Genomic DNA, 103,321 nt, shown 5'->3' with positions numbered 1-103,321 from the left:
AATATGTCGCGGCTCTTTTTACCTTTGTCATTGTAGCGCCGTGTGACAACGGCACTTTGGAATGATATCTTCCTGATGTGCTAACGAGAGATGTCACTAGGCCAGTGCCAAAAATAGGCGACGGTCAACAAAATAAATACTTCACAATCTCAGAAAGGTAATAATTGTCACTCAGCAGTGACAAATTGACGCTTAATAATGTAAGCGTAACCAAATATACTTAAGGAGAAGTCAGGAGGAGAAGAAAATGACATTATTCGAACGTGATAACATGCTAATGACGATTCAAGGAACAACTCAAAAAGAAGTTTTGGCTGAGCTAGCAGCGAAAGCCAAAGAACTGGGAATTGTTGCGGATGAAAACCAACTTATTCAAGACTATTTAGACCGGGAAGCTGAATCAACCACGGGTTTGGTAATGGTGTTGCGATTCCGCATGCTAAGACAAGCAATAATTTGAAGGCAGGAATTTTATTCGGCCGCAGTGATCATCCTGTTGAATGGGATTCACTGGATGGCAAGCCGGTTGAAACGTGGATTAGTTTAATCGTCCCTGATCAAGAAGCGGGATTACATTTGCAATTATTAGCACAATTAAGTCGCCAACTCGTTCATCCAGAATTTGTGACACGGCTCAAACAAGGTACACAAGAAGAGGTCTTTACGCTGATTAGTAATATTGTTAACGCATAGAGAGGAGTGTTCCAAATGGCAGCTTTAAAAATTGTTGGGGTAACTAACTGTCCGGCCGGGATTGCACACACGTACATGGTTGCGGAATCCATTGAAACACATGCTAAAGCTCAGGGATATGAAGTCCACGTGGAAACACAAGGCGCTTCAGGGATTGAAAATCAACTGACAGCACAACAAATTGCGGATGCTGATTACGTTATCCTAGCACTTGGCAAAGGCATGAGTGATGAAGACAAAGCACGGTTTGACGGTAAGCAAGTGATCGAATTACCTGTTTCTGAAGCATTGAAAGAAATGGATACTGTGTTTGCTAACTTGCACGATGAAGCACACTTATTCACGGCTTCTAAAGTTAAGTTAGGTAATGAAAAAACAACCGATGGTATTATGAGCCATCTGATGGCCGGTGTTTCTGCGGCACTGCCATTTGTTATCGGTGGTGGGTTACTGATGGCCATTGGGAACATGCTGGTTCAGTTTGGTGCCGCTGATATCGCACCAAAAGCAGGCCAAATGGCATCTTTGGCCTGGGTATTGAATACAATTGGTGGCTTAGGCTTCACCATGATGATTCCAATCATGGGTGCCTACATTGCTTATTCAATTGGGGATAAACCAGCTCTGGCACCAGCTTTCTTAGCGACGTATCTTGCTAACTCACCTGATTTGTTAGGCACTCAAGGTGGCGCTGGTTTCCTAGGTGCTGTCGTTATTGGCCTGGCTGTGGGTTACTTTGTCCGCGAGTTCAAGAAAGTTAAACTTGGGAAGACATTCCAGTCAACATTGGGCTTTCTCATCATTCCTTTTGTGACACTCCTAATCTTTGGCTTAGGTACCTACTATCTGCTAGGCCCCGCAATGGCTGCAGTGATGGCGGCGTTGCTTTCCTTCTTGCAGAGTATTCCGCCATCAATGAAGATTTTGGGTGGTTTCTTGGTCGGCGCAATGTTAGCCTTTGATATGGGTGGTCCCATCAACAAAACAGCTTGGTTCTTTGGCTTCTCATTATTGAGCTCTCATGTTTATACTTGGTACGGGATTGCAGGAATTGTGACACTACTGCCACCAATGGCAGCAGCAATTGCAACTTGGGTTCGCCCTCGTTTATTTACTAAGCAAGAACGGGAATCCAGTTGGTCAGCAATGTTAGTTGGTATGACAGTTGCAACAGAACCAGCCATTCCTTATGCGTTAGCGGCGCCACTTCCCATGATCAGTGCTAATACGCTTGCTGGCGGGATTACCGGCGCGATTTCAATGGCCTTTGGTATTGAACGGCTGGCACCTGGATTGGGTATTTTTGATCCAATCATTGGCTTGTCACGCCCAGCCATTCCTTACTACTTCACACTAGCTATTGGTCTGGCATTAAATGTGTTGTTCATCGTCGTCTTTAAGACAGCCTGGCTCAAACGCCAAGAACGTAAGTCTGGTGTAGTCAGCTTGAAGGAACAAGCAACCAGTGTCATCACGAATGATGCTCCGGATGTGTCGGCTCCAGCAACGGTGACAACAGCTAAGACAGTGACCCCAAACACGAAATAAGAGGTTCAGCGGCAGGGAGAACCTGCCGTTTTTAGATTAAAAAGGAGAATCTACTATGACAGATTATCATTTTGATCAAGTGATTGACCGGCATCATACATTCAGTACGCAGTGGGATTATATTGCTGATCGGTTTGGCAGAAACGATATTTTACCTTTTTCAATTTCGGATACGGATTTTGCTGTGCCGCCCGTTGTCCAAACCGCATTATTCGATCGACTACAACATCCAATTTATGGCTATACGCGGTGGAATCACGCAGACTTTAAAACAAGTATTCAACATTGGTTTGAACGCGATAAAAGTGTGACCGTTGATCCAGAGTGGGTCGTCTACAGTCCAAGTGTTGTGTTCAGTATTGCGACATTGATTCGCTTGCATAGTGAGCCAAATGATAGTGTGGCGGTTTTCACGCCAATGTACGATGCATTTTACAATGTTATCGCAAGCAATGATCGTTTATTGATTCCGATACGTTTGCAAGCGGCAGATGAAGGTTATCAACTGGACTGGGATTCTTTGGCAACGACACTGGCAGCACCACAAACAAAGGTCCTGCTCCTAACAAATCCCCACAATCCGACAGGTCGTTTGTTCTCCAAAGCCGAGTTACAGCGACTTTACCAGCTGTGTCAGCAAAATCACGTCTTCTTGATTTCGGATGACATTCACCGTGATATTATATATGGCGACAATCGATACGTTCCCATTACTGAGGTGGCACAGAATGGGGTTGCGCTGTGTTGCTCCGGTTCCAAAACATTCAATACCCCAGGGTTGATTGGTTCTTATGTGATGATTCCAGATCAAACTTTGCGTGACCGCTTTTTGGTAGAGTTGAAACAAAAGAATGCACTGTCCTCTGTGAGCATTATGGGCATGACGGCGCAAATTGCCGCTTATAACGGGGGAAGCGATTATGTAGATCAGTTAGTTGCGTACTTAGACGCAACATGCAGATGATTGCCGATTTTATTGATGCAGAATTACCTATGATTCAATTCACCAGACCGCAATCTACCTATTTGGCGTGGATGAATGTCAGTGCATTGAATTTGTCATCTGAAGCATTGCAGAAGCATTTAATTGATGATGGCAAGGTCGGGATTATGCCTGGGAAGACATATGGGGACTCACGTTATTTGCGCATGAATATTGCTTGTCCTCAGGTAAAACTAGAGGAAGGTTTAAATCGGCTCGCAAAAGGAATTCAGGCAGCACATGTATAATCAACGGGAAATAAAAATTCTTAATTTGCTATTGGTGAATGATTATAGTGGGGAAGAGCTGGCCCAGCAATTAAACACATCACGACGAACGGTTATCCGTGATATTGCCAGTATTAACACTGAGCTTGCCCAGGAAAATATTGGCGAGATCACGGCTTTTAATGGGTATCACCTCAAGTTGTTGGACTCAGCGGCCTTAAGGCAAATATTAGATCGCAGTGAAGACGAGAAAAATCAAATTTTGTTAGCGCTATGTCTGACGCAAACAATTACCCAAGCTGATTTAAGTGCGCAGCTGTTTTTATCAAAAGCAGCGGTACAAGATTACGTTGAACAGTTGAACATTGAATTGCACGGCGTTATCACTATCAAATCGCATGTGGGCGCTGGGCTGGGTATCAGTTTTACGAGATTGAGTGCAGTCGATATTGTCGCAGCATTGTTTCTAGAATACCCACGATTGCAAAAAATGTTGCCCATTGAGTTAATTCAGCAGGAACACATCGAGCAACTCGGCAATAGTCTACTCAATCCCTATGCTCAGTGGTTGACGCGCATGCAATGGCACAATCAATTATTGGCGTGTTTGGTGGCGTTACCGATTGATGAAGCATCGTCACAAATGCAATTTCCCATCCCATCTTTATCGGGTATCTCAAAAGTACAACAACAGCATTTGAGCCTTTTTCTGAGTCATCGCATGATGCAAATGCAAGCTGTCTTGAGTCAGAAGCAATCATTGCTGGAGTCGTTTACGCGGTTAAGTCATCAATTTCAGTTATCAGGCGTCGGATTAAACACATTTGAAGATATTTTCAGCCATATTGTGCGTGAGGTGGCCTTTCCCCGGCCCATTGCTGGACTGAACCAATCTGAAATGTATCGCCTGCAGGCACAAAATCCAATTGCATTTGATTTAGCGCATACTTTTACTGAAGTATTATTGGACCAGTTTCCTGAATGTTGGTGGGATGATCGCTATATTGGACTCTATATTGTCCAAGCAATTAACCAACGCGCGGTGCAACCCGTCCGCGTGCTTCTCCTAGCGCCAAGAGCGTCACTCCAAAAATTAATCAAACGATCTTGCAACAGCAATTAAGTAATACACAATTGGTGATCGCCAATAATATTGATGAAGCTTTAACGATGATGGGGAATGCAGCTTTTGATGTCACATTAGCCAACGTTCGGTCGGGTGTGCTTGAACAAGTTGAATCGCAATTCATGTTAGTTTTTCCAGGCATCATCACGGAAGCAGACATCAAAACAATTGAGCGGTTAGTGGACGGGCACTATTATCACGATAACTTGGCGGCATTTTTACCACCAAATCATTTTGTTTCGTTACCACTAATCAAGCGGTTTGATGTTGCACTCAAAAAGGACTTGATATTTTGTGGAACGGCAGCTACTGACTGCTGAAGATGAAAAAGCCATTATTGATCGCGAAGCGGCTGGCAATCAATTGATTCTGAATCATGTCTCCTTGCCGCATACAACGTCAACGCATTTTGCAGAATATGGTATCTTTGCTATTAAGTTGGCCATGAGGTGACTGTCGCGGATACGACAGTTCAATTGTTGGTCGTGGTGCTCGCGAATACATCCCAGGTTGAACGCAACACTATTTTTAGTTATTTCTACCAAACTTTGCGCAAACAACCGCTTAAAAGTATCAATGCGGCGCATGAATATGAAGATGTCTTGAGCTTACTTGGCGGTCATATTGATCAGTAGGCAAAACTCAAGCAAAACAGGGGGTGTGACAAAACGTAGTTTTGTCACACCCCCTGTTTATCGCCTAATTCTCAAAATAGCGCTGCTTTTCCTTTTCCCATAGCTCGGTATCTGCTGTCGTAATGGCACGTAACACGTGGCAAGGATTACCAACAGCGACAACATTATCAGGAATATCTTTGGTGACAACTGATCCTGAGCCAATGACGACGTTACTGCCAATGGTAACGCCAGGATTGATGACGACATTGCCGCCAACCCAAACATCATTGCCGATGGTAATCGGTTTGCCGAATTCGAGGCTTCATTTCTGATGGCAGCATCGATCGGGTGGCCGGCAGTATAGATACCTGCGCGCGGGCCAAACATGACATTGTTGCCAATTTTGACGGGCGCGACATCGATAATGATACCGTCGTAGTTCATGTAGAAGTTGTCACCAACTTCGGTGTGTTGGCCGTAATCGGTGTGAAAGGGTGGTTCAATATAGGCGTGTTCGCCAACTTTGGCCCACAGCTGTTCAAGTAGCTGGCGCCGCAAATCATTTTGCTCTTCGGTGGTCTCATTGTAAGTTCGAACAATGGTCTTGCCCCGATGACTCAAGGCCTGCAGTTCTGGATCACTGGCAATGTATAAATCGCCAGCAAGCATTTTTTCTCGTTGTGTTCGCATCGTTTTCCTCGCTTAAACTGAATGATATGCTTCAGTATACAAATAAATAAATCGTTTTCAATGCGTTAACGGTAACAAGAATCGGACAAACGAAAAGAGCGATACCGTCATGGCATCGCTCAGCTATATTCGTGGGTTGTTCGACAACCGCTTATCTCTTAACTTCATTCTAACCTAAACAGACAGTAAACGCAAGAGAATTGTTCATGTCATTAATCTTCTAAGATATGTGCCTTTGTTTGTTCAAAAATAGTGATGATGTGTTGATCGGCGAGTTCGTAGACGATGCTTTTGCCTTGGCGTTCACTGCTGACCAAATTGAGCTGTCGCAAGGTGCGCAGTTGGTGCGAGATGGATGATTGGCTCATCGCGAGCGTCTCTGCGATATCACCAACACTCATGGCGTGGCGGTCGAGTGCGAGTAAGATTCGCATCCGGGTGCCGTCACCTAATGCCCGAAAAATGGCGACCATGTCTTCTAATTGCGGTGTGAGTTGGGTGAGATCGAGTTGTTCATTTGATTCTTGAGTCATGTTTTCCTCTTTGTGAGATAGTCGTTGCACAGCAAACTAAAGCATGTTAAATTATAGTCAACATATGAATATATGCTCATATGAACGAACGTTAAATGGAGGCGATTACTTTGGAACAAAGCATCAAACCGAAACGCCGAATGAACTTGAAATCGAGTTGGCTTGACGCCGAAATGAAGCGGCGTGCAGCTATTTTAGGCCTGGGCATGCTTCTACTTGTCCTAGGTGCCTTTGTTCAACTGGGGTCAATATCCACTATTATACTATATTTGAGTGCTTATTTATTAACGGGTTATCCTGTGATTGCTAAAGCGGTGCGCAATTTGTTCGCCGGTGACTTCTTTGATGAGAACGCCTTGATGACGGTTGCCACAATCGGGGCCATCGCACTGGGCGAATATCCAGAAGCCGTTGCGGTCATGCTCTTTTATCAAATCGGGGATATGTTTGAAGATATTGCTGTGGCGCGGTCCAAGGATTCCATCACAGCGCTATTGGCACTAAAGCCCACCACCGTAACGGTTTCAAATGGGGCGGACATCAAAACGATGGCCCCAGAACAAGTTGCAGTGGGGTCTTTGATTCTGGTGCGACCAGGTGAAAAGGTGCCGCTGGATGGCGAAATTGTCGCTGGCTCATCGGCCGTAAACATGGCGGCATTGACCGGCGAATCACTGCCTGAGTCAAAAACGGTGGGTGATGTTGTCTTGAGTGGCGGCATCAATGAACATGGGTTACTGACCATTCGCACGACCAAGCGCTATCAGGATTCAACGGTTGCCAAAATCTTGACGTTGGTGGAGACCGCGAGTGCGCAAAAGGCACCGACAGAGCGGCTAATTACGCGCTTTGCCCGGCGATATACGCCAATTGTCGTCGCGCTGGCGGGGCTTCTCGCTATCGTGCCACCGCTATTATTTGCCGGTTCATGGCAGGAATGGATTTCTCGAGCGCTGATTTTCTTAGTCATCTCGTGTCCGTGCGCACTAGTCATTTCGGTGCCACTCAGTTATTTCAGCGGTATCGGTGCGGCATCCAGACGTGGCATTTTGATCAAGGGTGGCCAGTATCTGGAAACACTCAATGCGCTAGAAGCTGTGGTGTTCGATAAAACAGGCACGCTGACGGCCGGTCAATTCGAAGTGACAGCGATTCAAACAGGCGACGGGTTTACGCGCGATCAAGTGCTCACAACAGCAGCAGCGGTTGAACAGCAATCCAGTCATCCGCTTGCGCAAGCGATTGTGCGGGCAGCTGGTGACCAGCCATTACCGACAGTCAGCACGCAATCCGAGGTGCCGGGACAGGGGATTATCGCTGAAATCAATCGGCAATCAATCGTGGTTGGTAATCGGCGCGCACTGGGAAGCATCGCGGTGCCACCTTTGCAGGAGACGACAGATACCGTCATCTATGTGGCCATTGATGGTCAATTCGCCGGTGTTGTGACACTGGCTGATCGCATCAAGCCGGATGCAAAAGCGACAATTCACTCCTTAAAACAGCACCGCATTCAATCCGTGATGCTGACGGGTGATAATCAGCACACGGCAGCATCGGTTGCGGACCAACTGGGAATCGATCGCGTGGCGGCCAATCTCTTGCCTGAAGACAAATTGGCGCACGTCAGCGAACTCGAAGAACACGCGCAACACAGTCAACGCCGCGTGGCCTTTGTTGGCGATGGAATCAATGACACGCCGGTCCTCAAGCGCGCCGACGTGGGGATTGCAATGGGTGGCCTGGGTGCGGATGCCGCGGTCGAAGCGGCTGATATTGTCATCATGCAGGACGAACCCAGTCAAGTCATCACGGCCATCCAAATCGCCAAGCAGACGCACCGGATTGTGTGGCAGAACATTATTTTTGCTTTGGGCGTTAAGGTCTTATTCTTGGCGCTCGCGGCATTGGGACTCACGACCATGTGGGTTGCGGTCTTCGCGGATGTCGGGGTGACCCTGTTGGCTGTCTTGAATGCGATTCGTGGCTTGCACCAAGTAGAACGCTAAAAAGGAAATCTGTGTCCACTCAAGCAAAGTGGGCCCAGGTTTTTTATGTTGTCAGACGCATTAATAGCAGCGACATCACACGTCAAAAAATTGATATTCGCTTTTAGGATATAACGATTGTCTTTTGAGATGGTGCGAGATATAGTTGGTGGTGATAAAGGAGGAGGATAAAATGAAGAAAAATGTTTGCATTACTGCTTGGCGTTGCGATTGTGGGTGGCTTCGCAGCGACACCGGCTGTCAAACCACAGGCCGCAAATAGCAGCTACATCAAGATTAAGGGGTCAATGGCACCCTTCAATATTGATCTCAAAGTGACGGCAACAACACCGGCAAATCAAACTGTTCAGACGTATACGGCAAAAGGACAACCATCAAAGATGTTACCAGCGAATACCCGGTGGAATGTTGTCGGTGAACAATTAGTTGGCAAAAACGACGTGCGCTATGATTTGGGTGGCGGCTATTGGGTTAAGGCCACTACGGTTTCGCCGACCACCACACCGTCATCACTGTTCACGAATTTCAAAAACAATGTCTATGTCGCTAATCCTGTGGGTTACAGTTCGATGATTTCAACTGAAATCAGTGGCTCAGCTGGTGACCGTATTTTGCCATCAAATACCCGATGGCGCTACTATCAAAAAGTCTTTCACAGCTTTAATTTTTGGTACAACCTGGGCGGTAATCAATGGGTGACCAGCATGAATAGCTTTGCTTAAGCCTTGATGAGCGGATGTTAGACAACACAAAAGACCCCCGATCGGCTTGAACCGACTCGGGGGTCTTTTTCAATCACTTCATACTGATTTGGCGCTTAGTCCATTGTGACGCCGAATTCGTCAAAGAATTCTGGCAAACTCTTCAGGGATTGGCCGTTGTAGCTTGCGAAGAAATCTTCAAGTGAATCTGGGCGAACCAATGTCTTGTTGGCATTGTAGTTGGCATTAATGCTTTCAACTAACTTGCCGTCGACAACCTTGAGTTCGAGTTCTTCAACAGGAATCCCACGCTTGTCGGTAATCTTGGCATCGATCAAGAATGGCTTGCCGGCCTTTGTCACAGCCAGTGCTTGATCGAAGGCAGCCTTCAATTCACTCGACTTAGTCACAGTGGCAGATTCAATGCCCATCGCTTTTGCAATCATGGCAAAGTCTTGATCATCGATGAAAATCCCGGAGTGTTCGTTCATCGCGATGTCATCTTGTTCGCTCTTGATGAAGTTCAAGGCTTGGTTCGATGTCACGATATTGATGATTGGCAAGTTGTACTTCTTTTCGGTTAAGAGGTCTTGCATCACCATTGAGAAGGCACCATCACCGGAGATATTGAAGACTTGACGGTCTGGGTAGCTCAACTGAGCAGCCAAGGCACCGGGAACGCCGGCACCCATGGAAGCGAAGAGGGCGGAGATGACCCACTTGTTTTGTGGTGTCAGGCGTAAGAAGCGGAAACTGTTGATGATGTTATCACCAACGTCGATGGAGAAGATAGCATCTGGATCGGCTGCTTCATTGATGGCCTTATACAGTGGTTCAAATTCAAGTGGCTCGGTCTCACGGTTCATCAACATGTTGAGGTATTCTTTCCAGTTAGCCATATCAGCAACGGCTGCCTTGAAGAATGGGGTTGGTGCAACTTCTTCGCTGCGGTCCAAAGCCTTTTCAACGAAGCTTGTGGCATCAGACCAGATACCGAAGTCCAAGTAGTGGTGACGGCCAAATTGTGCTTCGTCCGTATCGATTTGGATGAACTTGAATGGGTGTGTCCGATAGATCGCATTGGCAAATGGGAAGTCAGCCCCCACAGCAATCACTAAGTCAGAGACGGCAAAGATTTCATCCGCTGCCTTAGATGCGGCACGGTTCAAGAAGCCTAAGTTGCCTTCATATTCATCTGGCACTAAGCCCTTAGCTAACCCTGTGATTGTAATTGGAATCTGTAACTTCTTAGATAATTCAGCAATCGCCTTACCACCGTCCTTGATCCCACGACCAACGTGGAAGACAGGGCGCTTAGCTGCTTTAACCATGGCCAAGAACTTGTCGACTTCTTCATCGGTTGCTTCTGGCAATGGCCGCTTCTTGTTGTCGGTAGGTGAAACAGAAGAGTAAGGTTCATCAGGAATTTCGACATAACCGAAGTCGTTAGGAATAATCACAACGGCCACCCCGTTGTACTTGTAGGCTTCACGAATGGCCTTATCGACAATGTATGGCAAGCTTTCTGGTGTCATGACGGTCCGGTTGTAAACGGAGACGTCATCGAAGATTGGGTTTTCGTTGAATTCTTGGAAGTAGTTATAGTTCATGTTGGTACTTGGTACTTGCCCAATCAAGGCGAGTACGGGGGCGTGGTCTTCACGTGCATCGTACAACCCGGTCAAGAGGTTGGTTGCACCAGGGCCAGCAGAGCCGAATGTGACCCCGATTTTACCGGTTAATTTAGCATCCGCTGCGGCAGCCAAAGCACCGACTTGTTCATGACGAATTTGAACGTATTTGATATTATTCTTTTCGATATCAAGTGCGTTCATCGTTGAATTAAATGAACCACCTGGATAACCGAAAACATGGTCGACACCCCATGCTTCGAGTACCTTAAGCATTGCAACACTTGCTGGAACCTTTGATTGAACATCTGTCATGGTTAATAACCTCACTTCAAATTATTGAGTTTAAGTTGTCTGCGGTTAAGTTGCTAACAACTTATCTGGTATCTACAATATCACGTCGAGAAAACGATTACAACAGTTTTGGCTCGCAAATTAATTCACGATGAAGTACTATGAGTCACTTCTTCAGGTATGTCGCGATAGCACAGCAAAAAAATTAATACAATTATCGATGAGACTTGTTACAGCCCTCGTGGAAAAGCGCGATTTGTGGTAACCTGATTGCAGTCACTCATCAATAGAAGAAAGGAATGAAGCAGATGACATTTGAAGCAATTTTACCTGAATTAAAAGCCGGCAAGCGCGGCGTTCGGACCGGTTGGGAAGGCACGGAATTATTCGTTGTGCTGGTCAAAGATCAAAAGCACGAGGGCGAAATCGTTAATCCTTATTTCTTGATCAAAACAGAAGACGAAGCCTACAGCTTGTGGTCACCAACCGACTGCGATATCTTGGCTGACGACTGGCAAGTGGTTGCCTAATGCAGTTTGAGGAATTCGCGCACCAAACCGTACTCATCACAGGCGCCGCTTCAGGAATTGGGGCGGCACAGTGCCAGGCTTTCTTGGATCAAGGCGCGAGCGTGATTGCCATCGATCAACAACCGATGCCAAAGGCGCATGCCCAACTGTTGACATTTGAAGGTTCCGTGACGGATATGGCGTTCATTCAAGCTTCTGTCACAGAAGGCGTGGCTCATTTTGGAGGACTCGATATGGTGTGCAACACGGCGGGGCAACTCGATGGGTATGCCAACGCGGTCGCAACTAGTGTGACGGACTGGGAGCGCAGCCTCGATGTGAATCTGACGGGACAGTTTCGGGTGATCAAGGCCACATTGGATCACTTCTTGGCGCAACATCACGGCGTCTACGTCAACATGAGCTCCGTTGCAGGCACGGTGGCCGGTGGCGGTGGCATGGCCTATACGGCGGCTAAACACGCGGTGATTGGTATGACCAAGCAATTGGATCTGGATTACGCGAGTCAGGGCATCCGAGCGAACTGCTTGCGCCCGGTGCCATCAACACACCGATGAACGCAGCCGACTTTGAAGGTGACGGGCATATGGCGGCCTGGGTGGCCAGTGAGACACCAGCTAAGCGGTGGGCGACAGCGGCGGAAGTTGCGGATCTCACCTTGTTTATTGCCAGTCGCCATGCGGATTATATGCACGGCACGGTTTTGCCAATCGATGGCGGTTGGCTCGAAAAATAATTGACGCACCACTACGACACTTCTGATCCTTTGGTCGTAGTTATCACTAACCCACGGGGTTACAAAGGAGAAATAAGATGCAAAAATCAATGCGTGAAACACGTAGCACCACTAAGATGTTAGTTGAAATCGGTCTGATTGCGGGTATGTACACCGCGGTGACCCTCTTGTTGGCACCATTTAGCTTTGGCCCGGTCCAAATTCGGTTGTCGGAGCTATTCAATTACACGGCACTCATCAAGCGACGCTATATCTATGGCGTGACGTTAGGGGTGTTAATTGCCAACATGGCCTCACCAACTTGGTTACTCGACGTTCCCATTGGCACCATCGGCACATTTGTGTGTTTGATTGTGGCCCGCTGGCTAGCCGATAAAACCCAGAAGACCTGGCTGAAACTAACTATCTTTGGTGCTATTTTGTGGTTTCCATGTTCACCGTTGCCGGTCAGATTGCGCTTATGGGCCATGTGCCATTTTGGCCAACTTATCTGACGGTTGCCATCGGTGAGGCCATTTCAATGGCGATTGGTGGGGTGCTCATGGCAGCACTCTTGCCACGACTCACGGCATTAGCAAAGGCCAAATCATGATTATCAAGACGCAACAACTCACAGACAATCAACTGACGCAAGTGCGTGATATCTGGTTGGCGGGGAACCTGAGCGGCCATCCGTTCATCGATCCCGCGTACTGGTACGCGCAGGTGCCTGCTGTTGAAATTGCGTTTCGACAAGCGACGTTTATCTGGATCAGGCAGACGGTGAGATTCGCGGTTTTCTGGGCATGATGCAGACGCAGATTGCGGGATTATTCATCCGCACGCAAAATCAGGGCCAGGGTATCGGGACAGCGCTACTCAATCAGGCGCAACACGACAACACCACGCTAACCCTTGAAGTCTATCGCGAGAATACGCGCGCTGCGAAACTCTACCAGCATCTCGGTTTTGTCATCACGCGCACTATCGATGACGGCCATGCCATCGCGTACGAGATGATGTGGCAGGAAGCGTAGGTCATTCAAGACAATAAGCCCCAGCAATCATTCGACAAGTGAGTCGGTGGGTGCTGGGGCTTTTATCATTGATTTTTGAGCCCGTCGCCGCCGTAATCAAGGCAACAAAACAATAGGTATCTGTGACAATGAAAGCTTGAGGTGATAGTGATGCGACGTGACTTACTGCGGTATGGCAATACGTCTTGTTGGTAAAATCTATCTGATTCAGATACTCCTAGGAATAAACAAAAAACACAATCGACTGGGATTGCTCGATGGTGTTTTTATTGACTTTAGAGACGTGGACTTTACAAATTGGTTCGTCTTTAGAAAGAGTGAGTCATCAGCCTCTGTTGATGGACGATAGGATTTGATTCGAAAGAAGTACAAAAGTTGCTTTTAGGGCAGGCAGTTCGATATGCTTGAGTAAGATAGCGTAAGTAGTCAGATAGATAAATAGAAGGAGGAAAAGAAATGTTGCCAAATAAGGAAGATTTTAAACGTACGCTAAATGGTGTTTCAGATAAGACTTGGAAAATTCTGGGAGGAATCCTCGTATTTGGACTATTGATGCGGGTGATCAGTAGAAAGCAAGATTAAGTGAACAGTATAGGTGAAAAGGGGTTGTGACAAAACTAAGTCTTGTCACAACCCCTGTTTCAATTTCCGGACAAACTAGACTGATTGCATTCCAAAAGACTGATAATTCCGGTTAACAAAGAAGTGTGCGAACTCGCGCTTAGCAACTGAGCACCAGCATAGGTTCGTTTAATTGGCGATTTGTGCCAATAACGAACCAAGCTGGGCGTAAGTTGTTGCGAGTTCAAACACGTTAAGGAGTGATTCAAAGCCTAAGTTCGGACTTTAGCATCAATCCTTGTTAATCCTCCCACTCAAAGCGTCTTTTGTGACAGCTTCTTTTGATGCTTAGTTAAGTCACGGTTTTAAATCCTTACTCAATAAACGTTTTTTGATAAATCCAATGATGATGACGTGTGGCAAGCACCTTTAAAGAAGACCAACAACATCAATGAACATGGATTTTGAGCTCACAAATAATATGAGACCAGTTAAACTTGAAACTCTGTCTTCAGAAGATAAAAAAGTTCGGAATAATATTTTTATTAAAAGATCCCGGTGACAAACCAAGATAAGTTTGTCATCGGGATCTTTTTAAATAGTAGCGGTTAATCGTTTTTCGGTACACACGGGGAATTAACGAATATCATCCATGTTGAGTCCCAGTGCCTTAGCAACGCGTTCACCATATTCGTGATCGGCCGCATAGAATTGCCGGGTTTCAAGGATCTTATTTTCATTGCTCTTGATGCTGCCCAGATTCTTGGCAATTGTGGCAATCAGCCGATCTTGTTCTTCCGCAGACATCACGTGATAGAGCTTGCCTGCCGCAGAGAAGTTATCTGGATCGTGTGGCTTGTATGCACCGGTTTGGCCGCTGACCTCATCGGGATGAATTTGTGCCGATGGATCTTCTGTTGGGCCACCTTGGCCATTAGGCTCGTAGTTGACGCTGCCGTCTTGGCCTTGCGCCATGAAGCCATCACGCGCGTAGTTGTGCACGGGAACGACGGGTCGGTTGACAGGTAACTGTTCATAATTTGCCCCTAAGCGATAACGCTCGGCATCCTTATAGCCAAATAAGCGGCCTTGCAACAGCTTATCAGGTGAGGCTTCAATCCCGGGCACAAAGTTAGCAGGGGAGAATGCGGCTTCTTCAATATCATCAAAATAGTTGGTTGGATTCTCGTTTAACGTGAACTTGCCGACTTCGATGAGTGGGTAGTCGTGATGAGAAACCACTTTTGTGACATCAAAGATATCAGCGGGATAATCGAGACCCGCTTGATAAGGCAGAATCTGAACGTAGACCGTCCATGATGGAAATTGCCGGATTCAATGGCATCAAATAAGTCATCTTGCAGGTAGTCGGTATCTTCACTCGCCGCCTTGGCCGCAACCTCATCGGTCATGTTCTTGACACCTTGATCACTGATGAAGTGATACTTAACCCAAAAAGCTTCCCCCATCTTTATTGACCCACTTGAAGGTGTGGCTACCGTAGCCGTTCATCGTGCGATAGCTGGCGGGATTACCGCGGTCGCCCATGAGATAGGTGACCTGGTGCACGGATTCTGGTGAGTGTGCCCAAAAGTCCCACTGCATGTCTTGGCTGCGACGGTGAGTTTGTGGATCACGTTTTGTGAATGAATGAAATCTGGGAACTTGAGTGGATCGTTGACGAAAAAGACAGGTGTATTGTTGCCGACGATATCGTAATTACCTTCTTGTGTGTAGAAGCGTAGCGCATAGCCACGTACATCGCGAATTGTGTCTGGATAACCCGCTTCACCGGCCACTTGAGAGAACCGCAATAAGATTGGGGTCTCCTTGCCAACGCCATTGAAGAGATCGGCCTTGGTGTAGGCACTCATATCGTGGGTGAGGACAAACTTCCCCTTGGCACCGGCACCTTTGGCGTGGACCACACGTTCGGGAATGCGTTCACGGTTGAAATGAGCCAGTTTTTCTAACAAATCGTAATCTTGTAATAGGACGGGACCACGTTCACCAGCCGTTAAGCTGTGATTGTTGTCTGCCCATGGTTGGCCTTCATTCGTTGTGATTTTTGTCATAACAATACCCCCAAATAGATTTAAATACTGGAACATCGTCACCATACAACGGATAAATTGGTATTGCAACCGATATGCGCTAAGGGCATTTTTGCTTAAACAAATCATAATGCCTTGAATATTGATTCACAAAGATAATCACAGTAAAGAAAACGGTTTATAAATCGATGATCTTATGATATATTTAGCGATAATAAATAATTGGTATATCCGTCAAGGAGGCGGCACACGTGACAACCTATGCAGAGTTAGCGATGAAGTATCAGACGGTCCCAGCGGTGGCAACCGAAATGGTCAACCTCAATGCGATACTGAGTTTACCGAAACCCACCGAGGCGTTCATGAGTGACATTCACGGGGAGTATGATGCTTTTCAGCACGTATTGCGTAACGGTAGCGGGAATGTGAAGGCCAAAATTAGAGATTGTTTTCACGATGAGATGACGGAGCAGACGCTGCAAGAATTTGCTTTTTGGTTTACTATCCTTCAGAACGCGTTGCGGCCGTCCAACAACAGTTACAAGGCGATGCGCTGCAGCAATGGTATCTGACGACGATTCAACGCTTAGTACGTCTGCTCGCTTTTACGGCGACCAAGTACACGCGCTCCAAGGTCAGAAAAGCGATGGCACCCGAATTTGTGTATATCACAGAAGAGCTGCTCTATAACGATGCGGATACGCCTGACAAGCTGGATTATTACTGGCAGATCATCAAACGCGTGATTGCGCTCCAACAAGCAGATGGCTGGATCGAAGCGACATGTCGCACGATTCAGCGGCTCACGGTCGATCACATTCACATCGTGGGCGATATCTATGATCGCGGCCCGGCGCCTGATCAGGTGGTGGAGTCGTTGATTCGGCGCCAGACGGTCGACATTCAATGGGGGAATCACGACATCTTGTGGCTGGGTGGGGCTGCGGGTTCGGCGTTGTGTATCGCAAACCTGATTCGCATCTCGGCGCGTTACAACAACCTCGCTATCTTGGAAGACGCGTACGGCATCAACTTGCGGCATTTGGCCCTGTTTGCGGAACGCTACTATCAAGATAATCCCGCTTTTCGGCCCAACATGGATCGCAATGAGACGCAGATTTCGGTGGCCGAGCGCGACCAGATCACGAAGATTCATCAGGCCATCAGTATCATTCAATTCAAGTTGGAAGGCCCGGTAATTCAGCGCCGCCCCGAGTTTGAGATGACACATCGCTTGGTGCTCGAACACATCAGCCACGATGGCCAATCGATTCATCTCAATGGCCATGATTACCCGCTGATTAATGGCGCATTCCAGACCATTGATTTTGATCACCCCTATGCGCTATTACCGGAGGAGCAGGAGTTGGTCGATCAGCTGGTGACGGCATTCACGCACTCGGAGAAATTACGCCGCCATCTCGATTTCATCATGGCGCATGGGGCGATGTTCTTGCGGTATAACGGTAATCTGTTGCTGCATGGCTGTGTACCGGTGAAAGACGATGGGACTTTTGCGGGGCTCACCATCAATGGCAAAACCTATTCGGGCCAGGCACTCTTTGAGGTGCTGGAACGCAATTTGCGCTTGGCCTATGCTCATCCCGAAAATAAGAATGATTTGGCAACCGACTTGCTGTGGTACCTCTGGACGGGTCCTTATTCACCGCTGTTTGGTAAACACGATATGACAACGTTCGAGCGGTACTTCATCGATGATAACGCCACACATTTTGAAACCCCGAACCCTTACTACGCGATGCGGCACGACCGCGACTTCATTCAGCGCTTGCTCAAGGAATTCGGCTTGAATCCACAGACGGGTCACGTCATCAACGGCCATACACCGGTTAAAAAAGGTGATTCCCCGCTGATGGCAGCAAACCAGATGATCGTGATTGATGGTGGTTTCTCCAAACCGTATCAAAAAACGACCGGTATCGGTGGCTACACGTTGCTCGATAATTCATATGGCATGCAGTTGGTCACGCATCAGCCGTTTACCAGTAAACAGGCTGCCATCGCCAACCTAACGGATATCGTCTCGACCAAACGGGTTGTGCAACAGGAATTACATCGGCGAACGGTAGCGGAAACCGATATCGGTCAAGAAATCATTGCCCAACTCACAATGCTGGGCCAGCTCTTGTCGGACCTGCGCGGCTGATTTGGCGGATGATTACATTTCTGTTATGATTAGTATATGGAATTACTAAACTAAATGGATGAGGTGACCAATGAAATTTAACCGACCGACCAAAACGATTATGATGTTTGTTGCACTCGAAATCATTGCGATCAGTATTAATTTCTTCTTTGCACCACATGGCGTTGCGGCCGGTGGGGCCACTGGGATTGCGATTCTGATGCAAGAAGTGGCGAAGATTCCGGTGGGGCTCACCACGATGGCTGTTAATGCAGTGATGCTGGCGCTCGCTTGGTGGCTGCTGGATCGTGCCACGGCCAAGCGCATTTTACTGGGAAGCGTGACGCTGCCCATCTTACTTGCCATCACGCCACAGGCTATGATTGTCGAAGATCGACTGCTCGCGATTATTGTGGGTAGTGTGATTTTTGCCATTGGGGTTGCCATGTTGTATCGCATCGATGCCTCCAGTGGGGGAACAACCGTGCCGCCACTCATCTTCAAGAAATATTTTGGCATCAAACCGGCACTCGGATTACTGGCAATCGACTTTGTGGTGGCAACGTTCAACATTCCTGTTGCCGGCCTTGAGGCATTTATCCTCGCGCTGTTCTCGATTGTTCTGACCAGTATTGTCATGAACTACATTGAGACCGGGTTTGATCGCAAAAAGGCGGTTTACGTGATGAGTGGGGTGGCGACTGCTGACCTCAAGGCACACATTCAGGCTGACTTAGCACACGGATTAACGGTGCAACACGTCACGGGCGGTTTTTCAGAGGAAGCACGCGATATGCTGATGATTGTCGTTGAACAGAGCGACTTCAAGCGTTTGATCGATACGATTCATGAGGTGGATGCGAATGCGTTTATCCTGGCCGTCGAGGCGACTGAGGTTCACGGTGGCTATCGTATGGGCGAATAATCTCAGTGCCAACCAGCTTCGATGCCACTAAAGTGAGAGTTTGATGATTGTGATTGGTATCGCTTTACTTTTATACGCATTATGAGTTATATTCGGGGCACTGGGAGTCAGAAACGGTTGCGCGTGTGGCCGTGGTCTACGTTCGACATTTTTGTAGCCATCATTGCTAGCTGACAATCAGTAGCTGGGCGGCAGATCAGCTGTCTCAGCCAAGCTTGTGGGTTTGATGGAACAAATCGAGTGTCGTAGGAGGAATTGGAAGAATGGGCAACGAAAGTCAGTATACAGAAGCACAAACGGCTGTCTTAAAAGAATTCAAGCGCGATATCGGACATCTGAATGCATTATCGAACGCCAGTCGGCAACAGTTAATCTTAATTTTGGGCAGTGTGACTGCCGAACACGGGATTAAGGTGAATGATCTGGCTGAACGAATCGGGTTGTCACAACCAGCGACATCACATCACCTCAAGATTTTGAAGGATATCGGGATGGTTGATTCGCGGCAGGTTGGGAATATCGTCTATTACTACCTGACTTTAGATGACACGGTTGATCGCTTGGAAAAGATTCTGACGGCACTGAAGCGGCAGATGAAAGAAGAAAAAGATTAATCAGTTAACACGAAATAAGTACCAGAAGTTGTGACAAAAGGAGACTGTGCCAACCCGCAAGGGTGAGGGCACAGTCTCCTTTTTGTCTTTCACCCCCAGCAACATGTTATGCTGAAAATAGCACAGAAAACACATGATTTTCTGATTGGTCGACCTTGTGTGAAGAAAAGATGCCAAAGGTGTTAAGTTTTTGGGAAACGCTTGCATTAATTGCTTCAAGGCGTTACGCTTAACTTGTAATATTGAAGAACTTAAATATTGGGGGTAGTCTCATGGCACAACATGCTTATATGATCGGTACTGGTATTGGTAACTTGGCAGCAGGGATCTATTTGATTCGCGATGGTGGCTGGCGTGGTGAACAAATCACAATGTACGGCTTGGATACGCACGGGGCCAATGATGGTGCCCCCGTATCAGATTATGAAGATGAATACGGCAACGGCCCATTGAAAGATAGTCAAGGATACTTGGCTAAGGGCGGCCGGATGTTAAATGAAGAAACGTACGAGAACGTCTGGGACATCTTGGCTTCAGTGCCATCACTCGATAATCCAGGCCAAAGCGTCACCGATGATATTTTGAACTTTGACCACGCGCATCCAACTCACGACGTTGCGCGGTTGATCGATCGCAACGGCTTGCGTATCGGACCGGACAAAAACAACTATCGGCACATGCAGTTCAACAACAAGGATCGGGCGCTACTCACCAAGTTGATGATGACACCTGAAAAGGATGAACAGAAGTTAAACGATATCAGTATCGCTGAATGGTTCAAGAACAGTCCACATATTTTTGAAACCAACTTCTGGTGGATGTGGCAGACCACTTTCGCCTTCAAGAAGGTCAGCAGCGCTATGGAGTTGCGGCGCTACATGAACCGGATGATTTTGGAATTCAGTCGGATCAATACGCTTGAAGGGGTTACTCGGACACCTTACAACCAGTACGAAAGCATTATTTTACCAATGCGCAAGTACCTGGAAGACCGCGGCGTCGAATTCGTCAATAACCGTAAGATTACCGAATTCGTCTTTAAGGACACGCCGCTGCAAGATGACATTATTGTGACTGGATTGAAGTATCAAGATGTGACCGGCGACAAGGAGAGCGGCGAGATTGCCATCAACGAAGATGATTTTGTCTTCGATACCAATGGTGCCATCACGGATTCTGCCTCAATTGGGGACTTAAACACACCCGCTGTGGAAAACCATGAGTACGCACCAAGCGCACAGTTGTGGAAGCAAGCGGCCGATAAGTTCTACAACTTAGGTCATCCAGACAAGTTCTTTAATGACCGGTCGCAGAGTGAGTGGGCAAGCTTCACCGTGACAACAAACAATCATTATCTGCTGGATCAAATCACGCGGATTACCAATCAAGCACCCGGCAATGCGTTGAATACATGGATTGACAGTACACCAACGATGTCGATTGTTGTGCACCATCAACCACACTTCAAGGCCCAAAAGCCAAACGAAACCGTCTTCTGGGGCTACTTCTTGTACCCACGGCGCAACGGTGACTTTGTTCAAAAGCCAGTCGTTGAAATGACAGGGGCAGAGATGCTTGAAGAATTCTTGGGCCACCTGGCTCGCACCGACAAGAGCGCCGACAATATCGGTAATCACCACGATGAAATTATGGCTTCGATCGTCAATGTCATTCCTGTCTTCATGCCATACGCTTCCGCACTCTTCAATCAGCGGGCCATCGGTGACCGGCCTAAGGTAGTGCCTGATCACAGTAAGAACCTGGCCTTTGTCAGTCAGTTCGCTGAAATGCCGTTTGACATGGTCTTCACTGAACAATATTCCGTTCGCGCGGCTCAGATGGCGGTTTACACCTTCTTAGGGATTCCATTGGCGGAGATGACACCAATGCATCACTACGAAAAAGATCCTAAGGTCATGCTGCGGGCAACACGGACCATGTTCCGTTAATCAAAAGGGGGATACACACATGAAAGTATTCAAACATCTTGTTAAAGGCTTACTCATTGTCGCGATGGTTGCTTGCCCTGTGTTCTTCATCGGTAAGCGGTACTTTGACCACTTGAATGACTAATTAGCTGGCTGATAGAACGTGTTTTGACGCGGTTGTTGCAGCACGTTTAGTCGGTAGCAATCACAAAATAGAGGCTCTGACAAAATGAATTTTGTCGGAACCTCTATTTTATTTGTGTTATAACGCCACGATCTCAAAGCGCCTTTTGTCGCATCTTTGCCCTCTTGATTGCGCAATCGCGCGCCAACAGGTAAACTAGCTAAGATTATAAAAGGAGTGGCGCGTGTGGTTTTAATTCTTGATCTCTTAGTGGCCTTAACCACGATTTATTTTGTCATAAACTTGGGCCGTGATGTGTGGCAACACCGCGAAATGGCCAAAAAGAACCCGCGGATGGCCGGATATTACCGTTCACCGCGAGCTTGATTTTTTCTTATCGACACTTGGCGCCTCTGACTTTGCATTGAGTTCAGCTATCTATACCCGTTTGGGTTGGACTACCGTGCGCAAATTACCTGGAACGGTGAATGCACAGTGTATCTTGCCGCTGGCCGTGATGACGGTTGCCTATCTCAGCCGCGTGCAGGTGAGTTGGTGGCTACTGGTGATGTGTATCATCGCGCAGGTGATCGGCGCATACATCGGGCCACGACTCGTGATGCGGTTGCCAGATCGTATGATTCGCCTCAGTGTCGGCGTCGGGTTGCTGGTTTCTGCGGCCCTACTGCTGGCCAATCAACTGCACTGGGTGCAAACCACGGGTAACGCCACGTCACTGCCCGTTGGCAAGGCCATCTTGCTTGCGGCCTTACTGTTCGTTTATGGCGCGTTAAACAACATCGGCATCGGCTCATTTGCGCCAACCATGGTGACGGTCAGCTTCTTTGGTATGAGCCCACTGGTCGCATTTCCCATCATGATGGGCGCCGCCTTTTTCTCCATTGTTGTTGGCAGCACGGTCTTCATTCAAGCCGGAGCCTACAGTCGCAAAATCGTGAGTTACACCAGTATTTTTGGCATCATCGGCGTGCTAGTGGCAGTATTCATCGTGGGCCAACTCCAAATGACCGTGATCAACTGGATTATTTTGGCCATCCTGATCTACGCCGCATTCATTCTGTTGCGACCAACCGCAGATGAGATTGAGGCCTAAAGCATTATTGCTCCGGAATAAAAGTGCATGAGGCAATATTTTGGCGGCGCACTTCTGCGTCATCGAGGCGCGTTGCGGTTTCAAAGGTAGTCATGGGTGCGGTTTTGGTAAGAATGTTTCGCCGCGACTGATCTGGGCGGTGGTGAGATACTGCACCGTTGTGGCCGTGAAATTGACCACTTTGACAGTCCCTAGGGTTTCGGTGGTATACCATTGTTCACGTTGCAAATTGATTCCAACCTTTCTTGAGTTGTGAGCAGAGTTGACATTAACTAGTGCTATGATACACTGAATTCATCATTCACAGGTCAGAGAAGCTCAGTAGGATGTCATCATTGGTTCAGAAAGTTGGTGGTCGCTGCAAACCAATCCATGATGATAGCTGAATTACACCTTCACAGCGTCTGGCATCGGGTCGTGCCGTTATCCACTAGAGCGATGACAATTGTCATAATTTGGGTGGTACCACGGTAAATAATCGTCCCTAATCACATTTTTGTGGTTAGGGACTTTTTTTGTATCGCCGAACCTGTGAACAAAAAGAGGAGGAAATAAGCATGGCAGAAAATATTATCGATGAACTCGCTTGGCGTGGCGCATTGAACCAATTGACGGATGAAGACGGGTTACGTGAACTGGTCTCAGAAAAGTCCGTTGGGATCTATGTTGGGACTGATCCAACAGGGAACAGTTTGCACGTTGGGCACTTGATTCCATTCATGATGCTCAAACGATTCCAATTGATGGGCCACCATCCCGTGATTTTGATCGGTGGTGGGACCGGTTCTATCGGTGATCCATCCGGCCGTAACTCTGAACGGGTCCTGCAATCGATGGACCAAGTGCGTGCTAACCAAGCTAAGTTGACCGCACAGATGGAAAAACTGTTCGGGACAGAAAACTTCCGCATCGTGAACAACTACGACTGGTTGAGCAAGATTTCACTGCTCGACTTCCTGCGCGATTACGGGAAGCTTTTCAGTGTGAACACCATGTTGGCCAAAGACGTGGTGGCGAGCCGGCTTGAAGCGGGTATTTCTTATACTGAATTCACCTATCAAATTCTGCAAGCGGTCGATTTCTTAACCCTGTTTGAACAAGAAGATGTACAGGTACAATTGGGCGGTGCCGATCAATGGGGTAATATCACAGCCGGTATCGACTTGATTCACCGGATTAAGGGCCAAGATGCCAAAGCATTCGGGCTCACCAATCCTCTGATGTTGAAGTCAGATGGGACTAAGTTCGGTAAGTCCGCTGGTGGTGCCATCTGGTTGGACCCAGAACAGACCTCACCATACGAGTTCTATCAATTCTGGTTCAATCAAGACGACGCGGATGTTGAGAAGTTCCTGAAGTTCTTTACCTTCTTATCTAAGGAAGAAATCGACGCCTTAGTGGTTGAAACAAAGGAACATCCTGAACGTCGGGCCGCACAACGTCGCTTAGCGCAAGAAGTGACCCGCTTTGTTCACAGCCAAGAAGCTGTTGATCAGGCCGAAGCTATTTCTGCTGCGTTGTTCTCCGGTGATGTGACTGCATTGACCGCTGAAGAAATTGAACAGGGCTTCAAGCAATTCCCAAGTACGACGGCACCCGTCACACCAGAAAACATTGTGACATGGTTGGTCGACACAACGAAGATTGAATCTTCCCGGCGCCAGGCTCGTGAAGATATCCAAATGGTGCCATCACTATCAATGGGACCAAGCAAACTTCACTCGAGTTTGAAGTTGATCCGAGTGCCATGTTTGACGGCCGCTTTGTGATTGTTCGCCGTGGGAAGAAGAAGTACTTCTTAGTTCGCGTCCAGTAATCAAAAACAAGTGCGCCACCACACGGTTTGACTGTGAGCACTAACGGGCCTAACAAAGCAATCGTGGGTTTCGCGATTGTTGCTAGGTGGGTTAGGTGAAACAGGCAGTGTGGTGGTATACGTTTGGGTACCATATTCAAAAAATAGCGGCAATGTCACAATTGATGGTTGTGGCATTGTCGCTATTTTGTATCAGGCATAAGTATGCTTCTCTCATTTAATTGTCAGTTGTATGTGACCACCATTTTCACGGCGAACACGACAATCTTCAATTTGTCATGCAGCTCTTTTGAATTTGATGATATACTGAGCATAACAACCAATAATGAAGATTCTGTAAACGCTGTTTTAAGATTTGTCAAACATTGAGAAAGGGTGTGTGACCCCGTGCGATATACAGTAGTGGGTGCGTCGTATCATCAAAAATCATTGTCCGTGTTTTATGCCGGACTGGACGGCCAAGAGATTAATAGTTACGAGGCTGCGCAGGAAGAAGCGTTACGCTTGCTGGAGGCTGAACTGCAAACCAGCAGTCAACCTGAAATTCAAGCATTAGCTGAGACTGTCAGTGACTTCCAAAAGCATGAGGTGCTTGATCTCAATGACTTGGATAATAAGACCAGTGAGGCGTTATCCGTGAGCTGGTTTGATGATCATCATTTGTGATTGCCGTGATGAATGCCAAGGAGAGCTATCAACTGCATCTTGAGGTGTTGCCAACGCTAGACGCGGAAGATTAGCGTCGGGTTGGTCAAACAGATTTAAGCGATTACGTTTATCCGAGGACCGAAGCTATGACCATCCCACTGGGTTTGGCATAGCTTTTTGTTTTATGAAAAAGTATCGCAAGTCGCGCTAAGGGCAAGCTTTTGTTAAAATAGAAGAAATAATGAATGGGGGGTCAATCATGACGACCGCGCACAAATTGATTGTCATCACAGGCGCAACGGGGACTGGGAAAACCACAGTGAGTCGCTATCTGACGGAAACATATAATATTAAGCGGGTGATGACACACACCACACGCCCAATGCGTCCGGGGGAACAAAATGGGATTGATTACTACTTTGAGACACCAGCAAGCATGGCCACCAAGCATTTGATTGAACACGTGACCTATGCGGGGTACGAATACGGGAGTTCCCGTGAATCGCTACATAAAGCCTGGCAAAAAGCCCCATTTCTCAGTATTGTGCTCGATACCAAGGGCGCCATTACTTATACGCAGACCATTCCCAATGAAATCGTGGTGCTGTTCTTGACGATTGATGATCCGACTGTGCTCAAGGAACGCCTCACCAAGCGCGGCGATGATCCCGAAATGATTGCCAAACGGCTCAACAGCCCCGAGTACTCACGCGATCTCGCATTACCTGAAGAATTGAAGGACGTGGCCCATGTGATCACCAATAATCGCTGGGAAGAAGCCAAGCAGCAGATTGATCAATTCATCAAGGATCTCGCCTGGCAAAGTATCGATCAACATTAGTTGTAACAAAGCATTAAAAAATGGTTTTGGCACGCGATGCCCGTTAAATACACATCTTGAACCAATTTAGAGAATCGGTCTATGTCAAAATAGATCGATTTTCTTTATTTTCGTTAAAGTATCGTAAAGAAGCGTAAAGAATCCATGGTGCTGCTGTAACACGGGTGTAAAGTCCCTGGGCTATGATAGATCTCGTTGATGAGGAAAACCATCACAATCGAATTGATAAAGTTCAATTCCATTCTAGTTAACGGAGGATCTATTCTTGAAAAGTTTAAAGAAGCGTTTGGTGACAATTGCAGCAGCAGGTATGATTGGTTTGACCGGTATGAGCTTTGGGACTCAAAGCCAATTAGTGGCTGCCGCTAGTGCCGGTGAAGTGGTCACCATTAATTATGTTCCTAATTACGGGATTGCGGTTTGGGATTCACCACAAGCAAATCATCATGCGACAGGTAAGACCTTAAAGCACAATTCATCATGGAAAGTGGTTGCTAAGCAGGTTGTTAATGGTAAGACATGGTACAACCTGGGTGGCGCACAGTGGATCGAGGGTGCTTATACCATCGATGGTTATCCCGTCCCAAGCAACACAGTCGTGACCATTAACTACAAGCCAAATTACGGCATTGCGTCTGGAATTCACCAGAGGCAGGTCACCAAGCAACAGGTAAGACATTGAAACACAACACCACTTGGAAGGTTGTCAGCAAGCAAGTTGTCAATGGTAAGACATGGTACAACTTGGGTGGCGCACAGTGGATTGATAGCACCTATACAATTAACGGCTATCCTTCTGTTTCTCAAGCACCATCCGCACACCCTGATTACACAGGCCAGACAAATACCTATCCATGGGGCCAATGCACTTACTATGTTAAGATGGTCGCGCCTTGGGTTGGTAACTACTGGGGTAATGGGACACAATGGGGAACTTCCGCTAAGCGTGTTGGCTTCAGTGTGAATAAGACACCACAAGCTGGTTCCGTTGTTGTCTTTACCGCCGGCCAATGGGTTGGTTCATGGCAAGCCGATCGATACTACGGTCACGTGGCTTACGTGAAATCTTACAATCCAGCCAACAACAGCATCACAATCACTCAAGGTGGAATGGGCTTCAACAGCCCAACTGGTCCTAACACACAAGTGGTTCCTAATGCGACCAACTTCTCCTACATTCATCGTTAAAAGATAATCGAATGAAAAGCAAATAAGCGTATTCATGAACAAAGTTTAGCCAATAAAGATAGAGTGAGACTTAACAAGCCAGTTAGGTCTCACTCTATTTTTGAATTGTGCTTATTGTAACGATTCGTTATTGATAATCACATTAACCAAAAGCGAATTGTTTTACAAAGGAATTTCTTTTGTGGCAGCACTGTGACAGGTTTGTCGTCTTATCTTGACGATTCTGTAACATTTGTGTAACAATGGTCCGCTATGCTTATCTATGTAATCAAATGAACAATACAAAAATTCAAGTGACGTATCTCTGGAGGAGAAAACTTTGAAAAGTCTCAAAAACATTTGTTAAGCATCGCTGTTGCATCTTTGTTGGGTTAGTGGGTATCGGTATTGGTAGCCAAACGAACAATGTTGACGCTGCTAGTAAAGATAATGTGATCACAGTTAACTATGTACCAAACTATGGGATCGCAATTTGGGACTCACCAGAAGCAGGCCAACATGCCACAGGCAAGTACTTGCAACATGGGACATCTTGGAAGACCTTTGCCACACAAGTTGTTAATGGTAAGACATGGTATAACTTAGGCGGCGCACAGTGGATTGATTCAACCTATACCATTGATGGTTATGCACCAATCGCACAAGCACCTGCACATCCTGATTACACCAGCCAGATTAACACTTATCCATGGGGCCAATGCACTTACTACGTTAAGATGGTTGCACCTTGGGTCGGTAACTACTGGGGTAATGGTAACCAATGGGGCGCTTCAGCTAAGAAGGTTGGCTTCAAGGTTGATAATCAACCAGCTGCTGGTTCTGTTGTAAGTTTCGCTAGCAACCAATGGGTTGGCGGCTGGCAAGCAGATCCATACTATGGTCACGTGGCTTACGTGAAGTCATATAACCCAGCTAACAACACTATCACCATTACACAAGGTGGTATGGGCTTCCGCACACCAACTGGACCTAACACACAAGTTGTGTCTGGTGCATCAAACTTCACATATATTCACCGTTAATTCGAAATTAATCTGAGAGAGCTTGTGAAACCTTCGGGGGATGTCACAGGCTCTTATTTTTATGAATTTATTGACTAATCGTGTTCCAAAAGGTTGAGAATTCCGGTTAACAAGAAGTGTGCGAACTCGCGTTTAGCAACTGAGCACCAGCATGGGTTCGTTTTAATTGGTAGTTTCTGCCAATGACGAACCAAGCTGGGCGCAAGTTGTTACGAGTTCAAACACGTTAACGGATTGTTTCAAATCCTAAATTCGGGATTTATCACCAATCCCTGTTAATCCTCATTCTCAGACCACCTTTTATCACAACTTTTCTTTTCTTGTGCCACAATCACCAACCGGCCAAATGAAGGGCCGATCGCACCGAATGAATCGTTGTTTGTGACAGCGTGAGACAGAGAGCAAATAACCGTCTCAATCCCAATCGCATCCCGTTTGTGGCGATAAAAAAGCCCACATAAGTATTAGCGATTAGTGATATTGTCATATAAAGAATGGAAGTGTAATGTTTCCTTGTCCGATCTGTAACAGTGGTGTAATAAAGTTTCGGTAAGATGTTTCATGTACTCAAGTGAACGACAAAAATTCAAGTGACGTAACTTATGGAGGAGAACATCTTTGAAGAGTCTTAAAAAGCATTTGGCAGGTATCGCAGCAGCAGCATTCATCGGGTTAGTTGGGATTGGGTTTGGCGGTCAAGCTAATCACGTTGACGCCGCAACAGCTGGGCAAGTGATTACAATCAACTACGTGCCCAACTACGGTATCGCCGTATGGAACTCTCCAAACGCTGGCAAAGCCGCTACAGGCCAAGTCCTGAAGCATGGTACAGCTTGGAAGGTAACTGGCACAAAGACAGTTAATGGTAAAACCTGGTATAACTTGGGTGGCGCACAATGGATCGACGGTAGCTACACCGTTGATGGTTATGCACCTGTTGCCCAAGCACCATCCGCTAAGGTTCAAGCTGTTATCGCTTTAGCTAAGAAGCAAATCGGCAAGCCATATGTCTGGGGCGCTAAGGGTCCTTACAGCTTTGACTGCTCCGGTCTCATGTACTACGTCTTCGCTAATGCTGCCGGCAAGAACATCGGTGGCTGGACCGTACCTCAAGAAAGTGCTGGGACACAAGTTTCACTCAGCAACTTAAAGGCCGGCGATTTGGTCTTCTGGGGTAGCCGTGGTGCGACTTACCACGTTGGCTTATACATCGGTAATGGCCAATACTTACATGCACCAGCTCCTGGTCAAAGTGTTAAGATTCAAAGCTTATCATCATACGGCCCAAGCTTCGGTGTTCGTGTTCTGTAATCAAATCGACAATTAAAAAGGCGCTGTGCAAAACCATTTGGTTTTGCACAGCGCCTATTTTTGTTTGAACCGTGTGACTAATAATAGATGCAATTAGCCCACAAAGGCCATGAAAGCTTGCGTTGAGAGGTCGAGTTGCGCCAGTGTGGCGGGGTTTGTGATATCACCTTCAGGCGTGAATTGCTTGCCTGAGAAGCTGATCAGGACCTCGTTGCTAGGTAAGACGCGCGCGCCGATACCTGGTGAATCCAAAATCTGGCGCAGGTGCATCTGTGCGCGTACCGTGCCCATCGGACCTAATGATGCGCCAACCAACATGACGGGTTGCTGGTCGATAGGGTGGACCACACGTGAGCACCAATCGAGGGCATTCTTCAGACTGGTTGGAATACTGTGATTGTGTTCTGCTGTGGCAATGATAATGCCATCCGCTTGGGCAATCTGATCGCGAAAGGCCGTGACCACAGGTGATGGTGTTGTTTCGATATCCTGAGAAAAGAGCGGTAGATCACCCGTTTCAAGGAGTGTTAAGTCAAATTGATCCGCATAGCGGCGCTTCATGAGTTGCAGTAACTGCCGATTGCGTGATCCGGACCAATTGTTGCCGACGATACCAACGAAATGTTTCATAGATGTTCCCCCTAATTTTCCGCACAAAAAAAAGACGATCGCAAAATGATCGTCAGTTGTGCGATGATGGTAGGACGATCACCGCTTTCATTGTAGCATATTATTTGGCTTGCTTCTTAGCGGCCTTGATAATCCGTAATGCCCGAGAGCGGGTCCGGCCGTTCTTGCTCTTCATGCGACGTAATGCGCTTGCGTAATCTTGTTTTCTGCCATAATTTCGTTCTCCTTTAGATTGCTTGATTGTCGTAGCTGTGCTAGACTAAGTTCAGTTAATCGTAATCAATACGTTTTATTATACTTACTTTTCGTCAGTTGTCAACATGTGGAGGATTTCAAAATGACGAACACGGGAATTGCCATTGAAGCGTTAAAGGCAGGCGGTTTGCGGCTGACCAAACAGCGCACGGACCTGCTCGAATTTCTGAGTGATAATCAAGATGAATACATTGAAGTGACCAAAGTTGATGATCACATGCGTGGCTTATATCCTGGTCTGTCGCATGACACGATTTATCGAAACATCAAGTCATTTGAGGATCTCGGCATCATTGAAACCCATATGCAGGGTGAACAGCTCGCAGTGAAGTTTCAATGTGATTTCCAGCATCCACATCATCATCATTTCATCTGTCAACAGTGTCATCGCGTGACAGAGCTTGAGATGTGCCCGATGGATTTCTTTGAAGCCCAGTTACCTGGTGCTAAGATCACGGGCCACCGCTTTGAATTGTATGGTATATGTGCTCGCTGCCAACAGGCCAATGCCTGAGACACGCAAGTATTAACACTAAAAAAGGGACTGTGACAAGACCGGCGCGTTTGTCACAGTCCCTTTTTGATGTCATCGATAAATTCCCTAAATCTCGGGGCAAATCGTCAATTCTTCAAAATTTTGGGGTAAGATAAAACTTAATTAGAGGGGGAAGACAAGTATGGCATATCGAACGGCACCATTGTTATCACCAGCAGCGATTGTGTCGCTGATTATTTTTGTCAGTGCATATAACGTCATTAACACCATCAATCCAGTGAACCAGCCAAAATCATCAGAGGCTCAGAGTTCATTGGTTTCAAAAATTCAATCAGAGTCGCGACAAAAGGCGTCAAGTAGCGCCAGTTCCGAGAGCAGCGACTCATCGAATTCCACAAGCAGTAAGGATGATTCGTCCTCTGAACAATCAGACAGTAGCTCAGAGACGTCCAGCAGCGCGGAGACATCAAGTAGCGCGTCTTCTGCGGACAGTTCCAGTCAATCATCCACGCCTGATGAGAGCTCAAGCAGTGCCAACAGTAGTACAAGCAGCAGCCAACCACAGAGTAGCTCAAGCAGTAGTCAAAAGCCAGACGCATCCTCGAGTTCGAGTGCACCGGCAGCCAATACGAATGAAAGCAGTGTGGAATCCACCACACAAAATGATAACTAGACAAGTTTAGAGGTATCGGGGGAAAACTCATGTTAGCAGCTTTAGATATTTTGAATCGCCTGCTGGGGTACTTTAATATTCAAGATAAGCCCAAAGGCCAGGCGTTTACGATTGTCGCGTTGATTGCCAATTTCTACTTGCTGTACATTGGTATTCAGAATGTACGGTATCCGGATTTTCGTTGGCGCGGTATTTTCTTTTTAGCGGTATTCTTCGTGCTGTTATATTTCATCGTGTTGAATGTTTTTATTACTTCACCGACAAGAAGGTGCCCTTTGACATCTCGCCTAAGGTTGAAAAAGCCTTGGGCGGTAACTCGGCAGCCAAGAAGGCCGCAGAGCAGGCACTGGTTGCTAAAACACAAAACAGTCCTGCCACAGGGGTGTTTGCTGATGACAAAATTCTACCGGCCACGATTGCCAGTGATACCACCCAGCAAGCCAATATCGACGAACTGACGCGCATCTTGCTTGAGCAGGGACTCTTTGCGCTGGATTATCAGGGACTCGATGAGACGGCCATCAAGAACGTCGCTCAAAAGACCAAGCAATCCGTATACGCGATGGGTGGTCCGGTGGAGTTACCGTTTTTGATCTGCAACAACAAGAAAATAATTTGGTTGTTTTTGGCGGTCTCAATGCCCTGACTGCAAAACCGCTGGGAACGGTAACAACAGTGGGATTGACACCAGTCGACAAAGCACAGACCCAATATCAGTTTGCGGTCGCACATGCCTATCTCACGGGCGGAGAATACAAGCAACTCGGGCGCAGTGGCCTGATTACAAAGCGTGATTCCTATACATTAACGGTGCAACTGGCCTATACTGAAAAATGAGAGTTGCATGAAGGAAGTATTGCGTGTTTCTCAACAAATCTGTAAAATTATTATCTAAGGTCCAATACTGAAGGAGGGGATAAGATGTCAATGATTGAGTTTCATGACGTCGAAAAGTACTACGGCAAGTTTCATGCCCTAAAGGATATCAACCTGACAATTGATCGAGGCGAAGTGGTAACGATTATCGGACCATCTGGTTCTGGTAAGAGTACCTTACTGCGCACGATTAATGGCTTGGAACGGATTACCTCTGGTCAATTGATTGTTAATAACTTTGACTTAGCAGATAAGAAAACCAACATGAACCGGATTCGTAAGAATGTGGGGATGGTTTTCCAACACTTTAATCTCTACGCGAATAAGAACGTGTTAGACAATATTACCCTTGGACCTGAACTTGTGTTGAAGCGCAACAAAGCTGAGGTGCAAAAGGAAGCCATGGAGTTACTCGACATGGTCGGTTTAGCTGACAAGGCGGAAAGCTTCCCAAGTCAGCTCTCTGGTGGGCAAAAGCAACGTGTTGCCATTGCCCGTAGTTTGGCAATGAAGCCACGTGCCATCTTGTTTGATGAACCTACCAGTGCGCTGGATCCCGAAATGATTGGTGATGTGTTGGATGTTATGCAACAGATTGCTAAGCAGGGGATGACCATGGTCGTTGTGACCCATGAAATGGGCTTCGCACGTCGCGTTGGTGACCGGATTATTTTCATGGCGGATGGCCAGATTCTTGAAGACTCGCATGATGTGAATGAATTCTTCGATCACCCAGATGAACCACGGGCTAAGGAATTTATTAGCAAGATCATTAATCACTAGGAGGCGATCAAATGAAACGTCGACTACGATTGTTGCTCCCGATATTGTTGCTGGGGCTGACTCTGGTTTTGAGCAGCTGTGGTAAGAGTGTCGCGGAACAAGATGTGTATACCACCACCAAGGCCAATAAGACCATTATTTGGGGGGTTAAGGCCGACACGCGCTTGTTTGGATTGATGAACATCAAGGATAGTGAAATTCAAGGATTCGATATCGATATTGCTAAGGCAGTGACCAAGGCGATGTACGGTAAGGATGCGAAGGCAGAACTGGTGCAGGTTACCAGTGATACCCGGGTGCCATTACTCAAAGCCGGGAATATCGACGCCGTGATTGCCACCATGACAATCACCCCAGATCGGAAGAAAGTATTGGATTTCTCAACGCCATACTTTAATGCGGGGCAATCCCTGTTAGTGAAGTCCGGCAGTCCAATCAAGTCAGTTAAAGATCTGAAAAAGGGCACCAAGGTGATCGGGGTCCAAGGTTCTAATTCTGTGTTAAATATTAAAAAAGCGGCACCCGAAGCGACTGTGTTGCAGCTCTCTGATTACGCGCAAGCCTTTACAGCGTTGAAGTCAGGTCAAGGGGACGCACTGACAACCGATAATGGGATTTTGTATGGGATGTCCAAGCAAGATCCTAATTATGTCGTTGTCGGCGGCAGCTTCACCAAGGAACCATATGGGATTGCCGTGAACAAGGGTCAAACCAAGTTCGTGAAGGCGATTGATCAAGCGCTCATTGACATCAAGAAAGATGGCACCTACGCCAAATTGGTCAATAAGTGGTTTGGCGAAATTCCAGGCTTTAGTATCAAGGAGGTGGGGTATTAATGATTTCAATTCTAACCTCTCATTGGGGTGACTTGGTTTCTGGGTTGGGTTACACGTTAGCCGCGAGTGTGCTCGCACTGATCGGTAGTTTGATTATCGGAACCTGTTTGCCTTGATGGAAATTTCAACCACACGTTGGGTCCGCATGGTAGGTAAAACCTATGTTGAAGTGATTCGCAATATTCCATTATTGGTGATCACCATGGCTTTTACGTGATTGTGCCGACATATATTGCTAAGATTGATGGCTTCACTGCTGGGACGATTGGGTTAACCATTTATACCAGTGCCTTCATCGCTGAAACAGTGCGTGCCGGGATTGAAGCTGTCTCCACTGGTCAGATGGAAGGCGCGCGCAGTGTTGGCTTGAGCTATGGTCAAGCCATGCGCCAAATCGTTTTCCCACAGGCGATTAAGATGGTGATTCCACCACTTGGTAACCAATTCATCAACTTGGTTAAGAATTCGTCTGTGTTAGCCTTTGTGGCTGGTTTTGACTTGATGTATCAAGGCAAGATCATTGCCTCGACAACCTTTAACACCTTTGATACTTATCTGGCTGTTGGTGTCTTGTACTTAATCATCACCATGCCGATGTCGTACTACATGCGGCATCTCGAAAAGAAACTGGCGTAGGAAGGGGGGACTAGCATGCAAAACTTTATTGATGCGTATTCGTGGATCAACTTGCGTTACCTGTTAGAAGGCTTGTGGATTACCATTGAAGTCTCCGTGATTTCCATCTTCTTCAGTTTCATTATCGGGACGTTGCTGGGAATTGCACGGTACGTGAAGGTCAAATATTTCTCCGCAATTGTGGGCTTTATTATCGATTTAATTCGGAACCTGCCATTGCTGCTGATTCTGTTTTTCACTTACTTCGCACTTCCCGATATTGGGATTCGGTTGGATGTGGTCACCTCGTCTATCGTGGCGATGACCATTTTCGAATCGGCGATGTTAGCGGAAATTGTGCGTAGTGGGATCAATGCCGTTTCAATCGGCCAGATGGAGGCGTCCCGGAGTAATGGGATGTCTTACTATCAAACCATGCGCTACATCATCATGCCTCAAGCATTCAAGAAAATGATTCCACCAATCGTGAGTCAATTTATCTCGTTGGTGAAGGATACCTCACTGGCAACGATTATCCTGTTGCCTGAGTTGACCTATCACTCACAGATTATTTACGGCCAAAACATTAACTACATGATTCCAATGTTTGTGGCGTTAGCGGTGATGTACTTCATCGTCAACTTTGCCCTTTCAATGGCATCACGGATGTTAGAAAAGCGATTGGCAAGCTAATAGCAAGTGCAGTTGTGACAAAGTAAAATAAAAAAGCGTTGTGATCACCCTCAAAAGGTGGTCACAACGCTTTTTGTTTGGTTAGAAAGAGGTGGAGGAGTGTGGTTACAGCATAAACGCGTTCACAAGGCCAAGATACTCCGCCTAACAAAAACTAGCGCCAATTGCACGAATCGCAATTTGACGCTAGTCTCGTTAGTGCTCACAGCCAGACCGTGTGGCTTCGCACTCTAAACGTGCTCGCATCCCCAACAATCTCCGTTTGGCCACTTTTCACTCGTGCCATGGCTGGCACCACGTTCAAAGTCTGCTAGTACTCGATTGTTAAACGGGGATTGTCGCACTCGCTATTCCGTTACTTCATACTTTTCCAACTGGCCGGCCTGCACCGCGTTCACGATGGTGGTAATCTTCGTGCCGGTTTCGGTGTAGTCGGTTGCCTTAACCGCCGTCTTTTCATTGATGAAGCTGACGATTTGGCCATCGGTGAATGGTACCAAGTAAGTCTTTTCCTGATCTTCCGCAAAAATCAATTGCGTAATCATTTCGGTCAAAGCCTTCAGTGACTTTGGATCCTTAGCGGAGTAAACCAGTTGATGACCATTGATCTCTGGATAGGTGGTGTCTTCACGCTTATCAGCCTTGTTGTAGGCCTCAATCATTGGAATGTTTTCAATTCCGATTTCCTTCAAGGTCTTCTCGGTGATTGCCATCATCTCACGATAGTTGGGATCAGCATAGTCGACAACTTGAATCAAGAGGTCGGCATTGGCTGCTTCGGCCAAAGTGGCCTTAAAGGAATCAATCAGGTTATGGGGCAACTTGCTGACAAAACCGACCGTATCACTCAGTAAGAACTGGCGATTATCGGGCAGCGTCAGCGCACGCACACTGGTGTCCAAAGTGGCAAACAGCATGTCCTTTTCAAACACTTGCTTGTCTTCTGGCCGGTCCGCATAGAGATCGAGCAAACCGTTCATGGTTGTTGACTTACCAGCGTTGGTGTAACCCACAAGGGCCACAACGGGCAGCTGATTGGTTTGGCGCTTGGCGCGGCGAACTTCTTCCCCAACGTCGGCATCACGCAAGTCTTGACGCAAGTGAGCAATCCGCTTGGTCAAGATCCGGCGATCCATTTCGAGTTGGGTTTCACCAGCCCCACGGTTAGCGAAGCCACCACCGCCACCTTGTTGGTCCAGACGGTTGGCACTTGGATGCAAGCGTGGTAAGGCGTATTTCAATTGCGCGATTTCAACTTGGGTCTTGGCGGTCTTAGAACGCGCACGATCCGCGAAAATATCGAGAATCAGTTGGGTGCGATCGACAACGCGGCGACCGAGTTGCTTTTCAAGGTTGCGCAATTGTGAAGGGGATAGTTCGTCATTGACCAACACGGTGGTAGCCTCTAAGATGTCAGCTTCTTGGCGGATTTCGTCGACTTTCCCACTCCCAAAATAGGTTGCGGCGGTCTGACGATCCACGTTGGCGCATTTCACCGACGACGGTGTAGTTGTTTGCTTTGGCGAGTTCGCCTAATTCTGTCATGGTGTAATCAAAATCTGGTTGTTGCTTTGAAATACCGGTGATGAGACTTTTTCGTTATTTTCGGGCATAAATTGCCTCCTTATATTATCCGGTCGATACACAAATCAAGTGCGGCAGTGGCACACAAAAAGCCCACAGCAGCCATAACGGTGACCTCTGTGAGCCTTAAAAAACGGCCACGAATGATTAGCGACTAATCATATTGGTGAAAACCAGCAATGTCAGATGTGCATCGAACCTATTCAATTGACTATTGAAATTGCACATAACGTAAGCGCATTGCTGTTCACTCCCTTAATTTGATAGTGCAAGTGTATCATGTTTGTGTTAAAAAACCAAATTATTCAGCTGTTTGACCGGTCCGACCATTGTGGGTGGCGCGCATGCAGATGTACAGCAGAATGGCGTCAACCACAATGATGACAGGCACCTTAACGCCCATTGCCCAGTGACTGAACAGGTTGGTGGCCATTCCGTAACTGGAGAGGCCGAGTAAGCTGACAATCAACAGTGCAGTCATGACCAACCAACTGCCACGTGAGAAGGCACGACCGTTGTTTTGTTGCTGGCGCTTAGCCACCCACGGCAGGCTGAAACCGAGCAGCACCATGCCGATAGGGACGATGATGTTCAAGCTCAGCATCTTGGTGAATGTCGCGCTGCCCATCTCGGCGTCGGTTGGGAAGAAGCCCAGAACGGCGAATGCCAAGGTGATGACAAACATCCATGTCCCTACGATGAAGCCCAGATTGTGTGACTTGATGTACGTATAATCCGGTGTGGGATAGCGATCGCTGTGCAGCCGCACCATCATGTAGGCCCAGAATAGGAAGAGAGTCGACATCGGTGAAACAATCCCGTTCAGATTCAATAACCAGTTGAAGATATCGTTGACCTGTGGCAGTAGGGCGGCCAGGGCCATGATGACCGTACAGATAATTGTTGTCATCCAGTAACCGTTGATCGGCAGGCCATCCGAGCTCATCTTGGTCAATTGACTCGGCATGAAGCGCTTGGCCACGTCACCTAAGAAAATCCGGGTGGATGCATCCAGAATCACGGCGAGTTGCGCCAACATGTAGATGCCTTGCACGACCGCGAAGACATACATCAGCACATTGCCCATGCCGAACTGTTTCCCGATGGCTTGAAAGGCGTAGTAGGAGCCATTCATCTTCAAATCATTGGGTAGGTGATGCGCATTGAAGTACACGCCCAGACTGAATGTCCCAAACAGGGTCAGGAACATGGTCATGATGGCAATCATCTTGAGCGCCTTAGGGAAGTCCCGGCTCGGATTCTTCATGTCCTTGGTGTATGGTGCGGCCAGTTCAGATCCGTTCATCGCGAAGATAAACAGTCCAAACGTCGACAGGAAGCCCCAGTCGATTTTCTTCGGGATAAAGGCGCTGAGATCAAATGGTTGCGTCTTGATGCCGTTGCCTGTGTGAGGCCGACCACGGTCATAATCACAAACAGAATGGTCATGATAAACATGGCGCCACCACCGATTGTGGAAAGCAATTCGAGACTTCTGTTTTTGAAGAAGTGCTGTAACCAGATGAAAATAATAAAGATAGCGGCCGTCAAAATTCCAAACCAAGCGTTACCCAAGTTGTCCTGGATGTTCCCGTTGCCGTTGGTCAGCCAACCCAGTGAGATAACCACGGAGTTTGCGACATCGACCACGTAAGGCAAGCCGGTAATCCAATAGAACCACGCGGCGTAGTAACCGAATGTGTCGCCGTTGGTTTCTCGAATCCAGCTGGTGATTCCGCCACCATGTTCTGAGAAGGTCGAGCCCATGTGTGCCACAATCAGGTTGTAAGGAATCACGTACAGGAAGGTCATTAAGACCCAACTGGTCACCGCGACCAGGCCCTGATTTTGAAAGTTGTAGATGATGTCGTCAAAGCCGATAACGGTCACAAAGTCCATCAGCCCAACAATCATCCACGGAATATAGTGTGGGGTTTGTTTTTCGTTCATTATTGTCCTCCAAGTAAGTCAGCAGTATCGCGTCAACTGGTCCCGCTTGTCGGCGCTTTGTTGCAGTAACACATCGTCATCATCCTTTATTTTTACTGTTTTATGCCGTTATTCATTATACTGATTATGGAAGCTAGGTACAGCAGGTTTGGACCAATTTCTGAAAATTGACTTAACAATTTCTTTATATCCCTTACAAGGTTGTTAGGTAGACTGTTAGGCAAAGCTATTTCTTAGAAGCCGAGTTCTCGATACAATGGGGTTAACAAATTAATTCGGAGGGATTTATATATGGCAAACAAGCCTGTCGTTACCGTTGAGGCGGTCACCAAAACTTACGGGAAAGCAAATGAAAAACAATATCAAGCCTTAAAGGGTATCGATTTCACTGTTGAACAGGGAGAATTTGTCGGCATCATGGGGGCATCTGGTTCGGGTAAAACCACATTGCTCAATATCTTGAGCACATTGGATACTCCAACAACCGGTAAGGTAAGCATTAATGGTCAAGATGTCACGCAATTGAAGGGCAACAAGCTGTCTGATTTCCGCGCCCAACAAATTGGCTTCATCTTCCAAGACTTCAATCTGCTAGAGAACCTCACTGCGCGCGAAAACATTGCCCTACCAATGGCCTTGCAAGGCGTTGGCACCAAGAAGAGCGACGTCGCGGTCGACAAAATCGCCAGCACATTGGGCATTGATCACGTGTTGGATCACTATCCAACGGAATTATCCGGTGGGCAAAAACAGCGGGTCGCCGCAGCACGGGCCTTGGTTCAAGAACCAGCCATTCTGTTTGGGGATGAACCTACTGGCGCGCTGGATTCTAAGAGTGCGCGTGAACTGCTCGATACCATGCATAACTTGAATCAAGAACAGGGCGTCTCCATTCTGTTGGTCACCCATGATGCGTTCTCCGCAAGCTATGCGGAACGCATTTTGTTCATCAAGGATGGCCAGATTGGCCAAGAGCTGATTCATGGTGATAAGACGCAGGAAGAATTCTATCAAGAGATTCTCAAAACCGTCGGCACATTCCAGCAATAGGAGGACAATCATGCTAACAAAACTTGCAATGAGTGGCCTCAAGAACCGATTCCGTGATTATGCGGTCTTGTTTTCTGGTTTGGTAATTGCCAGTGCCATCTTCTACATGTTCATGGCACTTGCGACCAATCAAGACTTTGTGAAGGCCAACTCAACTGTCGCAGCAGCACCCTTTGTTTTCGGCTTTGGGGCCGTGTTATTAGCCATCATTACCTTGGTCTACATCATCTACGCCAACACGTTTCTGATGAGCATGCGGCAGCGCGATTACGCCATGTTTATCATGCTGGGGGCCAAAAGCAGTAAGATTGGCCAACTGATTTTTATTGAAACGGTGCTTGTCGGATCCCTGGCAACGGTGGTGGGAACCGTGTTCGGGGTGGGCCTCACCGCCATTACCGGGCGACTGTTGATCAATCAACTGCACGCGACCGTGAAGCACTTCTCAGCATTCTGGTTACCGGCGCTGCTCATCACCTTTATTTTCTTCATTATTTTGTTCGTGATTGCGGCGGTCATGAACCAGTCGCGCTTACTCAAAACACCGGTATTGCAACTGTTGCATGCCGACCAGACGCCTAACCGCACCCGCCAAAAGAAGCCGATGTTAATCGCCCAAATCGTTTCAGCAATTGTGTTATTGGGTATCGGCTACTGGTCAATGAAGGCCATTGTTCAGCTGCAATTGTTATCGATTCCGATTGCGTTAGTCACCATCGTTTTGGGGACTTACTTCTTATTCAACTCAGTGTTCGTCTGGTTGATCAGTTTGTTGAAGCGTAATCGCAATTTTGCCGGGAAGGGCATTCGCACCTTCACATTGGCGCAATTAAGCTTCCGAATTCGTGATTACACTAAGATTTTGTCCGTGGTCTCCATTCTCTTTGCGCTCGCGCTGGGGGCAATCACGGTCGGTATTGGCTTCCGCAACCAGATTTCACTGTTTGCGAGTTATGGCAGTCAATACGATGTGGTGCTGCATAGTCCAAGTGCTGCCACACAACAAAAGTTAAGCAACTGACGGATGTCACAAGCACCGTGACTTACCAGCAAAAGCACGACAGTAAGAACATCTATTACCTGACCAGTGAGTTCGAAGCGCACCCATTGTTAGCGAAGGCTTCAAGCAATATCGCCTCAACCAAGGTCACCAAAATCACTCCGTCTACGTACAAAGAATACAGTCCTAGTGCGTCCGCACTTCAGGAATTGGCACCATTTAAGCAGCGCGATTTGGCAGTGAAGTTTGTGTCAGCGTCAGCGTTTGCGGCTATTCCTGGTACCACGAGCACGGCCACAACGTATCGTGTGAAGAGCTTCGATGACAACTATCAGGCGATTGCGGCCTTGGTGAAGGCTGATCGCAAGGCTCAAGGCATGGGCGAACAAGCCTATGGTCTCAGTGGCAAGTTTGATTCCTATGAGGTGGCCAATGCGCTGTTCTCAGGGATGGAATTCATGGGCTTCTTCTTAGGAATTGCCTTCCTTGCCATGTTGGCCTCAACCTTGATGTTCAAGATTCTCTCTGGTGCAGCCTATGACCAAGTGCGCTACCTGATGTTACAAAAGATTGGGACGCGACCTAGTGTCTTGAAGCACTCCATTCGTCAAGAAATCGGTGCCTTGTTCCTGTTGCCAGGGATTGTCGGTGTTGTCCACGTGCTGTTTGGGTTACAGCTGTTTAAGGCATTGATGGTGAATCCATACGCCAATTTGTGGCTGCCATTTGGAATCTTCATTGTGCTTTATGGCATCTACTACTTCTTAACGGTCTGGCTCTATCAGGGCATTGTGATCGACAAGGAATTGAATTAAAAAAGCTGTGACATGAAAAAAAGGTTGCGCTCTTCCCAATGCGGAAATGGCGCAACCTTTTTGCGTTACCGATGTTTTACTCGCCCAATGGTGGCCAAGTTTTTTGGATAAAAGTAGCCAGCTCCTCCGGCGTTTCTGGCTGATCGTGGGCCAACCAGTCCACCACAACACTCACCAAACCCGAAGCTTGATAAATCATGTAGTAACGTTTTTCATTCTCGGTGAAACTTTGCAGTGGTGTTTTGGCGGATGAAAGTTCAGTCATAACCTGCATGACGGCCTGACGCAGAATGGATTCTTGGTCGGCCTGAAGTAACAGCTGCATAAAGTCGGCGTGTTCACTAAAGAAACGCATGTAGAACGTCACAGCGGCCCCGTATTCGCGGACGGGTAACGCCTTATATTTTGGCAAAGTTGCTACCAAGCGGGCCAATTCTTGTTGCAGCACATCAGCGATATTACCGTAGTGCCGGTAAAATGTCATCCGCGAAATCCCGGCAGTGCGGGTTAATTCGCTGACCGAGATGGCATCAAATGATTTCTTCTTTAATAACCGGGTCAAGGCACCTAATAAAATTCACGGGTATTTGCACTTGCTTCAACCATTGACAATTTCTCCCTTTTTGTCACATTTGCTTCCAGGCCCCTTGTTATTGATTGAAAGGGTGGTTACACTTGTCACATTGATAGTTACAAGCGTAACATTTTAAGTGGGTTAATACAAAGGAGAAAATCATGAGCAATCAAAAAGTCGTTGCAATTACAGGTGCTTCAAATGGTATGGGGAAGGCTGCGCTGGAACTATTCGCGCAACAAGGTTGGATTGTCTATGGTGGCGCGCGCCACGTTGACAATATTCCCACTGGTACCAATACACATGCGCTCTATCTCGATGTGACAGATGATCAGTCGATTGTCGCGTTTGGCCAAACCATTCTCGATGAGCAGCATCGCATCGATGTCTTGATTAACAATGCGGGCTATGGTGAAAATGGTCCCGTTGAAGACACGCCAATGACGCACATTCGCCGCCAGTTTGATACGAATTTCTTTGCGGCTGTCGCGTTGACGCAATTCTTCTTGCCCACCATGCGGGCGCAACATGCCGGTCGGGTGGTGAACATCTCGTCTGTTGGTGGTGATATCTATTCGCCACTGGGTGCCTACTACCACGCTTCCAAAGCGGCTTTACAGCAGTGGAGTGATACGCTTGACCTCGAAGTAGAACCTTTTGGCATTCGGTCAGTGGTGGTGCAACCTGGTGGGACCCAGTCATCATGGGGCAGTGTGGCGCGTGCCAATATTCAAAAGAATCTCAAACCTGACACCGCATATCAATCACTGGTCACATTTATGACTGGCGTATTGGATGACGATGCACCAGGCATGGGGGCTTCAGCGCAAGATTTGGCGCAGCTCTTCTATCGGGCAGCAACGGATGTGAAACCAAAGCGGCGCTATTTCAATAATTTCCGCGACCATCTCACTGTGATTACCGCCCGTGCATTGCCAGGCATTTTCCGCTGGTCAATCAAGAGAAGCATTGATCGTGCTAAATAAAAAGAAGAAAGCTGTGACAAAAGACGCTTTGAGCGCGAGTTCGCACACTTCTTTGTAAACAGGAATTCTCCGTCTTTTGGGAACGCGACTAGTCCAGTTTGTTCGGAAATTAAAAAGAAGCACATGTCCAAATCGGGCATGTGCTTCTTTTTTGCGAAATATATCAGTGGCTACAGTTCGAGCTGATTATAACTCAGGACGTGAATGCCGCTATCGGTGAGTTGAATCTTTGAGATGGAGCCATTCTTGGGACTCTCGGTCACCACAAAGCCGTCTTCTTTACCGAACTTATCGACAATGCTGCGAATCGTGGTCCCGTGGCTAACAAGCAAGACGTTGTCGCCGTTTTGATTCTCTTCGCGCAACTGCTTGAAGCCCTTTTGCAGGCGATTCCAGTAGGTGAGGGCATCTTCCGCTTCGTGGAACGGATCGGCTTCATGCATGAAGTTCTTCGAGGCGTCAACACCGAACTTTTCGATAATCTGACTGAAGGTCCGAGCACCATGAGGTTGGCCAACAGCGTACCAAGCTTTGGGTGAGTCTTCACCTTCGTAATAGCCGTAGAATTGTTCGCGGAAATGTGGGGTGATATTCAATTCGGTATGGGAATTGAAGTTAGCAGCCAGGATCATTTTGGCTGTGTTGGTGGCCCGAGTGGTATCACTCGCGTAAGCGTTTGTGAACGTGATGTGCTTGAGTTTTTGCCCGGCGAGTTTGGCGTCATCAATGCCTGATGGGGTCAGTGGTGAGTCTGACCAGCCTTGCATTTTGTTGTAGCGATTGAACCAAGTTTGCCCATGGCGCACCAAGTAAACAGTAATCGGTTTCATGGTTTTCCCCTCCCAATATAGTGTCTTAAGTGTATCACAAATCGAGTTTGTTTAACTTTTTTCAAATACGAACATTATTTAATTTATATTAGATATTGTTATTGTTTAAAACGCTGTATCATGGTATTCTGCATATACAAAGTTGTTACAAAACCTAAGGAGGAACAATCAATGAAGTTTGGTCGGAAGTTAGGCGTTTGGCAATGTTGGCAGCAGCAACGGTGGTACTCGTTGCCTGTGGGGGTAAGCAGGCAGGACAATCTGGTAAGTCAGACGCGAAGCATTCAGTGGCGTTGGTCACTGATGGCGGCGGGGTTGATGACAAGTCATTCAACCAGAGCGGCTGGGAAGGTTTAGAGAAGTGGGGTAAGAAGAATGGCCTGAAGAAGGGTGTGGGTGGTTACAACTACGCGCAATCCAATTCAGACGCTGACTTCACACCGAACATTAACAAGTTGATTCAAGCCAAATATGCAACTATTTTCGGGATTGGCTATAAGCTCGAAAGTGCGATCAAGAACGCAGCCAAAGCTAATCCTAAGACCCAATTCGTGATTATTGATGATGTGATCGATGCCAAGAACGTGGCGAGTGTGACGTTCAAGGATAATGAAGCGGCGTATCTCGCTGGAGTTGCCGCAGCGAAGACAACCAAGACCAACAAGGTCGGCTTCATCGGTGGCCAACACGGTGCCGTGATTGATCGTTTTGAAGCTGGTTTCCGTCAGGGTGTCGCAGCCGTGAACAAGAAAATCACGGTCGACGTGAAGTATGCGGACTCCTTCACCAAGCCTGATGTTGGGCAAGCATTAGCCAATGCGATGTTCAACAACGATGAAGATGTGATCTATCAAGCAGCAGGTGGTACCGGTGCCGGTGTCTTCTCCGCTGCGAAGAACCAAATCAAGAAGAAGAAGGTTTGGGTTATCGGGGTCGACCTCGATCAGAATAATGAAGGTAAATACGACGGCGGTAACCTGACACTGACCTCCACCTTGAAGGGTGTTGGGACTGTTGTTGAGAAGCTGGCGGATGATGCTAAGAAGGACAAGTTCCCTGCTGGTAAGACAGAAGTTTATGGTTTGAAGGAAAAGGGCGTTGACCTGACTCGCGGTAACATGAGCGATGATGCCTGGAAGGCCGTTCAAGACTACAAGCAACAGATTATCGATGGCAAGATTACGGTTTTCAACAAGCCAAGTGAATTGAAGTAAATCAAATTGAATCGCGTTAATAAGGTTGTGACATCACTCGTGATGTGCAGCCTTATTTTCTAGAAAGGATTATTTATGGCAAATACCACAGCCATTCAATTGACACAACTCACCAAGATTTTTGGCACCTTTGTTGCGAATGACCACATCGATATGACGATTCGTTACGGCGAAGTGCATGCCTTGTTGGGTGAAAATGGTGCCGGTAAACGACATTAATGAACATGTTATCCGGCATTTATCAGCCGACCAGTGGTGCCATCGAGGTGGGCGGTAAACCCGTCAAATTGAACTCCGCAAAAGATGCAACACGACTCGGCATTGGATGGTGCATCAGCACTTTATGTTGGTGCAGAATTTCACGGTGCTCGAGAACATTATTTTGGGTGACGAGCCGTTGCGGCACGGTCAACTCAATCGTAAACAGGCCCACGAACGCATCGTCGCTTTATCCGAACAATACGGCTTACAGGTCGATCCGGATGCGCGTGTCGATGAGATCTCCGTGGGAATGCAGCAGCGGGTCGAAATCCTGAAGGTGCTCTATCGGGATGCGGACATCTTGATTTTTGATGAACCCACCGCCGTGCTCACACCGCAAGAAGTCGCCGAACTGTTGGCGATTTTTCAGCGGCTGGCGGATGAAGACAAGGCCGTCATTCTGATCTCACACAAGTTACAGGAGCTCAAGGCCGTCGCGGCCGTGACCACCGTGATTCGTCGCGGGAAGGTCGTTGCGACTGTTGAGATGGCAAACACAACAACGGCAGAATTGGCGGAATTGATGGTCGGTCGGCCGATTGATCTCACGCAACACCATGAAACCATGCCAGAAGGCCCCGTGTTACTAGCGCTCGACCATGTGACGGTTTTGGATCACAACAAGCGGCCACGTGTGAATGACGTATCGCTTGAACTCCGCGGCGGTGAAATTGTCGGGCTGGCGGGAATCGATGGTAACGGTCAAAGTGAATTGGTGCGCGCAATTACGGGCCTGTCACCGGTCGCAAGTGGCCAGATTCACATCAATGGCAATGACATGACCAATGCCAGTGTGCGCCAAATCATCCACGAAGCGTCGGCCATATTCCTGAAGATCGCCAGAAGGATGGGCTTATTCTGCCGATGACATTAATCGATAACATGCACCTGCAGACGTATCATCTTGCACCATTTGCCAATCACGGCTACTTGAATCAAAAAGCGATGATTGATGATTCCGAAAAACTGGTTGAACAATTCGATATTCGTACCACGAGCGTCTGGCAACATGCGGGTGAATTATCGGGTGGGAACCAACAAAATTGATTATCGCGCGTGAACTCAGTCGCAACCCCGGTGTGTTGATTGCGGTGAATCCGACGCGTGGGCTCGATGTCGGTGCCATTGAGTTCGTGCACCGTCAAATTATGGCGGCGCGGTCGGCAGGGCATGCCGTCCTCTTGATTTCGTATGAGCTCGATGAGATTCGGCAGTTGTCCGATCGCATTGCCGTCATCCATCAGGGGCAATTGGTCGGTGGTGCTCGCGTTGACGAGGTCACGGTTCAAGAGATTGGCTTGATGATGGCGGGCGAACGCATTGCAGATAAGGAGGTCACCCATGCGAATTAAACAGATGAATTTCAATAGTATCTGGATTCCAGTGACCTCAGTGATCTTGGGGCTGCTGGTCGGTGCCATCATTATGTTGCTATCAGGGTTTGATCCTGTCAGCAATTATCTGGCGCTGATTACCGGCGCGTTGGGGAGCCCGAACGCGATTGGGGAAGTTTTGCGCAGTGCCACACCACTCATTCTGACCGGATTAGGGTTCGCGGTGGCCAACAAAGCCGGCTTCTTCAATATCGGTTTAGCGGGTCAAGCACTGGTCGGCTGGCTGGTATCCGTGACGTTCGCGTTGTGGTTTCCAAGTCTGCCGGGCTGGTTGTTACTGCCCGGGGCGATTATCGCCGGGGCGTTAGCTGGTGCACTGTGGGCCGGCATTGCCGGTTGGTTGCGCGCCATGTTTGGTACCAGTGAAGTGATTACGACCATCATGTTGAACTACATCGCGCTCTATGGCACCAATGCGATTGTCAAAGACGTGTTGGCGGTGGGCGATGGCGATTATTCCAAAACGATTCCCGTCCAAGCACGACTACGGACGCCATTTCTGGAGCAGCTCACGCAGAACTCAACGTTCCACTGGGGTATCTTGATCGCACTCGCGGCCGTGGTTGTGGTGTGGTTACTGCTCAAGCGCACGACACTGGGCTTTGAAATCCAGTCAGTGGGGATGAATCAAGATGCCGCGCGGTATGCGGGCATGTCGACGAAGCGCACAATCGTGATGGCCATGCTCATCTCAGGCGCACTGGCCGGTCTGGGTGGTGCAATGGAAGGGTTAGGTAACTTCCAGAACATCATCGTGAACACGGCCTTGCCACCAATTGGGTTTGATGGCATGTCAGTCGCGCTGTTGGCGGGTAGCTCACCGTTTGGGATTATTCTCGCAGCCTTATTGTTTGGGATTCTCAAAATCGGCGGCCTGAATATCTCAATCGCCTCCACAACGCCACCAGAAATTGTCGACATCGTGATTGCCGCGGTGATCTTCTTCGTCGGGGCCAACTACCTGATTCGGTATTTGGGTCAGACCGGTCGCGGTTGGCGAAAGAAAAAAGCGGTAAAGGAGGCGGCAAAATGAGCTTAAACACCTTATTATTGACCGTGATTTCAACCACTTTGATTTACTCGGCACCATTGATTTTTACGGCGCTTGGCGGTACTTTCTCTGAACGTGCCGGCATCGTCAACGTGGGGTTGGAAGGCATCATGGTGATGGGCGCTTTTGCGAGTGTCACCTTCAATCTATTCTTCGGCTCGTCATTGGGCAGTGCAACGCCGTGGGTGAGCTTGTTGGTCGGTGGCGGTATCGGGTTACTGTTCTCGCTGATTCACGCTGTGGCCACCATCAATTGGCGCACAGACCACATCATCAGTGGGACAGTCTTGAATCTGATGGCACCCGCATTGGCCATCTATTTGACCAAGTTGTTATTTGACGGCAAAGGCCAAACGGATATCATTCAACATCCACTGGCTACCATGTCTATTCCTGGTCTGTCCGCGATTCCGTTGATTGGCCCAATCTTCTTCACGAACACATCCGTGATTGCCTATATTGGGATTGTGATTGCGATTATCGCCTGGTGGCTGTTAAAGCAAACTCGTTTTGGCTTGCGTCTGCGCTCCGTCGGGGAACATCCTGAAGCGGCGGATTCACTGGGAATTTCGGTCTACAAGTATCGGTATTTTGGTGTGATGATCTCGGGGTTACTCGGTGGTATCGGGGGTGCGATTATGGCCCAGAGCATCACCTTGAACTTCAGCATTGGGACCATTGTGGGGCAGGGATTTATGGCCTTGGCCGCCATGATTTTTGGTAAGTGGCATCCCATCGGTGCGATGGGTGCAGCGATTTTCTTCGGCTTCGCTCAGAGTTTGGCCATTATCGGTAAGTACATTCCGGTTATCGGTGGGATTCCTAACGTGTGGTTCACGTTGGCACCTTATCTGATTACCATCATTGTGCTGGTGGCCTTCATCGGTCAATCCAAGGCACCAGCCGCGGATGGCACGACATTTGTGAAGAGCCGATAAGTGAAAAACAGGCTGTGACAAAAGACAAATTTATATTGTTTGGCAAGCAAAAAAGGAACTGCGATTATGCAGTTCCTTTTTTTGTGGATTTAGTTGGCCTTGAGTGTTGGCACATCATCGCGGTTGAGCAGATGAATGGTTTCACCGCAATCGCGCCGGCGCCGATCGATGTTGTTTTCGCCCCATTCACAGAGCTGATTCAAAATAGGCGCGAGCGTTTCGCCGAGTGGTGACAGGCTGTACTCGACTTTTGGTGGCACCTGTTCATAGATCCGCCGTGTGATGATATCGTCGTCTTCGAGTTCGCGCAGTTGTTGCGTTAACATTTTTGCGTGATTTGGGGTATGGCGCGCCGCAGTTCACCGGTGCGCATCGTTTGATGGCGTAGATGGCACAGAATGATGGGTTTCCATTTGCCGCCGATAATTTCCATCGTGTTCTCGACGCCGATGTTATAGACTTTCTCAGTCATTCAGAGTCCTCCTTGTCATGACAGGTACTTCGGGGTACCTATGTTACTTAAAAGTGCGTAATTGTGATTTCGACTCTACCCAGTATAATTACTTTTCGTAAGTAAATCAATGTGAACTACTAGGAGGACATCATGGAAGAACGGGAAACAACCTTTGCACCAACATTAACCCTGATGGCACTGGCAATTAGTGCCTTCGCAATCGGGTCAACGGAATTTATCAGTGTCGGTGTGATGCCACTCATTATCCAAACATTTGGGATCAGCTTATCAACTGCTGGCCTGACCGTATCTATCTATGCGGGTGGGATTGTGATTGGCGCGCCACTGCTGACGGCTGTAACAGGACGCATTCAACGCAAGCAACTTTTGATGCTGATTATGGGCGTGTTTATTATCGGTAACGTCCTGACTGCCGCCGCACCAACCTTTCCAATTTTGCTGGCCGGGCGGCTCGTCGCATCCTTTGCGCACGGTTTGTTCATGTCAGTTGCCACGATGATTGCGGCTAACGTTGTGACACCAGAAAAGCGCGCCTCGGCGATTGCGGCCATGTTCACGGGATTGACTGTGGCAACGGTGACTGGTGTCCCACTGGGAACATTTATTGGCCAGCACGCGAGTTGGCGCATCTCATTCCTCGTGATTGCTGCCGTTGGTTTGATTGGCGCTGTCGCTAATTTTGTCTTAGTCCCAAGTCAACTCGCAATGCCCGCACCGATTAAGCGGGGGAGTATTATGCGACTCATGAAGACGCCTGTTGTCCTGGTAGCGATGATTGCGACCGCGCTGGGATATGGGTCAAGTTTTCCGGTCTACACGTATCTGACCGCCATTTTGGGCAAGCAGGGCTTTAGCACAACCGTCATCGTCTTTATTCTGGTTGCATACGGCCTGGCTGTTGCATTGGGGAACGTGATGGGTGGTCACTTTGCTAATATCAAGCCTTTACGCGCGCTAACGGTGATGTTCACACTGAACATCGTGTTGATGCTTGCCATGTTAATTTGGATGATGAATCAAGGCATCGGGTTGATCTTGGTCGTTGTCTTGGGTGTCTTGGCTTATATCAATGTGCCAGGGCTTCAGCTCTACACCATGCAAGCGGCAGAAAAATTGGCACCTGACGATGTTCAGATGGCATCCGCACTCAACATCTCCGCGTTCAACATCGGGATCATGTTCGGTTCGACATCCGGTGGCTGGATTGTGGATAGCTTGGGCCTACAATGGACCCCAATTGCATCATTGATTATGTCAGCCTTGGCACTGATTTCAGTGCTCTGGTTGGCACGCAAGGAAAATAATTTAAAAAGCCGCGACAAACCTGATTGAGGTTTGTCGCGGCTTTTTGCGTGGGTTCGCACCCTAAACGTGTTCCCAGGCCCAACAATCTCCGCCTAACTCACTTTTCGCTCATGGCAAAACCCGCCATGCTGCTCAAAGTCCGTTAGTGCTCGATTGCTAACCGGGCCTGGTCACACTCTTTAATCGTTAAATTGGCCCTTTTCAACATCCTTGATGAAAGTCTTCAAGTGATCGAAGTAGACAGGGGCGTTATCGATCATGTGGTGGTGACCACCATCTGGCGTTGTGACCAGACGTGCATGTGGAATCACTTCGGCCATACGCTGTGCAGACTTCAATGGCATGGTTTCGTGTTCACCAAACGTTAACAGGTAGGCACGGTGATGTTGTGGATTTGATCGCGGACATCCCAGTCCTTGAGCTTACCAGTGACAACGAATTCGTTGTCGCCCTGGAAGGCATTGTAGACAGGGGTCGCCATGGTCGAAATCAGGTGACTGATTGCAGGTGGCTGTTTGCGGTCGACATAGCCTGCGTTTAAGACATCCACATACTTTTGGTATTGTGGGTCATCCCAGTTACCCTTGGCTTCTTGTTCCTTCATGTAGGCAACGGCTGAAGGTGGCAATGCTTCTTCACGCACCTGGTTGATGTGCACCATGTATTCGTCGATGTTATCAACCATGGATGAAATAATGGCACCCTTCAAGTGTTGACCGTACTTCAAGGCATAGAGCATGGTGAGTGCGCCGCCCCAGCTTTGACCGATTAAGTAGAACTTGTCGATACCCAATTTTTGCCGAACTTCTTCGACTTCATCCAGATAGTAATCATAGGTCAAATACTTCGCTGCGATTTCTGGATCGGAGTAGTCGGGTTGGTCGGAATAAAATGAGCCCAGTTGGTCGTACATGTGGACCTGAACGCCCAAATCAGCGAGTTGTTCCCCGAAGTTTTCCCAGTATTCATGATTGCCGCCAGGGCCGCCATGTAGCGCAAGCAAATGGATATCGCCTTCGCCTTGGGTATTGGTCCAGAGGTGATACCCGTTGTCCAATGTGAGAATTGTTGTCCCTTGTTTCATTTGTACACCTGATTTCTTAGAATATACTCATTTTAGCACGTTAGTTGATTTTTTCCAGTTCTTGACGCAAATCCTGAATGTCGTTCTTGTCTCCAGAGAAGATAATGTGGTCGCCCCCAGTAGATCTGGGTGTCACCGTGTGGCGCGACGAATTGCCCGTCACGATAGATCTGACTGATGGTGATATGGTCGACAAACGGCAAGTCTTTGATCTCGAGACCAGCAAAACGGCGGTTGCGCACCGTGATTTCAAAAATACCCGATTTGGTATCGGTCAGAATTTTCATGGTGGATGGCGACTCAATCAGGCTACGCAACAGGGAGATGTTGGCATCCAAGGTATTAAAAATCTCGACGCCTTCGTCTGCCAGTGTCGCAAATTGTTGGCTCTGAACATCCTTCGCTTCAAAACGGGCGATAATGCGTGGCACTTTGGCTGCCAATGCCCACTGTGCGAGCTGATAGTTCTTCTCGTGATCGAAGTATCCGAGAACAACGATATCGGCCTCATACGCACCAGCTTCATTCAGGGCGCCTTGAGAGAAACTCGGCAGTAACTTGATATTGGCCTCTGAGTTGTAGGTGCTGTAGTTACCCTGTTTATCGGTATAGAGGGAGATGTCATACAGTCCCTTGGATAACTGCTGGGCAATCGGAATGGTGATGATGTTGGCCCCGATGAAATGTACCACTGTGCGCTTGAAGTCCTGTTCTTCAGCGACGAAGAGACTGCTGAAGATAACCGGGGCAAGCAAACAAGTGATGATGGCAGCCAGGGTGAAGGCCCCTGACTGTTGGCTGGTGATGATGTGGAGGTTGCGGCCAATCGTGAGTGCGGGAATGACCAGCGTAATGGTTGTTGTAATCAGCGCCGTCCCGCTGAGCGCATTGCGTGGCTTGAAGCGCAAACGGAAGACTGGGATCAACACGATTTTGGCGATGATGAAGCCCAGTAACAGGACAGGAATCAGCAGGACACTTTGACGATCAGCGAGCAGTGCCGGCAGATTGATTTTGACTCCGGTCATGATGAAGAAGATGGGAATGAAGAAGCCGTAACCCAGAGACGTCAGCTTATCGCGCGTTTCCTCACGCGGGCGCAGCAGCTTCATGACCATGCCGGCTAAGAAGGCGCCGAGAATCGATTCGGCACCGACTTGTTCGGCGACGGTGACCAGGGTGATGATGATGAAGAACGCCAGGCGAATATCCAGTTGCGTCGTGCTCTTGTCGATTTTTGCAAAGAACTGATAAGGCCGGCGGAAGCGCAGCAACAACACAATCGCTACGACGAAAATAATCGATAGCAACCAGACGCTCTTGTCTGATGAACCAAAGATTGCCGCGTAGACGGTCAGACTGATCAGCGGAATCACTTCACCCAGTGCCGCAATCAATAGAATGGTTTGCCCGAATGGCTGACTGAGCAGTTCTTTTTCCTTGAGCGCGGCGATGACCACACCCAGTGCCACGGTCGCAAACACAATCGTGGCGAACCCGGCCGCATCAAATAGGTGCAGCCACTTCAATAAGAAACTAAAGGCCGCACTGGCCAGGAGAACAGCCGCGTAACCGATGATGGCAAGCTTCGCCGGACTAATTTTCTTGGGCCCGGATTGTTTTTGCGGCTTGAATAGGTCAAAGTCGATTTCCATCCCGGAAAGGAACAGCAACACGACCACACCCAAGCTGCTCAATTGATTCAGCGTGGCGTTAGGGCTGACCAGGTGCAACAGACTTGGGCCTAGCGCCATCCCGATAATGATTTCGGCAACTGCGGTAGGCACGCGGGTAATATGGAATCGTGCTAGGAGCAGCGGGATGACCAGTGCCGCGAGAAATACGATGAGTAATGCAATATTTGCCATAATGGCCTCCGTTTGAGTGGAATATGCTAACATGAGAGCATCTATGTATGCATTATTTATGAATGAGAATGAATGTCAAGGATATAGGAGTGGAAAAATGAATCAACGTTCGATCATTGTCGGGATTATTGTTGTGATTGGGATTCTGGTGGGGCTGTGGACGCGCCATTTTCTCGTGAGTGTTGCCGTGAGTCTGGCCATCGGTGAATTGGTAGCGTATGGCGTGAAACGCTGGCAGCAGGCCAAATGATTTTTGGCGGATTCTTAATATCTCTCACAGCCGCTTATACTCGCACTTTGATTAAAAAAGTGCTATGATATTATGACGATTTATTCATCACCACTTAATGTGAGGGAGTGATTGCGTGGCTGAAACAGACCAGCAGTTTGAACAAAAGCACCTGGATCAAATCATGGACCAACTCCATGACGCCGATAAACGCTTATCGCAAGAAATCTCAAAGGCCCGTTCGGAAGAAAAGAGTCTGAACGAGAACTTTTTTAACGATTTTTCAATCAACTTGAGCAATGATGCTGAAGCGATCGAAACCGCCGCATCAATCCAACAACAGCAACAACTGTTGGATGAGCGGTCTAATTCTTGGCAACAATCTAACCAACAATTACAAACTGTCCGTCGTTTGACAGGCAATCCATTTTTGCCCGGATTGATTTTCAAGAGGGCAATGAGAAGCCTGAAACCATCTATATCGGGTTGGGGTCGTTCACCGATCCCAAGGGCAAGTTTCTGATTTATGACTGGCGGGCACCGATTTCTTCTATTTATTATGATGGCGGTCTGGGCAATGTGGTTTATCAAACCCCAGATGGTCCACAATCCGTTGATGTCGCGCTCAAGCGGCAATTCGTGATTCGCGACGGTCAGATTCAGACCATGTTTGATACCACCGAAACCATCGGCGATCAGATGTTGCTCGAGGTCTTGGGCGAGAAGTCCGATACCCAGATGAAGAGCATCGTGACCACGATTCAACAGGAACAAAACCAAATCATCCGTGATACCAGCGCCGACCTCTTGTTTGTGCAGGGGGCCGCGGGTTCTGGTAAAACATCTGCTGTTCTGCAGCGGGTGGCTTACCTCCTGTACCGGTATCGTGGGAATCTGAACGCCAGCCAGGTCATCATGTTCTCACCTAACCAACTGTTTGCGGATTATATCTCCAACGTGTTGCCTGAATTGGGCGAACAAAACATGGTTCAGTTCACGTACTACCAGTATGTGACGCGCCGTGTTCCTGGCATTGATGTTCAGAGCCTCTTCTCACAATTTGAGACCGTGCAGACACCTGTGCAACATCAGATTGCGGTATTGAAGGGCAGTCTGGACTTCTTTGAAACGACCAAAAAGTATGCGACAAGCCTCGAAAAGAGTGGCATGCGCTTCCGCGACATCAAGTTCCAAGGCGAAGTCTTCTTCAGCCGCAAACGGATTGCGGACATCTTCTATAGCTACAATGAAAACTATCACTTGGGTAACCGGCTGACGGCGACCAAGGAACGCTTGATCAACATGTTGAATCGCCGGGTGGAATCCGAGCTCAAGGCCAAGTGGGTCTCTGAGGCGGTTGAAAACTTGGATCCTGAAGATATTCGTCAACTTCAAAACGACGGTCCACAGGAATTCAAATCAAGCGACGATGAATATCGCTTCTTTGCGCGCAAGATTGTGGTTAAGGCATTCGCGAGATTCAACACGCCATCGTGAAGAATCGCTTCTTGAACGTGCGGGGGCAATACGTCTCCTTCTTACGCGATGCGCCTAAGTTCGGCATTCTCGCCAATAGCGATGTGAGCGAAGCAGAATGGCAGGCATCCGTTGACGAGTTCGTGACCGAATTCAAGGATCGCCAATTGACGATGGCGGATGCGACACCATACTTGCACCTGTATGATCTGATGACAGGTCGACACGGTGAACGCAACATGCGCTATGTCTTCGTCGATGAAATTCAGGATTACACCCCATATCAATTGGCGTACCTGAAGGCAAGCTTCCCTAAGGCTAAGTTCACCTTACTCGGGGACTTGAACCAAGCCATTTTCACCAAGGCTGATTCACACACCTTGATGAACGACACCAGCAAGCTGTTTGATCCCGATAAGACACGGGTCGTGCAATTGACACAATCCTATCGGTCAACGGCGCAGGTCACCGACTTCACCAAGGCGATTCTGCACTCTGGGCAAAAGATCGTGGCGTTCAATCGTCAGGGACCATTGCCAAGTATCCGTGTGCGTCAAACAGAAGCCGAGTTGATGACGGCCTTGGCTGCGCAACTTGAAATCAACGATGCGGCTAAGCAAACAACGGCGGTCATCGCCAAGACCTTGGAAGACGCAGAAGCTATTTACGAGCAGATGCGCGCTCAAGGCATCGCAGCCACATTGATTCGTTCTGAGAATCAGCGGCTAGCGAGCGGTGTGCTGGTTGTGCCATCGTTCTTAGCCAAAGGGCTGGAGTTCGATGCCGTTATCGTTTGGCAAGCCAACAAGGCTAACTTCAATCGCGAAGATGAACGTGAACTGATGTATACCATCACCTCACGGGCCATGCATCGATTGACGATTCTGGCGAGTCCAGACTTGTCACCACTGCTGGCTGAGATTCCAAGCGAGTTATATACCCAAGACTAATCAGTGCGAGGAGGGAGCGACTAACATGTTAGCGAGTCAAACCAAAGCCATGGCCACCTACCGAATTTTTCCCGGTCAATTGAACGGTCACGAAACCCTGTTTGGGGGTCAAATTCTCTTGTGGCTGGATGATATCACGTCGGTATCAGCGCAACGCTTTACGCGGCGTGAGGTGGTCACAGGTTCATTTGACCAGATGCGGTTCATCGCTCCGGTTCGTGTCGGTGATGCGCTCGAAATCACGACCTATGTCAGTGGTGTCGGTCATCGCTCACTGGAAGTGTTTGCCAAATTAGTTGGTGAACACCTTGGAACGGGTGAACGTTACCTGGCTGGTACGGCATTTGCGACCTATGTGGTCATGGACAATGCCAAGTTGCCTGATTACCAAGCTGATTTTGAAGAGGCGGCGGCCGTGAACGCGGGTTACGCCAAACGACGCAGTCAGCCACAGATCAATCAAGATTTACTTTCTTTATAACGATAAGCATGATGGGCTTGTGGGTTTGTGACAAAACAAAGTTTTGTCGCAACCCTTTTCGATTTCGAACGATATAGATTAATCGCGTTCCAAAAGGCTGAGAATTCCGGTTAAATTGGATTGTTTCAAATCCTAAGTTCGGGATTTATCACCAATCCCTTTTAGTCCTCATTCTCAAAGCACCTTTTGTCACAGCTTCGGCCCTTTGCATTCAGTACTATGAGTTTTTATCCGCGCAAAGTCGCGTATACTGTTGTTTTGTGCTAAACTTGGAATCGGTTTCAATAATGATGGTGGAGAAAATATGACGATGTATTCAAAGATGAATTATTATGAATTCACTCGTGATGAGTGGCAACAGTTTCACACACATAACTTCGGTTCGGTGACGGACAGTGAGCTAGAACAATTGCGTTCCCTCAACGATAAGATCGGCTTGGATGATGTGGTGACAATCTATTCACCGCTGCGTCACCTGATTCATGTGCGCTACCGCGATTACCAAGCGGCAATGCTGAATCAGAGCGAGTTCTTGGGCATTGATCTGCATCAGCGGCCGTTTTATCATTGGCATTGCGGGTTCCGTGGCTGTCGGTAAAAGTACGACGGCGCGCCTGCTGCAATTGCTGTTGAGTCGCGCGTACCCGGATAAGAAGGTCCAACAGATTACAACCGATGGCTTCTTATATCCCAATGCGGAGCTTGAGAAGCGCGGCATCATGGACCGCAAAGGCTTTCCAGAGAGTTATGACATGAACAAACTGATTCAATTTTTGAATGCGGTCAAAGATGCCAATGGTGTGGTCAAGGCACCGCGTTACTCACACCAAGTGTATGACATTGTGCCTGATGAATATGACTTGATCGATTCACCGGACATCTTGATTGTGGAAGGCATCAATGTGTTGCAGCTACCAAGCAACCAGTTGATTTATGCGAGTGACTACTTTGACTTCTCAATCTATGTGGATGCCGATCCTGAATTGATTGAGCAATGGTATCTGGAACGCTTCGGTTTATTGCTCGATACGGCGTTCACCGATCCCACCAATATTACTATCCTTACGCGACAGGCGACCGCCGAGCAGCCTTTGAAATGGCGCGGCAGGTCTGGCGTGACGTCAATCTGAAGAACTTGAAGGAATATATTTTGCCGACACGCAATCGGGCGGATGTGATTCTGCACAAGACGCAGAATCATGAGATTGATCGCGTCTTCCTACGCAAATTCTGAAAATGCTATGAAAATCCAGCCGTGGCAATTGACCGCGGCCGAATAATTCCGTATTATGGATAATAACTTAAAAAAGGAGCGTGGCAAAACTTGGCAAACGGGCAAAATCAAGACTTTGACAAGATTATTGTGCTTGACTATGGTAGTCAGTACAATCAACTGATTACTCGACGAATTCGGGAATTTGGTATTTATTCTGAACTGAAGCCACATACCATTCAGCTGCTGAAGTCAAAGCAATTGCGCCTAAGGGGATTATTTTCTCCGGTGGCCCTAACAGTGTGTACGACGATGGTGCGTTTGGTGTGGACCCTGAGATCTTTGAACTCGGGATTCCTATCCTTGGTGTGTGTTACGGGATGCAATTGATGGCACAAGTGCTCGGTGGTGTCGTTGAACCTGCTGACAACCGTGAATATGGGAAGGCTGACATCGACGTGTACGATCGCGATGCTAAGCTGTTCAAGGATTTGCCACAAGAGCAAACCGTTTGGATGAGCCACGGTGACTTGGTACGCGAAGTGCCTGCTGGTTTCCGTGCCACAGCCACCAGCCCTAACTGCCCAATCGCAGCGATGGACGATGACGATCGCAAGTTCTACGGTGTGCAATTCCACGCTGAAGTGCAACACACCCAATACGGTCACGAAATTCTGCGTCATTTTGCATTCGATGTCTGCAATGCTGAAGCCAACTGGAGCATGGATGATTTCATCGATACCCAGATTCAAGCGATTCGTGAACAAGTCGGCGACAAGCGCGTCTTACTCGGTTTATCCGGTGGGGTCGACTCCAGTGTCGTTGGTGTCTTGTTACACAAAGCCATCGGTAACCAATTGACCAGCATCTTCGTTGATCACGGTCTGTTGCGCAAGAACGAAGCTGACCAAGTCATGGAAAGCCTCGAAGGCAAGTTCGGCTTGAACATCATCAAGGTGGATGCCCAAGATCGTTTCTTGAGCAAGCTGAAGGGTGTCACTGATCCTGAACAAAAGCGGAAGATCATCGGTAAAGAATTCATTGAAGTCTTTAACGACGAAGCTGCTAAGCTCAACGGGATTGACTTCTTAGCACAAGGGACGTTGTACACGGATGTGGTTGAAAGTGGTACTGATACCGCTCAAACCATCAAGTCTCACCACAACGTCGGCGGCTTGCCAGAAGACCTGAAGTTCCAATTGATCGAACCACTCAACAAGTTATTCAAGGATGAAGCCCGTGAATTGGGTGAAAAGTTGGGCATGCCACACGAACTCGTTTGGCGCCAACCATTCCCAGGCCCTGGTTTGGGTATCCGTGTCATTGGTGAAGTCACTGAAGATAAGCTCGAAATCGTCCGCGATTCTGACTTGATCTTGCGTGAAGAAATCGCCAAGGCTGGTCTCGATCAAGATGTTTGGCAATACTTCACCGTCTTGCCTGGCTTCAAGTCTGTTGGTGTCATGGGTGACGGTCGGACCTACGACTACACCATTGCCATTCGTGCGATTACCTCAATCGATGGGATGACCGCTGACTTTGCCCGCATCGATTGGGAAGTCTTACAAAAGATTTCCGTTCGGATTGTCAACGAAGTCGGTCACATCAACCGCGTCGTGTACGATATCACGAGCAAGCCACCTGCAACAATTGAGTGGGAATAAAAGAATAAAGAAGTTCTGATTGAGAAACATATTTCCTATTTTTTAATCAGAGGTTATGCACAAGCAAGCCCATTAAGAATTGACTTTTGAAGTCGATTTTTAATGGGTTTTTCTGAATTCACTGATTGTAGAGGTGACTCTTATAGAGCTTTCTCAAGTCATTGCTATCATGAACAAGGGGAAATGACTGCAAAAAGATTCTCTGAAAATTTAAAAATGAGAGGTGGTTTGCGATTCCCCTTTGATTTGTAAGATAGATTGTGTAATCTATGGTATTAAATATTTATAGTGATATAATAAAAAGAATCAATGGAACCCATAGATTGCTGCAGGGTTAGGAATTGGAGATTATTAGTAATCCCTTCAAGTATTGTGAGAAAAGAAGCCGGTGAGTAGATTATTCTATGAAACATATGATTATTATACAATGATAATTGTTGGGCTTATTAAAAATTCCAGACGTAAAAGCTATTTAATTGAATTAAAAGTAGATTATTTCGATGACAATACGAGTGGATTTTCACATACATACACTTTCAACAGAGTCAAAAGATGACGGCTTTGAATTTTCACTTAACTGGCTCAAAAAATATACTCAAACACTGAAGATGGATGCTATCGCGATTACTAATCACAATGCTTTTGATTTGAGACAGTTTAATCAAATCTCAGACGCTCTCGACTGCATTGTATTACCCGGGGTAGAGTTAAGCTTGGCAAATGGGCATGTAAATCTTGTGTTCGACAATACTGAGAACAACAAAAATTGTTAGAGACAGCGTGTAAATCGATAGATCTAGGCAGTTCAAATGGATTAACTGATGATGAATTCAAAAATATTTTTGAAGATCTTAAAGAAGGTCTTTTTATTTATGAATATGGTAAGAGTAATTCATTCGTACCTGATAAAGAACTTAAGGATACATATTTTGGCCGATACACATTTGTTCGAGGGGTAAACTCACAATTAAAATTTCAAAGAGCTCTTTTGCAAATACCGAGCCTTGTCCCGCCCTTTTTAGTGACGCGCATGCAACTGAGTTGGATCCAGATCCAACTAGAAATGACATTTCAAAATTAGCTCTAAAAAACACTTTTTTGAATATTGAAACATTTAGTTTTGCGCAAATTATGCTTGAGTTTAAGAATTCCAGGCATGTCACTGCTTCCGCCGATGGAGAACCTAATACTTTTCAAATTGATGTTGAGGGATGGCCAGTCACAGTTTCCACAAAGTTAAACTTGATTGTAGGTCGTCGTGGTAGTGGGAAGACTTTCTTGCTTAATCACATTAACAATCAGTATGGCAATGGAACTGATGCTGTTGCATACATCCAACAATTTAAATCTAGTGAAGCAACGGAAAGGTTCCTAGCAGATGAGAGCGCTCGGATTGCGGGTCAGGCAAGAGAACGGTGGGTAGAATCGCATAAATTAGCTTTCGATAGCATGGTTCGTTTTTACAAAGATGAAACTTCAGATAATGTAGAAACATATTTAGGCAGTCTTAAACGGTTTGCTCATGAAGTGGTGAATACTAATATCGCTAGGAAAGTTAAAATTTTTCGGAAAGTATTTATGAACTTACAGACATTAAACAAACGGGTATGTCTATTAAAAAGCTTAAAGAAGTAATTGATGATCAGTCATTATGGCATTACGCTACTTCTAGTAAAAGACTAGAATATAGAAAAAATGTTTCTGATGCATACAATAATCTGAGGGAAAACTATATTGCCCAAAAATTGAGATTACTATTAAAACAGTAGTTAATGGAGTTATGGAATCGATTAAAAATACTGTTAAAAAGAGAACAGCAATTCAGCCTGTTGATAGTATAGATTTATTTCATCAATTCGAGCGGCAAAAAGAACAGGCAAAAATTGTAGATGCTTTGCAGATTGCTCTTGATGAAGTTCTAGACGTGTCCGAAGCTGAATATTCATACACAATACATGTGTGGAAAGGACGATGGACAAGTGCTGAGCAATTTTTAAAGGCAGCGCCTCGCAAGGGGGGAAAACTAGCGGTCAAAGATGATTTAATCAAACCTTATCTAGCTAAGGAATATAAGACATTTTTGTCCAATCTTTTCTCACAAAACTATCGTACCGCGTTTACACTAGACAGTGGGCTGGATTTATCACGATACTTAGCGAACTTTGAAGTAGAACTCTTAACAGATGCTGGGATGCCAGCATCTGGGGGACAACAAATGGCCTTAGGGTTGATGATGAAATTAGATGATGCCAAGAAGGCTGACATTGTTTTAGTTGATGAACCTGAAGGATCACTAGATAATGTTTTTATAAAAAAGGAACTCATACCCAAACTTAGAGAGTTATCAGAAAGCACGCCAGTCTTTGTGATAACACATAATTCTACATTGGGGGCGTTACTAAATCCCGATCGATTGCTAATCGCAAAATTTGATTCTAATGAAAGGAGTTACCAACTGCTTTCAGGAGATTTCTTTGCAAAGAAGGTAAGAAGTCCTTCAGGACAGGAATCTCAAAGCTATGAGGCTTTTGTGGATGCCATGGAAGCCGGGATTGGTACGTATAAAGAGAAAGGAATACAATATGAAAATCTTAGAATTGAATAAAGATAAATCTTTTTTATTTTAGATGAAAATACTAAAATTCCGATTTTAGAAATTAGTCGTGATGATTTATTTAAAATAATGAATCAAGTGTATGAAGATAAAAAGTATTATGATATTGAAAATAGCTTGGCAAGTATAGATGAAATTAAAAACCCTATCGAACGAGAGGTTGCCAAGCAGCTATTGGAAAAAATGAAAGAGTTTGAGTCACAGGTAGACAGTATTAAAACACGATTAGATGCTCAATATCCTGAGGCGTGAATATCAAATATATTTCAAAAGGTGCTTTAACACACAGCACCAGTTTCCACTTTTAAATGAATATTCATCCGACCTCGACATTGTGAATTTTCCAAGAAGCTTTATGCAACTGGAGGTTTCATTTCTAACATTCTCAGTCTCATAATATTGTTGACCGTGTTTGGCTGGCGAACCAATATTTTAGTCGATTTTTTTGTTTTAGCTGATGTCATTTCGTTGGGCGGGGTCATTGTCATGATAAGATCCAATGCTTTTCAACAAGCAAAATTAAAAGCACAACGAAATGACCTTTACCCCCAAAGTTGGAACGACTTTGGGGGTATTTTTGTGACTAAAATTTTGATGGCGACAAAATCAAAGCGGTAGAGACATATTTAACAGGCGTTCAATCCAAGTTTTCAGTGGCTCGGCATTTTGGCATTTCTGAATCATTGTTCAGAATATTGGTTGCGGTCTACGAGGTTCATGGTCGAGCTGGCCTACTACAACCAGCGGAAATAACTGATCAAATGAGAGTGTCTCTTGTAAAGTGGAAACAACTTAATAAAGCATCCATCCGAGACACATGCGCACACTTTGCCGTGTTATCGGTTGAAGCAATTGTCCGTTGGGAGCGGGTATATAATGTTTCCGGTGAACAAGCTTTACTAGAGATGCGACAAGGAGTGAGGACTCATCACAAAAGAATCAGATCAGGACAAAATCAAGCGCCTAGAACAGGAGAATTTATCCTTACGGATACGCGTAGACGCCTTAAAAAATTACAAGCCTTGAGAAAGCATCCAAACGCCAGCTCGGCCAAGTCATCATCGAACTCAGGGCAAAATACCGATTAGTTGACTTGATTCGAGCATTGCCAATTTCAATGTTTGTCTTTCAGTACTGGCAGCGTAAGCTTCAAGAACCTGATGCCGATGAAGAATTAAAGCGGACTGTTAAGGATGTATTTGATGCCATAAAGGCACGTATGGTATACCTCGAGTGACCGCGACCATTCGCAAGATGTATGAGAATCAAGGCCGAGAGAAACCAAATCATAAATGGATACAACGAATCATGTACGAGATAGGTCTCAACAGTAGTGTTTATCGAAAGCGCACACGCAAATATGATTCATCCAAAGGCCCACGCGGACGAGTCGCAAAGAATCTACTAAGTCGGAGAAATATGGCCGGTAGGCCTTACCAAAAGCTAGTTACAGATGTCACTGAATTGAAGGCCACCAATGGAGATAAGGCTTATCTGGAAATAATTAAAGATCATTTGAGTAATCGAATTGTTTCTTGGGATGTTAGCCCACACCCAAATCTTGAGTTTGCGATAGAACCACTGAGTCAACTTATCAAGAACTTGCCGGAAACCGGTTATCTAGTGACATTACACAGTGATCAAGGGTGGCAGTACCAACATAGATCTTGGCGAAAATTACTGAAGAGTGGGCACATCAAGCAGAGTATGTCGCGCCGTTCTACTTGTTTGGATAATGCGGCCTGCGAGACGGTGTTTGATAAACTCAAGACGGAGATTGGACCAGCGAAAAGGTATGCCAACTATCCAGCATTAAAGACAGTTATCGAAGAATGGATTAATTATTACAATACAGAACGAATCCAAATTAAATTAGGCGGCCAATCTCCGTTCGAATTTGAACGGCGAATGACCACCTAATTAAATCAAACTATTCAATTCCAACTTTAAGGGTAAACCTCAAGTGCACACTTCTCTGTTAACCGGACTTCTCAACCTCTTTGGTACACGACTAATCAATAATGTTCGTAAAAACAGGAGCCTGTAACATACCCTCTTTGGGGTGTCACAGGCTTCTGTTTTTACGTTCCTAATTATGATCATTATGACTTATCCAATATTCGATTGGCATCCTCAATTAATGAAACAAACCGAAGAATGCTTTCAGCTCGTTCTTCGGTCAATTCACCAAACTTAAAGGATAGAGAATCGGCTATTCCGAGTAAGTAATCAGCAGATGCGTCTAATACAGAACAGATACGAGAAAACGTTTCTAGTGGTGGATAAGACAATCCCTGTTCATAATCGGAAATTATTCCTTTGTTGACGTCCAATCGTTGCGATAATTCTAATTGGGTTAAATGCTTTAATTTGCGTGCTGATTTTAATCGTACACCAAAAAAATCGAGATTCATGTGTAACACCCTCGGGTAAGAGTAACAAAATGGTTTACTGTAAATATTAGTACTAAATAATTAAAAAGTTGATACTTTTGTGTAAATGTACTACTATTATCGGTATATTATGTCACCATAATCAGCAATATTTGAGTGGGAAGGTGAGAACTGACGGAAGAATATATTAATGGATTTGGGCGAACAATTGGAAGAGAAGAATCTTGTGGACACAAGATGTAGTGAATGTGGTATTACAGAGCAACGAAATAATTTGGCATAATTAGAAATGGAGGTAGGAGATAGTGAAAAAGAGCAAGTTATTGAGTAAGGGGTTAATGATACTTGGGTTGAGCCTTGGAATGACATTGAGTATGGAAGTTGGGCATGCTGTAAAGGCGGCGAATGGTGTTGTCACCGTACATTATATTAAAGGATATGGAATTGCATTGTGGAATTCACCAAACGCTAATCATCATCCAATTGCTGGTCGAAAGTTGGCACACGGTACGGCATGGAAATTTTCTGATACAAAGAAAGTTGGATCAAAGACTTGGTATGAACTAGGCAAGAATCAATGGGCTGATGGCAGTTATCTGACTCTCAAGGGGACCTCAGGCACTGGATCAGTATCCAATGCTAAGACAACACAAATTAAATTTATTCCGGGATGGGCCGTTGGAATTTACCCAACACCTGATACACTGCCAGAACATGTTTATCATTACATCAAACCTGGAACGACTATCAAGATTTTAGAAACGGGTAAAGATAAGCTGGGTGAGGAACTATATCGCTATGGCACAAATAAGTGGGTGAAGGCTAAGTATACGGTAGCCGGTGCACCGGCTATAAAAAGACAGGAAGTTGCAAATTTTTTATAAGCCCGGTTACGGCATTGTTGTTAGAACATCACCGAATGGCCCAATTAAACAACCAATCCAATATTACAACACTTATACTGTTTTTGACTTTACTGATTCCGCCGTTATCAACGGAACACCATGGTATAAGATTGATGATAACCAATGGATTGATGGTCGGTATGTCTGGGTGACAACTGAGATTGAACAAAAGGAACTAGACATGGGTTCCCCTTCTGATCGAGATTGGGACTTCTTTGGGTGAGCTTTTAAGTGATTACCATTAGCCGCCATCAGTAAAATTTGCCTGATTGGCGGTTTTTGTTTTGTATAACTAATGCTCGCCAAATATTGATTCATTATCAGGAATCATATTCTGTAAACGAAAGGGTGTGTAAGAGTGGCGGTATATTTAGTGGGACCAGATGATACTTCATTATTTCACAAACGCACGACTTGGGATTTTGATCAGGCGCTTGAGAAGGCAGCGGATGGTGATACGATTGAAATTCAGCAGGGATTTTCACCTCAAACTGACCAGATCATTCGTCTTAAGAAAAATATCACCATCCAAGGACACGTTCAAATAAACACAGAGACGAATCATCGATTGTTTACAAATACAATTGGTGCAATTTTTGTTTCAAATCAGGCACAAGTGACGCTTAAAGATATTTGTATTCAAATAACGTCTGAAAAGTCTAATGCGATTAATGTCAAAGGAGCTTCAAATGTTATTGCTCAGCGAGTACTTGTAGAATCACTTGCGCAAGAAGGCGTTAATTATCCGGTGATTTATGCTGAAGATAACTCAAAAATAGATTTTTATGATGTTACTGCCCAGCCGAGTAAGATAGCCGATGGAAACTTTTCAGCGTTTATTCTTGATTCTACGTTGACGGTGGCGAATAGTTGGCTTGGGTGCCGAATTAGTTTGTCTCATTCAGCTGCATCTTTGAAAGAAGTAACGGTGGTTTACCATGAATCTAATGCACTTTATATGGAAAAGGAGAGTACGGCAACAGTTATTGATTCATGGTTAGATGGAGGAAAAGTAACTGAAAAAAGTAATTGGCCATGCGTGAGAGTGCTTGATTCTAAACTAACGCTTACGAATAGTAGCGTTTTACAACCAAACTTTAATGCTGCACTGAGTGGAAAAAATGCAACTTTCACGATTGATCAAGGTAATTTAGATTCCGTTGCTCTTATGTCCTCAGTTGCCCATATCAGTCAGGTTACTATTTCAGAAAGTTTGGCGATTAAAGCGCAAAGTGTGCTACAAGCCACGACGATATTCATTAAAGGTATCGCAAACGGAAATATCAACTTATTTGGGAATCAGCAATCAAAAATTCAAGCAGATCAGATTTATTTTGGAATGTTGACTGATCCCAATATTAAGATGGAACAAGATGTTGATCTCGACGTGGGTACATTCAAACAACTGGCATACAATCAAACTAATCACACATTTATCAAAAATGAAAAAAATCTATATACCATCACCGCAGATGCTGGAAAGATTGTTTTTTGGGGAGAAGCCTGCATTGGTACAACTGAATGAAATGATTGGCCTACCAGTTGTTAAAAATGAGGTTGAAGAGTTTGTTGCAATGGCTGAAATGAATAAGCGCCGCGAAGATCAAGGCTTAGCGAATACCGGGATGACGCTTCACTCACTGTTTCTTGGGAATCCTGGTACTGGGAAAACAACGGTGGCACGAATTGTCGGCAAAATCTTGTATCAGAAAGGCATTGTGGCTTCTGATAAATTTGTAGAAACCTCGAGAACAGATTTGGTGGCCGGTTATGTTGGACAAACTGCCATTAAAACGCGTGAAAAATTGGAAGAAGCACTCGGCGGAGTTCTCTTTATTGACGAGGCATACACATTAGCAAACGGTAGTGATAATGATTTTGGCTCGGAAGCGATTAATGAAATCTTGAAGTTTATGGAAGATCATCGAGACGATTTGGTGATTATCTTTGCCGGGTACACAGATAATATGACAGATTTTTGAAGATGAATGAGGGCTTGGCGAGTCGAATCCCTAATCGCTTTAATTTTGAAGATTACACATTAGATGAACTCGCTCAAATTGGATTATCAGATTTGAATAAGAACAATTATACTGTCAACGTTGATGACTACACCGATTTGATTGCGCATAACTATGGCCTGAGTAATGACCACAGTAATGGTCGTTGGATAAGAAATCTGAATGAACAATTGCTGCGGAAAGTTGCCGTGCGATTAGCTAGAACCGGCACTGAAGACCTATCAACGATTACCGCTGAAGATATTTTAGCTACTAAACTTTGAACGCTGGAGGAGTAATTATGGCAGATAGCCATCAATACGTACAGCCACCTAACAGGGGACAAAAGAACGATTTTAAGAAGATATTTACTGGATTGAAAAATGGGTACAGTTATCTACATCCAGATTATTGGAAACGAAAACTGATTCATTTATTATTTGTGCTACCTTTCGTTTATTGGATTGACAACATGATATTACTCGATATGTTTGGTAATGGAGACAATTTAAATCCCAATGCTGGTGGTATGGCCAAGTTTTTAGCCCTCATGTTTACGATTCTTACAGCGTACTTTTATCCATTCTCATTATGGTGGTACAAGCAAAGTTTTATTGGGAGATTTTTGAACAATTTGATGTTTATTGGTGGTTTGTTGGCCATCATTGGTCGCATCTTAGCAGTTATTTTGGTGGCATGTTGATTGCTGGAGTGTTGGCGCCTATCATGGGACCACTCACTTTTCATAAATGCAGAAAGAAGAATATGGTAATCGGTGACGAAAGTGACTTTGTATAAGTATTGATTATGAGAGGCGACAAGAAGCATTCATAGAATGAGAACTAAAAGTTACCGGTGATCGGGGATTTCGCACACTCCTTGCTAATTAGAATTCTTGTTTTTTGGAACATAATCCACAATCTTCGTGAAAACAAGCGGTTGTGACAACCTACTAAGTGAACCGAACCCCCCTGAGTTGGAGTAATCCGACTCAGGGGGGGTTCGGTTCAATCGCTGTCAGGATGATCTTTTGTGTCATTTGAGGTGACTCGCTAGATTTTTAATCAATACTCTTATCAATAATGGCCCGCAACACGCGTTCCCGCAGTGCCACGGCATTGACGTTGTTTTTATTTTCATAGTCGCGCGTGATGACATCACAGATGTAGAGTTGGGACACGCGCCCAGCGACCGAACCGCCGTTAAAGAATTCCTGCATCGCGGTTTGTAGCACGAGATCACCTTGCTTGCCGATGGGGGTGTTGAGGTAATTCGTGATGGCGATGATGGTGGCACCGTTGTGTTTGGCTACATTCAGGGAATCGAAAGTATCCTTGGTGCGCCCGGAGAGGGAGAAGCCGAAGACCAGATCCGATTCGGTTAAGAGCGAGGCAACCTGTGCCTGAAAATGGGCATCGGTGACGGCTGTGGCTTGCACACCAACGCGTAACAGAATGCTGGCAAAATTGGTCGCGACTTCACCGCTGCTGCCAACGCCGAATAAATAGATGTGCTTAGCCTGCTGCATCAGGGTGACGGTCTGATCGATTTTTGCTGGATTAATTAACTGTGCGGTGGCATCGAGGGCTTGTGTGATGTGACCCGCGATATCGTCGTAGTAGTCAGTGGGGCGGGCGACGCGTTCTTGGGTATAGTCTTCCTTGGCAATCGCAATTTTGAAATCGGAAAAGCCATTGAAGCCGAGTTTCTGGCAAAAGCGGATGATGGTCGCGTCGCCAACACCGGTCGCGGCCTTGATCTCGGTCATCGTGGCGTAGATAATTTTGTTTCCCTGCGGGAGCACAAAATCCGCCACCTTGCGCTCTGACTTGGTGAGGCGATCGTAGCGATCGTGAATTAAATAGTCGTCATTCATAGGCTACCTCCTTGTTGACTCTATTATAGCTGTCGGCAACTCAATTTTGGAGAATTTCTCCATTTTAATTGAGAAAAGGTTTACATTATCCGACCATCGCGATATATTGAGATTGGAGTTAAAATCCTATTTTTATAAAAACGGAGGATTTCGGATGATGAACAAACAACAATTTCTCAGCGCCATCAAAGGCGGCTTAATTGTGTCATGTCAGGCGTTACCCGGTGAACCATTGTATACGGAACAGGGCGGCATCATGCCACTGATGGCAAAGGCCGCGGCACAAGCGGGGGCTGTCGGTATTCGGGCCAATTCGGTGCGAGACATTAACGAGATTCAAGCGGCGGTCAATTTACCGATTATCGGCATTATCAAGCGCGATTATCCGCCTGAACAGCCATTCATCACGGCCACCATGCGCGAAATTGATGAATTGGTGGCTACACACTGTGCGGTGATCGCCTTTGATGCCACGCAGCGTGATCGGCACGATGGCCTGACAGTGACGCAGTTTGTGGCGGCCATCAAGGCGAAGTATCCCGATCAATTGTTGATGGCTGATATCGCGACAGTTGAAGAGGGCCAACAAGCATGGCAGGCCGGCGTGGATTTTGTGGGCACCACATTGTCAGGCTACACAGATGAGAGTCCAACGAGTCCCGATCCCGATTACGCCTTGATTCAAGCCTTGGTGGCAGCCGGTATCGATACCATCGCTGAAGGTCGTATTCACACACCGGAACAAGCCGCCAAAATCAATCAGATGGGCGTGGCTGGCATGGTGGTCGGTGGTGCCATCACGCGGCCGCTCGAAATCGCGCAACGTTTCATCGCGGCAATCGAGAACTAGCATGCCTTTCTCTCGCCTCAACTTCGGTCTATACTGATTAATGACGTATTTTTCGAAGGAGAGGCGAACTATGGAGACAAATAAAGAATTATCCAACCGAACTGTCATTCTGATGGCGATTGCTGCGGGTGTCATCGTAGCTAATCTTAACTATATTCAACCGATTGAAGGGCTGATTGCAGCGAGCTTCCACGTCACCAAGGCCGCTGTTGGCGCGGTGGCCATGCTGACACAGTTGGGGTATGCGTTTGGGCTTTTGCTCATCGTGCCGCTGGGCGATATCTTTAACCGTCACAAACTGATTCAGACGATGTTGGTCCTGTCGATTGGATCGTGTCTGATTGCATTTTTATCACCCAATATTCTTGTGCTGGGGATTGCATCGTTATTAGTCGGTATCACATCGGTCGCACCGCAGATCATTATTCCGTATGCGGCTTATCTGTCATCCGGGTTTCATCGCGGCCGTGTTTTGGGCAACGTCCTCAGTGGGTTGCTGGCCGGGATTCTCATCTCGCGCTCTGTCAGTGGCCTCATCGGTAGCGTCATGGATTGGCATTTTGTCTACTTGATTGCCGCCATTGCCTGCACAATTCTCTTCTTTGTGCTGCAGGCCTATCTGCCTCGGGATGTGCGCGGCCATCAGGATATTCGCTACAAGGACATCTTGGCCTCATTACCGCGGATTTTCCGTTCTGAAAAGTATCTCCAGGGCGCGGCAATCAATGGCTTTTGTCTCTTTGGCTTGTCCAATGTCTTGTGGTCAACATTAGCGTTTTTATCTGGCTGATCAGTATCATCTGGGGAGTGGCGTGGCCGGTCTGCTGGGACTGCTCGGTATTACCGGCGTGCTGTTTGCATCCATCATCGGTCGTATTGTGGACACCTATTCACCACGACTCACGATCGGTCTGGGTATTCTCTTTTCGGCCGTGGCCTTCGTGATTTTTGCCTTGTTGGGCCAGTTCTTTATCGCACTGATTGTCGGCATTGTGCTGCTCGATCTGGGGACCCAATTCGGGCAGGTCTCCAATCAGGCCATTGTCCAATCGATTAATCCGGCTGCCAGCAATCGCAACAACTCGATTTTTATGTTCAGCTACTTCTTGGGTGGGGCGTTTGCGACATTCATGAGTACGCTCGCCTGGACGCATTTCGGCTGGATGGGGGTTTGCAGCGTGGCGTTGTTCTTCGTCATCGTGGCAACCATCAGTCACCTGGTGCTCAAGGAACCACAGAAAATCGCACACGCGGAAGATTAATTTTAAAATCGCGCATGGTCAATCTGGCTGTGCGCGATTTTTTATGTATCAAGCGACAATATGTGTCGTTTTTTTCAGCGGTACAATAAGCGCATGAGACTGGCACGATGGAGGGAATCGAATGGCACAAGAACAGTTCGTATCACTGTTGTTCAAATTGTTCGCGGGGCAAAAGCTGAATGTGAATGAGATTGCGGATGAATATGGTGTCACGGTGCGAACCGCGCAACGCTTTTTGACCACGATTAAGAATGCAATTGAAGACAGTCATTTGGCGGACACATTTGAATTAACGCGCCACAATCGCCAATATGCATTGAAGCGCGCCAATAATCTGAGCGAGGCGCAGTTACTGGTGCTGGCCAAAATCCTATTGGCCAGTCGCTCACTCAATCGCTCAGAAATGAATCAACTCGTGCGCACCTTAATCAGTGAGTTGCCTGAAGCGTCTTCGAGTGTGTTGAGCGCGGCCATCGGGAATGAGCAGTTGAATTATCGCGAAATTGGCGAGAAACAGGATCGCCTGGCGATGATTTGGCAGCTTCAAGAGACCATTCAGGCGCATCGCAAAATTAGTTTTCTCTACATGGATAAGGAAATTAGTGAACAGAAGCCGGTGACTCGAGTGATGGGACAGCCCGTGGCGATTCGTCATTCGCAATACTATTTCTTTGTGACAGTGGCCAATGACGCGACGGGGCAGTTTGAGACGTATCGCATTGATTGGATGGATCAATTAAAGATTTTGGGAACGCGATCTGAGTTTGGCGTGTTTCGTGAGTATCAAGTTGGTGAGAAACAGATCGAACAAGCCTATGCCTATGATGGCCATGATATTCAGATTCAATTTGAATACTATGGCTTGCCCGATTATGTGCTCGATCGATTTCCCAAATCTCGCGTGATTAAGACGCTCGATAAGCCGCGCCGTTTTGATTTTCCGGTCACATTGATGGAGATTACGGTGGAGTATTCGTTGGGTATCAAAATGTGGCTGATGACTCAGAGCAATATTTTGCGCGTCTTGAAACCACAGGTGGTGGTGGATGATGTGAAGGATTGGCTGGCAGCGGCCAGCTCGTTATATGCTGACGATGAATAATTTGGCCATGACAGACTGTGCGTCAAGTGCACAGTTCTTTGTTCCTGAATGCGACAAGAATTGTCGCCGCGATTCGTTATACTGCCAATAATTTAATTATTGAGGGTAATCAATGCAAATCAAGAAAACAATCTGGCGGACGGCACTTGTTACAGTTGCGGGTCTCGCATTAGGCGCGGTGGCCAACCAGAATCAAACTATTCACGGGGCTCAAGTGAGTGTGGCTGCAGTCCCAACCGCAACAGGTCCTAGCACGATTACGATCAACTATGTTCCTGGCTATGGCATCGCAATGTGGAACACGTATCAAGCTAATCGTTACGTGGTGGGGCCCAAATTGATGCACGGGACATCGTGGCGGGTTGTAAAGACAGTCATGGTGGACGGTCAAACTTGGTACAACTTGGGTGGTAATCAGTGGATTCCCGCAACTCACACAGTTGCTGGGACCCAATTGCCATTGCCAACACCGACTAACGTGACCGGTGGAATCAAAATCAATTATGTGCCCGGATACAGTATCGCGGTTTGGAATTCGTTTGATTCGAGCCGAAAAGCGACGGGGCAACTACTCAAACACGGGACCTCATGGCAGGTCACTGCTAAGGTCAGTTATCAAGGGCAAACGTGGTATCGTGTGGGAACCAAGCAGTGGGTGCAAGGCCAATACACGACTTTTACCGATTATCAAGTGACCCGCTTATTAGGAGTGCCATTCATCGACCAATATGCCAATGGTGCGCCTTATGGTTGTGAAGGGGCGTCGGCGTTACAAGCGATGCACTACAAGGGGCGGCTTGCGGGTTGGAATCTGCAGCAGTTGTTAAATACGATGCCGATTGCCAAAGATAATAATCCTTATCACGGATTTGCGGGTTCTCCATATGGCGAGACACCGGGTGTTCATCAAACGATTTTTCCGCAAGCTTTTGATCCTTGGATCGCCAAATTCAATCCGGTTAAGGATATCAGTGGCACGAATCTGCAAGGCATCATCAACCAAGTCAAAGCAGGCAATCCGGTTGTGGCTTGGGTGACGATTCGCTTTGGTGCGCCACAATATCAGAAGTTTTTCTGGGGCACGGGTGTTTCGAATCTGCATGTGATGACAGTTGACGGCTACAATACTAAAACGGGTCAGGTCCACGTCTCCGATCCTGTCTTGGGCCGCTACTGGGTAACCAATGCACAGTTCAATCGCGCGTATGCACCGCATCAATTCGCTGTCGCAATCCTGTAAACAAAGTAATGGTTCAATGATTTTTTATTGAAAGTTTTGTCAGTAAAATTGTTTAGGGGTATACTTTTAGAGTGATATTGATGATATTAGGAGGCGTCATGATGGGTAAGAAAAGTTATGGCAATGGGTTAAGGCTGGCGTAATGGCTGGCACGATTTTGATGGGGTTCGCAGTCGCACAGAAGGCACAAGCTGTTGATGCCGCAACCAACGTCGGCACGGTCAACTATGTGCAAGGGCAAGGTGTCTCTGTCTATGATAATCTGTCCGGTAAGAAGACGGGCAAGTATCTGAAGACTGGTTCTAAATGGACCGTGCAGTACACTGGATTGGGTAATTACGGTAAGGTGTTTGCCTGGGGGTTCAATCTTGGGGGCAATCAATGGGTCCTCAATCGATACTTAGATCTTCGGTATGAGAATTCAACACAAACTGTTAATTCAGTGGTTAAAATCCACTATGTGCCTGGTTATGGCATCGCTGTGTGGAATTCACCAAAATCAGGCCATCATGTGATTAAACATGCCTTGCTGAAGCATGGAACGTCTTGGAAAGCTGTGAGTCGGGCCGTTGTGAATGGACATGTTTGGTACAACTTAGGTCGCAACCAGTGGTTAGACGGTAGCTATGCCAATATCACTCGCGAAACCAGTCGTAGCGATAAGAGTTACGATGGTAGAATTCCAGCAAACATTGCCAGCCTAACGGGCGGTTACGACAACGTCTGGACACCTGGTAAAAAGTAATCAACCTAAAACCTCATGCACCGCGCGATGAGTAGGATGCATGGGGTTCTTTGTCAGCTGTTATAAGGGTAGTCCTTCTTCAATCTCAACCTGCGCTCCAGCAGCTTGTTGATGGGCCACGTGTTTTTCACCCCAGGCACACAACTCAAGCAGGATGTGCTTGAGACTCTCCCCATAAGGCGTGAAGGCATACTCAACATGTAATGGTTTGGTTTCGTAGACGGTGCGAGTCAAAATATCATCTGCCACCAGTTGTTTTAATTGTTCGGTCAGCACTTTTTGAGAGATTTCTGGAATGTGCCGCATCAAGTCGCCATTGCGATTGACACCAACACCGATATAACAAAGAATAAGTGGTTTCCATTTGCCTGCAATAGTATCAAATGAGGCTTCAATGCCAATATGATATTTTTTCATGATTGCTCCTTAGGTACTTACTTGAAAGTGCGTACTGTTTCCTTTTAGTAAGTGATTATATACTAGCTAATATCATATGAAAAGGGGCATGAAAATGACACAAGAACACACTTATCCACGAAGCTTTTCTCACATTGGCCTATCTGTACCAGACATCCACGCAGCCGTAAAATTCTACACTGAGGTAATGGGGTGGTACGTCATCATGGATGCTTCAGAAGTCACGGAAGATGACAGTGCCATCGGTGTGATGTCCAGTGCCGTGTTTGGCACAGGTTGGGGCAGTTACAAGATTGCGCATCTGGCAACCGGTGATGGTATTGGCATCGAGATGTTTGAATTCGCTAAAAATACGCGGCCAGACGATAACTTCAAATATTGGGAGACGGGGATTTTCCACTATGGCGTGCAAGATCCTGATATTGAGGGCTTGGTCGAAAAGATTAAGGCGCATGGTGGCAAGCAACGGATGCCGATTAAGGAATACTATCCGGGGGAGAAGCCATACAAGATGGTGTACATGGAAGATCCTTTCGGCAATCTGGTTGAAATCTATACGCATTCCTATGAGCTGACCTATTCGCAGGGTGGCTATTAACCGCATTATATTAATTGTTAAAACATCGCTGTCGGTATGAAATGATGCTGACAGCGATGTTTTGTTTTTTTGTCATTCTCTTTATTTATGTAAAGTAATATTGATTAAAATATAGTATAATTAAGTTATTATAGTGAAATAAAAATGTTGGAGGAGTTATGATGGGTAAATTACAACAATGGGTTAAAGCGGGATTAGTTACATCTGCCTTGTTGGGCGGCGCCATGTTCGCGCAACAAACACAGTCGGTTTCGGCGTCATCAAGTGTCGGGATGGTGAATTATGTTAAGGGGTACGGGATTGCGATATATCAACAACCTTTGTCATGGTTAACGGGCAAATATCTGGCAACAAACTCAAATTGGAAGGTCTATGAAGCACGCAAGTCTGATCAATGGAATTTCAATCTCGGTGGCAAGCAATGGATCTCTGGCAAATATTTTTGATCTCAGAGGAGAAACCTCGATGCAAACACTGAATGGCGTGGTGAGAATTCAACCTGGCACACATTATGGGTTCACTGTTTGGGATAACCCTAGCGCCAGTCGAAAGGCAACTTCACATGCGCCTTTGAAGGCTGGTTCAAGCTGGCGGGTAGTCAAACGGGCGGTTGTTCAAGGGGCTGTTTGGTACAACCTTGGCGGCAATCAATGGATCTACGGCGACCAAGTCAACCTAATCAGTGAGCAATATCGAGGGATGAAGACCTATACATCCTCAATTCCAGAGGACTTGATCAAATTAGATGATGTGCAGATGGCGGCGAAGGTAAATACCCGCTTAGTCGAAATTATCAATCAATATAGGCAACAGCATGGCGCCGTGGCATTACGCGACAATGATACATTGATGGCAGCCGCAAAGGTTCGGTCCCAACAGGAAGCGGATGCCGCTAATGCGAAAGATGTCTACGCAGCTGACCATAATCTACCGGATGGACAACCGTTCTATAAGGAAGCGCACTACGCTGAATATTATTCACATGTATCCTTCGGTGGCGAGAATCTGCTGATTACGAATGGCAGTGAGATTGAAGAAATTGCACAAAATGCCTTTAATCAATGGAAGAATAGCCCGGGCCACAATGCCAATATGCTGAATCCTAAATTTGTGGATCAAGGGATGGGGGTCATTTGCTTACACAATGGGCAATGGCTTGCTCTCCAGGATTTCGGTGGTTAGTCAATAATTAAAAAAAACTGTAGCCGTCTTAACTGGCTACAGTTTTTTTGTTCCTAGTTCACAGTCGGTGTTTTAACAGGCGACTGATTCCACTTAGAGAAGGTGGCGGTATCGGTGACTGAAGCGAATTTTTTGCCTTCCGCAAATTCATATTTCGCTGTGCATTGAGTGACTAGCTTTGTTTGTCGATCTAAAGTTAGTAAATAACTCACTTTACTCGTTTGGAAATCGTTAAATAACTTGAGTGGTTGATTTGAAATTTTGGCAAAAAGACGTTTTGCCGGTTGACCGGTCATATTCATGCGAATCGTATATTGATCTTGTGATGATGTTGTCTCAGCTTTGTCAGTTAGATCCGTGTTTTTGGCAAGTGTATTCAGATTGGTGATACTTTCAACAACCATGAAGTGATGGGCGACAAATGCTTTGCCTCGAGCATTTTCTTCCCAGCGACCATCATTTTTTGAAGTAGTTCATCTGATGACAGAAAAATAGGTGTCGTGTGACTTTCGATGACGTCCGTTCCATGGCTATTGAGACTGCCTATCAACCGCCGTTGATGCAGGTCGGTTGATACATCTGTATTCATACCAAAATCAGATGAATCTTGACTCATATTGAATTTGTTGACCATATGTACATTGCTCATCCGCTTTTGTGCGGCCGCTGAATCGGTCAATAATTGCTCGGCACTGGGGGTTTTACCCAAGATCCCACAGCCCGACAGTAATAAGGTGAATGCGACAATCCCCATTGTTGCTAGTTTTTCATAACTTCCTCCTAATTTCAGTATTCAAGATACAGAAAATTAAGATTGAAGTCAAACACACTTTGACAGAATTGTTAGACTAGCCTAAAAATATCGTTGCTTATGACGTTAATTCAAGTTATACTTGCTTGTGGATAGTTATAACGACCTAAAACATGTGCTGATGACAGCACGAAATGGAGGGCACTACATGTTAACTGTAGAGAAGCTCACCGTTGCTTACGATGACACACCAGTCTTTGCTGATGTTGCCGTTAATTTTAACGCAAGCAAAATCACTGGCATCATTGGACCAAACGGTGCGGGTAAATCTACCCTAATTAAGGCGATTCTAGGCTTGATTAAACCTAAGACAGGGACGGTCTTGTATCAGGACCAACCGATAAAGGCGGTTCAAAAACAAATCGCCTATGTCGAACAGCGCAAAGACCTGGATCTGACATTTCCCATCGATGTATTTGATCTGGTCGTGACGGGGACTTATGGCAAACTCGGTTTGTTTAAGAGCCCAGGTAAGAAGGAAAAAGCGGCCGCGAAAGCCGCATTATCACAGGTGAGTTTGAGTGAGTTCGCCCATCGGCAAATCAGTCAGCTCTCTGGCGGCCAACTGCAGCGGGTGTTTGTCGCTCGCGCAATCGTTCAGGAAGCGGATGTGATTATCCTGGATGAACCATTTGTCGGTATCGACTTACAGAGCGAAACAGCGATTATGGCCATCCTCAAGGCGTGGCGTGATGCGGGTAAAACCATCATTGTCATTCACCATGACTTGAACAAGGTGACCAGTTACTTTGATGATCTGGTGATTTTGAATCACGGCATTATCGATTACGGACCAACTGCCGACGTGTATAACGCCACGAACATCGAGCGTGCGTTTAGTGCAGACCTATCTTCAGTATTATTTGAGAAGGGGGGCGTGCAGTGATGGCATCTCTGAGCGAATTTATTGGCGCATTGGGTCGCTACGACTTCCTGCAAAGCGCCTTGATTACGGCGATTATGGTGGGTGTAATGTCCGGTATTATTGGCAGCTTCATCATTTTGCGCGGCATGTCACTGATGGGGGACGCGATTTCTCATGCGGTGCTACCCGGTGTGGCGGTCGCCTACATGTTTGGTTTCAACCTGCTGATTGGCGCATCCGTCTTCGGTATTTTGGCGGCACTGTTGATTGGTTTTGTCGCGAGCCACAGCAAAATCAAGACGGATACCTCGATTGGGGTCGTCTTCAGTGCCTTTTATGCGCTGGGTTTCATCTTGATCTCGATGGTGGAGAGTTCCACGAATCTGCACCATATTTTATTCGGGAATATTCTGGCGGTCAGCGATAACGACATCATGACAACGGCGGTGGTATTGGGCATCGTCATCATGTTTGTAGTCACCTTCTATAAGGAATTACTGGTCATCTCATTTGATGAGACGTTCGGCCGCACGTATGGGTTGCCTGTGCAGGTGTTCCACTACGCCTTGATGCTGGTGCTGACCTTGGTCACGGTGTCGGCCCTGCAAACAGTCGGCATTATCCTGGTGGTGGCCATGCTGATCACGCCGGCTGCCACTGCATTCCTGTGGACGAACAATTTGAAAGTCATGTTGGTATTGGCTTCCATTCTGGGTGCTATTTCGGCGAGTGTCGGGCTGTACTTGAGTTACACGCTCAATTGGGCATCGGGCCCTGCAATCGTGCTCGTCGCGGCCACGATGTTCTTAATCTCATTCATCGTGTCACCCAAGCAAGCCTTTCTCAAATGGCCTAGCAAAAAGGCGGTGAAGTAGATGAAACGGATTTTTTTCACTTTTATTGGTGTGGTCGCGATGATCAGTGGCCTATGGGTTTATCTCGACCAACGTGACAACAATGCGCAAGCGCGACAGGAGAGTCAAAAACTGCGTGTGGTCACGACGAACTCAATTCTTGAAGATATGGTGCGCAATGTCGGTGGCGATCGTATTGCGTTATACAGTATCGTCAAACGCGGCACCGATCCGCACGAGTATGAACCGAAACCAACCGACATCACGGCAACTAGTGAAGCGGATGTGATTTTTCACAACGGTTTGAATCTGGAAACGGGTGGCAGCGGCTGGTTTAAGAAACTTGTTGAAACGTCCCACAAACAGTTTGGTAAGCAGGTGTTTGCGGCGAGCGCAGGAGTGACCCCGCAGCATTTGACCACTAACACCAAAGAAGTCGACCCGCACGCGTGGTTGGATTTGGCTAATGGTGTGCAATATGTCAAAACCATCACCAAACAGTTGCAGCAAAAAGATCCTGACAATGCGGCGTACTATCAAAAGAATGCGGATCGCTACATTGCAAAACTTGAGCAGCTGCATCGCACGGCACAGACCAAGTTTGTTGCCATTCCAGAGTCACAGCGCTTGTTAGTCACATCGGAAGGCGCCTTTAAGTATTTCTCAAAGGCCTATCACGTGACATCGGCTTACATTTGGGAAATCAATACGGAATCGCAGGGAACGCCTGAACAGATGAAGGCCGTGTTGGCCCAAATCCGCCAGTCCGAGGTGAAGCACGTGTTCGTTGAGACTTCAGTTTCACCAAAGTCGATGGAAAAAGTGGCTAAGGAAACGGGCCTCAGCATCTACAGCAAAATTTTCACGGACTCGCTGGCGGCTGAGGGCAAACAGGGTGACACCTATTACGACATGATGAAATGGAACTTGGACAAGATATATGCCGGATTGACAACCGATCAATCCTAGCAATAGATGAGAGTGAAGCTGTGACGACCCACAAGAGGTTTGTCACGACCTCACTCTTTTTCTTTCCTCCGTTGATGGTAAGCGGTATCATAAAGCTGACGATGAAAAGAAGGTGACGGCATGACGACAGTTTATATCTATCCCAAAATGTTAAGCGGTAAGCAGGCGAAAAGCAGTACCGGTCCCGATTGGCTGGGCTTTGGTCATAAGAATCTGAGCACGCAACTGGCGGACAAGCTGCGCCAGTACGTTGCGGCGAACAGTCACCACGCGATTAATGTTGCGGTTGCGGATGGGTCGGAGTCGCCAGAAGCACTATTACGGGCTGATGCTGGTCTGGTTTTAATCTCGCCTTACTTGAGAGGGCAGTTTGCCATTACGTCGCTTAACATCATTTACCTCAGTGAGGCTGAATATCTCTTGCGTCAATTGCCGCGCATTTATCGTCGAATTGATCAACTCGATCAAAGCTTGGGCGGGTAATCTGAGTTTTAGGTGGCTTTAAAGAGACCACTAGAAGTGCAATGCGATACACGGAGATGTGATACGCTAGACGAAAGACATTTAGAGGAGGAGATTGTATGCCCCAAGATGATTTGCATTTAGACCAAAAGAAATTTGCTGAGCTGGTCGTGGGTTCACATCAAGTCAGCGATGAGTTAGACCCAGAGGCAATTGTGAAGCGAAAATTGACATTGTATCTGACCGCGTATTATATGGCGGAGCGCTTCAATGGTTTGCAAGACGAAACATTTACTGATGGCACCGAACCAACGAGTGCCAGCTATCGGGCATTGTTAAAGCAACTTCAGGATGAAAAGTTTGGTGATTGGTAACATGGATATCATTGACGCGGCCACAATCCAGCCGCAATTGACTCAACCACTTGAGCTTCAGGTTTTTCCAGAGCTGACATCAACCAATCAGGTAGCTAAGCAATGGTTGATGCAAGGTCAGAAGACACCAGATGTCTTGATTGCTGATCATCAAACAGCAGGGTATGGCCGTCTTGACCGACAATTCTATTCGCCAGCGGGCACGGGCATCTATATGACCTTTATTTGGCCAGAAATGGTGATTGATGAATCGATTGGCTTGTTAACGCCGATGATGGCCGTTGCCGTTCGCGAGGCGATTGTTGCGGTGTGTCAGGTGAATCCGACAATCAAGTGGGTCAATGATCTCTACCTTAATCACAACAAAGTGGTTGGCATCTTGGCTGAAAGTATTCCGGGTCACGGTGTTGTCATGGGTGTCGGGATTGATTTCAAATCGGATGCGACCCGGCAACAATTTGCAGCGCAATCAGGGAGCTTACTACCGGCGAATACGAGTGTAACCCGGGTGCAATTGATTGCTGCTATCATCAATCGAGTGACACAGATGTTGCCGACATATCGTACAGGAGATTATTTATCCGCGTATCGCGCACATTCAATGCTGATTGGTCAGACAGTCACGCTCAAGGTCGGCGCAGATGAACAAATAGTTAAGGTTATTGGGATTGGGCAGGCCGCTGAATTGGTTGTTCAACAAGCGGATGGCCAACAAGAGTTATACATCTGCCGAGGTGACCCGGGTACTTAACTGGACAGAATAATACAGTTTCGCACACTGTTATAAAGTGAGCAATCGTTAGCGAATTTAGATAATTGAATATAAATTAACACAGCCTAATCCGCTATATATAGCGGATTAGGCTTGTTTTTAATATTGTTTTTTAAGTGTTCTTATGAGCGTAACCGATTCCATTTTAGCGTAATCCCCGTTATGCTATTGCTATTCCAAGAATTTATTTTGTGAGGAGGAAGGGTTATGTTACTGACAGTTCTAGCGTACGCCATGATTATCATCTTCATGTACATCATCATGAAGAAAAAGATGTCCCCGTTCACCGCGCTGGTGATGGTACCCCTCGTATTTGCCATAATTGCAATGATTGCAGGTGTTGCTAAGAAAGGCACCATCGGCGATTTTGTCCTCAAGGGGATTGCAACCACCGCGAATACCGGTATTATGCTCTTATTTGCTATTCTGTACTTCTCAATCATGCTGGATGCCGGGTTATTTGATCCGATCACGAAGCGAATGATTATCTTTGCCAAAGGGGATCCGATGAAGGTCCTAATCGCAACGGCTGTCGTTGCGGCCGCAGTTTCTCTGAATGGTGATGGGACCACAACTACGTTAATTTGTTGTTCAGCGTTCATCCCAATCTACAAGAAGTTGAACATGAAGCTGATGAACTTAGGTGTTTTGATTATCTTACAAAATACGATCATGAACTTGCTGCCATGGGGTGGTCCCACCGCACGGGCAATGGCCGTCTTCAAAGTTGATGCCAGCATCTTAGCTTATCTGGCACCAGGAATGATTTTGGCATTAGCTTATGTGACTCTTTATGTAGCGCCTCACATGGGACGATTAGAACGCAAACGGCTCGGCGTTCAAGATTTAACTGCCGATGAAATTGAAGCCTTAACGATTGTGGATGATCCAGAATTACAGGCCATTCGTCGTCCAAAGAATTTCGCCTTCAACGGTATTATGACGATTGTCTTAATCGCCTGGTTAGTTGCTGGTTCATTCATCAAAGTGCTCGAAATGCCACCATTGCTGTTGTTCTTAGTCGGCACATGTATCGCGTTGATGGTTAACTACCCTGTTTTGAAGGACCAATCCAGTCGTATCGGTGCTAACGGTGGCGACGCGGTCCAAGTTGTTATCTTAGTTTTTGCTGCTGGGGTCTTCATGGGTCTGTTCCAAGGAACAGGAATGGCCGAAGCACTGGCAAGAAGTTTGACAACAATTATTCCTCATCAACTCGCCGGCTTCTGGGGCCTTGTGATTGCACTGATCTCAGCGCCTGGGACATTCTTCTTATCCAATGATGGTTTCTACTTTGGTGTCATGCCAGTATTGATGCAGGCTGGTCACGCTTATGGTTTCTCGGATATGTCGATGGCGCTCGCGTCATTGATGGGCCAAGCCTTCCATTTACTCAGCCCGTTAGTTGCCTTTATCTACTTACTGCTTCGTCTCACCGATTTGGATATGGGTGCTTGGCAGAAAGAAACTGCTAAGTACGCGTTAGGTGTCTTCGTAATCTTCGTCGTGACGATTATGCTCGGTGGTCACGTGCCATTCTACCTCCCACAATAGGTCGGTTTTAATGCACTGGCTAACAAGGATGCATGTCATACCAGGAGGATGGACAAATGAGATTATTCCACTGGCGAAAGCGCCAAGAAGAAAAGACGGAAGTGCCGCAGACAGTGATTCCTGAGTCCATGCCAGAATGGCAAGAGCTTGATTGCTATGTCGAAGTGGATCCGCATATGATACCTGTACAGGTTGCTATTATCACTGCCGCTTTGAGTGGGCAAACGACAGCAACGCTCAGAATTAAACATATCTACGAACAGAGTGAAGAAGCCAAGTTAGTGGCAATTGCGGTGGCCAGCACAGTTGCGCAAGAGACCACAAATCAAATCATTATTCGGCGGATTCAACGAAAGGTTGGGACAGAACATGCTTAGAAAATTTAAAATTACTATCGATGGTAAAGAGTATTTGGTCGAAACTGAAGAAATCGATGCAGCAGGTCAATCGATTACCACAGCGCCAGTAGCAGCGGCGGTACCACCAGTGACAACAGAAGCTGCAAGTGCGGCAGCATCTGTAGAAACGCCTACAACACCAGCTCCGGCACCTGCAGCAACTGGTGATACAACAAATGCGCTACTGGCACCGATGCCTGGTACTGTGATCAAGTTACTGGTTAAGCCTGGTGACACAGTGACGGAAAATCAGCCGCTATTAGTTCTTGAAGCAATGAAAATGGAAAACGAAGTGGTGGCTGCTCACGCAGGCACTGTCGGCCAATTTTGTTGATCGTAACCAAACCGTGAATGCAGGCGATCCATTGATCCGGATTGATTGAGGAGGCTGACAATGGCAAGTTTACTGAACGGGATTACAACCATCACGGGCGGCCAAATTGTGATGATGTTGATTGGCTGTCTGCTGATTTACTTAGGCATTAAGAAAGAATATGAACCAACACTATTAATTCCCATGGGTCTGGGTACAATTCTAGTGAATTTTCCGGGTACAGGGGTGTTGACGCAAGTCGTGGGTGGCGTTAAGACAGAAGGCGTTTTGGACATTTTGTTCAAAGCCGGGATCAACACTGAGCTATTCCCTTTATTGATCTTCATTGGTATCGGCGCCATGATCGATTTTGGCCCGTTACTACAGAACCCATTTATGTTGCTGTTTGGGGCAGCCGCACAATTCGGGATTTTCTTCACCGTTATCGTGGCTGTGCTCTTTGGGTTTGATATCAAAGAAGCGGCTTCAATTGGGATTATCGGTGCTGCTGATGGGCCAACCTCGATCTTCGTCTCAAATCAATTGGCGCCAAAACTATTGGGTGCAATCACAGTGGCCGCGTACTCGTATATGGCATTGGTACCGATTATTCAACCAATGGCGATCAAAGCGGTGACTACCAAGAAGGAACGTCAAATTCGGATGACCTATAAGGCTGAGGCTGTTTCAAAGACGACCAAAATTTTATTTCCAATTATTATTACCGTTTTAGCAGGTTTCATCGCGCCTATCTCTTTACCACTGGTCGGTTTCTTGATGTTTGGTAATCTACTGCGAGAATGTGGGGTGTTGGACCGTCTTTCCCAAACGGCGCAAAATGAATTAGTCAATATCATCAGTATCCTGCTGGGGTTAACAATTGCCGTGAAAATGCAAGCGTCTCTGTTCTTGAACATTCAAACTTTGATGATCATTGCTTTTGGATTAGTTGCCTTCATCATGGATTCTGTTGGGGGCGTCTTGTTTGCCAAGTTGCTGAATCTATTCCGCAAGGAAAAATCAATCCAATGATCGGAGCTGCGGGTATTTCCGCGTTCCCAATGTCTAGTCGGGTGATTCAGAAGATGGCTTCTGAAGAAGATCCTCAGAACTTTGTTTTGATGTATGCAGTCGGCGCCAATGTGTCGGGGCAAATTGCTTCAGTCATTGCCGGTGGTCTCTTGCTCTCATTCTTTAGTTAGGAAGGTAACTGCCAATGTTAAACGATTTAGAAATAGCCTTTGAACTAATGGGCTTTGGGATGGGTGGCGTCTTCTTAGTTCTCTTCATTATCTATGTTGTCGCCAAATTACTCTTGAAATTTTTACCAGCAAAGTAGGTGATTACGATGGCAGTTGAACGCCTGTGGCTGTCGATAAATCCGACGGTGAGACAACAACGGGCTGAATTGCTTGAGCGCGTTGGCTTAGTGGATGATACACAAGTGGATTATGCAGTGGGTATTTTTGAAGACGGCAAACTAATTGCGACTGCTGCCGTCTTTCAGAATATCATCAAGACGGTAGCGGTGAATCCTGACTATCGCAGCCAGGATTATTTGGGCCAAATGATGACAAATCTCTTGAGTTATCTCGATGATCAAAATGAAGCACACAGTTTTGTTTACACCAAACCGAGTCAGATGCAATATTTTCAAGCGTTTGGGTTTCAAATTGTGAGTCACACGGACAGTGTTAGCTTGATGGAACGCGGATTACCTAATTTGGCCCAGTATCAACAGCAACTGCGCCGTGAGCGGATTGATGCCACACCGGCCAGTGCCATCGTCATGAACGCTAACCCATTTACACTTGGCCATCAGTACTTGGTGGAACAAACGGCTACGAAGAGCGGTGCGGTTTATGTATTTGTGGTCACGGAAGACCGTTCCTTCTTTAACACTGAAGAACGAATCGCGATGGTGCAAGCGGGTGTGGCACATTTACACAATGTTGTTGTGATTCCTACTGAACAGTACATGGTCTCTTCAGCGACATTCCCGAGTTATTTTTGAAGGATCAAGCAGACTTAGCCATTGCTAGTGTTCAGGCGCAGCTAGATGCAACGCTATTCAAAACAGCTATTGCACCCCAACTGAATATCAAGCAGAGATTTGTGGGAGATGAACCATTATCTCCTGTCACTGCAATCTATAATCAAGCATTAGTTGCGACGCTTGCGCCAGATGTGAATGTCACAATTGTACCGAGAAAAGCAATTAATGCTGTACCGATTAGTGCGACGGCCGTGCGTGCCGCCTATCAGGCCGAAGATTGGCAACTACTCCAGCAACTGGTGCCAACAACGACTCTGGATTATTTGAAAGGAAGGTAACTCATGGAACTCAAAACAGCAGCAACAGCGGGGACGATGGAATCAAGTGACATTATGATTACATTGACACCCAGTGACAGTGCAACGACGATTTCACTCGATAGTAGTGTGGAAAAGCAATTCGGGGATCAAATTCGAGCGATGATTCAACAAACGTTGGACGCTCTAGCAATCAAACAAGTGCAAGTAACAGCTGTCGATAAAGGCGCACTCGACTGTACAATCAAGGCTCGGACAGTCGTTGCGGCTTATCGTGCAAGTGGCAAAACAGATTACAACTGGGAGGATATCAACGCATGGATAAATTAAGAAGAACAATGATGTTTGTTCCCGGGGCTAATCCAGCCATGTTACGCGATGCGGTTCTGTATGGTGCAGATGCCATCATGTTTGATCTGGAAGATGCGGTTTCGTTGAAAGAAAAAGACGCTGCCCGCTTCTTGGTGTATTCAGCGCTTAAGACGTTTGATTATAGCGGCATCGAAACGGTTGTCCGGATTAACGCGTTGGATGCTGGTGGGGATCAGGATGTCGAGGCTATGGTGTTAGGTGGCATCAATGTTGTCCGCTTACCCAAGACAGAAACTGCCCAAGATATCGTTGATGTCGACAAAGTGATCACTGCAGTTGAGGCCAAATACAATATTCCCGCGGAACCACACATATGATGGCTGCAATTGAATCAGCTGAAGGCGTGTTGAATGCGCGCGAAATTGCTAAAGCGTCACCACGGATGATCGGAATCGCATTGGGCGCAGAAGATTATGTCACAAGTCAAAAGACGCGGCGTTATCCGGATGGTCAGGAATTGATGTTTGCCCGTAATTTCATTTTGCATGCTGCTCGAGCAGCCGGGATTGCTGCAATTGACACAGTGTATTCTGATGTGGCGAATGAAGAAGGCTTGCGCCGGGAAACGGAACTCATCAAGCAATTGGGATTCGATGGAAAGTCAGTGATTAATCCACGTCAAATTCCAGTCATCAATTCAATCTATGCACCGACCCAGGCCGAGGTTCAAAACGCCAAGGAAGTTGTGGCGGCCATTGAGGAAGCTGAAGCTAAGGGATCGGGTGTTATTGCCATTAACGGTAAGATGGTCGACAAACCAATCGTTGAACGGGCATATCGTGTACTCGCTTTAGCGAAAGCATCAAATATGGAGGTAGAAGCATGAAAAATCTGATTGAACGCGATATTCCAGATGAATTTGCGGCCGAATACGGTGTCTACAATGGTGAGTTTGCCAATATTAACGACTATGCTCTCGCACCAAAAAGATTCATCCTGTCAAACCAGGTGATTCCAAACTGCTCGATTCCATTCACGATGCAATCGTCAGGACGGGATTGAAAGATGGCATGACGATTTCTTTCCATCATCATTTCCGCGAAGGCGACTATGTCATGAATATGGTTTTGGACGAAATTGCCAAAATGGGGATCAAGAATATCTCAATCGCACCGAGTTCAATTGCAAATGTTCACGAACCGCTAATTGACCATATCAAGAATGGTGTTGTCACCGATATTACTTCAAGTGGATTGCGTGATAAGGTCGGCGCGGCCATCTCATCAGGTATTATGAAGAATCCCGTTGTGATTCGTTCGCATGGCGGCCGGGCGCGCGCTATTGTTCGTGGTGACATCCACATCGATGTGGCCTTCTTGGGCGCGCCTAGTTCCGATGAATACGGCAATATCAATGGCACTAAAGGTAAAGCAACGTGTGGTTCATTAGGTTATGCCATGATCGATGCCAAATATGCTGATCAAGTGGTTGCCATTACAGACAGTCTGATGCCATATCCCAATACACCAATCAGCATTCCACAAACCGATGTAGACTATGTGGTGGTTGTAGATGCGATTGGGGATCCTGAAGGTATCGCTAAGGGAGCCACCCGATTTACTAAGAATCCTAAGGAATTATTGATTGCGGAGTATGCAGCTAAAGTGATTACGCACTCCAGTTACTTCAAAAATGGATTTTCTTTCCAGACTGGGACCGGTGGTGCATCACTTGCGGTGAGTCGATTCTTGCGCCAAGCAATGATTGATCAGGATATCAAAGCCAGTTTTGCTCTGGGCGGTATTACCAATGCGATGGTGGAATTGATGCAAGAAGGTTTGGTCGATAAATTAATTGATGTCCAGGATTTTGATCATCCATCCGCAGTATCACTGGGCGAGAATGCGGACCATTATGAGATTGATGCGAATATGTATGCGTCACCACTGAGCAAGGGTGCGATGATCAACCAACTGGACATTGCGATTCTGTCTGCACTTGAAGTAGACACTGACTTTAATGTTAACGTCATGACAGGGTCTGACGGGGTATTGCGCGGTGCTTCTGGCGGTCACTCTGATACCAGTGCAGCTTGCAAAATGAGTATGGTGATTGCGCCTTTGATTCGCGGTCGCATTCCAACAATTGTGGATCAAGTGAATACAGTGGTGACCCCGGGAGCCAGTGTTGATGTTGTTGTGACTGAGTTGGGTGTTGCAATTAATCCAGCCCGGCAAGATTTGATCGATATGTTTGCCAAACTCGATGTGCCACAATTTACGATTGAAGAATTAAAGCAAAAAGCTTATGCCGTCACCGGTACGCCAAAGCCAATTGAATATGGTGATCGCGTGGTCGCACTGATTGAATATCGGGATGGCACGCTAATCGATGTGGTTCGCAATGTCTGAATTGACAGGACAAGCAATCGCACTACCGCAGATGCTGATGGCCAAAGAGCAACGTCGCCAGCGACAAATAGCTTGGTTGGCGGATGCGCCTGGTGCCACATTGGTGTGGCTCACGTTACGTATCCCTGGACCTATCAAAACGAATGCGCGGATTGAAGCTTTATTTCAGCAGGTTATACAACAGTTGCAGCAACAATGGGACTCAAAGCTGATTCATCAAGAAATGTGGCGCTTATCTACGGGGCCGGAAGCAGCATTTCTTGTGACGGTGGAAGCAAAGCAACTCAAGCAAGAGATGATGCTTTTAGAACAAAAATCTGGTTTTTATCAGCTATTGGATCTCGATGTCATTGTGCCTGCAGCTGATGGTGTCCAGTCAATCAGTCGGACGACATTTGAGTTACCACCCCGGCCATGCTTGGTCTGTGGTGGCGATGCCAAGAGCTGCAGCCGTTCTCGACGGCACGGATTGGCGACCGTTCAAGACGTGGTTGCTTCAATTATAGAAAAGGGTGAATTGTCATGAGTCAAACTGTCAAAGTGATGGAAACTGTTTTGCGAGATGGTCAGCAGAGTCTGATTGCAACCCGAATGCCAATCGCAGACATGTTGCCAATTCTGCCAAAGATGGATCAAGCAGGGTATCATGCGCTTGAAGTTTGGGGCGGCGCTACATTTGATGCCTGCATTCGATATCTGAATGAAGATCCCTGGGAACGATTGCGTCAGATTCGTGCCCTCACCCCCAATACCAAGTTACAGATGCTATTGCGGGGCCAAAACATTCTTGGCTATAAGAATTATGCCGATGATGTTGTTGAGACGTTTGTGCAACGTTCAATTGAGAACGGTATCGATATCATCCGTATTTTTGATGCATTGAATGATGTGCGTAACCTGGAAACGGCCGTTAAAGCGACAAAGAAATACGGTGGGCATGCACAGATGGCCATTGCGTACACGATCAGTGATTTCCACACCGTGGACTATTATGTCGATTTAGCTAAAGAAATGGCCGCGATGGGTGCGGATTCCTTGTGTATCAAAGATATGGCGGGCATTTTGACACCCAACCGTGCATATGAATTGGTGAGTCGTATTAAGGCCGAGACAACAATTCCCCTTGAAGTGCATACCCATGCCACTGCGGGGATGGCCGAAATGACGTACCTCAAGGCGGTCGAAGCGGGCGCTGACATTATTGATACCGCGATTTCTCCTTTTGCAGGTGGTACCAGTCAGCCTGCGACCGAATCCATGTTGGTTGCGTTGGATGATTTGGGGTACACCACCACAGTCGATCAAAACGTTGCTAGTGAGTTAGCTGATTATTTCAGCCCAATTCGTGATCGATTCCGTGATACCGGTGGCTTGAACCCTAAGGTGAAAGACGTTCAACCAAAGTCGCTCTTGTATCAAGTGCCTGGTGGGATGCTGTCTAACTTATTAGCTCAGCTCAAGGATCAAGGGCTTGAGTCACGCTATCAAGAAGTGCTTGAAGAGGTGCCACGTGTGCGGGCTGACCTAGGATTCCCACCACTCGTAACGCCATTGTCACAGATGGTCGGTACGCAAGCGTTGATGAATGTCATCAGTGGTGAACGCTATCAATTGGTTCCTAATGAAATTAAGGATTATGCCCGTGGCTTGTATGGCCGGCCGCCTGTGGCAATCAAACCGGATATTCTGCATCAGTTAATTGGCGATGAAATACCGATTACTGTGCGCCCAGCTGATTTATTGGCACCGCAATTACCAGAATTTGAACGCAACAGTGCCCCATATGCACATAATATTGATGATGTGCTTATCTATGGGCTCTTTCCAGAACCAGGCCGTGACTTCTTGGGCCGACGTGATGATCGTTTCTATGATGTGCCAATGCAAACAATTAGCGTTAGTTTCTAGTTGCAACTCAGATACAACAAAATCAGCGCTCTGCTATTTGGCAGAACGCTGGTTTTCGTGGCACAGTCAACTGAGAAGAGACATAGCGGCTGTTATGCTAAAATTAGTTATAGAATTGTCTAGCGTCGGTTAAGACATAGGCGAACGGAAACGGGGATGACATTGTGGATGCAATCAGTGCTGCTGTAGCTAGAAACCTTGATTTGACGCAAAATCAGCCACTAAAAGATTTGGTTTATGCGGCTTTTCGCAAGACGATTATCTTGGGGGAAATTCCATCTGGGGAGCGGATCAACGAAAAATTATTTGCAGATACAATGAACATTAGTCGGACACCGGTTCGCTATGCACTTGAGCGGCTCATCGAGGAGGATTTGGTCGCACGCAAACCCGGTATTGGCGTTGTGGTCAAAGGGATTCGGATTCAGGATGCTTATGAAATCTTTGCGATACGGCGAGAACTTGATGCCTTGGCCACTCGTCAGGCAATGAAAATCATGACTGTAGAACAGTTCGACGACCTTAAAGCACTGCTGGAACAAACGGATCAATTGAATCAACAGAACCGTATTGATGAGGTCTTGGCTAATTTTACGCGCTTCAATGACATGATCTATGATGATAGCCAAATGTTCCGCTTGAAGAGCATCGTCAAAAAATTGCGGGAATATCTTTTATTTTCGTGATATCAGTGTGCATGCAAAGGAACGACGCGACAAGGCGTTAGCGGAACACTGGCAGATTTTCGTGCCATGCAACAGCAAGATGTTGATCAAATCAATACATTGACCCGCGAGCATCTGGATCGCTCACTCAATTTTATTATTCAAGAAATGAGGAAACATGACATCAATTAACGCACACAAACTTGCAAAACTTGCCACGACAGCTCTGACGACGGAGGTGACCCTCGCGCCCAAACCGGGCTTAGTGGATCCCGTTTCTAATGGCGCTCATCGTGATATGGACTATGCGTTGTTCATCAAGAGCATTGAAGCACTGGCACCTTATTTTGATGATTACGTCACGCTAGGAGCTACCAGTGTGACCTTGCCAGTGTTGTTTGATGCACTACGCAAGCGCGGTGTTGTGGCGGAGCAGGCCATGCTGACGGCGACAAACCAAATTAATACGCACAAGGGAGCCAATTTTTCGTTTGCCTTTATTTTGGGTGCTATCGGCTGGTGCCAAAAGCATGATGGGTTGGGACTCAATTATCACCGCGTTTTTGAAACGGTGAGCACCATGACGGCAGGCATGGTCGCACGTGATTTTAAACATCTAGAGCAGAAATCAGTATTGAGTTATGGCGAGAAATTGTATCTTGAGCATGGACTGACCGGGATTCGAGGAGAAGCAGAGGAAGGATATCCGATTTTACAAAAAGAGGCGCTACCGTTTCTTGCCAGGTGGCAAGCGGTAACGCCTGAGGAACGTTATTTGCGTTTGATGGTGCATCTCATGGCAACCGTGTCTGATATGAATCTGATTCATCGTGGTGGATTAGAAGCGTGGCAACGAGTACAAGCTGAGGCGCAAAAGCTTGAGGATGAACAGTTATCACTTGAATCATTGAAGCGGCGTTTAGCGGATTGGGATGATGCCTTTATCCAAGCTCACCTCAGTCCGGGCGGAACAGCTGATATCTTAGCGCTCGCTATTTTCTTTGATCAGCTTAGCGCAATTGACGATTGAAGAAATTCAATGTTGGTACCAGGGCATAGTCCGTGTAATCACGGGCGTGACCGGTCCCTGGCACAATTTGTAAAGCGACTTCGCGATTGAGCGTGGCCGCTTTTTTGATGAAGGCGAGCGCGCCACTCAATGGTGTCAGTTCATCCGCTGAATTAAACAGCAATGTTGGTCCGATTTTTGAACTTAACAGGTCGACCGGATTGATCGCAGCGAGGTTTTCTGGGGTTGGGCGTTTCACGTAATTTGTGATGAAATACTTGTAGAAGCTCTCGTGGATGGCGTGTGGATCGGTCAATCCCAGCTCTGTTTGGCATCGAGTGCGGCGACAGTCTTGGTGTGCTGTGCAAACCACAATTCAAAATCCAGGATACCGGACCAAGAAACAGTGGGGTAGCCGGTTTTTAAACTGGTTGTGAGTGTCATGGTGCCACCAACACTCGCGCCGAGCAAGCCAATGCGGTTGCGATCGAATTCAAAATCCGACGCCTTGAACCAATCAATGAAGGCATCAAAATCGACTTGTGCGGCTGGCGCAATCGATGCCGGTGCCAGGCGGTAGTTTGGAATCGCCACAAGATAACCCGCTGCGGCGAAGTAATCACCGATATCGTGTTCATTGGCCTTGTCACCGCGCAACCAGCCACCACCGTGCGCAAAAACAATCGCAGCGCCGTTTGGGGTATCGGGTTGATAGATATCGGCAGTGAGTTGATGCTTCTGGTCAAAAATAATATCTGGGGTCATCATAATCATCCTTTCGTGATGCAGTCTATACGTTCACTCTAGCGACTTCACGCGGTCGTTGCAACCTTTCAGTATTGTAAGTGTGCTTAAGAAAAGAGTAAGAGGGGTTTTCTTTTGGCCCAATCCCATCAATAATAACAAGCATACAGTAGACAGAGATGGAGGCGTTGAATGATGAAACGAATTATCGGTGTGATTGTACTGATTCTGGTGGCCGTTGGTGGCTATTTTGGTTACCGATATTGGGCGGATACTTACCAATCGACCAAGGCCTATGCGGTTGTGCAACAACAGGTGCCTGAAAAGACAAAGGCCAAAGATGATGACGGCAAACTGGCGACTGACGGGCACGACAGGCAGTTGTATCAATACGAATATCATTTTGATTGGGTGACCACGAGTGGCAAAACAATCAGCAATACGTTCTACTTGCTTGGCGTTAACCCAACGCCGCTTAAACCAGGCAGTTACGTGACTGGCGAGGTTTCTAACAAGCGAGTCAATCAAGGACCAAATGCGGTGAGTGAAAGTGATGTGCCAAAGGATGTTCTCGCAAAACTGAACTGACATTTTACGTGAAAAGAAGACGACAATGACACCCCAATATGGGCGATGTCATCGTCGTCTTTTTTGCTTAGTGTCTATTTAGTTTGTGGGAACCAAATTGGCCTCCCACAACAGTGTGGCTTGATACGTACCGGCATTGACCTTCTTGAGTTGTGGGATGTTCAGACTGGCGTGATAGAGCTGACCAGTCGTTTGAGAGAGTCCCTGACCCTGTGGAATGTCAGCGATGCGGGTTGATTGATTGTTAGCAGGCAGGGTAACCACACGATTGGCGACTGTGAAAATCATCGTCGGGCGATTGGACCAGTGGCGATTGGTCTGATTGATGAAAGGTGACAGTCGCGCCGTCAGCACCACCTGATTGTTGCCGGTCGTGGTATCCTGTAAGATAATAGGTTGCGCATTGATTGGGATGACCTGATCGCCACGAAAGAAATCCGCCACGCGCAAGTCCTGGGCTGGGACAAAATCGGGCACCTGACTCAACTTGAACGTCGCTTCTTCTTCTGCCTGAAGCGTCAACGTGGCCGGATTGCTATAGATCACATCACTTTGGCCATTGTAGGTTGTGGTGAGGCCGACTTGGAACCGGCGCAGGTGATCGGGATTGCTTGCAAGCGCGGGATTACTACTGGTGGTAAACGTGTAAGTCGATTGCGTTGCCCCACGAATCAGCTGACGACCACCACTGTCGTTGAGTCGATACCATTGATACGTTAGCTTGGTATTGGGAATCGGGCGAATCCCTTCAGCGCTGAAGGTGACCGGCTGCCCCGCTTGAACCGCTTGGTCGCGCACACCGCCCACAATAAGCGTGGTGGAGGCCTTGTGCTGGCCACTGGTGGCCGTGATCGTCACTTTCCCGTAGCGGTTGGCGGTACTGCTGATATTGCCGGTATCGGGATCGATAGTCACAACGTCTGCTGGTGATACCTGCCAGGTAATGCGATCAGTGGCATCTTCAGGTGTGAGGGTTGCGTGCGCCGTGGTTGAGAATCCTGGAAACAAAATGGGATGATCGACATCAACACTGAGTCCTGTCGTGGCGACAGATTCCGGTAAGACATCGATGGTAATCAAGCGGGTTTGATAGCGCACATCTGCAAACAACGTGCGGGACCATTTGACCTGGACTTGCAGGTAATAAGTACCCACAACGGTCGGATGAAAGATGAAATCATCGGTTTCCGGTGCAGTACCCACGGGTGATTGATAAACATTATTGCTCACCTTGAGCCACGGTACCTTATTGAGTGATTGGCGCCATTCAAAAGTGGCGGTTTTACCGATAATGGCTGCCGCAAAGGTGATATCGGGAGCCGCCACGACTCTGAGTGGCAGGTCCTGATTGATGACAGCATTGTAGTGTGCTCGCGGCTGACTTTTGAACCCACCATTGATCCAGTTATAACTTGGCGAAGGGGAGCCAAAGGGCGGTGTGGGTGGCGCCGCATTAACAGTTTGCTTGGGCGACAGTGCAAAATAAAACTGATGAGAAACACAATTGAGATTAATCGCCGCATTGATTTCAAAGTCCTTTCATTGTGATACCATCAGTATGTGGGAATACCAATTTATTCGCAATGTTTAAAATGATTATATTTATAAAAATAATAGTGAGGAAACCACGTTAATGGACACTTTTGAGTATCAAATCGATGAAAAAACAACTGTTAAAAAGTTTTTATCCTATCATGGGGTTAGCCATCGCTTATTGAAGAAGATGTTTGACCAAAACAAAAATTAGGGTGAACCAGCGTGTGAGTCAAAATCAAAACGCTGAAACCGGGGGATCAACTCGTGATGACGCTGCCGGAACAGGGTGGCATCACACCGAATCAGGGTGAGCTGAAGGTTGTTTACGAGGACAAGAATTGGCTGGTCATTGATAAACCGGCTGGCCTCACCAGTGTGCCTGGCCCGAGTCGTCCCGATGATAGTGTGCTCAATCGCGTGGCGGGTTATCTGATCACTCAAGGCAAAATCGCACCGCAACCAGCAATCATGACGCGATTAGATCGCGATACTACAGGACTGGTGTTGGTCGCTAAGCACGTGCTGGCACAGGGGTGGCTGGATCAACTGGGCGTCAACAAGCAGGTGACGAAACGTTACCTCGCCCTTGCTGTGGGGCACTTGCCACAACAGAGCGGGACGTTTGATCAGCCGCTGGGTATGGCCGAAGATGGGATTCATCGCATGGTGCGCGCGGATGGGCAACAGGCATTGACTCAGTACCGCGTGTTGCAGGAATCTGCCCACTACAGTTTGGTCGAACTGAATTTGGTCACCGGGCGGACACATCAGATTCGGGTGCATATGGCGCATGCGGGACATCCACTCGTCGGTGATCCGCTATATGGCGAAACCATCCCCGCCTTGCAACATCAGGCACTCCTTGCCTATCAGCTCACGTTTTTGATCCATTCACACAAGCGACCCACCAAGTTGAATTACCCATGCCGGCTATTTTTGAGACGTTATTGGCCGCCGATTAAGATGATGGCGCACAAAAAAGAGGTTGTCGCAAAACTATGTTTTGCAACAACCTCTTTTGCTTTACTGAAGCCGAGAATTACTTAACTTCTGTGAAGACCACACGCTTACGCAACTTTGGAGAATACTTCTTCAAAGAAAGACGATCTGGTGTGTTCCGCTTGTTCTTAGAAGTCAGGTAGATCCGTTCACCGGTTTCAGCGTTTGCGAGAATAATATGATCACGCATACGACTTCACCTCACTTTAAAATTGATAACTCACTAATCATACTGGAATTACGGTAAAAGTCAAGGTCTAGCGGGTGAAATTGACCAGCTCAGGGACCTTGTGTTGTGCCGCAATCTCCGCGACGCCTGCAGGATCGTTCTGCGCCATCCCGGCCAAATCAATGGTGTCCGCTTCACCCGTTTCAGCTTGTACCATCCGGAACAAGGCGGCAGCAGGGAAGGCCAAGATGTTGGTATCGGTCACGACGAACTGACTCTCCGTGGTCAAAAAGTCGACATCGGATAAAATACTGAGTTGTGCCTGGTTCGCTTCGATGAAAGTGTTCAGTTCGCTCCATTGATCTTGAATGCCGACAGCGGGACGATCTGGATTGAGCGCAGTGTTGAATTCACGCAGATTTTTTCCCATTGGCGCACTTCTGATTCGGCAAAAGTGGTTTGATCGAGTTGTTGCACGAGTAAAGTATTGACGCTTTCGGCCTTAACTTTATCAGGCATCGCACTCATTCGGGTCACTAAGTCATTGAGACATTGGTAAGCTTTCTTGCTGGCCAGCAGGAAGGCTTGAATGTCTTGACCGCCATTATATTCATAGTTTTCTTTAAATTGATCTGTTAATTGCATACTGAATGAACCCCTTTCATGACGTACCTTAACTATATGCTATTTTGAGGGAATCGTCAGTAGTTTAGTCTCAATCTGTCGGCAAAAATTGCTAAGCTCCAGGTCAATGTGGCCTGATATGCGCCAGCCTGAACATGGGCATATCGCGGCAGCAGTAATTGTGCTTCCTGAAAAATAAGCTGATTCTTGCCTTTACCGGGACTAGCGGTTGTCGCCCGCCAAATGATTTGGGATTGTTCAGTGGCAAGTGTGGTCGCAACAAAATCGGGTGTGGAGTCGATTCGCTGATCTAAAGGCGTATGTCCAATAGGTTGCGCGAGTCTGGTCGCGACCAGATGCAATCGAGTGCCAGGTAATGGTCGCTGAGTTTCAACCTGGCGGGGCGTGCCCATGGTGACGGCGAGCTGCCAATGCGTTGTGAGTGTGGAGAAATCGTCGACCTCAAGTTGCGTGGGTGTCGCCTGGGTGAGGGTTGTGCGTGTATTGATAATGGCTTTGACTGATTGATTCGGAAACGTCAATTGCGGTACGGCACTGAGTGTTGGTGGGGTACTCGTAATCACGGCGGTAATCGGCAGTGTATCGGCGGCGACGGGTGTCGGCAAAAAGAGACTGCCCAAGATTATCAAAATCAAGTATACTTTCATTATGCATTTCTCCATGATTGAAAAGAGGCAAGATTAATGAAGGTGACACGACGACGATTTGAATTGACGGATGCAGACGCTTATTGGGCGCTCATTCAAGATCCCGAGGTGGCGGGTCCGGCGGGGCTCAGTCATTCACGACAGGAAGATCCCAAGCAGCTGATGTATCGCCTGTATCAAGACCCGCAGGAATTTGCGCTTGTGCGAGATGATCAGGTCATTGGGCAGCTGGGCATCTATCAACGTGAGGTGGATCCCACCGCGACGTCCCGTGAAGTTGGGTTTTACTGGCCCGGCCATACTGGGGCCAAGGCATCATGACCGCACAGCTCGAGCAGGTTTTGATGAGCTCAAAGCCAGTGGCATCACTAGTGTGTGGGCCGGAGTATTCTTGGACAACACGCGTTCCATTCACTTACTTGAGCGTTTGGGTTTTCACTATCAGACCACAGTGAGCTTGCCAGCCGGATTGCAAGCGGGTCAACCCCAAGCATTGGGCTATTACCAAAAGGATTTACGAAATGAAAATTAATTGGTTACAGCGCTTCCAAATAAAAGCGGAGAGGTTTCATTTCACGAAATAGCGTAAAAATGATGATTCCCGTCCTAATAATGGTATAATGAAACTACAATAATGTTGGAGGGTTTCAAAATGACTTCAGAGACAGAATATAAAGAAATTTATGCACGGCGTTTGGCGGCAATTGAAAAGGATTCGGCATATACGATTCTTTCCAGCATGAACCAGCCGATGGCGGATGATGCGACAAAGCAACCCAATATATCGTCTACACGGATTTTAAGTTCGATCAACAACAACAGAAAACCAATTCGATTTTGTCTACACGCCATTCGCTAATGTCGATAAGTACGGTCATTCTAAGGCAGACTATCAATCACAACTGCTCTTTGAAACCAACAAATGGACCAATGAGATTCACATCACGGTGTTAGAAACACTGGGGTCAGAGAGTCGCTTAGCGTTTTATGACTTCCAGAATCTTGGTCTGGCACAATTAGCACTCAAGTCATTTATGAATCTGGCTAACAAGATTGAAATCCATGTCGTCAAGGGTAACCTGAGTTCGTTTGATAAGGATAACTTTGCAAAACTGACGCATATCTTCAGTAAGTTCGATTTCGACGTGACAATTACCGATGAAACACATGGAACCGGTCGTATCCGGCGTGTGATGGATTAGTCACACAAGTATCAACAGATTACGCAACCCAACACGTTTGCGTGATTAAACGTAACAAAAAATAGGATGGCCAACTTGTATGGGTTGGCCATCCTATTTTTTGTTGCTTATTCTGCTGTCGCGTCCGGCTTCTTTTTGCGGAAGGCGGTAATCAGGACAGGAATCAATGAGATGGCAATGATGCCCAAGACCACAACGGAGAAGTGACTTTTGACGAAAGGCTGGTTACCGAAGAAGAAACCAGCCACACAGCACATCGTTACCCAGAGAAATCCGCCCAAGAAGTTGTAATGGATAAACTTCTTGTAATCCATGTTGCTCCCACCGGAAACAAAGGGGGCAAAGGTCCGAATCAGCGGCATGAAGCGCGCGATGGCAATTGTCTTACCACCGTGTTTGTTGAAGAACGCTTCCGCTTGAGCGAGTTTATCGCGATTAATCAAGCGCCCGAAGCGACTGCTGTTACTTGCTGCAAGGCCTAGATGCTTCCCGATTTCGTAGTTGACCGTATCACCGAGCACGGCGGCCACAAGGAAGATAGCGAATAACACCCAGATGTTGAGGTTGTAGACGGTATTCGCAGCTAAGGCACTGGCGGCGAATAATAGTGAGTCACCTGGTAAGAAGGGGAAGATGACAACCCCGGTTTCAATAAACACCATTAAGAAGAGGATCAGGTAGGTCCATCCGCCAAAATTATTGACGATCGTGACCAGGTGCTGGTCGATATGCAGGATAAAGTTAATCAGTTCAGTCATGAAAGGACTCCTTAGTGATTGTAATAAGTCGATTATACGGGGCAATATCACCAAAAGCAGGCTTATTACCAAAATTAACTATTTTTCAGTAGATGTCATCTTCCAGTTCTGGGTGTGAGTGTGCCAACCGGCTAGCAGCCGCCGCAGCGATGGCACCCACCAGATCATCTAAGAAGGTGTGAATGTGGCCGGGTTCATGGGCGTTCAACTTGGCTAAAATCCCAGGCTTGACCCGGTCAATGTAACCATAGTTGGTGAAGCCGATTGAACCGTAGACGTTCACAATCGCAAAAGCCAGAATTTCATCGACGCCGTAGAGGCCTTCATCTTCTTCAATGATGGCTTGCAACGGATCATCGAGCGCCTTTTTCTCAGCAGCCTTGTCCAGTGCGATGCCAGTCATTACGGCATTTTGAACTTCGCGTTTTCTGAGCACGATTTCGACGTTGTGGGTTGCTTCCTCCAGATTCAGTGTTGGGATGAATTTGCCCTGTAAGAAGATCACCAGTTCACCGATATCGGGTAGGGTGACACCGCGTTCGGTGAGTAAGTCGATGGTGTGTTCGTATAATTTTGCTTCATTAGACATGATAAAATCCTCCTTTAACGTGTCGGTATTGGCACGCGATTAATGATACAACTGAGAACTGTGCAGTGCCTGGCGCATGTCGGGGTGAATTAAGCCCAGTGCCTGACTCACAGCAATAGGAGCTTCACCGAACCCGCTGGCAATTAACGCCAGCTTGCCGGGATAGGCCGCGGCATCCCCAATGGCGAAGATACCGGGACGATTGGTCATCATCTGTGAGTTAACGGCAATGGCGGTGCGATCCAAGGTGAGGTCCCAGTTACGCAACTGTTTGTTGTCGCTCATGAACCCATAGTTGACGAGCAGATGATCAACGGTCAGTGTTTCGATGTTGTCACCACGAACCTCTTTGAGCTCTAAGGTGAGCGGGTCGGTATCGCGCAAGTCACTGATGAGATAGGGCGTGTGCAGAATGACGCGACTATTTTTCAAAGCATCAACGCTGGATTCTAAACCGCGGAATTCATTGCGGCGGTGAATCAAGTGAACCTCACTGGCGATGGGCGCCAGTGCTAATGCCCAGTCGATTGCGGAGTCACCACCACCAGCGATGGCCACTCGTGTATCGCGGAACTGTTCGAGGTCGCGCACAAAATAGTGAATGTGGGTTTCTTCTAATGAAGGTGGATAGTCGATGGCAAGTTTGCGTGGATTAAAGGCGCCACCACCAGTCGCGATAATGACTGTCTTTGTTAAGATGGTGCCGGTCGTGGTTTCAAGTTCATAACTACCATCATCGAGTTGATTGATCGCAGTGACCATGGTGGCTAGTCGAATTTCAGGATTGAAGTGTTCGAGCTGTTGTTGCAGTTGTTCAGTAAGCGCCTGGCCGTTTGACTCCACGAAACCAGCGATGTCATAAAGCTTTTTAGCGGGATAGAGATTGTAAGGTTGGCCGCCCAAGTTAGCTAAGCTTTCTACTAATAGCACATCTGCACTGCGCAGACCGGCATAGAAAGTTGCAAACATGCCAACGGGGCCGCCGCCGATCACGGTAATTTCATATTGATGCGTTGTCATTATAGAGCCTCATTTCTTCAAAGTAACAGCATAACTCTACCATAGAGTTCAAAAAACAACCACGATGACTAGAAATTTGTGGTGGGATTGCGTATGATGATGAAAAACAAAGGAGCATTCAACCATGACATTACCTCAATTAGATCTCGAACATTTTAACGGCCCAGTCGCTAAGATGACAACCAGCTTAGGCACAATTAAGATTGCCTTGTTCCCAGAACAGGCACCTAAGACAGTCGAAAACTTCATTGGTTTGGCAGACCAAGGTTACTACAACGGCCAAATCTTCCACCGGGTCATCAATGACTTCATGATTCAAGGCGGCGATCCAACTGGGACCGGTGCTGGTGGTGAAAGTATCTGGGGGGAACCATTTGCGGATGAATTCAGCCCAGAAGTGTTCAATATTCGCGGTGCCTTATCAATGGCTAACGCTGGTCCTAACACCAACGGCAGTCAATTCTTCATCGTGACGAATGAACACATTCGCCAGGACATGTTAGCGCAGATGCCAGATGCCGGTTATCCAGAAGCAATCATTGAAGCTTACAAGAACGGTGGCACGCCTTGGCTTGATATGCGCCACACCGTTTTTGGTCAAGTGATGTCCGGCATGGATGTTGTCGACAAGATTGGTCACGTCAAGACGGCCGGCGCAGATCGTCCCGTTGAAGATGTTGTGTTAGAAGAAGTGACCATCGAAAAGTAATTGTGAATGGTCGCCACTTTGCGTGTGTCATGAATTACGGTATACTAGTTCCGTAGTCTAATGAAATGAAGTGGCGGCATGAATTATCGAATCGGTGATATCGTTACCGGCAAGGTGACGGGAATTCAAGCTTACGGTGTTTTCGTGATGCTCGACGAGAAGACACAGGGCTTAATTCATATTTCAGAATGCCAACACGGTTTTGTTAAGGATCTCAGTGACCTGTTTCAGATCGATCAGGTATTGGAAGTCATCATTTTAGATATTGATGAATATACACAAAATAGTTTGTTCGTTGCGTGCGTTGCAGACGGATATCGAGCTGTCCGAACAACCACGACGCAAACATTATTGGACCAATCGTAAGGTGCACACGGGCTTTTCACCCATTGCGGTCTCATTACCTGATCACGTTGCTGAGCAATTACATGACCTCGAGGCAAAAAGGGAGTACAACAATGACGTTGTGCTCCTTTTTTCTTGGTTGGGATCGGCGTGCGACGAACAATATCTCGTAACACGTTTATTGTGTTCGGTATTGGTGATGTATAAACATGCTTTTCCATCAAAAGGCTTCGAAGCATCGGAAAACAAAATTTGCGAGCCAAGATGCAAATTTTGTGTTGACGATAAGTGCCATAGCTGATAAGATAAGTCCTGTTGTTAA

At 47.0% G+C, this 103,321-nt stretch carries 90 protein-coding genes, 33 pseudogenes and 1 other annotated feature; of the genes and pseudogenes, 92 read left to right on the top strand and 31 right to left on the bottom strand.

The genetic code is table 11. The features are described from left to right. Nucleotides 1–247: 247 nt before the first annotated feature. From JCM17471_RS16450 to JCM17471_RS04920, 7 genes and pseudogenes are all read left to right on the top strand, one after another. Nucleotides 248–693, top strand: a pseudogene (locus tag JCM17471_RS16450) (PTS fructose transporter subunit IIA). Between the two features lie 15 nt (nt 694–708). Then, nucleotides 709–2,241: a PTS fructose-like transporter subunit IIBC gene (locus tag JCM17471_RS04940; RefSeq protein WP_054777035.1), complete on the top strand. Its 1,533-nt coding sequence runs from the start codon at nt 709–711 to the stop codon at nt 2,239–2,241. Nucleotides 2,242–2,296: 55 nt separating this feature from the next. After that, nucleotides 2,297–3,471 (top strand): annotated as a pseudogene (locus tag JCM17471_RS04935) (MalY/PatB family protein). After that, on the top strand, nt 3,464–4,573 hold the full coding sequence (locus JCM17471_RS04930) for an HTH domain-containing protein (protein WP_054777034.1): 1,110 nt from the start codon (nt 3,464–3,466) through the stop codon (nt 4,571–4,573). The pseudogene JCM17471_RS04935 and the gene JCM17471_RS04930 overlap by 8 nt, the downstream one beginning before the upstream one ends. Nucleotides 4,574–4,587: 14 nt before the next feature. Further along, on the top strand, nt 4,588–4,896 hold the full coding sequence (locus JCM17471_RS04925) for a hypothetical protein (protein WP_500778359.1): 309 nt from the start codon (nt 4,588–4,590) through the stop codon (nt 4,894–4,896). Further along, on the top strand, nt 4,871–5,029 hold the full coding sequence (locus JCM17471_RS13990; RefSeq protein WP_156321604.1) for a hypothetical protein: 159 nt from the start codon (nt 4,871–4,873) through the stop codon (nt 5,027–5,029). Before JCM17471_RS04925 ends, JCM17471_RS13990 begins: the two co-directional genes overlap by 26 nt. Next, complete coding sequence (locus JCM17471_RS04920) at nt 5,026–5,211, top strand: hypothetical protein (protein WP_054777032.1); 186 nt, start codon at nt 5,026–5,028, stop codon at nt 5,209–5,211. The genes JCM17471_RS13990 and JCM17471_RS04920 overlap by 4 nt, the downstream gene beginning before the upstream one ends. A gap of 64 nt (nt 5,212–5,275) precedes the next feature. Here the strand turns inward: JCM17471_RS04920 and JCM17471_RS04915 are convergent. Then, nucleotides 5,276–5,883 (bottom strand): annotated as a pseudogene (locus JCM17471_RS04915) (sugar O-acetyltransferase). Between the two features lie 212 nt (nt 5,884–6,095). Continuing rightward, nucleotides 6,096–6,416, bottom strand: coding sequence for an ArsR/SmtB family transcription factor (locus tag JCM17471_RS04910; RefSeq protein ID WP_054777031.1), 321 nt, complete (start codon nt 6,414–6,416; stop codon nt 6,096–6,098). A 110-nt stretch (nt 6,417–6,526) separates the two neighbouring features. Here JCM17471_RS04910 and JCM17471_RS04905 point away from each other — a divergent pair, with 110 nt between their 5' ends. Beyond that, nucleotides 6,527–8,425, top strand: a complete 1,899-nt coding sequence (locus JCM17471_RS04905) for a heavy metal translocating P-type ATPase (RefSeq protein ID WP_225354130.1) — start codon at nt 6,527–6,529, stop codon at nt 8,423–8,425. A 182-nt stretch (nt 8,426–8,607) separates the two neighbouring features. Beyond that, nucleotides 8,608–9,147 (top strand): hypothetical protein, encoded by a 540-nt coding sequence (locus tag JCM17471_RS04900; protein ID WP_054777029.1) that lies wholly within the window; start codon nt 8,608–8,610, stop codon nt 9,145–9,147. Nucleotides 9,148–9,242: 95 nt separating this feature from the next. Here the strand turns inward: JCM17471_RS04900 and spxB are convergent, their stop codons facing one another. Next, the gene (gene spxB / locus JCM17471_RS04895; RefSeq protein ID WP_054777028.1) at nt 9,243–11,072 is read right to left on the bottom strand and encodes a pyruvate oxidase; all 1,830 of its coding nucleotides are present in this window, start codon (nt 11,070–11,072) and stop codon (nt 9,243–9,245) included. A 287-nt stretch (nt 11,073–11,359) separates the two neighbouring features. Here spxB and JCM17471_RS04890 point away from each other — a divergent pair, with 287 nt between their 5' ends. The 7 genes and pseudogenes from JCM17471_RS04890 to JCM17471_RS15845 all read left to right on the top strand — a co-directional run bounded on the left by JCM17471_RS04890 (nt 11,360) and on the right by JCM17471_RS15845 (nt 13,915). After that, the gene (locus tag JCM17471_RS04890) at nt 11,360–11,581 is read left to right on the top strand and encodes a DUF2829 domain-containing protein (protein ID WP_054777040.1); all 222 of its coding nucleotides are present in this window, start codon (nt 11,360–11,362) and stop codon (nt 11,579–11,581) included. Beyond that, nucleotides 11,581–12,317 (top strand): annotated as a pseudogene (locus JCM17471_RS04885) (3-oxoacyl-ACP reductase). The gene JCM17471_RS04890 and the pseudogene JCM17471_RS04885 overlap by 1 nt, the downstream one beginning before the upstream one ends. 77 nt (nt 12,318–12,394) lie before the next feature. Beyond that, entirely contained in the window at nt 12,395–12,811 is a 417-nt protein-coding gene (locus JCM17471_RS04880) for a QueT transporter family protein (RefSeq protein ID WP_225354129.1), read from the top strand. After that, on the top strand, nt 12,787–12,909 hold the full coding sequence (locus tag JCM17471_RS16765) for a QueT transporter family protein (protein ID WP_225354128.1): 123 nt from the start codon (nt 12,787–12,789) through the stop codon (nt 12,907–12,909). The genes JCM17471_RS04880 and JCM17471_RS16765 overlap by 25 nt, the downstream gene beginning before the upstream one ends. Beyond that, nucleotides 12,906–13,106, top strand: a complete 201-nt coding sequence (locus tag JCM17471_RS04875) for a GNAT family protein (RefSeq protein ID WP_054777027.1) — start codon at nt 12,906–12,908, stop codon at nt 13,104–13,106. Before JCM17471_RS16765 ends, JCM17471_RS04875 begins: the two co-directional genes overlap by 4 nt. Beyond that, nucleotides 13,103–13,333 (top strand): GNAT family N-acetyltransferase, encoded by a 231-nt coding sequence (locus tag JCM17471_RS04870; protein ID WP_054777026.1) that lies wholly within the window; start codon nt 13,103–13,105, stop codon nt 13,331–13,333. The genes JCM17471_RS04875 and JCM17471_RS04870 overlap by 4 nt, the downstream gene beginning before the upstream one ends. A gap of 456 nt (nt 13,334–13,789) precedes the next feature. After that, the gene (locus JCM17471_RS15845; protein ID WP_263849414.1) at nt 13,790–13,915 is read left to right on the top strand and encodes a hypothetical protein; all 126 of its coding nucleotides are present in this window, start codon (nt 13,790–13,792) and stop codon (nt 13,913–13,915) included. 615 nt (nt 13,916–14,530) lie between these two features. Here the strand turns inward: JCM17471_RS15845 and JCM17471_RS16445 are convergent. From JCM17471_RS16445 to JCM17471_RS16435, 3 genes and pseudogenes are all read right to left on the bottom strand, one after another. Beyond that, nucleotides 14,531–14,701 (bottom strand): catalase-related domain-containing protein, encoded by a 171-nt coding sequence (locus JCM17471_RS16445; RefSeq protein ID WP_369395801.1) that lies wholly within the window; start codon nt 14,699–14,701, stop codon nt 14,531–14,533. 183 nt (nt 14,702–14,884) lie between these two features. Further along, a pseudogene (locus JCM17471_RS16440) lies at nt 14,885–15,306 on the bottom strand (catalase); the annotation flags it as partial. Nucleotides 15,307–15,340: 34 nt separating this feature from the next. Further along, nucleotides 15,341–15,969 (bottom strand): annotated as a pseudogene (locus JCM17471_RS16435) (catalase). A gap of 230 nt (nt 15,970–16,199) precedes the next feature. On the opposite strand from JCM17471_RS16435, the pseudogene JCM17471_RS04860 reads away from it, so the two are divergent. The 6 genes and pseudogenes from JCM17471_RS04860 to JCM17471_RS04840 all read left to right on the top strand — a co-directional run bounded on the left by JCM17471_RS04860 (nt 16,200) and on the right by JCM17471_RS04840 (nt 22,799). Beyond that, nucleotides 16,200–18,115 (top strand): annotated as a pseudogene (locus JCM17471_RS04860) (fructose-1,6-bisphosphatase). A 70-nt stretch (nt 18,116–18,185) separates the two neighbouring features. Continuing rightward, the gene (locus tag JCM17471_RS04855) at nt 18,186–19,019 is read left to right on the top strand and encodes a YitT family protein (protein ID WP_054777025.1); all 834 of its coding nucleotides are present in this window, start codon (nt 18,186–18,188) and stop codon (nt 19,017–19,019) included. A gap of 263 nt (nt 19,020–19,282) precedes the next feature. Beyond that, the gene (locus JCM17471_RS04850; protein ID WP_054777024.1) at nt 19,283–19,633 is read left to right on the top strand and encodes an ArsR/SmtB family transcription factor; all 351 of its coding nucleotides are present in this window, start codon (nt 19,283–19,285) and stop codon (nt 19,631–19,633) included. 272 nt (nt 19,634–19,905) lie between these two features. Continuing rightward, the gene (locus JCM17471_RS04845; protein WP_054777023.1) at nt 19,906–21,582 is read left to right on the top strand and encodes an oleate hydratase; all 1,677 of its coding nucleotides are present in this window, start codon (nt 19,906–19,908) and stop codon (nt 21,580–21,582) included. A gap of 349 nt (nt 21,583–21,931) precedes the next feature. Then, on the top strand, nt 21,932–22,072 hold the full coding sequence (locus tag JCM17471_RS15015) for a hypothetical protein (protein ID WP_225354127.1): 141 nt from the start codon (nt 21,932–21,934) through the stop codon (nt 22,070–22,072). 76 nt (nt 22,073–22,148) lie between these two features. Further along, complete coding sequence (locus JCM17471_RS04840) at nt 22,149–22,799, top strand: sulfite exporter TauE/SafE family protein (RefSeq protein WP_263849413.1); 651 nt, start codon at nt 22,149–22,151, stop codon at nt 22,797–22,799. A gap of 90 nt (nt 22,800–22,889) precedes the next feature. Here the strand turns inward: JCM17471_RS04840 and JCM17471_RS13985 are convergent, their stop codons facing one another. After that, on the bottom strand, nt 22,890–23,027 hold the full coding sequence (locus tag JCM17471_RS13985; protein ID WP_156321603.1) for a hypothetical protein: 138 nt from the start codon (nt 23,025–23,027) through the stop codon (nt 22,890–22,892). Nucleotides 23,028–23,100: 73 nt separating this feature from the next. Continuing rightward, nucleotides 23,101–23,288 (top strand) — a binding site (T-box leader). Between the two features lie 68 nt (nt 23,289–23,356). On the opposite strand from JCM17471_RS13985, the pseudogene tyrS reads away from it, so the two are divergent. The 7 genes and pseudogenes from tyrS to JCM17471_RS16215 all read left to right on the top strand — a co-directional run bounded on the left by tyrS (nt 23,357) and on the right by JCM17471_RS16215 (nt 29,625). Beyond that, nucleotides 23,357–24,615, top strand: a pseudogene (gene tyrS / locus JCM17471_RS04835) (tyrosine--tRNA ligase). A 387-nt stretch (nt 24,616–25,002) separates the two neighbouring features. Further along, entirely contained in the window at nt 25,003–25,281 is a 279-nt protein-coding gene (locus tag JCM17471_RS04830; protein ID WP_162208353.1) for a hypothetical protein, read from the top strand. A 241-nt stretch (nt 25,282–25,522) separates the two neighbouring features. Beyond that, nucleotides 25,523–26,104 carry a nucleoside/nucleotide kinase family protein gene (locus JCM17471_RS04825; protein ID WP_054777020.1) on the top strand — a complete coding sequence of 194 codons (582 nt, stop codon included), beginning with the start codon at nt 25,523–25,525 and terminating at the stop codon, nt 26,102–26,104. A 265-nt stretch (nt 26,105–26,369) separates the two neighbouring features. Continuing rightward, on the top strand, nt 26,370–26,786 hold the full coding sequence (locus JCM17471_RS04820; RefSeq protein WP_054777019.1) for a hypothetical protein: 417 nt from the start codon (nt 26,370–26,372) through the stop codon (nt 26,784–26,786). 167 nt (nt 26,787–26,953) lie between these two features. Next, nucleotides 26,954–27,292, top strand: a pseudogene (locus tag JCM17471_RS13980) (CHAP domain-containing protein); the annotation flags it as partial. Nucleotides 27,293–27,942: 650 nt separating this feature from the next. Further along, nucleotides 27,943–28,314: pseudogene (locus tag JCM17471_RS14630) on the top strand (CHAP domain-containing protein); the annotation flags it as partial. 618 nt (nt 28,315–28,932) lie between these two features. Beyond that, nucleotides 28,933–29,625: a C40 family peptidase gene (locus tag JCM17471_RS16215; RefSeq protein WP_147661008.1), complete on the top strand. Its 693-nt coding sequence runs from the start codon at nt 28,933–28,935 to the stop codon at nt 29,623–29,625. A 93-nt stretch (nt 29,626–29,718) separates the two neighbouring features. On the opposite strand, the gene JCM17471_RS04800 is transcribed toward JCM17471_RS16215, so the two are convergent. Then, nucleotides 29,719–30,255, bottom strand: coding sequence for an NADPH-dependent FMN reductase (locus tag JCM17471_RS04800; protein ID WP_054777016.1), 537 nt, complete (start codon nt 30,253–30,255; stop codon nt 29,719–29,721). A 100-nt stretch (nt 30,256–30,355) separates the two neighbouring features. Further along, nucleotides 30,356–30,460: pseudogene (locus JCM17471_RS14425) on the bottom strand (putative metal homeostasis protein); the annotation flags it as partial. A gap of 132 nt (nt 30,461–30,592) precedes the next feature. Between JCM17471_RS14425 and JCM17471_RS04795 the strand changes: the two are divergent. The 7 genes and pseudogenes from JCM17471_RS04795 to JCM17471_RS04760 all read left to right on the top strand — a co-directional run bounded on the left by JCM17471_RS04795 (nt 30,593) and on the right by JCM17471_RS04760 (nt 35,482). Next, nucleotides 30,593–31,024 (top strand): Fur family transcriptional regulator, encoded by a 432-nt coding sequence (locus JCM17471_RS04795; protein WP_054777015.1) that lies wholly within the window; start codon nt 30,593–30,595, stop codon nt 31,022–31,024. A gap of 163 nt (nt 31,025–31,187) precedes the next feature. Beyond that, nucleotides 31,188–31,679 carry a hypothetical protein gene (locus JCM17471_RS04790; protein WP_054777014.1) on the top strand — a complete coding sequence of 164 codons (492 nt, stop codon included), beginning with the start codon at nt 31,188–31,190 and terminating at the stop codon, nt 31,677–31,679. A gap of 29 nt (nt 31,680–31,708) precedes the next feature. Continuing rightward, a pseudogene (locus JCM17471_RS16430) lies at nt 31,709–32,516 on the top strand (DUF6681 family protein). An 84-nt stretch (nt 32,517–32,600) separates the two neighbouring features. Next, nucleotides 32,601–33,338, top strand: a complete 738-nt coding sequence (locus JCM17471_RS04775; protein ID WP_054777011.1) for an amino acid ABC transporter ATP-binding protein — start codon at nt 32,601–32,603, stop codon at nt 33,336–33,338. Between the two features lie 11 nt (nt 33,339–33,349). Next, a complete protein-coding gene (locus JCM17471_RS04770) occupies nt 33,350–34,174 on the top strand; it encodes a transporter substrate-binding domain-containing protein (RefSeq protein WP_054777010.1) in 825 nt (274 codons plus the stop codon). Further along, nucleotides 34,174–34,810, top strand: a pseudogene (locus tag JCM17471_RS04765) (amino acid ABC transporter permease). The gene JCM17471_RS04770 and the pseudogene JCM17471_RS04765 overlap by 1 nt, the downstream one beginning before the upstream one ends. A 15-nt stretch (nt 34,811–34,825) precedes the next feature. Next, a complete protein-coding gene (locus JCM17471_RS04760) occupies nt 34,826–35,482 on the top strand; it encodes an amino acid ABC transporter permease (protein WP_054777009.1) in 657 nt (218 codons plus the stop codon). Nucleotides 35,483–35,829: 347 nt separating this feature from the next. Here the strand turns inward: JCM17471_RS04760 and hflX are convergent. Next, nucleotides 35,830–37,027 (bottom strand): annotated as a pseudogene (hflX, locus tag JCM17471_RS04755) (GTPase HflX). Between the two features lie 340 nt (nt 37,028–37,367). Next, nucleotides 37,368–39,016 (bottom strand): annotated as a pseudogene (locus JCM17471_RS04750) (APC family permease). A 291-nt stretch (nt 39,017–39,307) separates the two neighbouring features. Here JCM17471_RS04750 and JCM17471_RS04745 point away from each other — a divergent pair. Together JCM17471_RS04745 and JCM17471_RS04740 are read left to right on the top strand one after the other, a co-directional pair. After that, nucleotides 39,308–40,066 (top strand): ABC transporter ATP-binding protein, encoded by a 759-nt coding sequence (locus JCM17471_RS04745; RefSeq protein WP_054777008.1) that lies wholly within the window; start codon nt 39,308–39,310, stop codon nt 40,064–40,066. A 10-nt stretch (nt 40,067–40,076) separates the two neighbouring features. Beyond that, nucleotides 40,077–41,881 (top strand): annotated as a pseudogene (locus tag JCM17471_RS04740) (FtsX-like permease family protein). Nucleotides 41,882–41,957: 76 nt separating this feature from the next. On the opposite strand, the gene JCM17471_RS04735 reads toward JCM17471_RS04740, so the two are convergent. Beyond that, nucleotides 41,958–42,443, bottom strand: a complete 486-nt coding sequence (locus tag JCM17471_RS04735; protein ID WP_054777007.1) for a TetR/AcrR family transcriptional regulator — start codon at nt 42,441–42,443, stop codon at nt 41,958–41,960. A 173-nt stretch (nt 42,444–42,616) separates the two neighbouring features. Between JCM17471_RS04735 and JCM17471_RS04730 the strand changes: the two genes are divergently transcribed. Further along, entirely contained in the window at nt 42,617–43,441 is an 825-nt protein-coding gene (locus JCM17471_RS04730; protein ID WP_054777006.1) for an SDR family NAD(P)-dependent oxidoreductase, read from the top strand. 170 nt (nt 43,442–43,611) lie between these two features. Here JCM17471_RS04730 and JCM17471_RS04725 read toward each other — a convergent pair whose 3' ends face one another. Next, on the bottom strand, nt 43,612–44,271 hold the full coding sequence (locus JCM17471_RS04725) for a histidine phosphatase family protein (RefSeq protein ID WP_054777005.1): 660 nt from the start codon (nt 44,269–44,271) through the stop codon (nt 43,612–43,614). A gap of 203 nt (nt 44,272–44,474) precedes the next feature. Between JCM17471_RS04725 and JCM17471_RS04720 the strand changes: the two genes are divergently transcribed. From JCM17471_RS04720 to JCM17471_RS04705, 4 genes and pseudogenes are all read left to right on the top strand, one after another. Continuing rightward, nucleotides 44,475–45,485: a BMP family lipoprotein gene (locus tag JCM17471_RS04720; protein WP_054777038.1), complete on the top strand. Its 1,011-nt coding sequence runs from the start codon at nt 44,475–44,477 to the stop codon at nt 45,483–45,485. 75 nt (nt 45,486–45,560) lie between these two features. Then, nucleotides 45,561–47,098 (top strand): annotated as a pseudogene (locus JCM17471_RS04715) (ABC transporter ATP-binding protein). After that, on the top strand, nt 47,088–48,173 hold the full coding sequence (locus tag JCM17471_RS04710) for an ABC transporter permease (protein WP_054777004.1): 1,086 nt from the start codon (nt 47,088–47,090) through the stop codon (nt 48,171–48,173). The pseudogene JCM17471_RS04715 and the gene JCM17471_RS04710 overlap by 11 nt, the downstream one beginning before the upstream one ends. After that, entirely contained in the window at nt 48,170–49,129 is a 960-nt protein-coding gene (locus tag JCM17471_RS04705) for an ABC transporter permease (RefSeq protein ID WP_054777003.1), read from the top strand. Before JCM17471_RS04710 ends, JCM17471_RS04705 begins: the two co-directional genes overlap by 4 nt. An 89-nt stretch (nt 49,130–49,218) precedes the next feature. Here the strand turns inward: JCM17471_RS04705 and JCM17471_RS04700 are convergent. Next, nucleotides 49,219–49,601, bottom strand: a pseudogene (locus tag JCM17471_RS04700) (winged helix-turn-helix transcriptional regulator). A 132-nt stretch (nt 49,602–49,733) separates the two neighbouring features. On the opposite strand from JCM17471_RS04700, the gene JCM17471_RS04695 reads away from it, so the two are divergent. Further along, the gene (locus JCM17471_RS04695; RefSeq protein WP_054777002.1) at nt 49,734–50,936 is read left to right on the top strand and encodes an MFS transporter; all 1,203 of its coding nucleotides are present in this window, start codon (nt 49,734–49,736) and stop codon (nt 50,934–50,936) included. Nucleotides 50,937–51,088: 152 nt separating this feature from the next. Here the strand turns inward: JCM17471_RS04695 and JCM17471_RS04690 are convergent. Beyond that, nucleotides 51,089–51,993, bottom strand: a pseudogene (locus tag JCM17471_RS04690) (proline-specific peptidase family protein). A gap of 40 nt (nt 51,994–52,033) precedes the next feature. After that, nucleotides 52,034–53,861: pseudogene (locus JCM17471_RS04685) on the bottom strand (cation:proton antiporter domain-containing protein). A gap of 97 nt (nt 53,862–53,958) precedes the next feature. Between JCM17471_RS04685 and JCM17471_RS13975 the strand changes: the two are divergent. The 9 genes and pseudogenes from JCM17471_RS13975 to JCM17471_RS14995 all read left to right on the top strand — a co-directional run bounded on the left by JCM17471_RS13975 (nt 53,959) and on the right by JCM17471_RS14995 (nt 64,408). Beyond that, nucleotides 53,959–54,111 carry a hypothetical protein gene (locus JCM17471_RS13975; RefSeq protein ID WP_156321600.1) on the top strand — a complete coding sequence of 51 codons (153 nt, stop codon included), beginning with the start codon at nt 53,959–53,961 and terminating at the stop codon, nt 54,109–54,111. A 115-nt stretch (nt 54,112–54,226) separates the two neighbouring features. Further along, nucleotides 54,227–56,516, top strand: a pseudogene (helD, locus tag JCM17471_RS04680) (RNA polymerase recycling motor HelD). Nucleotides 56,517–56,541: 25 nt separating this feature from the next. Next, on the top strand, nt 56,542–56,997 hold the full coding sequence (locus JCM17471_RS04675) for an acyl-CoA thioesterase (protein WP_054777001.1): 456 nt from the start codon (nt 56,542–56,544) through the stop codon (nt 56,995–56,997). A 310-nt stretch (nt 56,998–57,307) separates the two neighbouring features. Then, a pseudogene (coaA, locus tag JCM17471_RS04670) lies at nt 57,308–58,231 on the top strand (type I pantothenate kinase). Between the two features lie 90 nt (nt 58,232–58,321). Next, nucleotides 58,322–59,874: pseudogene (guaA, locus tag JCM17471_RS04665) on the top strand (glutamine-hydrolyzing GMP synthase). Nucleotides 59,875–60,915: 1,041 nt separating this feature from the next. Then, nucleotides 60,916–61,509: a hypothetical protein gene (locus tag JCM17471_RS04650; RefSeq protein WP_156321599.1), complete on the top strand. Its 594-nt coding sequence runs from the start codon at nt 60,916–60,918 to the stop codon at nt 61,507–61,509. A gap of 145 nt (nt 61,510–61,654) precedes the next feature. Beyond that, nucleotides 61,655–62,479 (top strand): ATP-binding cassette domain-containing protein, encoded by an 825-nt coding sequence (locus JCM17471_RS04645; protein WP_054776997.1) that lies wholly within the window; start codon nt 61,655–61,657, stop codon nt 62,477–62,479. A gap of 78 nt (nt 62,480–62,557) precedes the next feature. Then, nucleotides 62,558–62,740 carry a hypothetical protein gene (locus JCM17471_RS04640; RefSeq protein ID WP_054776996.1) on the top strand — a complete coding sequence of 61 codons (183 nt, stop codon included), beginning with the start codon at nt 62,558–62,560 and terminating at the stop codon, nt 62,738–62,740. A 1,002-nt stretch (nt 62,741–63,742) separates the two neighbouring features. Beyond that, nucleotides 63,743–64,408, top strand: a complete 666-nt coding sequence (locus JCM17471_RS14995) for an IS3 family transposase (protein WP_235809428.1) — start codon at nt 63,743–63,745, stop codon at nt 64,406–64,408. 182 nt (nt 64,409–64,590) lie between these two features. On the opposite strand, the gene JCM17471_RS13350 is transcribed toward JCM17471_RS14995, so the two are convergent. Beyond that, a complete protein-coding gene (locus JCM17471_RS13350; protein ID WP_082395213.1) occupies nt 64,591–64,902 on the bottom strand; it encodes a helix-turn-helix domain-containing protein in 312 nt (103 codons plus the stop codon). 284 nt (nt 64,903–65,186) lie between these two features. Here JCM17471_RS13350 and JCM17471_RS04625 point away from each other — a divergent pair, with 284 nt between their 5' ends. From JCM17471_RS04625 to JCM17471_RS04610, 6 genes are all read left to right on the top strand, one after another. Next, a complete protein-coding gene (locus tag JCM17471_RS04625; RefSeq protein WP_054776994.1) occupies nt 65,187–65,765 on the top strand; it encodes a hypothetical protein in 579 nt (192 codons plus the stop codon). Continuing rightward, nucleotides 65,749–66,009, top strand: coding sequence for a hypothetical protein (locus JCM17471_RS04620; protein WP_054776993.1), 261 nt, complete (start codon nt 65,749–65,751; stop codon nt 66,007–66,009). Before JCM17471_RS04625 ends, JCM17471_RS04620 begins: the two co-directional genes overlap by 17 nt. 150 nt (nt 66,010–66,159) lie before the next feature. Further along, on the top strand, nt 66,160–67,311 hold the full coding sequence (locus tag JCM17471_RS16425; protein WP_369395797.1) for a hypothetical protein: 1,152 nt from the start codon (nt 66,160–66,162) through the stop codon (nt 67,309–67,311). Beyond that, nucleotides 67,295–67,768, top strand: a complete 474-nt coding sequence (locus JCM17471_RS16420) for an AAA family ATPase (RefSeq protein WP_369395796.1) — start codon at nt 67,295–67,297, stop codon at nt 67,766–67,768. Before JCM17471_RS16425 ends, JCM17471_RS16420 begins: the two co-directional genes overlap by 17 nt. A gap of 14 nt (nt 67,769–67,782) precedes the next feature. Beyond that, nucleotides 67,783–68,070, top strand: a complete 288-nt coding sequence (locus JCM17471_RS16415; protein WP_369395795.1) for a hypothetical protein — start codon at nt 67,783–67,785, stop codon at nt 68,068–68,070. 17 nt (nt 68,071–68,087) lie between these two features. After that, a complete protein-coding gene (locus JCM17471_RS04610) occupies nt 68,088–68,489 on the top strand; it encodes a hypothetical protein (protein WP_054776992.1) in 402 nt (133 codons plus the stop codon). A 357-nt stretch (nt 68,490–68,846) separates the two neighbouring features. Here the strand turns inward: JCM17471_RS04610 and JCM17471_RS04605 are convergent, their stop codons facing one another. Continuing rightward, nucleotides 68,847–69,662 (bottom strand): MurR/RpiR family transcriptional regulator, encoded by an 816-nt coding sequence (locus tag JCM17471_RS04605; protein ID WP_054776991.1) that lies wholly within the window; start codon nt 69,660–69,662, stop codon nt 68,847–68,849. Between the two features lie 157 nt (nt 69,663–69,819). On the opposite strand from JCM17471_RS04605, the gene JCM17471_RS04600 reads away from it, so the two are divergent. The 5 genes and pseudogenes from JCM17471_RS04600 (at nt 69,820) to JCM17471_RS04580 (ending at nt 74,861) form a co-directional block, all read left to right on the top strand. Then, nucleotides 69,820–70,512, top strand: a complete 693-nt coding sequence (locus JCM17471_RS04600; RefSeq protein WP_054777037.1) for an N-acetylmannosamine-6-phosphate 2-epimerase — start codon at nt 69,820–69,822, stop codon at nt 70,510–70,512. A 70-nt stretch (nt 70,513–70,582) separates the two neighbouring features. After that, a pseudogene (locus tag JCM17471_RS04595) lies at nt 70,583–71,774 on the top strand (MFS transporter). A gap of 121 nt (nt 71,775–71,895) precedes the next feature. Beyond that, nucleotides 71,896–72,876, top strand: coding sequence for a helix-turn-helix transcriptional regulator (locus tag JCM17471_RS04590; protein ID WP_054776990.1), 981 nt, complete (start codon nt 71,896–71,898; stop codon nt 72,874–72,876). Nucleotides 72,877–72,988: 112 nt separating this feature from the next. Then, complete coding sequence (locus tag JCM17471_RS04585) at nt 72,989–74,116, top strand: C39 family peptidase (protein ID WP_054776989.1); 1,128 nt, start codon at nt 72,989–72,991, stop codon at nt 74,114–74,116. Between the two features lie 142 nt (nt 74,117–74,258). Then, a complete protein-coding gene (locus JCM17471_RS04580; RefSeq protein ID WP_054776988.1) occupies nt 74,259–74,861 on the top strand; it encodes an SLAP domain-containing protein in 603 nt (200 codons plus the stop codon). Nucleotides 74,862–74,921: 60 nt separating this feature from the next. Here the strand turns inward: JCM17471_RS04580 and JCM17471_RS04575 are convergent, their stop codons facing one another. Then, nucleotides 74,922–75,278 (bottom strand): winged helix-turn-helix transcriptional regulator, encoded by a 357-nt coding sequence (locus tag JCM17471_RS04575; protein ID WP_173578932.1) that lies wholly within the window; start codon nt 75,276–75,278, stop codon nt 74,922–74,924. A 94-nt stretch (nt 75,279–75,372) separates the two neighbouring features. On the opposite strand from JCM17471_RS04575, the gene JCM17471_RS04570 reads away from it, so the two are divergent. From JCM17471_RS04570 to JCM17471_RS04560, 3 genes are all read left to right on the top strand, one after another. Continuing rightward, nucleotides 75,373–75,876, top strand: a complete 504-nt coding sequence (locus JCM17471_RS04570; protein WP_054776986.1) for a lactoylglutathione lyase family protein — start codon at nt 75,373–75,375, stop codon at nt 75,874–75,876. 161 nt (nt 75,877–76,037) lie between these two features. Next, nucleotides 76,038–76,322, top strand: a complete 285-nt coding sequence (locus JCM17471_RS04565; protein ID WP_054776985.1) for a hypothetical protein — start codon at nt 76,038–76,040, stop codon at nt 76,320–76,322. A 19-nt stretch (nt 76,323–76,341) separates the two neighbouring features. After that, the gene (locus tag JCM17471_RS04560; RefSeq protein WP_054776984.1) at nt 76,342–77,058 is read left to right on the top strand and encodes a CAP domain-containing protein; all 717 of its coding nucleotides are present in this window, start codon (nt 76,342–76,344) and stop codon (nt 77,056–77,058) included. A gap of 53 nt (nt 77,059–77,111) precedes the next feature. On the opposite strand, the gene JCM17471_RS04555 is transcribed toward JCM17471_RS04560, so the two are convergent. Beyond that, complete coding sequence (locus JCM17471_RS04555) at nt 77,112–77,462, bottom strand: hypothetical protein (protein ID WP_054776983.1); 351 nt, start codon at nt 77,460–77,462, stop codon at nt 77,112–77,114. Continuing rightward, on the bottom strand, nt 77,435–77,812 hold the full coding sequence (locus JCM17471_RS04550) for a hypothetical protein (protein WP_054776982.1): 378 nt from the start codon (nt 77,810–77,812) through the stop codon (nt 77,435–77,437). The genes JCM17471_RS04555 and JCM17471_RS04550 overlap by 28 nt, the downstream gene beginning before the upstream one ends. 205 nt (nt 77,813–78,017) lie before the next feature. Here JCM17471_RS04550 and JCM17471_RS04545 point away from each other — a divergent pair, with 205 nt between their 5' ends. The 19 genes and pseudogenes from JCM17471_RS04545 (at nt 78,018) to citG (ending at nt 93,069) form a co-directional block, all read left to right on the top strand. Continuing rightward, nucleotides 78,018–78,755: a metal ABC transporter ATP-binding protein gene (locus JCM17471_RS04545; protein ID WP_054776981.1), complete on the top strand. Its 738-nt coding sequence runs from the start codon at nt 78,018–78,020 to the stop codon at nt 78,753–78,755. Continuing rightward, entirely contained in the window at nt 78,755–79,609 is an 855-nt protein-coding gene (locus tag JCM17471_RS04540; RefSeq protein WP_054777036.1) for a metal ABC transporter permease, read from the top strand. The genes JCM17471_RS04545 and JCM17471_RS04540 overlap by 1 nt, the downstream gene beginning before the upstream one ends. Then, the gene (locus JCM17471_RS04535; protein ID WP_054776980.1) at nt 79,610–80,557 is read left to right on the top strand and encodes a metal ABC transporter substrate-binding protein; all 948 of its coding nucleotides are present in this window, start codon (nt 79,610–79,612) and stop codon (nt 80,555–80,557) included. It begins immediately after the preceding gene. Between the two features lie 120 nt (nt 80,558–80,677). Further along, nucleotides 80,678–81,040 (top strand): hypothetical protein, encoded by a 363-nt coding sequence (locus JCM17471_RS04530; RefSeq protein ID WP_054776979.1) that lies wholly within the window; start codon nt 80,678–80,680, stop codon nt 81,038–81,040. 98 nt (nt 81,041–81,138) lie between these two features. Then, complete coding sequence (locus tag JCM17471_RS04525; RefSeq protein ID WP_054776978.1) at nt 81,139–81,393, top strand: hypothetical protein; 255 nt, start codon at nt 81,139–81,141, stop codon at nt 81,391–81,393. Between the two features lies 1 nt (nt 81,394). After that, nucleotides 81,395–82,144 carry a biotin--[acetyl-CoA-carboxylase] ligase gene (locus JCM17471_RS04520; protein WP_162208351.1) on the top strand — a complete coding sequence of 250 codons (750 nt, stop codon included), beginning with the start codon at nt 81,395–81,397 and terminating at the stop codon, nt 82,142–82,144. A 228-nt stretch (nt 82,145–82,372) separates the two neighbouring features. Beyond that, complete coding sequence (locus tag JCM17471_RS04515; RefSeq protein ID WP_054776976.1) at nt 82,373–83,719, top strand: CitMHS family transporter; 1,347 nt, start codon at nt 82,373–82,375, stop codon at nt 83,717–83,719. Between the two features lie 56 nt (nt 83,720–83,775). Beyond that, nucleotides 83,776–84,096, top strand: a complete 321-nt coding sequence (locus tag JCM17471_RS04510; RefSeq protein WP_054776975.1) for a hypothetical protein — start codon at nt 83,776–83,778, stop codon at nt 84,094–84,096. Next, nucleotides 84,089–84,500: pseudogene (locus JCM17471_RS04505) on the top strand (acetyl-CoA carboxylase biotin carboxyl carrier protein subunit). The gene JCM17471_RS04510 and the pseudogene JCM17471_RS04505 overlap by 8 nt, the downstream one beginning before the upstream one ends. An 11-nt stretch (nt 84,501–84,511) precedes the next feature. Then, nucleotides 84,512–85,632 (top strand): annotated as a pseudogene (locus JCM17471_RS04500) (sodium ion-translocating decarboxylase subunit beta). 14 nt (nt 85,633–85,646) lie between these two features. Further along, complete coding sequence (locus JCM17471_RS15840) at nt 85,647–85,769, top strand: OadG-related small transporter subunit (protein ID WP_054776974.1); 123 nt, start codon at nt 85,647–85,649, stop codon at nt 85,767–85,769. 9 nt (nt 85,770–85,778) lie between these two features. After that, nucleotides 85,779–86,764: pseudogene (gene citC, locus JCM17471_RS04490) on the top strand ([citrate (pro-3S)-lyase] ligase). A gap of 3 nt (nt 86,765–86,767) precedes the next feature. Then, complete coding sequence (gene citD, locus JCM17471_RS04485; protein WP_054776973.1) at nt 86,768–87,073, top strand: citrate lyase acyl carrier protein; 306 nt, start codon at nt 86,768–86,770, stop codon at nt 87,071–87,073. Beyond that, nucleotides 87,061–87,941, top strand: a pseudogene (gene citE, locus JCM17471_RS04480) (citrate (pro-3S)-lyase subunit beta). Before citD ends, citE begins: the two are co-directional and overlap by 13 nt. Further along, nucleotides 87,938–89,466 (top strand): annotated as a pseudogene (gene citF, locus JCM17471_RS04475) (citrate lyase subunit alpha). The pseudogenes citE and citF overlap by 4 nt, the downstream one beginning before the upstream one ends. Further along, nucleotides 89,459–89,992, top strand: coding sequence for a citrate lyase holo-[acyl-carrier protein] synthase (gene citX, locus JCM17471_RS04470; protein ID WP_054776972.1), 534 nt, complete (start codon nt 89,459–89,461; stop codon nt 89,990–89,992). Before citF ends, citX begins: the two are co-directional and overlap by 8 nt. Further along, the gene (locus tag JCM17471_RS04465) at nt 89,989–91,374 is read left to right on the top strand and encodes an oxaloacetate decarboxylase subunit alpha (protein ID WP_054776971.1); all 1,386 of its coding nucleotides are present in this window, start codon (nt 89,989–89,991) and stop codon (nt 91,372–91,374) included. Before citX ends, JCM17471_RS04465 begins: the two co-directional genes overlap by 4 nt. A gap of 164 nt (nt 91,375–91,538) precedes the next feature. Continuing rightward, nucleotides 91,539–92,231, top strand: a pseudogene (locus tag JCM17471_RS04460) (GntR family transcriptional regulator). Further along, nucleotides 92,227–93,069 carry a triphosphoribosyl-dephospho-CoA synthase CitG gene (citG, locus tag JCM17471_RS04455; RefSeq protein ID WP_082395214.1) on the top strand — a complete coding sequence of 281 codons (843 nt, stop codon included), beginning with the start codon at nt 92,227–92,229 and terminating at the stop codon, nt 93,067–93,069. Before JCM17471_RS04460 ends, citG begins: the two are co-directional and overlap by 5 nt. Here citG and JCM17471_RS14985 read toward each other — a convergent pair. Both JCM17471_RS14985 and JCM17471_RS14980 read right to left on the bottom strand, forming a co-directional pair. Continuing rightward, entirely contained in the window at nt 93,050–93,364 is a 315-nt protein-coding gene (locus JCM17471_RS14985; RefSeq protein ID WP_225354126.1) for an alpha/beta hydrolase family protein, read from the bottom strand. The genes citG and JCM17471_RS14985 overlap by 20 nt on opposite strands. Next, nucleotides 93,361–93,813 carry an alpha/beta hydrolase gene (locus JCM17471_RS14980; protein ID WP_225354125.1) on the bottom strand — a complete coding sequence of 151 codons (453 nt, stop codon included), beginning with the start codon at nt 93,811–93,813 and terminating at the stop codon, nt 93,361–93,363. The genes JCM17471_RS14985 and JCM17471_RS14980 overlap by 4 nt, the downstream gene beginning before the upstream one ends. Nucleotides 93,814–93,984: 171 nt before the next feature. Here JCM17471_RS14980 and JCM17471_RS04445 point away from each other — a divergent pair, with 171 nt between their 5' ends. Further along, nucleotides 93,985–94,380 (top strand): DUF1093 domain-containing protein, encoded by a 396-nt coding sequence (locus tag JCM17471_RS04445; protein WP_054776969.1) that lies wholly within the window; start codon nt 93,985–93,987, stop codon nt 94,378–94,380. Between the two features lie 78 nt (nt 94,381–94,458). On the opposite strand, the gene JCM17471_RS04440 is transcribed toward JCM17471_RS04445, so the two are convergent. Then, nucleotides 94,459–95,706: an Ig-like domain-containing protein gene (locus JCM17471_RS04440; RefSeq protein WP_054776968.1), complete on the bottom strand. Its 1,248-nt coding sequence runs from the start codon at nt 95,704–95,706 to the stop codon at nt 94,459–94,461. Between the two features lie 307 nt (nt 95,707–96,013). On the opposite strand from JCM17471_RS04440, the pseudogene JCM17471_RS04435 reads away from it, so the two are divergent. Beyond that, nucleotides 96,014–96,878: pseudogene (locus tag JCM17471_RS04435) on the top strand (RluA family pseudouridine synthase). 77 nt (nt 96,879–96,955) lie between these two features. On the opposite strand, the gene rpmG reads toward JCM17471_RS04435, so the two are convergent. The 4 genes from rpmG to JCM17471_RS04420 all read right to left on the bottom strand — a co-directional run bounded on the left by rpmG (nt 96,956) and on the right by JCM17471_RS04420 (nt 98,376). Continuing rightward, nucleotides 96,956–97,105 carry a 50S ribosomal protein L33 gene (gene rpmG, locus JCM17471_RS04430; protein ID WP_054776967.1) on the bottom strand — a complete coding sequence of 50 codons (150 nt, stop codon included), beginning with the start codon at nt 97,103–97,105 and terminating at the stop codon, nt 96,956–96,958. Between the two features lie 67 nt (nt 97,106–97,172). Next, complete coding sequence (locus JCM17471_RS14975) at nt 97,173–97,514, bottom strand: hypothetical protein (protein ID WP_225354124.1); 342 nt, start codon at nt 97,512–97,514, stop codon at nt 97,173–97,175. Next, entirely contained in the window at nt 97,430–97,729 is a 300-nt protein-coding gene (locus JCM17471_RS14970; RefSeq protein ID WP_225354123.1) for a hypothetical protein, read from the bottom strand. Before JCM17471_RS14970 ends, JCM17471_RS14975 begins: the two co-directional genes overlap by 85 nt. A 56-nt stretch (nt 97,730–97,785) precedes the next feature. Continuing rightward, nucleotides 97,786–98,376 carry a WxL domain-containing protein gene (locus JCM17471_RS04420; RefSeq protein ID WP_054776966.1) on the bottom strand — a complete coding sequence of 197 codons (591 nt, stop codon included), beginning with the start codon at nt 98,374–98,376 and terminating at the stop codon, nt 97,786–97,788. Nucleotides 98,377–98,412: 36 nt separating this feature from the next. Between JCM17471_RS04420 and JCM17471_RS04415 the strand changes: the two genes are divergently transcribed. Then, entirely contained in the window at nt 98,413–98,697 is a 285-nt protein-coding gene (locus JCM17471_RS04415; protein ID WP_054776965.1) for a GNAT family N-acetyltransferase, read from the top strand. Nucleotides 98,698–99,028: 331 nt separating this feature from the next. After that, a pseudogene (locus JCM17471_RS04410) lies at nt 99,029–99,578 on the top strand (hypothetical protein). A gap of 107 nt (nt 99,579–99,685) precedes the next feature. Here JCM17471_RS04410 and JCM17471_RS04405 read toward each other — a convergent pair. The 3 genes from JCM17471_RS04405 to JCM17471_RS04395 form a co-directional block, all read right to left on the bottom strand. Beyond that, on the bottom strand, nt 99,686–100,336 hold the full coding sequence (locus JCM17471_RS04405; protein ID WP_054776964.1) for a VTT domain-containing protein: 651 nt from the start codon (nt 100,334–100,336) through the stop codon (nt 99,686–99,688). Between the two features lie 85 nt (nt 100,337–100,421). Beyond that, complete coding sequence (locus JCM17471_RS04400; RefSeq protein WP_054776963.1) at nt 100,422–100,925, bottom strand: phosphatidylglycerophosphatase A family protein; 504 nt, start codon at nt 100,923–100,925, stop codon at nt 100,422–100,424. Between the two features lie 39 nt (nt 100,926–100,964). Next, complete coding sequence (locus JCM17471_RS04395) at nt 100,965–101,948, bottom strand: NAD(P)/FAD-dependent oxidoreductase (RefSeq protein ID WP_147661010.1); 984 nt, start codon at nt 101,946–101,948, stop codon at nt 100,965–100,967. Nucleotides 101,949–102,069: 121 nt separating this feature from the next. On the opposite strand from JCM17471_RS04395, the gene JCM17471_RS04390 reads away from it, so the two are divergent. Both JCM17471_RS04390 and JCM17471_RS14965 read left to right on the top strand, forming a co-directional pair. Beyond that, nucleotides 102,070–102,654 (top strand): peptidylprolyl isomerase, encoded by a 585-nt coding sequence (locus JCM17471_RS04390; protein ID WP_054776961.1) that lies wholly within the window; start codon nt 102,070–102,072, stop codon nt 102,652–102,654. Between the two features lie 78 nt (nt 102,655–102,732). Then, nucleotides 102,733–103,093 (top strand): annotated as a pseudogene (locus JCM17471_RS14965) (CvfD/Ygs/GSP13 family RNA-binding post-transcriptional regulator); the annotation flags it as partial. Nucleotides 103,094–103,321 lie beyond the last annotated feature (228 nt).

The organism is Lacticaseibacillus saniviri JCM 17471 = DSM 24301 (assembly GCF_001311785.1).
GTDB lineage: Bacteria > Bacillota > Bacilli > Lactobacillales > Lactobacillaceae > Lacticaseibacillus > Lacticaseibacillus saniviri.
The sequence above is the reverse complement of the archived record's forward strand: the minus strand, read 5'-3'. Positions and strand labels throughout refer to the sequence as shown.

Coding starts and splice junctions, on each gene's coding strand:
- JCM17471_RS04745 (WP_054777008.1), top strand. CDS start 39,308: ATGGCAAACAAGCCTGTCGTTACCGTTGAGGCGGTCACCAAAACTTAC.
- JCM17471_RS04610 (WP_054776992.1), top strand. CDS start 68,088: ATGGCAGATAGCCATCAATACGTACAGCCACCTAACAGGGGACAAAAG.
- JCM17471_RS04465 (WP_054776971.1), top strand. CDS start 89,989: ATGAGTCAAACTGTCAAAGTGATGGAAACTGTTTTGCGAGATGGTCAG.
- JCM17471_RS04640 (WP_054776996.1), top strand. CDS start 62,558: ATGAATCAAGTGTATGAAGATAAAAAGTATTATGATATTGAAAATAGC.
- JCM17471_RS04845 (WP_054777023.1), top strand. CDS start 19,906: ATGGCACAACATGCTTATATGATCGGTACTGGTATTGGTAACTTGGCA.
- JCM17471_RS04890 (WP_054777040.1), top strand. CDS start 11,360: ATGACATTTGAAGCAATTTTACCTGAATTAAAAGCCGGCAAGCGCGGC.
- JCM17471_RS04775 (WP_054777011.1), top strand. CDS start 32,601: ATGTCAATGATTGAGTTTCATGACGTCGAAAAGTACTACGGCAAGTTT.
- JCM17471_RS04875 (WP_054777027.1), top strand. CDS start 12,906: ATGATTATCAAGACGCAACAACTCACAGACAATCAACTGACGCAAGTG.
- JCM17471_RS04585 (WP_054776989.1), top strand. CDS start 72,989: ATGCAAATCAAGAAAACAATCTGGCGGACGGCACTTGTTACAGTTGCG.
- JCM17471_RS04540 (WP_054777036.1), top strand. CDS start 78,755: ATGGCATCTCTGAGCGAATTTATTGGCGCATTGGGTCGCTACGACTTC.
- JCM17471_RS04510 (WP_054776975.1), top strand. CDS start 83,776: ATGAGATTATTCCACTGGCGAAAGCGCCAAGAAGAAAAGACGGAAGTG.
- JCM17471_RS04605 (WP_054776991.1), bottom strand. CDS start 69,662: ATGAATGACGACTATTTAATTCACGATCGCTACGATCGCCTCACCAAG.
- JCM17471_RS04710 (WP_054777004.1), top strand. CDS start 47,088: ATGCGAATTAAACAGATGAATTTCAATAGTATCTGGATTCCAGTGACC.
- JCM17471_RS04600 (WP_054777037.1), top strand. CDS start 69,820: ATGAACAAACAACAATTTCTCAGCGCCATCAAAGGCGGCTTAATTGTG.
- JCM17471_RS04675 (WP_054777001.1), top strand. CDS start 56,542: ATGTTAGCGAGTCAAACCAAAGCCATGGCCACCTACCGAATTTTTCCC.
- JCM17471_RS04850 (WP_054777024.1), top strand. CDS start 19,283: ATGGGCAACGAAAGTCAGTATACAGAAGCACAAACGGCTGTCTTAAAA.
- JCM17471_RS04725 (WP_054777005.1), bottom strand. CDS start 44,271: ATGAAACCGATTACTGTTTACTTGGTGCGCCATGGGCAAACTTGGTTC.
- spxB (WP_054777028.1), bottom strand. CDS start 11,072: ATGACAGATGTTCAATCAAAGGTTCCAGCAAGTGTTGCAATGCTTAAG.
- JCM17471_RS04940 (WP_054777035.1), top strand. CDS start 709: ATGGCAGCTTTAAAAATTGTTGGGGTAACTAACTGTCCGGCCGGGATT.
- JCM17471_RS04535 (WP_054776980.1), top strand. CDS start 79,610: ATGAAACGGATTTTTTTCACTTTTATTGGTGTGGTCGCGATGATCAGT.
- rpmG (WP_054776967.1), bottom strand. CDS start 97,105: ATGCGTGATCATATTATTCTCGCAAACGCTGAAACCGGTGAACGGATC.
- JCM17471_RS04790 (WP_054777014.1), top strand. CDS start 31,188: ATGGCATATCGAACGGCACCATTGTTATCACCAGCAGCGATTGTGTCG.
- JCM17471_RS04825 (WP_054777020.1), top strand. CDS start 25,523: ATGACGACCGCGCACAAATTGATTGTCATCACAGGCGCAACGGGGACT.
- JCM17471_RS14980 (WP_225354125.1), bottom strand. CDS start 93,813: ATGACCCCAGATATTATTTTTGACCAGAAGCATCAACTCACTGCCGAT.
- JCM17471_RS04900 (WP_054777029.1), top strand. CDS start 8,608: ATGTTTGCATTACTGCTTGGCGTTGCGATTGTGGGTGGCTTCGCAGCG.
- JCM17471_RS04575 (WP_173578932.1), bottom strand. CDS start 75,278: ATGAAAAAATATCATATTGGCATTGAAGCCTCATTTGATACTATTGCA.
- JCM17471_RS04695 (WP_054777002.1), top strand. CDS start 49,734: ATGGAAGAACGGGAAACAACCTTTGCACCAACATTAACCCTGATGGCA.
- JCM17471_RS04400 (WP_054776963.1), bottom strand. CDS start 100,925: ATGTCTAATGAAGCAAAATTATACGAACACACCATCGACTTACTCACC.
- JCM17471_RS04545 (WP_054776981.1), top strand. CDS start 78,018: ATGTTAACTGTAGAGAAGCTCACCGTTGCTTACGATGACACACCAGTC.
- JCM17471_RS04720 (WP_054777038.1), top strand. CDS start 44,475: ATGTTGGCAGCAGCAACGGTGGTACTCGTTGCCTGTGGGGGTAAGCAG.
- JCM17471_RS04760 (WP_054777009.1), top strand. CDS start 34,826: ATGCAAAACTTTATTGATGCGTATTCGTGGATCAACTTGCGTTACCTG.
- JCM17471_RS04405 (WP_054776964.1), bottom strand. CDS start 100,336: ATGACTGAACTGATTAACTTTATCCTGCATATCGACCAGCACCTGGTC.
- JCM17471_RS14995 (WP_235809428.1), top strand. CDS start 63,743: ATGTATGAGAATCAAGGCCGAGAGAAACCAAATCATAAATGGATACAA.
- JCM17471_RS04855 (WP_054777025.1), top strand. CDS start 18,186: ATGAAATTTAACCGACCGACCAAAACGATTATGATGTTTGTTGCACTC.
- JCM17471_RS04910 (WP_054777031.1), bottom strand. CDS start 6,416: ATGACTCAAGAATCAAATGAACAACTCGATCTCACCCAACTCACACCG.
- JCM17471_RS04705 (WP_054777003.1), top strand. CDS start 48,170: ATGAGCTTAAACACCTTATTATTGACCGTGATTTCAACCACTTTGATT.
- JCM17471_RS14975 (WP_225354124.1), bottom strand. CDS start 97,514: ATGGGAAAAAATCTGCGTGAATTCAACACTGCGCTCAATCCAGATCGT.
- JCM17471_RS04415 (WP_054776965.1), top strand. CDS start 98,413: ATGAAGGTGACACGACGACGATTTGAATTGACGGATGCAGACGCTTAT.
- JCM17471_RS04560 (WP_054776984.1), top strand. CDS start 76,342: ATGCAAACACTGAATGGCGTGGTGAGAATTCAACCTGGCACACATTAT.
- JCM17471_RS04515 (WP_054776976.1), top strand. CDS start 82,373: ATGTTACTGACAGTTCTAGCGTACGCCATGATTATCATCTTCATGTAC.
- JCM17471_RS04555 (WP_054776983.1), bottom strand. CDS start 77,462: ATGGTTGTTGAAAGTATCACCAATCTGAATACACTTGCCAAAAACACG.
- JCM17471_RS16445 (WP_369395801.1), bottom strand. CDS start 14,701: ATGTCTGCGGAAGAACAAGATCGGCTGATTGCCACAATTGCCAAGAAT.
- JCM17471_RS04580 (WP_054776988.1), top strand. CDS start 74,259: ATGGCTGGCACGATTTTGATGGGGTTCGCAGTCGCACAGAAGGCACAA.
- JCM17471_RS04795 (WP_054777015.1), top strand. CDS start 30,593: ATGACGAACACGGGAATTGCCATTGAAGCGTTAAAGGCAGGCGGTTTG.
- JCM17471_RS04870 (WP_054777026.1), top strand. CDS start 13,103: ATGATGCAGACGCAGATTGCGGGATTATTCATCCGCACGCAAAATCAG.
- JCM17471_RS04800 (WP_054777016.1), bottom strand. CDS start 30,255: ATGAAACATTTCGTTGGTATCGTCGGCAACAATTGGTCCGGATCACGC.
- JCM17471_RS04530 (WP_054776979.1), top strand. CDS start 80,678: ATGACGACAGTTTATATCTATCCCAAAATGTTAAGCGGTAAGCAGGCG.
- JCM17471_RS04550 (WP_054776982.1), bottom strand. CDS start 77,812: ATGGGGATTGTCGCATTCACCTTATTACTGTCGGGCTGTGGGATCTTG.
- JCM17471_RS04880 (WP_225354129.1), top strand. CDS start 12,395: ATGCAAAAATCAATGCGTGAAACACGTAGCACCACTAAGATGTTAGTT.
- JCM17471_RS04930 (WP_054777034.1), top strand. CDS start 3,464: ATGTATAATCAACGGGAAATAAAAATTCTTAATTTGCTATTGGTGAAT.
- JCM17471_RS04645 (WP_054776997.1), top strand. CDS start 61,655: ATGGAATCGATTAAAAATACTGTTAAAAAGAGAACAGCAATTCAGCCT.
- JCM17471_RS04770 (WP_054777010.1), top strand. CDS start 33,350: ATGAAACGTCGACTACGATTGTTGCTCCCGATATTGTTGCTGGGGCTG.
- JCM17471_RS04525 (WP_054776978.1), top strand. CDS start 81,139: ATGCCCCAAGATGATTTGCATTTAGACCAAAAGAAATTTGCTGAGCTG.
- JCM17471_RS13350 (WP_082395213.1), bottom strand. CDS start 64,902: ATGAATCTCGATTTTTTTGGTGTACGATTAAAATCAGCACGCAAATTA.
- JCM17471_RS04565 (WP_054776985.1), top strand. CDS start 76,038: ATGGGTAAATTACAACAATGGGTTAAAGCGGGATTAGTTACATCTGCC.
- JCM17471_RS04420 (WP_054776966.1), bottom strand. CDS start 98,376: ATGAAAGTATACTTGATTTTGATAATCTTGGGCAGTCTCTTTTTGCCG.
- JCM17471_RS15840 (WP_054776974.1), top strand. CDS start 85,647: ATGTTAAACGATTTAGAAATAGCCTTTGAACTAATGGGCTTTGGGATG.
- citX (WP_054776972.1), top strand. CDS start 89,459: ATGTCTGAATTGACAGGACAAGCAATCGCACTACCGCAGATGCTGATG.
- JCM17471_RS04570 (WP_054776986.1), top strand. CDS start 75,373: ATGACACAAGAACACACTTATCCACGAAGCTTTTCTCACATTGGCCTA.
- JCM17471_RS04730 (WP_054777006.1), top strand. CDS start 42,617: ATGAGCAATCAAAAAGTCGTTGCAATTACAGGTGCTTCAAATGGTATG.
- JCM17471_RS04390 (WP_054776961.1), top strand. CDS start 102,070: ATGACATTACCTCAATTAGATCTCGAACATTTTAACGGCCCAGTCGCT.
- JCM17471_RS15845 (WP_263849414.1), top strand. CDS start 13,790: ATGTTGCCAAATAAGGAAGATTTTAAACGTACGCTAAATGGTGTTTCA.
- citD (WP_054776973.1), top strand. CDS start 86,768: ATGGAACTCAAAACAGCAGCAACAGCGGGGACGATGGAATCAAGTGAC.
- JCM17471_RS04520 (WP_162208351.1), top strand. CDS start 81,395: ATGGATATCATTGACGCGGCCACAATCCAGCCGCAATTGACTCAACCA.
- JCM17471_RS14970 (WP_225354123.1), bottom strand. CDS start 97,729: ATGCAATTAACAGATCAATTTAAAGAAAACTATGAATATAATGGCGGT.
- JCM17471_RS13975 (WP_156321600.1), top strand. CDS start 53,959: ATGAATCAACGTTCGATCATTGTCGGGATTATTGTTGTGATTGGGATT.
- JCM17471_RS04590 (WP_054776990.1), top strand. CDS start 71,896: ATGGCACAAGAACAGTTCGTATCACTGTTGTTCAAATTGTTCGCGGGG.
- JCM17471_RS04445 (WP_054776969.1), top strand. CDS start 93,985: ATGATGAAACGAATTATCGGTGTGATTGTACTGATTCTGGTGGCCGTT.